Source organism: Streptomyces cyaneofuscatus, from assembly GCF_000718135.1.
GTDB classification, from domain to species: Bacteria; Actinomycetota; Actinomycetes; order Streptomycetales; family Streptomycetaceae; genus Streptomyces; species Streptomyces cyaneofuscatus.
On the sequence record NZ_JOEM01000013.1, the window covers coordinates 225,077 to 338,939 of the forward strand.

The window sequence follows — 113,863 nt, forward strand, 5'->3', positions numbered from 1 at the left end:
GCCTCGACCCCCGGCTGTCGGAGGCGCTCCTCCGTATCGGCGCCGGCCCGCCGGAGCTGCTGGGCGAGGCCGACGTCGCGGACGGCCCGGAAGGCCCGGAGGGCAGGAAGGACCACCCGCACGTGCCCGAAGACGTCCTGGAACAGCTCGCCGACGCCGGGCTCCTGGAGGACGGGCCGCCGGGCCCGTACCGCATCCACGACCTGCTCCGCGCCCACCTCCGAAGAACCGTCCGGATCCGCAACCGCCGCACAGAGAAGGTGTGATCCCCATGGCCGAGAGCGCCGCCCCCGCACCCGCCCCCGCCGCCGCGCCCACCGGGTCCGCCCCCGCACCTGCCGCCCCCGCCGCCCCCGCCGGAAACGGAACCGGAGCCTTCGACGCGCTCGCCGGGACCCGCCCGCGCATCCGCCGGGACGTCCTGTTCACCGAGACCCCCGGCGGGGTGCTCTTCCACAACGCCGACGGCGGCTTCCACCTCACCGGCCGCACCGCCTACCGCTTCGCCTCCCTCATCGTCCCCCACCTCACGGGCCACCACCGGCTGGACGAGCTGTGCGCCGGATTCGGCCCGGGGCAGCGGGCGATGGCCGCCGAACTGGTCAAGACGCTGTACGCGCGCGGCTTCGCCCGCGACATCCCGGCGACGGACCCGGACACCGCCGGGGACGACGGGCTGAGCCCGGAGATCGCCGAGCGCTTCGCCGCCCAGATCGCCTACGTCGACCACTACACCGACGACGCGCCCGCCCGCTTCGCCCGCTACCGCACCACCCGCGTCGCCGTCCTCGGTGACGACGAGACCGCCCGCTGGTGCGTGCTGAGCCTGCTGCGCAACGGCTGCGCCCGGATCGGAACGACCGCCGCCCACGCCGCAACCGCTACCGCGACGGCCCACGACGACATCGCCGCCGAGGCCGCCGGGGCCGGGGCCGAGGTCGGGACGGTCGGAGCCGGTACGGACGCGGGCTGGGCGGACCTGGACGGGTACGACGTCGTCGTGGTCACCGCTTCCGGCGCCGGGGCCCGCACCCACCGGCTGCTGGCCGCCGACGTCCCCGAAGGCGTGACGCTCATCCCCGCCTGGCTCTTCGGCCGCCGGCTGATCGTCGGCCCGCTCTCCACCGCCGCCTCCACCGGCTGCTGGTCCTGCGCCCTGCTGCGCCTCGGCGGCAACGTAGACGCCGGGGCCGCCGAGGGGCTGTGGAGCGAGGCGGCGGGAGCCGTACCGGCCTCCGGCGAGGCCCTGTCCGGCCCGGTCGCGGCGATGGTCGGCAACCTCGTCGGCTACGAGATCTTCCGCCTCACCACCGGCGCCCTGCCCGCCGAGACGGACGGCCAGGTCCTCGTCCAGGACCTGGAATCGCTCGACGTGATGGCCGAACCGGTCCAGCCCCACCCCCGGTGCGCCCGCTGCGCCGCCCTGGACGCGCGCGAGCCCGCCCCCGCGCTGCCGGACGCCCTCGCGCTGCCCGTGACCCCGACCGTGGAGACGGCCCGGGACGCGGAGGGGCTGGTCGAGGAGTTGAACCGGGTCAGTACGGCGCTGGTGCGCCCGTACACCGGGATCTTCCGCCGGTACGACGACGAGGAGCTGACCCAGACCCCGCTGAAGCTCAGCCGGGTGGAGGTGGCGCTCGCGGGCGGGGTGCGGCGCCGGATCGCCGCGTTCGACGTGCACCATCTGGCGGGGGCGCGGATGCGGGCGCTCTACGCGGCGGCGGAGGTGTACGTGGAGCATGTCGTGCCGCTCACCCCGCGTGACGACTCCCCGACCGTACGGGCCCTCCACCCGGCCGCCCTCACCACCGGAGGCGGCACCGGTGCCGAGCCCACCGCCTGGATCACGGCCGCCTCTCTGATCACCAAGGAGCCCGTACGCGTCCCGGCGGCGGCCCTGCGCCCGTTCGGCCCGCACAACCGCGACCGGGCGCACCTGGCGAGCCGGGCCGGTTCCGGGGCGGGCGGCAGTGCGGCGGAGGCGGCGGGGCTGGGGCTGCTCTCGGCGCTGGCGCACGACGCGCTCGTGCGGGCGGTGCGGGGCACGACCCGGGTTAGCCCGGTCGCGGCCGAGGCGGGCGCCGGGGGCGACCCGGAGCTGGTGTTCCTGCTGAAGTCCGCCGCCAACCTGGACATCGCGGTGGAGCTGCTGGACCTGGGGGAGGCGGACCGCACCTCGGCCTACGTGGTCCTGGCCCGCGAGGTGAACGGGCCGACCCATGGGGCGAACGGGGCGACGGATGAGGCGAACGGGCCTTCCGGGCATGGGCGTTGGGCGGTCGGTGCCGGGCTCTCCCGGCGTACGGCGGCCGCCTCCGCCCTGCGCGACCTGCTCGGCCAGGTCCAGCTCGCCGCCGAGGACCCGGGCGCGGTGGTCGACCTCGGTGACCCGCTGCTGGGGGACCTGGCCCCGGCGGCGATCGCGGTGGGCGGGGAGCCCGTGGCGGTGGACGGGCCGGAGACGTCGTTCGACGCGGTGCTGGAGCGGCTGCGGTCCGCCGGGCGCGACGCCCTGTATGTGGGGACGACCCCGGCGGACCTGCCGTCGGGCTCCATCGCCACGGCCCGGGTGCTGCTGACGGTGGACGGCGAGGGCGGCCCCGATGCCCGTTGAGACCCGGACGGACGTCTTGGCGGACTCCACCGACCTGCTCGCGGAGCTGCTGTCGGCAGGACTGGCCCGGCACGGCCGGGCGCGGCCCGCCACCGCACCCGTGGACGTCCAACCCCTCGGCGTACGCGACGCGTTCAGGGCCGAGGGAAGGCCTTCAGCCCTCGCCGTCCCCGTCCGCTACTACGGCCGTCACGCCGTCGTCGGCCCCTTCCCGGCCTCCGGCGACACCGGGCAACTGCCCTGCGCCCGCTGCCTGGAGCGCCGCTGGCAGGCCGTGCGCTCGGTCGCGCTGCGCGAGGCGCTGGAGCTCGGCGACGGGACGCGGGCGGCGGGCCCGTCCCCGTACGTCACGCCCTTCGCGGCGGAGACGCTCGCCGGGCTCATCGCCGCCCGGCTGGACGGCGGCGGACCGGAGACGGGCGCCTTCCCCGCCGTCCATCTGGTCGACCTCCAGACCTTGGCCGTACGCCACTATCCGCTCGTCCCGGACCCCGAGTGCCCGGTCTGCTCCACCCCCGAGCCCGACACGGACGCGGCCGCCACCCTCACCCTGAAGCCCGCACCCAAGCTGCGGCCGGGCAGCTTCCGGGTCCGGGACATCGGCTCGTACGAACTCCCCGTCGAGCCGTACGCCAACCCGGTCTGCGGCTCGCTCGGCCCCTCCGTCGTCCAGGACGTCTCGTCCACCTCCACCTCCGCCACCATCGGCTGCTTCTCGATGCGCTCGGGGCCCTACCTCCGCGAGACGTTCTGGGGCGGCCACGCCGACACCTTCGCCGAGAGTGTGCGGATCGGGGTGCTGGAAGGCCTGGAGCGGTACGCGGGCATGCGGTCGCGGGCCAAGCGCGCCCAGGTGCATGCCAGCCTGGACGGGCTGCGGGCGGAGGGCCGGGCAGCGGTGGACCCCCGGGTCGTCGGGCTCTACTCCGACGCCTTCCACGCCGCCAACCCCCATGTGCTGCCCTTCACTTCGGACCGGGAGATCCCGTGGGTGCGGGGCTGGTCGCTGCGGGACGGGAAGACCGTGCTGGTGCCCGAGGTGCTCACGTACTACCACGCGCCCGGGCTGGAGAACCGGTTCGTGCAGGAGAGCTCCAACGGCTGTGCGTCGGGCGGGGCGTTGGAGGAGGCCGTCTACTTCGGGCTGATGGAGGTGGTGGAGCGGGACGCGTTTCTGCTCTCCTGGTACGGGCGGGCCGCCCTGCCCGAGATCGACCCGCGCACCAGCCGCCGCCCGGCCACCCGGCAGATGGTGGACCGGCTGGAGATGTACGGCTACGAGGCCCGGTTCTTCGACACCCGGATCTCCTTCCCGATCCCCGTCGTCACCGGGGTCGCCGTCCGCCCCGACGGCGGCCCGGGCCGGATGTGCTTCGGCGCGGGCGCCGGACTCGACCCGGAGGCAGCGCTCGCGGGGGCGCTCTGCGAGATCGCCACCGACGCCGTCAACCTCCAGGGCCGCACCGAGCGGGACGAGGAGCGGCTTCGGGCGATGGCGTACGACTTCGACCAGGTGGCGGCGCTCCACGACCACCCGCTGGCGTACGGCATCCCGGAGATGGGCGACCACGCGGACTTCCTGCTCGGCGCGCCCGGATCCGTACGGCAACCACCGCTCTCTTTCGCGGAGTTGTACGGGGACGGGCCCGGCGCCCGGCCGGTCCTCCCCGTCTCCGACGACCTGCGCGAGGACCTCCAGCGGTGCGTGGACGCCGTCACGGGCGCCGGGTTCGACGTGGTCGTGGTCGACCAGACCATGCCCGAGCAGCGCGCCCTCGGGCTCACCACGGTGAGCGTCCTCGTGCCCGGCCTGCTGCCGATCGACTTCGGCTGGAGCCGGCAGCGGGCCCTGCGCATGCCCCGGCTGCGCACCGCGCTGCGCGAAGCGGGGCTGCGTACGGCGGACCTCACCGACGCCGACCTCAACCCGGCCCCGCACCCGTTCCCATGAACGCGCCCCCTTCGCCTTCCGCTCCCTCCTCTGCCGTGACCAAGGAGCTCGCCATGGGATACGCCCATGAATACGCCGCCGCGATCATGCACCGCGGCCGGGTCCCGATGGACCCCGCGGATTACGTACCGAACTGGCAGGACGGCCCCCGCAAGGCCAAGTTCTACCCGGGCGCCGACAGCTTCCCGCTGCCCGACGCCCCCTACCCCGCCGACGCCACGCTCGACCGGGGGTTGTGCACCGAAGGGGCCCCGGGGGAAGGCGAGTTCGACCTCCCCACCCTCTCCGGAATGCTCCGGGACTCCTACGGGCTCACCGGCCGCCGCCTGGGCGTCCAGGCCAACACCGACCTGAGCGCTCTGCCCTTCTACCCGCTGGCCAACTGGTCGCGCGGCTCGGCCTCCGGAGGCGGGCTGTACCCGGTCGGCGTCCACTGGGTCTCCGGGCCGAGCGGCCCCGTACCGCCGGGCGTCCACTACTACTCCACCCGCCACCACGCCATGCAGCGGCTCCTCACCGGCGATGTGTCCGGCGAGGTGCGCGCCGCGCTCGGGGAGGGCGCGCCGGGCCCGGCGACCGACCAGTATCTGGTGCTCTCCATCAAGTTCTGGCAGAACTCCTTCAAGTACAACAGCTTCTCCTTCCACGCCGTCTCCATGGACCTCGGCGCCTGCCTCCAGACCTGGCGGATGTGGGCGGCGGCCCGGGGCCTGGCCGTCGAGCCCGCGCTCTGGTTCGACGAGCAGCGGCTCGCGGCCCTGCTGGGGGCCGACCCGCAGGAGGAGGGGATCTTCGCGGTCGTCCCGCTCAAGTGGGCCGGATACGCGCCTGGTTCAGATGGATCGGCCGCCGCCCCTGCCGCCGTCCGCCGCAAGGACGTCGAGCGCTCCCGTACCGTCCTCACCTTCGACGCCCTGCTCCGCATGCAGGCCGCCACCTCCGCCGACGCCACCGCCCGGCCCGCCCCCGGTGCGCTGGCCCCGGCCGCCGCGCATCCCGTCGATCCGGCGGCGACGGAGGTCGAGCTGCCCCCGGCCCGGCCGCTGGAGACCGACGTACGCACCGCCCTGCGCGACCGCCGCTCCAGCTTCGGCCGCTTCGACGCCCAGCAGCCCGTCACCCGGCCGCAGTTGGCGGCCTGCCTGTCGGCGGCGGTCGCCGGATCGCGGCTCGGCGGGGACACCGGTGAGGTGCGACTCGCCAAGCTGTACGCGTTCGTCGGCCATGTGGAGGGGTTGGCGCCGGGCTCGTACGCGTACGACCCCGAGCGGCGGAGCCTGCGGTGGGTGAAGGAGGGCCGGCCGGGGGAGTTCCTCCAGAAGAACTACTTCCTGGCCAACTACAACCTGGAGCAGGCCGGGGCCGTGCTCGTCCCGACCGTCCGGACCACCGCCGTCCTGGACGCGGTCGGCGACCGGGGATACCGCCTGGTCAACGCCACCATCGGGGCCGTCGCCCAATCCGTCTACACCGCCGCCTCCGCCGTGGACCTGGGGTGCGGAGTGGCCCTCGGCTTCGACAACATCTCCTACATCGAGGAGCTCGGCCTCGAAGGGACGGGCGAGGCGCCCCTGCTGATCATGATGATCGGCAACGAACGGCCCGCACCGGCCGACTTCCGCTACGAGATCGCCTGAGCGGGGGAGCCGAGGATGAGCGACAACGCCAACCACTCAATGATCCGGCCCGCGTTCATGGCCCGGGTCGCCGGGCTGCCGGTCGAGAGCGTGCAAGGGCTGCGCTGCCCCGAGAGCCGCCGCTGGGCGGATGAAGTCCTCGACGGGGACGCCCAGTTGCGGCTGCTCGCGGAGAAGGCCGGTGACCGGCTGCACGACCTGATCGGCGGCAGCGACGACGAACCGCTGCGTCGGGCCCTGCTGAAGCTGCGTCGCGACATCTTCAACGGCCGTCTGCCCGCGCCGGATACGGCCGACCGTGCCCTCGCACGGGTACGGGAACTGGACCCGGCCGCCGCCTCCACCCTCGCCGACTGGCTGACCGGCCGCCGCGCGCTGGACGAGCGGCGCGCGGCGGGGGCGGCACTGCTCGCCGCCGAGACCGGCCGCAGCCGCGCGGCCCTGCGCGAACTCGCCGGTCACGAACGCCTGCGCCGGGCCCTCCTGCTCGCCTCCCCGGCGCTGGACGCCCAGCTCGACGCGTACCGGAGGCAGACCTCGCAGGCCGGCTCCCGGCCCGACAAGAAGCAGCGCAAGATCGAGCGGTCGCTGATGAGTTACGTGTACCGGACGGCGTGCAAGACGAGCCCGTTCTCCACCTTCACCGGCGTCGCACTCGGCTCGCTCACCGGCTCCGACGGGCTGCGGCTCCGCGTGGACGAGGAGTGGCGCGCGCAGGCCCGGCTCAACGTCGTCGCGCTGGGCCGCCTCGCCGACGCCGTGATCGCGGACCCGTCCCGGCGCGCCGATCTGCCGGTCGCCCCCGCCTCGGGGTGGGGCCGCGACGACGACCGGGTGCGGTACGTGCGGCGGTGGGTCACGGCCGGCGACGACGACACCGCTGTCACCTTCGACGCGGTGAAGGACCGGCTGTTCTTCCTGCGGCGCAGCGGCACCCTGGACCGCCTGCTCACCCTCTTCGAGGAGCGGGGCGGGAGCGGGCTGCGGTACGGGGACCTCGTGGAGTGGCTGGCCCGGGACCAGGGGGCCGCGCGCGAGGAGTGCGAGCAGTACCTCGGGGCGCTGCTGGACGTCGGCATGGTCCAGGTGCCGTGCCTGCGGACCGAGGTGCACGACACCGACCCGCTGCGGGCGTTCCAGGGGGCGCTGCGGGGTCTGGAGCGCCCCTGGGCCGACCGGCTCGCGGACCGGCTGACCGCACCCGCCCGCTGCGTCGAGCGGTTCGCGGACGCCTCGCCGGACGAGCGACGCGAGCTGCTGAGCTCGTTGCGGGCGGAGCTGCGGGCGGTCCAGGAGGAGGAGCTGGGGGCGGACCGGGCGAAGGTGCCGCAGACGTTGCTGTACGAGGACGCGGCGGCGGGCGGGGAGACGGCGTTCGACCCCGACGCCTGGCGGGAGCTGGCGGCCGGGCCGCTGGCCGCCGTCGAGCGCGTGCTGCCCGCCTTCGACCTCACGCTGCCGCAGCGGATCACCTTCGCCGGCTTCTTCCTCGCGCGGTACGGGCGCGGGGGCCGGTGCGACGACCTCCTGAAGCTGGTCCACGACTTTCACGAGGACTTCTTCGACCAGTACATGACGTTCACCGCCACCCGCACCCCGTACGACGCGGACGGCACCTACGTACCGGAGGTGAACTGGCTCGGCCTGGAACGCCTCCGCGCCCTCGACACCGCCCGCCGCACCTTCACCGCCAGGATGGCCGCGCTGGCGGAGGCGGCGGGGCCCGGGGCGGCCGAGGTGCGGGTGGACGAGGCGTTCCTGGCCGAGGTGGCCGCCGAACTGCGCTGCCTCGCGCCGGACTTCGCCCCGATGAGCCACCACCTCCAGATCGCCGACCGCCCCGGCGACCCGCTCGTCGTCCTGAACCGGTCCTACGGCGGGGTCTCGTTCCCCTTCAGCCGGTTCACCCAGCTCTTCGACGGGCTCGACGAGCGGCTCTTCGCGGGCGCCGAGGCGATCGTGCCCGAGGGGGCGGTGCTGGCCGAGGTCACCGGCGGGCCGGTCACCAGCAACCTCAACCTGCACGGCCGGCTGACCCCGTACGAGATCGTCTGCCCCGGCGAACGCGGCACGCTGGAGCCGCAGTTCAGGATCTCACTGGACGACCTCCACCTCGTCCACGACCCGGACGCCGACCGGCTGGTCCTGCGCTCGGCCCGCCTGGACCGCGAGGTGATCCCCGTCTACCTCGGCTACCTCGTCCCCCTCGCCCTCCCCGAGCTGCCCCGCACCCTGCTCCTCCTCTCCCCGACCTCCATGGCCCCGCTCAACGTGTGGGCCGGGGTCCCGGAGGGCGCGCCGGACGCGGACGGGGTCACCACGCGGCCCCGGGTGCGGCACGGCTCGCTGGTCCTCAGCCGGCGCAGCTGGAGCGCCCCGGCCACCGCGCTGCCGCTGCACCGGCCGGGCGCGGACAGGACGGAGGACGGCTGGTTCCTGGACTGGCACGCGTTCCGGCGTGACCACGGGCTGCCCGACCGGGTCTTCGCGACCGTGTCCGACTCCGGGGCCCGGGGCGCGACCGGGGCCAAGCCGCAGTACCTCGACTTCGACAGCCCGCTCTCCCTGTCGGCCTTCGAGGCCCTGATCAAGACCCCGGAGGCCCGAGTGGTGTTCCGGGAGGCGCTGCCCGACGAGGACGCCCTGCACACCGTCTCCGGCCACGGCCGCCATGTCGCCGAACTGGCCGTGGAGACGGCCGTACCCGTCCGCAGGAGGACCCCATGACCCCGCTCACGGCAGAAATGACCGGCGCCTGGCAGGCCACCCACGTCTTCTACGCCGCCAACCCCCGCCCCTTCCTCCTCCACTGCGTCCGCCCGCTGGTCGCGGAGCTGGAGGCGGACGGGCTGCTCGCCGGGTACTTCTTCATCAACTACTGGCTGGAGGGCCCCCACGTACGCCTCCGCCTCAAGCCGTCCTCACCCGACGCCGAACCCGAGGTGGCCCGCCGCACCGAGCAGGCCGTGGACGCCTTCCTCGCGGAGCGGCCCGCGCTGTACGAGGTCGACTCCGGGTTCCTCAACGACTTCTACAACACGCTCTTCGAGATCGAGTTCCCCGGCAGCGAGCGCGGCCACTACATGGACGAGCAGGGCCGGATGAACCTGCGCCCCAACAACTCCCGCCACCGGGAGGCGTACGAGCCGGAGTTCGGGAAGTACGGCGGCCCGGCCGGGATCGAGCTGGCCGAGTGGCACTTCCGGCACTCCAGTGACCTGGTGATCGACGCGTTCGCCACCAAGAACCTCCATCTGCGCACGGTTCTCCTCGGCACCTCGGCCCAGCTGATGATGGTGATGGCGTCGACGTTCCTGCCGGAGCGGGCGGAGCTGACGGAGTACCTGGACAGCTATTACGCGTTCTGGCACCGCGCCTTCCCCGGCACCGGCTTCATCGGTACGGACGAGTACGACCGGAACTACGCCCGTACGGCGGACGGCCTGCGGGACCGCTTCACCCGCATCCGGGCCGCCACCGCCCCGCCCGGCAGTGCGCGTTCGCTCCCCGGGTCGCTGGCCGGGTGGGCCGAACACTGCGCCGAACTCCGGGACCGGGCGCGGAGGCTGGCCGTCGACGGGGACCTGGTCTTCCGGTCCTGGGACGGCGAGCGGGACGAGCAGGTCACCGATCCGGCGGTGGCGCTGCCGCTGCTGCTCTCCCCGTACCTGCATATGACCAACAACCGGCTGCACGTCACCATCCGGGACGAGGCGTATCTCAGCCATGTTCTGGGCCGGGTCCTCAAGGAGTCCGCAGAGGGGCACGCGGGGGAGTCCGTATGAGCGCGTCTTCCGGGGCGCCCGCCTCCTACCGGCCCGCCCTGCGACCCCGGGTCCTGCTCAGCGACCCTCTCCTGGACGGGCCCGCCACCGTCCACCTGATCAAGGACACCGACACCGGCAACTCCTTCAAGGTCGGCGCGAAGGAGCACTTCCTCATCGCCCGGATGGACGGCGCGCGGAGCCTCGCGGAGATCGGGGAGGAGTACGCGGGGGAGTACGGGCGGCGGCTGGGGGACGCGCACTGGCAGCAGATCCTCACGATGCTCGGGACCAAGGGGCTGCTGACCGGAACGCCCGTGCCGGAAGCCCCTGTTGTAGCGCCGGAGCCCCGCACCCTCCTGCGCGGCACCCTCCCCCTGGTGGCCGACGCGGACGCCACCACCGCCCGCCTCCACCGGGCCCTCGGCTTCCTGCTCGCACCCTGGGCGATGGTGCCGCTGCTGGTGCTGATCGTCGCGATGGAGGCGGTCGTCGTCGCCCGGTCCGGCGAACTGCTCATCGCGGTACGCGATTTGTTCGCCAACCCCGTCCTGCTGACCGGCACGGCGATCCTGCTCTGGACGAGCACCGCCCTCCATGAACTCGCCCACGGCGTGGTGGCCCGGCACTACGGCGGGCGGGTCGCGGAGATCGGGCTGCGGTGGCGGCTGCCCGTCGTCATCATGTACTGCACGGTCGACAACTACCTCTATGTCAGCAGCCGTTGGCACCGCATAGCCACAGCGGTCGCGGGCGCGGTGATGAACCTGCTCTTCCTGCTCCCGTTCTGTGCTCTGTGGCTCTTCGCCCCGCTGGACGACGCCACGCACGAGGCGCTCGCCGCGCTGCTGCTCCTCGGCAGCGTGCAGGCGTTCGCGATGCTCGTACCGCTGCCGCCGCTCGACGGGTACAAGGTCGCGAGCCAGCTCGCCGGGGCCACCGGTCTCGCCGCCTCCGCCGGCGGCTATCTGCGGCTCGTGCTGCGCCGCTCACCGGAGGCGGCCGCGTATCCCCGCCGGGCCCGTATCGCCTACCCCGCCTATGTGTTGGGGACGGTGCTGGTTCTCGCCGCTCTGGTCGCGGCGGTCGCCGCGGGCGCCCATCATCTGCTGACGGCCTGATCCCGCTGACGGCCCCGTCGTTCCCCCTCAAGGAGAGTGCCATGACGTCCACCGCCCCCCACACCCCGCACGACCCCCCTCCCGGGACGTCCGCCGAGCCCGCCGCCGTCGCCCTGACCGACGTCCACAAGACGTACGGCACGACCAGGGCCGTCGACGGGGTCTCGCTGACCGTGGGACGCGGGGAGTTCTTCGGGCTGCTCGGGCCCAACGGGGCGGGCAAGACCACGCTCGTCGAGATCATGGAGGGGCAGCGGCGCGCCGACTCCGGGACGGTGACGGTCCTGGGGGAGAGCCCCTGGCCGCGCAACACCGCCCTGCTGCCCCGGCTCGGCGTGCAGACGCAGAGCTCCGCGTTCTTCGTCCGGCTGACCGCCCGCGAGCACCTGGTCACCATGGCCGCCCTCTACCGGTGCGACGCGGCCGCCGCCGAACGGGCCCTCGCCTCCGTCGGCCTCACCGAGCAGGGCGCCACCCGGGTGGACGACCTCTCCGGCGGCCAGCGGCAGCGGCTCGCCATCGCCTCCGCCCTCGTCCACGACCCCGAGCTGATCTTCCTGGACGAGCCGACCGCGGCCCTCGACCCGCAGGCCCGCCGCTCCCTGTGGCAGGTGCTCCGCGACCTCAAGGGCGCCGGCCGCACCATCGTCTACACCACCCACCACCTGGACGAGGCCGAGGCGCTCTGCGACCGGGTCGCCATCATGGTGGACGGCAAGGTGGCGGCGCTCGACAGCCCCGGCCGGCTCATCGCCGCCTCCAGCCCCACCACCCGGCTCCTGGTCCCGGCCGACCGCCTCACGGCCGACCGGGCCCGCGCCATCCCGGGCGTGGACCGGGTCACCGAGGAGGGCGGCTCGATCGTGCTGGAGACCCTCGCCTCGGGCCAGGTGCTCGCGGCCGTCGACGAGATCGCCGGGCTCCAGGGCGTACAGACCAGGACGGCGAGCCTGGAGGACGTGTACCTGGCGCTGACCGGCACGGGGACTCCGCAGCCGTAACTCCGTCGAGAACCAGCCCTGTCGTACCGAACCGCCGATACGGAGACACCCCCATGAGCGCCTACACCGCGCTGAGCCAGGCCGGATACCGGGCCTACACCCGCGACCGCACCACCCTCTTCTTCACCTTCGCCTTCCCCCTGATCTTCCTCGTCGTCTTCGGCCTGATCTTCCACGGCCAGACCGTCGAGGAGAGCGGCAAGCCCTACATCAACTACATCGCGCCCGGCGTCCTTTCCTGGGGCGTCGGCAACGCCGCCGTCTTCGGCGTCGGCTTCGTCCTCATGCAGTGGCGGCGCGACGACATCCTCCGGCTGATCCGGATGACGCCCACGCCCGTCTCCGCCGTGCTCGCCTCCCGCTATGTGCTGGCGCTCGCCATCGGAGCCGTACAGGCGGTTCTGTTCGTCGCCGTGGCCCTGCTCCCCTCCTTCGGCCTCCAGCTGGACGGCCGCTGGCCGCTCGCGCTACCGGTGCTGGTGCTCGGGATCACCGCGTTCCTCGCGCTGGGCGTCATCGTCGGCAGCTACGCGAAGACCCCGGAGGCGGTCGCCGCCGTCGCCAACTGCCTGATGATTCCCATGGCGTTCCTGTCCGGCTCGTTCTTCCCGCTGGACGCCATGCCGCAGTGGATGCAGAGCCTCTCCCGCGTCCTGCCGCTGCGCTACCTCAACGACGGGGTGTCCGGCGCGCTGACCGGCGGCGGCACCCTGACGGACATCGGCGTCGCCTGCGCGGTGCTCGCCGGATTCGCCCTCGTCCTCGGCGCGGTGGCGCTGAAGACCTTCCGCTGGAGCGACAAGACATGACGACGGCCACGGCTTCGACCCCCCTCGACGTGGCTCGCGCCCAGCTCCAGGCCGCGCTGTCGGCCCGCTATTCCGGCTGCCCCGGCCGCTCCCTCCCCGCCCCGTACGTCGTCCCGCTCGGGGCCGCCGACACCCTCGGCTTCGGGCACCCGGACCCGTACGCCGACACCCGGCCCGCCGCCAACGTGCAGCTCACCTCCCGGGCCGTCCTGATCGGCCCCTGGGGCGGCGGGCCCTTGGGCGCCGCCTGCGGGCAGTGCCTCGCGATGCGGTGGCAGCGGCTGCGCAGCCGGTCCGAGCGGGAGGCGCTGGAGCTGGGCCACGAGCCGCGGGGGGCCGTGCACTGGCCGGTGCTCACGCCGTACGCGGTGGACGCGGTCTGGGCGACGTACCAGGCCGTCATCCGGGGAGGGCCCGCCCATCCCGACGCCACCCCCGCCGACCGCGCGCTCCCCCAGGTGACCCGCATGGACCTCGCCACCCTCGCCACGGCCACCTTCCCCCTGCTCCCCGAACCCCTCTGCCCCGCCTGCGTGTCCGAGGTCCCCGATACGGCGGACGCTGCCCGGATGGAGCTGGGCCCGACCCCCAAACCGGACCCCGACGGCTACCGCCTCCGTACGCTCGGCTCCTACCCCCTGCCGACCGCCGCCCTCGCCAACCCCGTGTGCGGGGCGCTCGGTTCGGACACCTGGATCAACCCCGCCTCCACCACCACCGCACCCGTGGCCGGGACCCACTTCGTCCGCGGGTACGCCGGTCTCAACGACGTCACCTGGAGCGGCCAGGCCAACCGGTACGCCACCAGCCGCACCCTCGCCTACCTGGAGGGCCTGGAGCGGTACGCGGGCACCCATCGCCGACGCGGCACATCCCCGGTCGTCGACAGCTACCGCAACCTGTCCGGCCAGGCCCTCAACCCCGCCGACTGCGGCTTCTACGCCCCCGAGACGTATGCCTCCGATCCCCTGGTCAGCCCCTTCGACCCGGACCGCGCGATCCCCTGGGTCTGGGGCCACTCCCTGCGCGACGACCGCCCGGTCCTCGTCCCGGCCCGGCTCGCGCACTACAGCGCCGGGGTCGACGCCGACAACTTCGTCTTCGAGTGCTCCAACGGCTGTGCCACCGGCGGCAGTTTGGAGGAGGCGATCCTCTTCGGTCTTCTCGAACTCGTCGAGCGGGACGCGTTCCTGCTCGCCTGGTACGGCCGCGCCCGCCTCACCGCGATCGACCTCACCACCGCGACCACCCCCGCCGTCCGCTCGATGCTCGACCGGGCCGCCCTGCACGGCTACGACGTCCACGCCTTCGATACGCGGATGGATCTGGCCGTCCCCGTCGTCACCGCCCTCGCGGTCCGGCGCGACGGCGGCCACGGCACGCTCTCCTTCAGCGCGGCGGCCGGCTTCGACCCGGCGGACACGGTGGAGGCGGCCCTCTCGGAGGTCCTCACCTACATCCCGCACCTGCCCTACCAGGTGGCGGAGCGCCGCACCGAACTGGAGGCGATGGAGCGGGACTTCAGCAAGGTCCTGCACCTCAAGGACCACGCCCAGCTGTACGGGCTGCCGTCGATGGTGCGGCACGCGGCCGAGTACCTGGAGCCGGAGGCCGTCCTCCCGCCGGCGGAGGTGTTCGCCGATTGGCAGCCACTACGACCGCGCACGGGCGACCTGCTGGACGATCTGCGGTGCCTGCGCGACCAGTTGACGGGCGCCGGATACGACGTCATCGCCGTCGACCAGACGACCCCCGAGCAGCACCGGATGGGCCTGCACACCGTCTCCACCACCGTCCCGGGCCTGCTGCCGCTGGACTTCGGCTGGACCCGGCAGCGGGCCCTGCACATGCCCCGGCTGCGGACCGCGCTGCGGGCGGCCGGGCGGCGGGCGGACGACCTGCCGGAGGCGGAGATCAAGGCCGTCCCGCACCCGTTCCCGTGACCGGCTCCGCGCCGGACGCACGTCAGCCCCCTCCGACCGACGGAGGGGGCCGGCGTACGAGCGCGGCCTGGGAACGGGCGTCAGGCGCTGCAGGAGGTGGTGCTGGTGGTGCTGGAGCAGGTGGAGGTCGAGGAGGAGGACGTGGAACCGGCGAGGACGACCTCCACCGCGTCGGAGTAGTCCGAGATCTCGAAGGTCTCCGACTCCAGCTCCAGGATCTCGTCGGCGAGGGTGGCGAGCTCGGTCTTGGGGGCCATGGTGTTCTCCCTGGTCTCGTGGGGACCGACGGCCGGTGGTTCCGGCCCGGTGTCCCCGGTCCTGAACCCATTGGAGGGGTGGCCGCTGTCAGATCGGCCGCGCTTTCGCTGTCACTTCGCTGGCACCGGATGACAGCGGGACGGCAGGGCCTCTGACAGCCGTACGGATCAGGCTCGTCGAGAGGGGACATGGGATGAGGTGCGAAGTGGTCACAACGGCGAACACGGCGAAGGTCACGGACGGCGACGGGCGCGAAGGGACGGGCGAAGAGGCGATGGGGGCCCTAGGGGCCATGCCTCTGCCGCGCCCGCTGCTCAGGTCCGCCCTCGCCCTCTACCTGGACCTCCACGCCCACCCCGAACTCTCCGGCCACGAGCACCGCACCGCGGACCTCCTCGCCGCCCGCCTGGCCGACCACGGCCTCGCGGTCACCCGCGCGGTCGGCGGCGGCCACGGCCTCGTCGGCGTCCTGCGCAACGGCCCCGGCCCCACCGTGCTCCTGCGCACCGAACTCGACGCGCTCCCCGTCACCGAGGCCACCGGCCTGCCGTACGCGAGCACCACCCCCGGGGTCATGCACGCCTGCGGCCACGACCTGCACATCGCGGCGGTGACCGGGGCGGTGGCCCTCCTCGCCGCGGACCGGGACAGCTGGCGCGGCACGCTCCTCGTGGTGGGCCAGCCCGCCGAGGAGACGCTGAGCGGGGCCCGGCCGATGCTGGAGGACGGCCGCCTGTACGAGCGGTTCGGCACCCCGGACGCGGTCCTCGCCCAGCACGCGGCCCCGCTTCCCGCCGGCACCGTGGCCCACGCGCAGGGCGGGGCGCCCCTGATGGCGGGCAGCATCGCGGTCGACGTCACCCTCCACGGCCGGGGCGGCCACGCGGCGACCCCGCACCTCACCGTCGACCCGGTCCTGATGGCCGCCGCCACCGTGCTCGGTCTCCAGTCGGTGGCGGCGCACGCGACCGCACCCGCCGAACAGGCCGTGCTCACCGTGGGCTCGGTGCGGGCCGGCGAGCGCGGCAACATCACCCCGGACACCGCCGAACTCTCCCTCACCGTAAGGGCGTTCACCGAGTCAGCGTTCGACCGCCTGCTGGCCGCCGCGACCCGCGTCGTACGGGCCCAGGCCGCCGCGGCGGGCGCCCCGCGCGAGCCGGAGCTCACGGTGACGGCCCGCTCGCCCGCCCTGCTCCCCGACCCGGCGCTGACGGCGGCGGTCCGCCGCGCCCATGAGGGGGCCCTCGGCGCGGCCCGGGTGCTGGACGCCGCTCCCGCGACGGCCACCGAGGACTTCCCGCACTTCGCGGCGGGCGGGGCGCCGACGGCGTACTGGCTGCTCGGCACCACGGGCGTGCGCCAGTGGCGTGCGGCCCGGGCCGGGGGCGCCCCCGTGGACCCGAACCACGCCCCCGGCTTCGCCCCCGACGTACGCACCGCCCTGCCCACCGGGATCACGGCCCTGGCGGCGGCGGCCCGGCACGTGCTGGGCGGGAGCGGGGAGACCGTCCCGGGCGGCGGCGGGGAGGCCGCATCATGACGCCGGGTCCGCCCGGACGGACCGGGGTCGCCGCCGTCGTCCTCGTACGCCGGGACCGGGCCGCCCCGACCGGCTGGACCACCGTCGTACGGCTCCTGGGGCTGCTCCCCGGCCACTGGTGCTGCCACCCGGAGGTGGGCCAGGACCGGGTGGTGCTGCGGATCGAGCTGGCCGGGTCGACGGACGCCCCGGCGGTGCGGCGGGCGGTCTCGTGCGTCCTGGCGGACACGGCGCTGCGGGGCTGGACGGAGGAGTTCTGACCACTGCTGTGGCGCTCCTGTGCGGTCCACGGTGGCGCCCCTGTGCGGTCAGATCCAGCCGCGCTCCCGGGCCAGCAGCGCGGCCTGGGCCCGGCTGGCGGCGCCGAGGGTCTGCATCAGCTCGGCGACGTGCCGCCGGTAGGTCCGTACGGACACCCCCAGCTCCCGGGCCCCGGCCTCGTCCTTGCCGACCGTGCACATCGCCACCAGCACCCGCCGCTCCATGGCGGAGAGCCCTTCGCGGTCCGCGCCGCTCCCACCGCCCGCGAGGGCCAGCTCCTCGGCCTGGTCCCAGATCTTCTCGAACAGCGCGATGATGTTGGAGACGAGCCCGCTGCGGTGGGCGAGCAGCGCGCCCCGGGAGGTGTCGCGGGGGTCCAGCGGGACGAGGGCGGCGCGGCGGTCGTAGACGAGGAGCCGTTCGGTGGTGTCCGCCGTGACGCGGATCGAGGCGCCGTGCTCGGACAGCTCGCGCAGATAGGCGGCGGTCGGCGGGTCCTGGAGGGCGACGCTGGAGACGACGTTGCGGATCCGGACGCCGCGTCTGAGGCAGCGCAGGTCCAGCGGTCTGGAGCGGGCGATGTTCTCCGGGGAGAGCCGGGTATAGGGCTCCACGGAGAGGATCTCGTCCCGGGCGAAGAAGGCGAGGTCGTCGATCCGGTTGCGGATCTGGGTGAGCCCCTCCAGCTGCTCGATGCCCTGCGGAGGCGGCGTACGGGCCCCCTGCTCCGCGCGTAGACCGTCAATGACGTGCCGCGACCGGGTGACGCGCTGCAGCTCCTGGTGGAGCGCGTGGAGCCGCAGGTCGACCAGGCGGGAGAGGGCGGTCTCGGGGTCCTCGGGCGCTATCCGGCGGCCGTCGTCCTCCACCCGCAGGAGGCCCAGCTCCCGGAGCCGGTCGATCCGGGCGCGGGCCTGCCCGGGCTCGGTGTGGAGCAGGAGGTGGAGGTCGTCGGCGGCGGTGGAGGGGTTGCGCAGGAAGTGGCGGTAGATCTCCTCCTCGGCATCGGAGACCCCGAAAACCGCCATCTCGTTCTCGCCCACGTACGCCCCCGATACCCGATACCTGGTGTCCGCTTGGGTCCGTGCACCGCGGGGGGTCGCCCTGCGGAGCCGGTCGCCGCCCGCTGCCGCGGCCGGTGGAACTGGTGGAACCGTGTCTGCGCCGGTGAACCGTCGGAAACCGTTCGTGCCATGGTCGGCCACAGACTAGACGCTGGGGTCACTCCTGTGAGGCCCCCGGACAGAACTGTGTGCCGTACGGAGATGAACGGCGGGTGACCGGCGGTGAGCGGTGGCGGTGGTACGACGGACGGCCCCGGACCGGTACCGCCCGCACCCGCCGGGGTTGACCGAACGGGCACCTGGGGAGCCTCCCCGCGCGGCCCGCCCGGTACACCGGCTCCACCCCGGCTGCGGGAGCGACTGTCACCGGTGGGTCGTAGTCTGGAACCCCCGGCTCGTCCCACGCGTCGGGCTCTTCGCGTTGCCCCCGGCCGCGGCAGCCGGCTGCCGGCTGCCGGCCACACCTCACCACCTCATGACCCGGACGGATGCCCCTATGAGCTTGCACGGTCTGCTGGATGTCGTCGTGACGGACCCGGCGATCGCCGAGGCGGTGAAGGCCGCCGCCGACGGCCACCGCATGCATGTCGACCTGGTGGGTCCGCCCGGTGCCCGGCCGTTCGCCGTGGCCGCGCTGGCCCGGCAGACCGGCCGCACCGTGCTGGCCGTCACCGCGACGGGCCGGGAGGCCGAGGACCTGGCCGCCGCGCTGCGGACGCTGCTGCCGCCGGACACGGTGGCGGAGTTCCCGTCCTGGGAGACCCTGCCGCACGAGCGCCTCTCGCCGCGCTCGGACACCGTGGGCCGCCGCCTCGCCGTGCTGCGGCGCCTGGCGCACCCGCGCGCGGACGACCCGGAGACGGGCCCGGTCTCGGTGGTCGTCGCGCCGGTCCGTTCCGTGCTGCAACCGCAGGTCAAGGGGCTCGGCGAGCTGGAGCCGGTATCGCTCACCAGCGGGCAGAGTGCGGACCTGGGGGAGGTGGTGGACGCGCTGGCGGCCGCCGCGTACGCCCGGGTGGAGCTGGTGGAGAAGCGGGGCGAGTTCGCCGTACGCGGAGGGATCCTGGACGTCTTCCCGCCGACCGAGGAGCACCCCCTTCGGGTGGAGTTCTGGGGCGACGACGTCGAGGAGATCCGGTACTTCAAGATCGCCGACCAGCGGTCCCTGGAGGTCGCCGCGCACGGCCTGTGGGCGCCGCCCTGCCGTGAGCTGCTGCTGACCGACGAGGTACGGGAGCGGGCGGCGGCCCTCGCCGAGGCGCACCCGGAGCTGGGCGAGCTGCTCGGCAAGATCGCGGAGGGCATCGCGGTCGAGGGCATGGAGTCGCTGGCCCCGGTCCTGGTGGACGACATGGAGCTGCTGCTCGACGTCCTGCCCGAGGGGTCGATGGCGCTGGTCTGCGACCCGGAGCGGGTGCGGACCCGGGCGTCCGACCTGGTCGCGACGAGTCAGGAGTTCCTCCAGGCGTCGTGGGCGGCGACGGCGGGCGGCGGCGAGGCCCCGATCGACGTGGGCGCCGCCTCGCTGCGGAGCATCGCGGACGTCCGGGACCGGGCCCGTGAGCTGGGGATGATGTGGTGGTCGACCTCCCCGTTCGCCGCCGACGACGCCGACCACGACGAGGACACGCTCAAGCTGTCGATGCACGCCCCGGAGGCGTACCGGGGCGACACCGCCCGGGCGCTCGCCGACACGAAGGGGTGGCTGGCCGACGGCTGGCGCACGGTGTACGTCACCGAGGGCCAGGGCCTCGCCACCCGTACGGTCGAGGTGCTGGGCGGCGAGGGCATCGCGGCCCGCTTCGTCCCGGACCTCACCGAGATCGCCCCTTCCGTGGTCCACGTCTCCTGCGGGGCGATCGACCAGGGCTTCGTGGACCCGGCGCTGAAGCTGGCGGTGCTCACCGAGACGGACCTGACCGGCCAGCGCACCGCCACGAAGGACCTGGGCCGGATGCCGGCCCGCCGCAGGAAGACGATCGACCCGCTGACGCTGGAGGCGGGCGACTACATCGTCCACGAGCAGCACGGTGTGGGCCGGTACGTGGAGATGGTGCAGCGCACGGTCCAGGGCGCGACCCGCGAATACCTGCTGGTCGAGTACGCCCCCGCCAAGCGCGGCCAGCCCGGCGACCGGCTCTACATCCCGACCGACCAGCTGGAGCAGGTCACCAAGTACGTGGGCGGCGAGGCCCCGACCCTGCACCGGCTCGGCGGCGCCGACTGGACGAAGACCAAGCAGCGGGCGAAGAAGGCGGTCAAGGAGATCGCCGCCGACCTGATCAAGCTGTACTCGGCCCGGATGGCGGCCCCCGGCCACTCCTTCGCCCCCGACACCCCGTGGCAGCGGGAGCTGGAGGACGCGTTCCCGTACGCGGAGACGCCCGACCAGCTCTCCACGATCGCCGAGGTCAAGGAGGACATGGAGAAGACGGTCCCGATGGACCGGTTGATCTGCGGTGACGTCGGCTACGGCAAGACGGAGATCGCGGTCCGGGCGGCGTTCAAGGCGGTGCAGGACGGCAAGCAGGTGGCGGTGCTGGTCCCCACGACCCTCCTGGTCCAGCAGCACTACGGCACGTTCACCGAGCGGTACGCGCAATTCCCGGTCAACGTCCGCGCCCTGAGCCGCTTCCAGTCCGAAACGGAATCCAAGGCAACCCTCGCGGGCCTGAAGGACGGCTCGGTCGACCTGGTCATCGGCACCCACCGCCTCTTCTCCGCCGACACGAAGTTCAAGGACCTGGGCCTGGTCATCGTGGACGAGGAGCAGCGGTTCGGCGTCGAGCACAAGGAGCAGCTGAAGAAGCTCCGCGCCAACGTCGACGTCCTCACGATGTCCGCGACGCCCATCCCCCGTACGCTCGAAATGGCGGTCACCGGCATCCGCGAGATGTCCACGATCACCACCCCGCCGGAGGAGCGCCACCCGGTGCTGACCTTCGTCGGCCCGTACGAGGAGAAGCAGATCGGCGCGGCGATCCGCCGTGAACTCCTGCGCGAGGGCCAGGTCTTCTACATCCACAACCGGGTCGAGTCCATCGACCGGGCGGCCGCCCGCCTCCGCGAGATCGTCCCGGAGGCACGGATCGCGACAGCCCACGGCCAGATGTCCGAACAGGCCCTGGAACAGGTGGTGGTGGACTTCTGGGAGAAGAAGTTCGACGTCCTGGTCTCCACGACGATCGTGGAATCCGGCATCGACATCTCCAACGCCAACACCCTCATCGTGGAGCGCGGCGACAACTTCGGCCTCTCCCAGCTCCACCAGCTGCGCGGCCGGGTGGGCCGAGGCCGAGACCGAGGCTACGCCTACTTCTTGTACCCCCCCGAGAAGCCCCTGACGGAGACGGCCCACGAACGCCTGGCGACGATCGCCCAGCACACGGAGATGGGCGCGGGCATGTACGTGGCGATGAAGGACCTGGAGATCCGAGGCGCGGGCAACCTGCTGGGCGGCGAGCAGTCCGGCCACATCGCGGGCGTCGGCTTCGACCTGTACATCCGCATGGTCGGCGAGGCGGTCGCCGACTACCGGGCCCAGATGGACGGCTCCGTGGAGGAGGAGCCCCCGCTGGAGGTCAAGATCGAGCTCCCGGTCGACGCGCACGTCCCGCACGACTACGCCCCCGGCGAGCGCCTGCGCCTCCAGGCGTACCGCGCGATCGCCCAGGCCACCTCGGAGGACGACATCCGCGCGGTCCGCGAGGAGCTGACCGACCGCTACGGCCCCCTGCCCGAACCGGTCGAGAACCTCCTCCTGGTCGCCGGCCTGCGCATGCTGGCCCGCGCCTGCGGAGTCGGCGAGATCGTCCTCCAGGGCTCCAACATCCGCTTCGCCCCGGTGGAGCTGCGCGAGTCCCAGGAACTCCGCCTGAAGCGCCTGCACCCCAAGACGATCATCAAGCCGGCCGCCCACCAGATCCTGGTCCCGCGCCCGACGACGGGCAGGATCGGCGGCAAGCCGGTGGTGGGCCGCGAACTGCTGTCGTGGACGGGGGAGTTCCTGACGACGATCCTGGGGTCGTAGGCCCGAGTGCTGCGTGAACGAACGGGCCCCGCCGGGCTGACCGGCGGGGCCCGATGCGTCTCGGTCGGAGGGGCTGCGCGCCGTTCTCCCAGATCTTGCATGATGACCGGCATGAACACGGAAACCTGCGCCCCATCGGAGGCGGCCGCCCTCCGCGAGATCTTCGCGTCCCATCCGGAGGCGGTGCCGCCGACCGGTTGGGAGGCGGTGCGGTCCTTCGAGGCGGAGCACGGCACCGTGCTCCCGGAGCCGTACCGCACGTTCGTGGCGGAGATCTGTGACGGACTGCGCGCGGGACCGCCCTACTACGGTCTGCTGCCCCTCGCGGAAACGCCCTCGGACTGGGGCTCGGGCCGCCCTGAGCGCCTGCTCGCCGAGCCTTTTCCGCTCACGGAGGCATGGCTGTGGGAGGCGGAGGAGGAGCAGCGCGAGGAGGAGTTGTCGGAGCGGGAGTACTCAGAGAGGGAGTTGCCGGATCAGGAGTTCGAGGCCCGGGTGGACTCCGTGTTCGACCACGGTTCCCTACTGTTGGGCACCGACGGCTGCGGCATGTACTGGCACTTGATCACCACCGGCCCACAGCGCGGTCACGTCTGGCTGATCGACGAGAACGGCGCGATACCCTTCGGCACCCGGCCGGGCACCTCCCTGATGCCGGGCACGCCCGGTTTCGCGGGGTGGGTGGCCCACTGGGCGCAGGGCAGCTCCTGGTTCACGTCCTGAGCCGCCCGAGAACAGCTGAGGTCACTCCGCCGGGGACAGGGCCACCGCGATCTCCTCGTGCAGCTCCAGCGGCAGCCGCGTGTCCCATCGGTCCGCCGCCTCGGCCGCCAACTCGCGGCTCCACCGCCAGCTGTTCGCGGCCGCTGTGCGGAGGGCGTCAGGGGTCAGGGCGCCGGTCGTCGTGGCGTACCGCTCGACGTCCTCGGCCGGCAGGTCCGCCTCCAAGGCGCGGCTCGGGGTGAGCCAGTGGGTCGTCGAGCCGCGCAGCAGGCGGCAGAGCTTCAGTTGGAGCGGGGCGATGACGGCGTGCAGCAGGTTGTGGGCGCGGGCTGTCTCGCCCCGGGCCTGGATGTGGGCCAGCATCAGGGTCCAGTTGGCCAGTTCGTCGGTGAGCTGCTGGGCGGTGGTGGCGGGATCCGGCGGGCGCAAGGTGGCCAGGTCGCGGGCGGCGGCGGTGAGGTGGCCGGAGCGGTCGAGGAGGACGGCGGCTTCGGGGCGGGGGAAGTGGACCTGGCCGCGCCAGGTGGCGATCTCGGCGACGCCGGGGCCGGTGGGCTCCACATGGAACTCGCCGCGCATCAGGTCGTCGAAGACCACGGCGAGGATGCCGTACATGTTCGTGTACGCGAGCTTCAGCGGGGCCAGCCGCTCCACGAACTCCCGCCCGTCGAAGGCGTCGGCGTCCTCCTCGCGTACGTACAGGCACGCGTCCAGGTCCGAGTGGGCATCGGCCTCGCCGAGCGTCCAGGAGCCGTAGAGGAGGACGCCCTCGATCCGGTGGTCGGCCTCGGCCGTCGAGCGCAGCAGCTCGATGCGGCGGTTCAGGGCCTCGGCGGGCAGGGGCGTACGAGAGGGGAAGGCGGTGCGGGGTGTGCGGGCGGGGCGTGCGTGCGGCATGGCCGGGTCTCCCGAGTGGGTGGGTGGGCATACGAACGAGGCCCGGCAGCCGATGCCGGGCGGCTCACGGTCCCGGTGCGGGACCTCGTTCGTCGCTCAGGAAACGCCCATGAGGGGCAGCCTAGGGGAGGGGTCCGTCAGCCGTCGCGGCGGTATTCCGGAGTGAAGATCAGGCCCGTGAGGGACCGGAAGACCGCCTCCGGCTCCCGGCCCTCCGTCGCGTCCGCCAGGTTGCCGCTGAGCAGCAGGGTCGCGAAGCCGTGCGCCAGGGACCAGGCGGCCACCCCCGCGAGGCGGTCGTCCTCGCCCCGGCCGCCCGGCGGGAGGTCCGCCACGCCCGCGCGCAGCGCCTCGGTCGCCCGCGCCTTGGCGGCGAGCAGCTCCGGATCGTCGGCGCGGTAGAGGTCCGGCTGGAACATCACCTGGAAGTGCGCGGGGTGCGTCGCCGCGAACCGTACGTACGCCACGCCCCGCTCCCGCAGGTCCGGCGCCCCGGCCAGGGCGTCGGCGAACAGGGCGTACCCCTCGGCGGCCACGGCGGTCAGCAGGCCCGTGCGGTCCTTGAAGTGGTGCGCGGGAGCGGCGTGCGAGACACCGGCCCGGCGGGCCAGGTCACGCAGGCTCAGGGCGGCCGGACCGTTCGCGGCGATGACGTCCAGGGCGGCGGCGAGGATGGCGCGCCGCAGGTCGCCGTGGTGGTAGGTGCGCTCGTGCTCGCTGCCACTGCTCCTACTGTTGCTCATGGCGCCACCCTAGCCAGGATCTAGCCATTGACAAGTTGTGGTGGTGTGCGCATGCTGAGGATTCGATCTAGTCACTGGAAAGATTCGAGCTGAGGCGGAGACCATGACCGGAGAAGCGTCCCGCGTGCGGCAGATGTGGCACCTCCTGGAGCCCCTGCACGCCGTCCTGTACTACGCCCCCGCCGCCTTCGAGGAGGCCGCAGCGCTGGGGTACGACACCGAGGAGCGCTGGGCGAGCTACTTCGCGTGGCGCGCGGCCCCGCTCGGTGCGGCGGGCGCGGAGGAGGTGGTTCGGGCATTCCACAGCTTCGCCCCGGCGACGGTGGCGCGGTACGTACCGGCGAGCTGGGAGACCGCCCCGCCCGAGGCCGTCCTCGCGGCCCGTCTCCGGGCGGTCGACCGGGCCTACCGGGCGCTGTTCGGGGACCGGCGGGTGGAGGGCACCGGGTTCGCGGAGGCCGCCGCGCTGGCGCGCCGGGCGGCGGAGGCGGTGACCTCAGGTGTCCTCGGCGGCCTCGGCCCCGCCAACTCCGCCCTGCCCTGGCCGGACGCCCCGCACCTGACGCTCTGGCACGCGGCGACCGTCCTGCGCGAGCACCGGGGCGACGGGCACATCGCCGCGCTCGGAGCGGCCGGCCTCGACCCGGTCGAGTCGCTGGTCTCCTTCGCGGCGGTCGGCGCCGCCCGCCCCGAGGTCTTCGCGAGCCGTGGGTGGGGCGAGGAGGAGTGGGGCGCGGCCCGGCGGCGGCTCCAGGAGCGCGGGCTGCTGGCGGCGGACGGTACGGCCACGGGGGCCGGGCGCGAGCTGCGCGCGAAGGTGGAGCTGCGCACCGACGAGGAGGCCGCCGCGCCGTGGCGGGCCCTGGGGGAGGAGGGGCGCGTGCGGCTCGCGGAGCTGCTGGGGGAGCCGTGGCTGGAGACCATCGGCTCGGGGCTGCTGCCCGGCGAGAACACCCTTGGCATCGGCAAGGTATGACGTGCGCGGGAAAGGTGTGCCCCCATGCGGGGGAGGGGGGCGCGCGTGTGGTTCATCCGAGCTCGGGCTGCACGGCGATGGCGATCTTGCCGCGTGGACGTCGGCGGCCCTCGCCGACGGAACCGCCCTCCAGCAGCGTGTGCGCCTCCGCGATGTCGCCCAGCGGGAGCACCGCGCCGATGTCCGGCCGGAGTCCGCCCTGGTCGACCAGCCGGTCGAGGGCTTCGAGCTTCGCCCGGCCGGGGCTGACGAAGAGGAAGTGGTAGGTCGCGTTCACGCCCCACGCGGCGAGCAGGTTCTGCGGTTCGGGGGTGTCCACGATGGACACCACGCGGCCTCGGTCGACGAGGACCTCCGGGCTGCGGGTCAAGGTGTCCCTGCCCACGGTGTCCAGCACGACGTTCACCCCGCCCAGATCACGGACCTGCGGAACATAGTCACCGGCTGAGAAGTCGATCACGGTGTCGGCTCCCAGCCCGGTGACGAATTCGTGGTCCTTCGCCCGCGCGGTGGTCACCACCTCGGCTCCCAGCGCGTGGGCGACCTGGATGGCGGCCGAGCCGACCCCGCCCGCTCCGCCGTGCACCAGGACCCGTTCCCCGGCCTTCACCCCCGCTCGTTCGACCAGCGCCTCCCACGCCGTCACACCCACGAGCGCGAGACCGGCGGCCTCCGTGTGCGACAGCCCTGCGGGCTTGCGGGCGACCAGGGCCTGGTCGACCACGTGGAACTCGGCGTACGTCCCTTGCCCGACGAGCACCGGCGCCAGATACCAGACCTCGTCGCCCGGCCGGAAGTCGTCCGCCCCGGGGCCGGTCCCGACCACCACCCCGGACACGTCGTTGCCGATCACCGCCGGCAGCGCCACCTGGTCGCGGTAGTCGCCGCGCCGGGTCTGCAGGTCGAGAGGGTTCACGGACGTGGCCAGCACCCGCACCAGCACCTGGCCGGGGCCGGGAGTGGGTCTCGGCAGCTCCCGGGCGGCGAACGCGTCCTCCGCGCCACCGAAGCGGACCAGTTGCATCACACGCATCGAGGTCGACATGCGACAACCTTAGATCTAGATATCGTGAATTATCAATATGTCAGTGCGTTACGATCGTCGCATGTTCTCGGAGGCGGAGTTGCTGGCTGTGTTTCGGGCCCTGTCCAACCCCGCCCGGCGCCAGATGCTTGTCTGGCTCAAGGAGCCGATGAGCTTCCCCGGCCAGAAGCCGGACGACGTCGGGATCGGCGTCTGCGTGACCGACATCCAGCAGCGCGCCGGCCTGGGGCAGTCGACCACCTCGCAGTATCTCGCGATGCTGCGGCAAGCAGGGCTGGTGGTCGCCACCCGACGGGGCAAGTGGACCTACTACCGCCGCGACGAGACGAACATCGCCCGCCTCCTGGACACCCTGCGCGACGTGTTCTAGATCTGGCGCTGCCCAGACCCCGTGCCGCCCAGACCCCGTGCCGCCCAGGTGCCGTGCCGCCCGGATCCCGTGCCGCCCGGATCCCGTGCCGTTCGGACGCCGTGCCGTTCGGGCCGGAGCGCCGTCTGCTGAAGCGGAGTCATGGAACCGCCCCTGACGGGGAAGACGCCCATAAGATTCTGAGCGTTCGGCTTTCTCCCCGTCAGGATGGCTTCACGTGATATCTCCCCGTACGTACCGAGCCGCGGCCCTCCCCGCCCTCAGCGCCCTCGTCGTGCTCGCCCTGGCCGGCTGCGACCCCGACGACCTCGCTGCGGAGAGCGGCGGCAGCACGAGCGGCAGCGCCAGCGGCGGTGCGAACGGGGGCGGGGCGCAGTCCGCCAAGGGGTTCGGGGTCAGCCCACTGGACAACCCCGACGGTACGAAGCCGGGCCTGGCCCCCCTCACCGGCGACGCCGACCGGGCCGCCGCCCGCAAGATCATCGAGAAGGTCGCCACCAAGGGGCGCGGCCCCAAGACCGGCTACGAGCGGAGCAAGTTCGGGTCCGCGTGGAAGGACGGGATCGACGGCATCCCGCTCGCCCGGAACGGCTGCGACACCCGCAACGACCTCCTCGCCCGCGACGGCAAGGACATAGAGCACCGCTCCGGCTCCAACTGCGTCGTCGTCTCGCTGAAGCTCAAGGACCCCTACACCGGCAAGTCCATCGACTGGCGCAAGCAGCGGGCGACCGAGGTGCAGATCGACCACGTGATGCCGCTCTCCTACAACTGGCAGATGGGCGCCGCCCGCTGGAACGAGACCAAGCGGCAGCAGATCGCCAACGACCCGCTCAACCTTCTCCCGGTCGACGGCCCGGCCAACAGCGCCAAGCGCGACTCCGGACCGGCCGCCTGGCTGCCGCCGTACAAGCCGGTCCGCTGCTCGTACGCGGTGCGGTTCGCCCAGGTCTCGCTGAAGTACGACCTCCCGGTCACCGCCTCGGACAAGCAGGCCATGCTCGCCCAGTGCGGGGGATGAGCCGGCCGTACTGCGGGACCACGGTCCGTGGTCCCGCAGGATGATGCCCAGGGCGTGTCCGGCGGATCTTGACCGGGTCCGCGACGTCTGGCACGGCACCTCGCGGCGTTGCCGAAACGCCCGAATCGCTCCGCGATGAGGACGTTCCAGCGCCTTGCGATGCACCGCACCGGACGCCGCGGCCTATCCGGCCCTGATCCGCCGGACACGTCCTAGACCTTGCCGCCGCAGATCACGTTGTACGGCCGGCCCATCGCCATCATCAGCTGCATCGGCTCCGTGGTCGCCGCCGGGCACTCCTTCTTGTCCTCGACCAGGGCCAGCACCTTGAAGGCGTCCGACCCGGCCGACGCGCAGGCGATCTCCTTGGCGGTCGACGTGATGCAGTCGCCCTTCACCAGCTGCCCGCCGCCGGCACCCGCGTCGCCGGGGTGGTCACCGGTCAGGTTCCGGCCGCAGACGGTGTTGGTGGGGATGCCGCTGCTCTTCTTGTCGTCGCCGGAGCCGAAGACCCGGGAGACCTGGATGATCAGGTCCGTCCCGGCCGGGCACTGGATCGCGTTGGGCATGATGCTCGCGCTCTTGATCTCCAGCGCCTCGAAGGTTGCCCCGGCGTCGTCGCAGTCGAACGCGCGGTAGCCGTCCGGCTTGTTCTCCGGGTCCGGCCCTCCGCAGTCGCCGACCTCCCACGAACCGCCCTTGCCGTCCGAGGCGGAGGAGGGGGACGAGGACGAGGAGGACGAGGAGGAGTCCTTGTCACCGAAGACCTTGGACGCGCCGTAGCCCAGGCCGAGAATCACCGCGAGCACCAACAGGCTCTGCAGACACCCGGCTCCTCTCCGGGGGCGGGACGGCGTGCTGCCTGGCTGGCTCATGGTGCTGCTCCTCATGGTGTGGTGCACGGGTACGACGTCACGGCGTACGAAGCCATGCGTACGAAGTCACGGGTGGGGACGCGGCATGGACACCTCACGGTTCCCCGGTGCGGGCTTCCGGGGAGCGGCTGCCGGGTCGGCCGCCACGAAGGCCCGGCGCATAGAAAACCCCTGTTCGCAGACGGTACGGGCCGCCTAACGTCGGCCGCATGGAACTGCACGTCACCACGCTCGCCGAGCGCCCCGAACTCACCGACGCCCTGGACCGGATGCCGGACAACTGGCCGGAGTTCGTCCTGGAGGACATCGTCGGCTGGGCCAACTTCGGCCGGATCGCCGTCGAGTTCCCGCAGTACGTCCTGGTCGCCACCGACCCGGACGGCGCCGTGGTCGCCCGCGCCTACAGCGTCCCCTTCGAGCTGAACGCCCCCGGGCGCGGCAAGCTCCCCGCCGACGGCTGGGACCGGATGCTGCTGTGGGCGTTCTCGGACCTGCGGCGCGGGCGGACCCCCGACACCGTCGGCGCGCTGGAGATCACCGTGGCCACCGGCCACCAGGGCAAGGGGATCTCGGGCCGGATGCTGGCCGCGATGCGGGAGAACGCGGGGCTCCACGGCTTCGGCGAGGTCGTCGCCCCGGTGCGGCCGAGCGGCAAGCACCTGCGGGCCGCGCTGCCGATGGAGGAGTACGCCCGGCTCACCCGCGCCGAGGACGGGCTGCCCGAGGACCCGTGGCTGCGGGTCCACGTCCGGGCGGGCGGGGTCGTGGACTCGGTGGCCCCGGTGTCGATGACGGTGAGCGGGACGCTGGAGCAGTGGCGGGGATGGACCGGGCTGCCGTTCGACACGGAGGGTCCGGTGGAGGTGCCGGGCGCCCTGGTGCCGGTGCACTGCTCGCCCGCACACGGGTACGCGGTCTACACCGAGCCGAACGTGTGGGTACGGCACCGGGTGTGAGGAGCGCGTGTCCGGGGGAGGCCGCTCCGGGGGACAACTCCGGTGCGCCACCGCCCGGTCGGCGTTAGCGTGTGCCCCGTGCCGCACATCCCCGCTCTCCTCGTCATCGACATGCAGAACGCCCTGGTGGCCATCGCCCACCAGGGCGCCCGGACCGTCGCGAGGATCGCCGCACTCCAGGAGCGGGCCCGGGCGGCCGGCGTACCGGTGGTGACGGTCCAGCACCAGGACGACGAGCTGGAGCCGGGCACCGAGGGGTGGCGCATCGCCCCCGCACTCGCGCCCGCGCCGGGCGAGCCGGTCGTCCCCAAGTCGAGCCCCGACAGCTTCCTGGACACCGGACTCGACGCCACCCTGCGGGACATGGGGGTCACCGAGGTCGTCGTCACCGGGTTCGCCACCGAGATCTGCGTGGAGTCCACGGCCCGGCGGGCGCTGAGCCTCCGCTACGACGTGGTGCTCGTCGCCGACGCCCACACCACGTCACTCCGGCCCGGCCCCGACTCCGACTCCGGCCCGTACGCCGCTCCGGAGGCGTCGATCGCCCACCACAACGAGATCTACCGGAACCTGCGCTTCCCCGGCCGCCGCATCCGCGTACTGCGCACGGCCGAGGTGGACTTCACGGCTGGACCGGCTGGACCGGCCGGAACGGCCCGCGTGGCTGGAACGGCGGACACGGCGGACACGGTGGGCGCGGCGACCGGCCGCCCCGCGGGGTCCACGGCAGGCTGACGGGCCGTACGGTGCCCTACGGTCACGCCCCGGTGACCTACTGGGCAACGGTTGGGCACAACCGGGGACGGTCTGTCGGCGCCGGTGTATACGCTCAGCTCACACGCCCGACTCACGTACGCCTCCCAGGAGCAGCACATGCACGGCTACGGCTATCCGCCGCAGCAGCCGCCGACGTCCCGGCCGTCCCCGGGGACGCTCACCACGCTGCGCGCGATCTTTGTTGTGCTGACCGTGCTGAGCTGCGGGTTCCTCGGGTGGGTGGCGATGCTGAGGCTCGCGGTCGTCACCCGTAAAGCCCGTGACTGGTGGCTGCTGGCCGTCACGCTGGTCCTCACCGTCGGCCTGTTCGCGTTCTTCGCGGCCCTGCCCGAGGAGGACCAGATGACGGACACCCAGGCGCTGGTCGGGGTCGGCTGGCTCATAGCGCTCCTCGTCGGCGTCATCACGTACTACCTGATCATGGAGACGCGGCACTTCGCGGCGCCCGGACCGTACGACACCCAGCAGCCGTCGGCCGGCCCCACGACCACCACCGTTCCGTACGGGCCGGCCGCCCATCAGCACCCGCCCGCCCAGGTCCGCAACCAGCCGCCCGTCCAGGCCCAGGCCCAGCCTCAGGCCCGTCCCCAGCCCCAGCACCCGACGCCGCCCGCCACCCCGAACCCGTACGCCGTCGACACCCCGACCCCCAGGCCCGCGCCCCAGCGGCTCGACCAGGTCCGGGCCGAGCTGGACGAGCTCAGCGACTACCTCCGCAAGGAGAACAAGGAGGGCGAAGGCCGGTGAGCAACCGGGTCATCGCCGGGCGGTACGAGCTGGCTTCCATCCTCGGCCAGGGCGGCATGGGCCAGGTCTGGACGGCGTACGACCAGCGCCTGGACCGCCGCGTCGCCGTGAAGCTGCTGCGCCCGGACCGGGTCGCCGGGCCCACCGGCAGCGACGCCGCCGACGAGCTGCGCCGCCGGTTCGTCCGCGAGTGCCGGGTCACCGCGCAGGTGGACCACCCCGGCCTGGTCACCGTCCATGACGCGGGCAGCGACGGCGAGGACCTCTACCTCGTCATGCAGCACGTGGAGGGCGCCGACCTCGCCGACCACCTCGCCGAGCGGACCCCGTACCCCTGGCCCTGGGCGGTCGCGGTCGCCGCCCAGCTCTGCGCCGTCCTGAGCGCGGTGCACGCGGTGCCGATCGTGCACCGCGACCTGAAGCCCCGGAACGTGATGGTCCGGCCCGACGGCACCGTCACCGTGCTCGACCTGGGTGTCGCCTCCGTCCTCGACACGGACACCACCCGCCTCACCCACACCGGTTCACCGATCGGCTCCCCGGCCTACATGGCCCCCGAGCAGGCGATGGGCGGCGCGGTCGGCCCGTACACCGATCTGTACGCCCTCGGGGTCGTCCTGCACGAACTGCTCAGCGGGGACGTGCCGTTCGCCGGGTCCACCGCGCTCGGCGTGCTGCACCGCCACCTCTACGAGCCGCCGGTCCCGGTCCGGCAGGCCCGCCCCGAGGTCCCCGCCGCCCTGGAAGCGCTCGTGCTGCGGCTGCTCGCCAAGGACCCGCAGGACCGGCCCGCCTCCGCGCAGGAGGTGTACGAGGAGCTGGCCCCGCTGCTGCCCCAGCACGGGACGCCCACCGCGCCCCTCGACCCGACCCGCCCCTTCCTGCGCCCGCACGCTCCCTGGCCGGACCGGGCCACGACCCCGGCCTCCGCGCCCGTACCCGCAGCCGTCTCCGTACCGTCGCAGGCCCAGGCAACCACCACCCCCTGGCCCGCCGTCGCCTCCCTCCTCTCCCCGCCCCCGCCGCTCACGGCGCCCACCAACTTCACCCCGCCGCCCGCCCGGCCGGACGTCGCCCAGGCCGTGGACGAGGTCAAGAAGCTGCTCGGCGAGGGCCGGATCACCCAGGCCGTGGACATCCTCGGCGCGATCCTCCCGGCGGCCGCCGCCGAGCACGGCGAGCGCTCCCCGGTCGTCCGCATCCTGCGCAAGCAGTACGCGGCGACGCTGATGGACGACGGACAGTTCCGCCGCGCCCTCCCGGAGCTGCGCCGCCTCGCGGAGGACCGCACCGCCGAGACCGGACCGGCCGACATCCAGGTCCTCCAGTTCCGTTACGACGCCGCCCAGTGCCTGGAGCAGCTCGGCGAGGCCACGGCCGCGCTCGGCGAGTACCGCGCGGTCCTCCCGTACTACGAGAACGCCTACGGGCCGGTCACCACCGACCCCGGCCGGGCGCTCGACATCCGGCACCGCATCGGGCAGCTCCTGCTCGCGGTCGGGGACCACACGGCGGGCCGCGCCCAGCTCCAGGCCCTGCTGTACGACGCGGAGCGCACGTACGGCCCGCACCACCCGCTCCCCGTGGACCTGCGCCGCCGCCTCAGCCACCAGCAGGACGTCCGGGGCGGCTGATTCCAGGGGTACGGCCGCCCCACATCCCCAACTCCTCCCGAATCGTTGGTCGAATCAGTGGCACCGATCACATCCACTGCCTACCATCGATCACCGCAAGGCTTGTGCACCGATGCACAAACTCTCCACGGGAGGCTCCTTTGCACCGCCGTCGTCGCACCGCGCTCGCCGTCTCCGCCGCAACCCTGCTGGCGGCCCCACTCCTGGCCGCCTGCGGCAACGAGGCCCACCCCGGTGCCGCGGCCGTCGTGGGCGGCGAGCGGATCGAGGTCTCGGCGGTCCAGGCCCAGGCGGCCGACGTCCGCGCCGCCCAGGAGAGCTCGCCCGAGGCCGCCCAGCTGGTCAACAAGTCGGGCCAGCTCAACCGCGCCAAGCTGCACGGGCTGATCTTCGGCCGGATCCTGGACAAGGCCGCCGAGGACGCCGGGGTCACCGTCACCCGCAAGGAGATCCAGGAGGCCCGGACCGCCGGGCGCGCGCAGTACGGCGGCGAGGAGCAGCTGCGGGCGATGATGCTCCAGCAGCGCTGGGTCGCCCCGGACCAGATCGACGGCGACATGCGCCAGGAGGTGCTGCTCCCGAAGCTGGCCAAGGCGCTCGGCGCGGACCTCGGCACCCCCGCCGGCCAGCAGGTCGTCGGCGAGGCGCTGACCAAGGCGTCGAAGCAGCTGAAGATCGACGTCAACCCGCGCTTCGGCGCCTGGGACGACCAGAAGATGCAGCTCGGCACCTACAAGGCGCCGTGGATCACCCAGGTCACCGAGTTCGCCCCGCAGGAGCCGGAGGCGGGTGCCTGAGCCGGTCGCCTGCGCCGGTCGCTTGAGGCAGTCGCTCGGGCGGGCGCCTGACCTCGGGACACGGCGGGTAGGTTCGCCGGGTGAACGCTGAAGCCCCCGGCACACCCACCGCCACCCCCGCCGCCCCCGGCCGTATCGTCCTCCTCACCGCCAGCCACCGGGTCGCGCCCGGCCTGCTGTCCTGGCCGGCCTGGCAGACGCTCCACGCGGCCGACCAGGTCCTCACCGCCGACCCGGACCACCCGCAACTGCCCTACCTCCGCGAGGCGGGCGTCCGCGTCGAGCACGCGGCGCCCACCGCCGACGAGCTGGTCGCCGCCTGCGCGGGCGGCCGCACGGTCGTGGTCGTGGTCGGCGGCGAGGGCGACAGCCGGCTGACCGACGGCCTGGCCCGGCTCGGCGGCTCGGGCCGGGTGGCCATGCCGGACCTGGAGCTGCTCCCCGGCTCGTACGACCTGCCCGGCGCCCGCCTCCTGGACCTGGTCCAGGTCATGGACCGGATCCGCCGCGAGTGCCCGTGGACCTCGCAACGTACGCACAAGGGCCTCGCGAAGTACGCCATCGAGGAGGCGTACGAACTGGTCGAGGCGATCGAGGACGGCGACCGGACCGAGCTGCGCGAGGAACTGGGCGACGTACTCCTCCAGGTCGTCTTCCACGCCCGCATCGCGGAGGAAGACCCCGAGGAGCCCTTCGACGTGGACGACGTGGCGGGCGGCCTGGTCGAGAAGCTGATCCACCGCCACCCGCACGTCTTCGGCGACGAGACCGCCGAGACCCCGGAGGACGTCCACGCGCACTGGCTCCGCACGAAGGCGATCGAGAAGCAGCGCACCTCGGTCACGGAGGGCGTCCCTCTCGGCCAACCGGGCCTGGCCCTCGCGGCCAAGCTCGGCAGCCGCGTCCGTACGGCCGGCCTCGACGTCCCCCTCCCGACGGGCGACACCATCGGCTACGAGCTCCTCGCCCTGGCTGTGTCCGCCGAGGCGAACGGCACCGACCCGGAAGCCGCCCTGCGCGCTGCGGCCCGGGCGTACAGAGACGCGATCGTTGCGGCGGAGGGCGGGGCGGGTTAGTACGGTGACCTGAGAGGTCGTACGAGGGGCGGGGGGATGGGTGTGGCCGGGGAACGGGAAGCGCCGGACGGCACGGTGGTGGGGGTAGGCAACTCCGTCTCGGGGGGCGCCTTTCACGCGCCGGTCGTCCAGGCCGGGACCCTCAACGGCGGCATGCACACCTACTACGGGCAGCAGCCGCCCTCCGGCCTGCCCCCGGTCGCCGACTGGCCCCGGCTCGACGCGGCCGACCCGATCGCCTCCGGCGTGCGGCGTACCCGGAGGATCGGCGACGAGCCACCGCTGCCCCCGTACGTCGCCCGGGACGGCGACGGTGTGCTGAAGGAGCGGGTCCGCACCGCGGCCAGGTCCGGTGGGCTGGTCCTGGTGACCGGCGAGCCCCTGTCCGGGAAGAGCCGGACCGCCTGGGCGGCGATGCTCACGAACCTGCCGGGCACGACCCGCTTCCTCGGCCCCGCGGCCGGCACGGATCTGCGCGGCCTGCCCGCCGTGCTGCGCGGCCGGGGCGAGGACCGGTGCGTGATCTGGCTGGACGAGCTGGAGGGCTATCTCGGCGACCACGGCCTGACCCCGGCGCTCCTCGCCGAACTCGTCCGCCTGCGCGTCCCGGTGATCGCCACGATGAGCGACGAGGCGTACGACGCCCACCGTTTCGGTGGACAGGCCCGCGCCAGGGTGCTGGTCGGCGTCGACCCGGTGGAGCTGAGCCGCGCGTGGACGAAGGACGAGCAGGGGCGGCTGCGCGAGGCGATCGAGGACCTGCGGCTGGGCGACGTCTACTACTGGAGTGGGGGCACCGACACCGCCGCGTTCCTCGCCGTCGGCCCGGAGCTGTGGGACGAGTGGTGGCGTGCCCGCCGCCCGAACGCCCACCCGCACGGCCATCTGCTGGTGCGCGTCGCCATGGACCTGGCTCGGTGCGGTACGGACGACACCGCCGTCCCGTCGAGTCTGCTGCGCGAACTGTGCGCGCTCTACGAGCAGGAGGCCGCGCAGGCGGCCGGGGAGTCGTTCGAGGACGCTCTCGCGTGGGCGTCCAAGGTCCGGCACGGCGTCACCGGGCTGCTGGTCCCGGGTGCGGAGCCCGACAGCTGGCGGTGCTTCGCCTCCCTGCACCGCGACGCGGTGTCCCGTCCGGACGCTCCGCCCGTGCCGCTGAACCTCTGGCTCCATGCCCTGGAAGCCGTCCGGGGCGATCCGGACCTGCGGGAACTCGTGGTGGATTGCGCCCAGAGCGAGTTGGAGCGTGTGGCGGACGGACGCCCGGAGGTCGGCCTGGTGCTCGGCCGCCTGTACGAGGCGACCGGACAGGCACAGTACGCCGAGGACTGGTTCCGGCACTCCGCCGACGCGGGCGGCGTGGAGGCTGCCGGCATCGTGGGGCGGGCACTGGCCGACCGTGGACAAGTCGTCCCCGCCATCACGTATCTGGAGCGCGCGGCGGAGGCCGGTGACGCCGATGCGCGGACCGACCTCGCCCTGCTGCTCGCCGATCGAGCGGTCTACTGGCTGGACCGGCTGGGCGAGTCCGGCGACGAGGGCGCGCAGGGGGCCGCAGACATGCTGCGGGCGCTCGTCAAGACCCCGCCCGATACCGTCGAGGAGTGACCGACACCCCCGCCTGCCCCCACCACACCCCCGCGCCCCGCGAAGACGCCCCAGCCGCCCCCGAACTCTTCACCTGGGAGTTCGCCACCGACCCCTACCCCGCCTACGCCTGGCTCCGCGAGCACAGCCCCGTGCACCGCACCGCGCTGCCCAGCGGGGTCGAGGCGTGGCTCGTGACCCGGTACGGGGACGCCAAGCAGGCGCTCGCCGACGCGCGGCTCTCCAAGAACCCGGCGAACCACGCCGGGTCCGCGGCGGCCAAGGGGAAGACGGGCATCCCGGGGGAGCGCAAGGCGGAGCTGATGACGCATCTGCTCAACATCGACCCGCCGGACCACACCCGGCTGCGCCGGCTCGTCTCCAAGGCGTTCACCCCGCGCCGGGTCGCGGAGTTCGCGCCCCGCGTGCAGGAGCTGACGGACCGGCTCATCGACCGCTTCATCGAGGACGGGGAGGCGGACCTCATCCACGACTTCGCCTTCCCGCTCCCCATCTACGCCATCTGCGATCTGCTCGGCGTCCCGCGCGAGGACCAGGACGACTTCCGGGACTGGGCGGGCATGATGATCCGCCACGGCGGCGGGCCGCGCGGCGGGGTGGCCCGGTCGGTGAAGAAGATGCGCGGCTATCTCGCCGAACTCATCCACCGGAAGAGGGAGAACCCCGGTGACGACCTGATCTCCGGGCTGATCCGGGCCAGCGACCACGGCGAGCACCTCACCGAGAACGAGGCCGCGGCGATGGCGTTCATCCTGCTCTTCGCCGGGTTCGAGACGACGGTGAACCTGATCGGGAACGGTACGTACGCACTCCTCCGCCACCCCGAACAGCGCGCCCGGCTCGAAGAGTCGCTGGCGGCGGGCGAGAGCGCGCTGCTGGCCACCGGGATCGAGGAGTTGCTCCGGTTCGACGGCCCGGTCGAGCTCGCGACCTGGCGGTACGCCACCGAGGCGCTGACGCTCGGCGGCCAGGAGATCGCGGCGGGGGACCCGGTGCTGGTGGTGCTGGCGGCGGCGGACCGGGACCCGGAACGGTTCGCGGATCCGGACGCGCTCGATCTGTCACGGAGTGACAATCAGCATCTCGGCTACGGTCACGGAATCCACTACTGCCTGGGGGCACCGCTGGCCCGGCTGGAGGGGCAGGCCGCGGTGGCGACCCTGCTGAGACGCCTTCCTGACCTGCGACTTGCCGCAGAACCTGGCGATTTGCGCTGGCGCGGCGGGCTCATCATGCGCGGACTGCGCACCCTGCCGGTGCAGTTCGAGCCCGGTCGCCGCCTCGAACAAAGTGACACGCTGTCACCTCTGTGACTTTCACGTGATCTGCGCTGCATCGACTTGTGACATGCGTTCGAGTCCCGCTAGGTTCACGGTTCGACGCGTCGGCCGCTGTTCACCGGTTGCCCACGCGTCACTTGTTCAACAGCTTCTTGCTCCTCAGTTCTTGCTTGTCAGTCTTGTCAGTTCTTGCTTGTCAGTCGCACGGAAGGCATATCCCATGGGCTCCGCGAACGGCAGACACCGCCGCCCTCGTCAGGCACCCGCCATCGTCGTCGCCGCAGGCGTGACCGGATCGGCCATCGCCATTCCGCTCCTCGGCGCGGCGGGCGCACACGCAGCCGACGCCACCACCTGGGACCGGGTCGCGGAGTGCGAGAGCGGCGGCATGTGGAGTGCCGACCTCGGCAACGGCTACTACGGCGGGCTCCAGTTCTCGCAGGAGACCTGGTCGGCGTACGGCGGCGACGCCTTCGCGGAGCGGGCCGACCTGGCCAGCCGCTCGCAGCAGATCGCCGTCGCCGAGAAGGTCCTGGACGACAAGGGCCCGCAGGCGTGGCCGAGCTGTGCGGTGATCTCCGGCCTCGCGGTGGACGGCAGCCTGCCCGGTGTCGACCCCGGTACCGCGCCCTCCACCGACCCCACCCAGGACCCGACGACCGCTCCGGCGGACGAAGCGGATGAAAAGGGTGAAGCGGGAGGTTCGGGCAACACGGGCTCGACCGGTACCACGGGCAAGACCGGCACCACGGACTCCACCGACAAGACGGACGGAACCGGCAAGGAGGAGAAGAAGGGCGGCGCCGACACCCTCGACCCCTCGGTGAAGCCTTCCACGCCCCCCGCCACCGGAAAGACCGGCACCCCCGGCTCTCCTGACGCCTCGCAGCCCTCCACCTCCGCGCCCGACGCCTCGCAGGGCGCCGACCGCACCGGCGGCAAGCACCGCGGCGCACCGGCCCCCGAGGAGGCCGGTGCGGTGGGTCAGGAGGACGGCCCCCGCGAGTCCGGCCGGCACGCCTCGCGGGGCGAGGGTGACGCGCGGGACGGCGGCGCGGTCACCGGTGGCGGCTACACCGTGCAGCCCGGGGACAACCTCTGGGCCATCGCGGACGCCCAGGAACTCCCCCAGGGCTGGACGGGCCTGTACGAGGCCAACAAGGACCTCCTGGGCTCCGACCCGGACCTGATCCTGCCCGGCCAGAGCTTGGATCTGGGGCTGGGTCAGAGCGCCGCGGAAGGTGCCGAGAACGGTGCCGAGACCGGCGCCGATGCGGGCGCCGGAACGGGCGCGGAGACGCCCGCGGCCAACTGATCGAATTCGGGAAAACACCCCAAAATCGCGGGTAGTTCAGAGGCCTATGTCCACTTATGCGTAAGTGAGACATGGGTCTCTTTGCTGCAACTGGCGTGTCGCGTCCGCCCGCTCGGCGCAGATCCCCTCCGACCTGCGGAAATGATCCGTCAGGGTGAGCAAGTAAGCGCCGATTGGACCAGTATGTCCATCTTTGAATGTCGGGGTTGCCTGTGTTTACGGTCGGAACCGCTCGCACCGCGGGCCCCGTCGACCGTCACGCCGAATCCTGCCGTCGGTCGAAGGGAACAGACGCGTAAAGCGCCGTAGGCAGGAGCGGGGGACCCAGGTAGGCCGCCGGGTCCGTACAGCCCCTTCGAAGTCGGGGACGTACGGGAACGGCTTGGGGTGAAGTCGCGCGCAAGGTCGCGCGACCGGGCAACTCATCAGCCCGAACCCGACAGCTCACCTCGTAGGCGTCGGTGAGGAGATCCGTTCCATGCTGCTGAACAGCAAGGGCAAGCACCGCCGCCCCTCGAAGACCGTCCGTTTCGCCACCCTCGCGGGCATCACCGGTGCCGCCGTGGCCGTCCCGCTGATGGGCGCCACCAACGCTTCCGCCGCCTCCGTCGAGACCTGGGACGCCGTCGCCCAGTGCGAGTCCGGCGGCAACTGGTCCATCAACACCGGCAACGGCTACTACGGCGGGCTGCAGTTCTCGCAGTCGAGCTGGGCCGCCGCCGGCGGTACGCAGTACGCCTCGCGCGCCGACCTGGCCTCCAAGGACCAGCAGATCGCCACCGCCGAGAAGCTCCTCGACATGCAGGGCCCGGGTGCCTGGGCCTGCGCCGGTGCCGGCGGCCTCACCAACGACGGTGTGGACCCGGGCGTGAACACCGGCTCCGGCCAGTCCGCGAGCAAGCCCGAGCAGGCGCAGCCCGAGCGCAAGGCCGAGCAGCCCACCACGCGCAGCGAGCAGCGCACCGCCCCGGCCGCCCCCAAGGCCGAGAGCTCCAAGAAGACCGTCACCACCCCGACCGGTGAGAAGGTCCAGAAGGGCGACGGTGAGTACAAGGTCAAGACCGGCGACACCCTGAGCAAGATCGCCGACAAGGAAGGCGTCAAGGGCGGCTGGAGCAAGCTCTTCAAGCTCAACGACGACATCGTCAAGGACGCGGACCTGATCTTCCCGGGTCAGCAGCTCCACCTGAAGTAACAGCCGGCTCTCCTCCCCTGAGGGAGGGGGTCCGGCGGCACCCTCCCTCGCACGGCTCCCCGGCCCGGCGCGCTACTCCCCCCGTGCGCGCCGGGCCGGGGTCTTTCCGTGAGAAGGGTGCCGGTCTTTCCGTGGGAAGGACGCCGACGGGGGATGGGGATGGAGAGATGGGGATGGGGGCGATCCGTTCACTTCTTGTCGGCATCGCACCCCCGCCGCTTGTTACCGCCCAGTAGATTTCTAGAGATTTGTCCCGTGATGCTGGCCCTTGGGTCCTTTTTCGTCCCAGGAGACGGGCGGTCGGCCGACTGACGCGGCCGGGCCGGTTAGGCTCGTGTCGCAAGGCCACAGTGACCCTGCACAACCAGCGTCATATCCCAGAAGGAGATGCCTCGTGCCGTCCATCGACGTCGTCGTAGCCAGGGAAATCCTCGACTCCCGGGGCAACCCCACGGTCGAGGTCGAGGTTGGCCTCGACGACGGCAGCACGGGCCGTGCTGCCGTTCCGTCCGGCGCCTCCACCGGTGCGTTCGAGGCTGTTGAGCTTCGCGACGGTGACCCCAACCGCTACCAGGGCAAGGGCGTCGAGAAGGCCGTCCTCGCCGTCATCGAGCAGATCGGCCCGGAGCTCGTCGGGTACGACGCCACCGAGCAGCGCCTCATCGACCAGGCGATGTTCGACCTGGACGCCACCGAGAACAAGGCCTCGCTCGGCGCGAACGCCATCCTCGGTGTCTCGCTCGCCGTCGCGCACGCCGCCTCCGAGGCGTCCGACCTGCCGCTCTTCCGCTACCTCGGCGGCCCGAACGCGCACCTGCTGCCCGTTCCGATGATGAACATCCTGAACGGCGGCTCGCACGCCGACTCCAACGTGGACATCCAGGAGTTCATGATCGCCCCGATCGGCGCGGAGTCCTTCTCCGAGGCCCTGCGCTGGGGCGCGGAGATCTACCACACGCTGAAGAAGGTCCTCAAGACCAAGGGCCTGTCCACCGGACTCGGCGACGAGGGCGGCTTCGCCCCGAACCTGGAGTCCAACCGCGCCGCCCTGGACCTCATCGTCGAGGCCATCACGGAGGCCGGTTACGTCCCGGGCCGCGACGTCGCACTCGCGCTCGACGTCGCCGCGTCCGAGTTCTACAAGGACGGCGTCTACGAGTTCGAGGGCAAGTCCCGCTCGGCCGCCGAGATGACCGAGTACTACGAGGAGCTCGTCTCCGCGTACCCGCTGGTCTCCATCGAGGACCCGCTGTACGAGGACGACTGGGCCGGCTGGAAGGTCATCACCGACCGCATCGGCTCCAAGGTGCAGATCGTCGGCGACGACCTCTTCGTCACCAACCCCGAGCGCCTGGCCCGCGGCATCGAGGAGGGCTCCGCCAACGCCCTGCTCGTGAAGGTCAACCAGATCGGTTCGCTGACCGAGACCCTGGACGCCGTCGAGCTGGCCCAGCGCAACGGCTTCAAGTGCATGATGTCGCACCGCTCCGGCGAGACCGAGGACGTCACCATCGCCGACCTCGCCGTCGCCGTGAACTGCGGCCAGATCAAGACCGGCGCCCCGGCCCGCTCGGACCGCGTCGCCAAGTACAACCAGCTGCTGCGCATCGAGGAGATCCTCGACGACGCCGCGGTGTACGCGGGCCGCTCCGCCTTCCCGCGCTTCAAGGGCTGACCCCTTCCCAGGGCTGACCCGCGGCCCTGGGACGGTAGCCTCCGCCCGTCCCCGCACCCGGTCCCGTACCGTGTGCGGGGACGGACGTGCGTAATGGGGAGGCGGGAGAACATGGCCGGGAAGGACCGCGACCGGTTCTCCACCGCGACCAGGCTGCGACTGCTCGGCGAGCAGACCGCGGCCCGCGTGTACCGCTCCCAGAACCGCCGCCAGGCCCGCCGTTCCCGGCTCACCGGCCGGGCCGCGTTCCTGGCGCTGGTGGTCTGCTCCCTGGTGGTCGCGCTCGCCTACCCGATGCGCCAGTACGTCTCCCAGCGCGACGAGATCGCCGAGCAGGAGCGGCTCTCGCAGGAGGCGAAGGCGCGCACCGAGGAGCTGCGGGACGAGAAGGCGCGGCTCCAGGACGACGCGTACATCATGCGGCTGGCCCGCCAGCACCTCCATTACGTCCTCCCCGGCGAGACCGGCTACATCGTGGCCGACCCCGACGCGGTGGAGGACCGCCGCGGAGAACCCGGCGAGAACCACCGCCCCTGGCACTCGAACGTCTGGGACGGCGTGGACAGCGCCGACCGCGACTGACGCCTCTCTCTGTCCCACGACCTCTCCCACGACCCTTCCCCCCGACGAGCTTTCGACGAGCTTCCGAGCAGAACCAAGGCAGGCATGGAAACGCCCCCTCCGCAGACCGAGTCCACCAAGCCCACCGACGCGGACATCGCCGCGTTCGAGCAGCAGCTCGGCCGCCCGCCGCGCGGCCTGCGCGCCATCGCGCACCGCTGCCCGTGCGGCAACCCGGACGTGGTGGAGACCCAGCCCCGTCTGGAGGACGGCACGCCGTTCCCGACGACGTACTACCTGACCTGCCCCCGGGCGGCCTCGGCGATCGGCACGCTGGAGGCGAACGGGGTCATGAAGGAGATGACGGCCCGTCTGGAGACCGACCCGGAGCTGGCCGCCGCCTACCGGGCCGCGCACGAGGACTACATCACCCGCCGCGACGCCATCGAGGTCCTGGAGGGCTTCCCCAGCGCCGGCGGCATGCCGGACCGGGTGAAGTGCCTGCACGTCCTGGTCGGCCACTCGCTGGCCGCCGGGCCCGGGGTGAACCCGCTGGGCGACGAGGCCATCGCGATGCTGCCGGAGTGGTGGGCCAAGGGCGCGTGCGTCACGCCGTGCGTGCCGAAGGACGAGGACGGCTGGACGGTGGACGAGGGCGACGGGGGCCACTTCGCCTTCCGTCCCGTCGACGGCCCCTCCGAAGGGCAGGGCGCATGACCAGGGTCGCCGCCGTCGACTGCGGTACGAACTCCATCCGGCTCCTCGTCGCCGACGCGGACCCCGCCACCGGCTCCTTCACCCAGCTGGAGCGCCGGATGACGATCGTCCGCCTCGGCCAGGGCGTCGACAGGACCGGCCGGCTCGCCCCCGAGGCGCTGGAGCGCACCTTCGCGGCCTGCCGCGAGTACGCCGAGGTCATCGAGGAGCTGGGTGCCGAACGCGTCCGCTTCGTGGCCACCTCCGCCTCCCGCGACGCCGAGAACAGCGCCGACTTCGTCTCCGGCGTCCGGGACATCCTGGGTGTCGAGCCCGAGGTGATCACCGGCGACCAGGAGGCGCAGCTCTCCTTCGACGGCGCCACCAAGGAGCTGACCGGCAGCGACCACCTGGAGAAGCCGTACCTGGTCGTCGACATCGGCGGCGGCTCCACCGAGTTCGTGCTCGGCTCGGACGGGGTCGAGGCGGCCCGCTCCGTGGACATCGGCTGCGTCCGCATGACCGAACGTCACCTGACCGTGGACGGCACCGTGATGGACCCGCCCACCCACGAGCGGGTCGCCGCGATCCGCGCGGACATCGACGCCGCCCTGGACGTGGCCGCCGGGACCGTCGCGCTGACCGAGGCGGCCACGCTGGTCGGCCTGGCGGGCACGGTCACCACGATCGCGGGGATCGCACTGGAGCTGGCGGAGTACGACTCCGAGGCCATCCACCACTCCCGGGTCTCCCGCGGCCAGGTCCGCGCCATCACCGAACACCTCCTCCAGTCCACCCACGAGGAGCGCGCCGCGATCCCCGTGATGCACCCGGGCCGGGTCGACGTGATCGCGGCGGGCGCCCTCGTCCTGCTCGCCGTGATGGAGCGGACGGGCGCGCACGAGGTCGTCGTCAGCGAGCACGACATCCTGGACGGCATCGCCTGGAGCGCCGCGTAATCGAGCTGTGGGCGGCGGCGCGGGGCCGCCCCGCACTCACAGGGAGCGGTAGACGTCCCGCCGGTCGCCGACCTTGACGACGAGGATGATCAGCTCGCCGTCCTCCACCTGGTAGGCGACCCGGTAGCTGCCCACCCGGAGCCGGTAGAGCCCCGACGGGCCGGTGAGCTTCTTGATGTCGGCGTCCTCGCGGTACGGGTCGTCGCCGAGCGCCGTCAGCGCGGCGAGGATGCGCATGGCGGCGGGCCGGTCGATGGCCCGGAGCTCTCGTTGAGCCGCCGCGGTGAACCGGAACGCGTACTTCACGCCGCGCCGTCAGCGCGCTCGGTGAACAGGTCCGCCAGCAGCTCCGCCATCGTGACGGTCGGGCCGCCCTCGGCCAGGACCGCTTCCGCCTCCCGGGCGAGCAGCACGTCCGCCGCTTCCTCCAGCGCGTCGAAGTCCGCGATGGGCACCAGTGCGGCGACGGGCTCGCCGTTGCGGGTGATCACCGTGGGCGTGCCCGCCTCGGCGGAGTTGATGTGGTCCGCCAGGTGCGCGCGGGCTTCCCGTACAGTCACAGTGCTCTCGGCCATGGAAATAGTGTACGCGTATTCGTGTACACGCGTACGGGGTCGTCGTCGGCGAGCAGGACAACCTCGACGGCATCGCCTGGAGCGCCGCGCAAGAGTCCGCTGGGGGCGCACGACATGACCGACACCGGCACGCCGCGTGGGGCCGTCGAGCTGATGGAACGCCATCAGGTGGCCGTCTATCTCGCCGCGATGGCCTTCGGCGCCCTTCTCGGTCTCGCGGCGCCTTCCTTCGGGCCGGGTCTTGAGCACCTCATCAACCCCGTCCTGGGCGCGCTCCTGTTCGTGACCTTCCTGCAGGTCCCGGCGGCCGAGCTGCTGCGCTCGCTGCGCGACGGGCGGTTCCTCTCCGCCGCGCTGATGGTGAACTTCGTGGTGGTGCCGGCCGTCGTCGCCGCGCTGTTCACGTTCCTGCCGGCCGACCGGGCGGTGCGGCTCGGGGCGCTGCTCGTGCTGCTCTGTCCGTGCGTCGACTACGTGATCGTCTTCAGCGGTCTCGCCGGAGGGTCGGCCCGCCGGCTGCTCGCCGTGACCCCGGTCCTGCTGGTCGCGCAGATGGTGCTGCTACCGGTGTTCCTGTACGCGTTCCTCGGCTCCGGGCTCGCCGACATCGTGGAGGCCGGACCGTTCCTGGAGGCGTTCGCCTTCCTGATCGTCATCCCGCTCGTGCTGGCCTGGGGGCTTCAGGGCTGGGCGGGGCGTCGGGAGAGCGGGCGGAAGGTGTCGGACGCGGCGACCACGACGATGGTCCCGCTGATGGCCGCGACCCTGCTGGTGGTCGTGGCCTCCCAGGTGCCGAAGGTGGGCGGGAACCTCACCGACGTCGCCGCGGTCGTCCCCTTCTACGCGGCGTTCCTGGTGGTGATGGCCGTCGCCGGGAAGGTCGTGGCCCGGCTCTTCCGGCTGGATGTGCCCGGTGGGCGGGCGGTGGTCTTCAGCGGGGCGACGCGTAACTCCCTGGTGGTCCTTCCCCTCGCGCTGGCCCTCCCCGACCCGTACGCGATCGCCGCCGTCGTGGTGGTCACGCAGACCCTCGTCGAGGTCGTCGGCATGGTCCTCTACGTCCGCGCCGTACCCCGCCTCCTGCCCGCTCAGCCGCAGCGTCACCTGCACCTTTGAGCCGCCCCGGGGCCCTGCTGGGCCGCTCGGGGGACCCTTCCGGAGAGGCGCCGCGAGAAAGTTCGTGAACTTCTTCACAAGGAATTCGGCCCTCTTGGGCGAAGTTCGTCCCCGCAAGGGCCGCCCGGGCCGCAGGAGGGCCCTCGTGGAAGGCGTACAGGCGCGTTCCGGGGGTGTTGCGCAGGTGTGAAAAGGGGTGCCGTCGCGGTGCTCCTGGAGGGCCAAGGGCCAGCTCACAGGCGGTCAGGAACGTTTCCCGGGGTGCTGCGGTTCCCCTGCGGGGTCATGACCTGGGTCACGTGGGCGGCGAAGTGTAGCAGAGGGTGGGTGAATCCTTGTGAAGGGGCTCACGAGCACCCCCCTGAGGGGAGGTGGATACTCGATGGCATGAGCACCACGGAGCGTCCCAGGATCCTCGTTGTAGGCGGTGGGTACGTAGGCCTGTACGCAGCTCGTCGCATTCTGAAGAAGATGCGATACGGAGAGGCGACCGTCACGGTCGTCGACCCGCGGTCGTACATGACGTACCAGCCCTTCCTCCCCGAAGCTGCCGCAGGCAGCATCTCGCCTCGGCATGTCGTCGTCCCGCTGCGACGCGTGCTGCCCAAGGCTGAGGTTCTCACCGGTCGTGTCACGACCATCGACCAGGACCGCAAGGTCGCCACGGTCGCGCCGCTCGTCGGCGAGGCCTACGAGCTGCCCTTCGACTACCTGGTCATCGCGATGGGCGCGGTCTCCCGTACCTTCCCGATCCCCGGCCTCGCCGAGCAGGGCATCGGCATGAAGGGCATCGAGGAGGCCATCGGCCTGCGCAACCACGTCCTGGAGCAGCTGGACAAGGCTGACTCCACGACCGATGAGGACGTCCGCCGCAAGGCGCTCACGTTCGTCTTCGTGGGCGGCGGCTTCGCCGGCGCGGAGACCATCGGCGAGGTCGAGGACATGGCCCGCGACGCGGCGAAGTACTACACCAACGTGAAGCGCGAGGACATGCGCTTCATCCTGGTCGACGCCGCCGACAAGATCCTTCCCGAGGTCGGCCCGAAGCTGGGCGCCTACGGCAAGGAGCACCTGGAGAGCCGCGGCGTGGAGATCTACCTCTCCACCTCGATGGACTCCTGCGTCGACGGCCACGTGGTGCTCAAGAACGGCCTGGAGGTCGACTCCAGCACCATCGTGTGGACCGCCGGTGTGAAGCCGAACCCGGCGCTCGCCCGCTTCGGTCTGCCGCTCGGCCCCCGCGGCCACGTGGACACCTCCGAGAAGCTCCAGGTGCAGGGCACCGACTACATCTGGGCCGCGGGCGACAACGCCCAGGTGCCGGACATGGTCGGCCGCCGCGCCGGCAACCCGAACGCCTGGTGCCCGCCCAACGCCCAGCACGCGCTGCGTCAGGCGAAGGTCCTCGGCGACAACGTGATCTCCGGCATGCGGGGCTTCCCGCAGAAGGAGTACAGCCACGCCAACAAGGGTGCGGTCGCCGGTCTCGGCCTGCACAAGGGCGTCGCGATGATCGTCATGGGCAAGGTGAAGATCAAGCTCAAGGGCCGTCTCGCCTGGTACATGCACCGCGGCTACCACGGCATGGCGATGCCGACCTGGAACCGTAAGATCCGGATCTTCGCCGACTGGACCCTCGCGGTCTTCCTGAAGCGCGAGGTCGTCTCGCTCGGCGCCATGGAGACGCCGCGCGAGGAGTTCTACGAGGCCGCCAAGCCGGCCCCGGCTCCCGCCGTCGCCGCCAAGTCCGAGGGCGAGAAGGCCAAGGCCTCCTGACCCCCCGGTGACGCGCTCCGCGGGGAGCGCACCGTACGACGCCCGAAGGGGCCGTCCGCCATCCGTGGTGCGGACGGCCCCTTCGGCGTATCCGTGGCCGTGTCCACCGTGGGCGGGCGCGCGTTTTGCCCTTTCGTTGCCCGGTAGCGGGATGACGGAGCGTGGAGGGAGAGTTGACACAGACGTACCTCGTCGTGGCACCGATCCCTGCCACGGCGGGACTATGGGCACGTACATACGCATCGGGCTTGTTGTGTTTGTCGGGAACACCACCACGGAGGTGTGCGCCATGGCACGCGCCGCATCGCGGCTGACCGCTCTTGCCGAAGAGCTGCTCTCGGAACCCCTACCGGTCCGCATCCGGGCCTGGGACGGCAGCGAATCGGGTCCGCCCGGCGCCCCCGTCCTCGTGATCCGCCACCGCCGCGCCCTGCGCAGACTCCTGTGGAAGCCCGGCGAACTGGGCCTGGCCCGCGCCTGGGTGGCCGGGGAGATCGATGTCGAGGGCGATCTGTACGAGGTGCTCGACCGGATCGCCGGGCTCCTGTGGGACCGGGGCGCCGACGCCAAGGACGCCGTCCACCCGGTCCGCGACCCCGCCGTACGCGCCTTCGCCCGCGGCCTCCTCCAGCTGGCCGGCCCCTGGCCGCCGCCCGCCCCGCCCGCCGAGGAGGTCCGCCGCCGCACCGGCCCGCTGCACACCAAGCGGCGGGACAAGGAGGCCATCAGCCACCACTACGACGTGGGCAACGACTTCTACGCCCTGGTCCTCGGCCCGTCCATGGTCTACTCCTGCGCCTACTGGCAGGACGGCGGGACCCTGGAGGACGCCCAGCGCGACAAGCTCGACCTGGTCTGCCGCAAGCTCGCCCTGAAGGAGGGCGACCGCCTCCTGGACGTCGGCTGCGGCTGGGGCTCCATGGCCATCCACGCCGCCCGCGAGTACGGGGCGCGGGTCACCGGCATCACCCTCTCCCAGGAACAGGCCACCCACGCCCGCAAGCGCATCGCCGAGGAGGGGCTGACCGACCGGATCGAGATCCGCGTCCAGGACTACCGGGACGTACGCGACGGACCGTACGACGCGATCTCCTCGATCGGCATGGCCGAGCACGTCGGCTCGGTCCGCTACCGCGAGTACGCCGAGGACCTCTACGCCCTCCTGAAGCCCGGCGGACGCCTGCTGAACCACCAGATCGCCCGCCGCCCCGAGAAGGACGAGGACGCCTACCGCATCGACGCGTTCATCGACTCCTACGTCTTCCCCGACGGCGAACTCGCCCCCCTCGGCCGCACCCTGGCCACCCTGGAGGAGGCCGGGTTCGAGGCCCGGGACGTGGAGGCGATCCGCGAGCACTACGCGCTGACGCTGCGCCGGTGGGTGGCCAACCTGGAGCGCCACTGGGAGCAGGCGGTACGCGCCACCTCCCCGGGCCGGGCCAGGGTCTGGCGGCTCTACATGGCCGCCTCCGCGCTCTCCTTCGAGCACAACAAGATCGGCGTCAACCAGATTCTCGCGGTGCGCCCGCTGGAGGGCGGCTCCTCCCGGCTGCCGCTGCGCAGCCGCGCCTGGACGGAGGAGGCGGCGAGGGCGGACGGCTGACCCGTACGCGTACCTCCGGACACGCCCGAGGGGCCGGTGCTCCGCTCTCCAGCGGTGCACCGGCCCCTCGTCGTCCCTGTCCCGTCCCGGTCCCCGGGGAGCTCCGGCTACTCGGTCTTGATCGCCGTCAGCATGTTGAGCTTCGCGGCGCTGCGGGCGGGCCACAGCGAGGCGAGGACGCCCACCAGGCCGGCCAGGGCCAGGAAGATCGCCAGGCGGTCCCACGGGATGACCAGGGCGTAGCCGGGGATGTCGGCGGCCAGGGTCCGGCCGATCGCCCAGCCGAGGAAGACACCGAGGCCGACCCCGATCACCGCGCCGAAGACCGAGATGACGACGGCCTCCAGGCGGATCATGCGCTTGACCTTGGCCCGGTCGAGACCGATCGCCCGCAGCATGCCGATCTCCTGCTGGCGCTCGAACACCGACATCGCGAGGGTGTTGACGACCCCGAGGACGGCGATCAGCAGGGCCATGGCGAGCAGCCCGTACATGATGTTCAGCGCGGTGTTCACGAAGCCGCCGAACATGTCACGGATGTCCTGCCGGTCCATGACGCTCATCGCCGGGTTGTCGCCGAGCGCGTCCACGATGGACTGCTCGTTGGCCTGGCTCGCGCCGCCGTCCGTCTTGATCCAGATCTCGCGGATCTCGGGGCGGGAGGAGGCGCTGTGCCGGTCGGCGAGCTCCTTGGGGATCATGAAGGGCGAGAGGAACTCGTTCTCCTTGTAGAGCGCCCCGATCGTGACCTCGCCCTTCTTCTCGTCGTCGAACTGCACGGGAAGGGTGTCGCCGGTCTTCCAGCCGTTCGACTTCGCCGTCTTGGAGCCGACGGCGACCTGGCCGTCCTTCAGCGTGGCGAGTGAACCGGAGACGGTGTCCAGGGCGAAGACCTTCTCCACGTCGCCCGGGGTGACGCCGGAGGCGGAGTGGTACTCCCCGTCCACCTGGAGGGACGAGGCCTGCTGCGGGGAGAGCGCGGAGACGCCGTCCGCCTTCGACAGGGCGGTGAGCGCCGACTTGTCGAGGGAGTCGCCACTGGCCATCGAGACCATGTAGTCGGCCTTGATGTTGTCCGTGGTCATCTTGTCGATGGCCTGGCCGAGGGTGACGCCGAGCACCGAGATGCCGGTGACCAGGGTCAGCCCGATCGCCAGGGCGGAGGCGGTGGCTCCGGTACGCCGGGGGTTGCGGACCGCGTTCTGCGAGGCCAGCTTCCCGGAGACACCGAACAGCTTGCTGATCGCCGGCCGCACCAGGGCGATGACCGGGCGGGAGAGCAGCGGGATCAGGATGATGATCCCGATCAGGGCCAGGAACGCGCCGCCCGCGACCAGGTACCGGCCGTTGGTCCCGCCGGTCGCCGCGCCGCCCACGATGCCCACGGCACCCAGCAGGGCGATGAAGCCGCCGATCGAGTTCCGTACGACCAGGGACTTGACCGAGGCGGTGGCGTGCACGCTGCTCATCGCGGCGACCGGGGCGATCTTCGCGGCCCGGCGGGCGGGCAGCCAGGCGGCCAGGATCGTGATCACGATGCCGACGGCGAAGGCGGAGAGGACCGCGGTGGGCGAGACGATCAGCGGTCCCGCCGGGATCTTGCCGCCGAGGAGGCCCATCGCGGAGCGCAGACCGGTGGCGAGGCCCAGGCCGAGGGCGAAGCCGATGACGGAGGCGAGCGCGCCGACGACGGCGGCCTCGATCAGCACCGAGCGCTTGACCTGGCGGCGCGTGGCACCGATGGCCCGCATCAGGGCCAGCTCACGGGTGCGCTGGGCGACCAGCATGGTGAAGGTGTTGGCGATGAGGAAGATGCCGACGAAGAGGGCGATGCCCGCGAAGGCCAGCAGCATGGCGTTGAGGTTGCTGAGACCGGACTCGATCTGCTCGGCCTGCTCGTCCGCGAGGGCCTTGCCGGTCTGCGCGGTGGCTTCCTTCGGCAGCAGCGGCGTGATGGTGTCCAGCAGCTTCTTGTCGGAGGCGCCCGCGGCGGCGGTAACGGTGGCGTTCTGGAAGACGCCGGGCTTCAGGTAGAGCTTCTGGGCGGTGGCGGTGTCGAAGAGCACCAGGCTGCCGCCCGCATTGACCGCGCCGTCCTCGGTGGTGAAGACGCCGGAGAGGGTGTACTCCTTCACCGGGCCGTTGGTGGCGACCCGGACCGGGTCACCGACGCGGTACTTGCCCTTGGAGGCGGTGTCCTTGTCGAGGGCGATCTGGCCGTTCTTCACGGGGCCGCTGCCCTGGGTGAAGTCGTACGCGCCGTCCTTGCCGTCCTTGCCGGGGGCGAAGTTGGCGCCGGTGTTGGACCAGCCGTTGCCGATCAGCTTGCCGTCCGGGTCGGCGACCCCGGCGAAGCCGTTGACCCGGCCGGTGACGGCGGCGACGCCGTCCACCGCGCGGATCTTCTCCAGGGTGGCCTCGTCGAGGCCGGGGGTCTTCTCGTCGCGCCCGCCGGCGTAGGTCTCCACGGCGACGGCGACATCGTCGTAGCTCTTGGCGGACTGGTTGCGGAAGGCGTTGCCGAGGGTGTCGGTGAAGACGAGGGTGCCGGAGACGAACGCTACGCCGAGCATGACGGCGAGCACGGTCATCAGCAGCCTGGCCTTGTGCGCGAGCACATTGCGCAGGGCGGTACGGAACATGTCTGTGTGTCCTGGGATGGGTTCCGGAAGGGGGACGTGGAGCGCGGGGGCGGGGCCGGGGTGCGGCGGCCCGCCCGGGTCAGCTCGTGCGGCCCTTCGCGTCGAACGCCTTCATCCGGTCGAGGACCCCGTCGGCGGTCGGGTGCATCATCTGGTCGACGACGGCGCCGTCCGCGAGGAAGATCACCCGGTCCGCGTAGGAGGCGGCCACCGGGTCGTGCGTCACCATCACCACGGTCTGGCCCAGCTCGCGCACCGAGTTGCGCAGGAAGCCCAGGACCTCGGCGCCGGAGCGGGAGTCGAGGTTTCCGGTCGGCTCGTCACCGAAGATGATGTCGGGCTGCGAGGCCAGGGCGCGGGCCACGGCGACACGCTGCTGCTGGCCGCCGGAGAGCTCGGTGGGCCGGTGCTTGAGCCGGTCCGAGAGCCCCACCATGTCGATGACCTTCTGGAGCCACGCGGCGTCGGGCTTCCGGCCCGCGATGTCCATCGGCAGGGTGATGTTCTCCAGCGCGGTGAGCGTCGGCAGCAGGTTGAAGGCCTGGAAGATGAAGCCGATCTTGTCCCGGCGCAACTGGGTGAGCTGCTTGTCCTTCAGCGTGGACAGCTCGGTGTCGCCGATGCGCACCGAACCGCTGCTGAAGCTGTCGAGACCGGCCACGCAGTGCATCAGCGTCGACTTGCCGGAGCCCGAGGGGCCCATGATCGCGGTGAACTCGCCCTGCGGGAAGTCCACGGTCACCCGGTCCAGGGCGACGACCTGCGTCTCACCCTCGCCGTAGACCTTCGACAGCTCCGTGGCGCGGGCAGCTACCGCGGTGGCGCGGTGAACGGTGGGAGTGGTGGTCACAGGGACGCTCCTGGTTCGGGTGATGCGGATGCATACGGGGGTGACGCGGCCCGCGCTGACGGCGCGGCCTTGGGGACTACTCCATCGTCACGTCCCGATCGCGCCGAGTCGTCACCCCCGATGCCCGTTCCCGTGGCCCTCTTGAGTCGCATCACAGGGGTGGAGCCGTCCTCCTCGGGTATGACACCGACCCTGAGGCTTCATCCGAGGGGCGGCCTCGTGACGCAGGGTGACGGCCCCTTCCCGGCGGCGCAGGCGCCCCCGCACCCGGAACGGGAGCCGCTCCCGACGCCCCGGATCCCGAGGGTGGCGCGCCCCCTGGCGAAGCATGGCGCGCACCTGGCGTATTGGGCCGTACGGGTGCGGCGACTTTCCGTCAATCCCGCAGGGGGTCCGGTCGGCCGGGATCCGGTGCGGGCGCGTGGTGAGGCCGCGCGAAAATGCTGACGGTCCCTCAAGCGTTCAATAAAATAGGACAACATCGCGCCACTGTTCCGCTGATCGGGGGACGCCCCCGGATAGGGTCAGTTGCCAACGCGGAGCCGCGCGGCACGCCCGGATGGTGGAACGTAGACACGGCGAGCTTAAACCTCGCTGCCCCTCGGGGGCGTGCCGGTTCGAGTCCGGCTCCGGGCACCACGCACAGTACGGAGCGTGACCCGGACGGTCCTCCCCGTAGCCCCCGGGTAGCCCCCGGTAGTCCCTGGGTAGCCCCTCGGCAGTGCCTGGGCAGCCCTGTGCGGCCGGATCCCTGGATCCTGCCCGCGCGGGCCGCGCCGTCACCTGCCGGCCACGGTGACAAAGATCCTCCTCCGGCACTGGGTGCTTCTTTTGCCTACCCATTACTCTTGTCGCAAGGCCGCGCAGTGTGGCCATGGAGGAGTGAGATGAGGAGCAGCAACCCGGTCTTCTCGCGACGGGGGTTCAGCCGCGACAACGGCCACGCGGGCTTCAACGCGGCGCCGCAGGCCGGGGCCGCCACGACGGGCGCCAACCCGTTCGCGCAGGGCACCGCCGCAAACCCGTACGCCACCAACCCTTACGCCCAGCAGGGCACCCAGCCCGGCGCCCCGGCGCCCGCGCGCACCGACGCGATGACCATCGACGACGTGGTGACGCGTACGGCGATGACGCTCGGTCTGGTCGTCGTGGCCGCCGCCATCGCCTGGTGGGTCATGCCGGTCGACCAGGCGAACCTGGGCAGCGCCTACGGTGTCGCCATCGGTGCCGCGATCATCGGCTTCGTGCTGTCGCTGGTGAACTCGTTCAAGCGCCGGCCCTCGCCGGCGCTGATCCTTACCTACGCGGCGTTCGAGGGTGTCTTCCTCGGCATCGTCAGCAACATCGTCAGTGTCTACGTCGCTCCCGGCGCCGCGATGCAGGCGGTGCTCGGCACGATGGCGGTCTTCGCCGGTGTGCTGATCGCCTACCGCACCGGTCTGATCCGGGTCACGCGCCGTTTCTACGGCTTCGTGATGGCGGCCGCCATCGGCTTCATGCTGCTGATGATGGTCAACCTGCTGTTCGCCGTCTTCGGCGGCGGTGACGGCCTCGGCTTCCGCAGCGGCGCCCTCGGCATCATCTTCGGCATCGTGGCCATCGTGATCGGCGCGTGCATCCTCGCCCTCAACTTCAAGCAGGTCGAGGACGGCATCGCGTACGGCGCCCCGCGCGAGGAGGCATGGCTGGCCGCGTTCGGCCTCACCGTGACCCTGGTGTGGATCTACATCGAGATGCTGCGCCTGGTCGCCATCCTCAGCGGTGACGACTGACCGGTGACGTGCCGGTGAGCCGGCCAGCACCATCGGAAGGGCCCGCAGGCATGAAGCCTGCGGGCCCTTCCGTTTAAGCGTCCGGCCGTTGGCGGCCGTGCGGGAGGGGCGCGTAGGGTCGTGCGCGTGCTCGATACGACGCCTCTGATCCTGGCCGTGGACCGATTCGCCGACCGGCTGCGTTCGGCCCCGCAGAGCCGCCTCCAGCGCGGTGCGGCCGCCGAGGGGCTGGCCGCCGCCCGCGAACTCGCCGTACGGGCGCAGCGCTTCGAGAGCCCCGGGACGGAGCCGCGGGTGCTGCCGGACGCCGGGGTGTTCGCCGTGGGCGACCAACTCGCCGTCGCGGGGCGTGATCTGGCCGTGGAACTGGTGACGGCCCCGCCCGGAGAGCTGGACGAGGCCGTGCGATACGTCGAGGAAGCGGCGGCGCGGGCTTTCGCCTAGCGGCTTTCGCCTGGGCAGGCCCGCGCGGCAGGGGTCAGAACGAGGCGATGACGCGGTCCGCCAGGATGTAGACGTTGTCCTCACCGCAGGAGAAGGTCAGCGCGTAGGCGCCGGAGACGCCCGAGCCGCCCAGCAGCACCGGCTGCCGGCCTGCCCGCAGCGCGTCCGCGAGCCGCTCGGCCGTCTCCCGGTGGCCGGGGGTCATACAGAGCGTGGTGCCGTCGGCGAAGACGTACACATCGAGCGTGCCCAGCGGTCCCGGCCGCACATCGGTGAGCTCGGTGGCCAGGTCGGCCAGCTCCTCCAGGCGGCTCACGGTGCGCTCGTGGTCGGTGACCACCGGCGTCTGTACGGGGACGAAGTCCGGGTGCGAGGGGTGGCGGCGGCGGGCCGCGGCCAGCTCGGGGGAGTCCTCGGGGTGGTCCGCGATCTCCGGAAGGTCCATGAACTCACCGGCGAACTCACCGGCCTCGTGCTCCGCGAGCGTCCGCTCGCTCAGCTCCGCCAGCTCCTCCATCGCCTCGGCCGATTCCAGGTCCAGCGACTCCAGACCCGCGAAGTCGGCCTGGCGCGGAAGGTAGAACGGGGCGTCCTCACCGAGCACCGGCATCCCGCCCAGCAGGGAGGGGGCGTCCGCCGCGTCACGGGCCTCCTGGGCGGCCCAGAAGGCACGCGCCTCGGCCAGCTCACGCTCGCGCTCCTCGGCCAGCGCCTCGGCGACGGCCGCGCGTATCTCCTCGGGGGGAGTGGCGGCACTACGGCTCTGCGGTGGCACCGACGCACCAGGAGCGCGCCCCTCGGCCAGCTCCGTGCGCAGGCCCGCGACCTGCTTGCGCAGCCCGTGAGCGGCATGCAGCGCGGCGGCGCCGACGGCCGTGGCAGCGGCGGTGGTCAGCAACAGGGCAAATGACATGGCGCTCACTGACAACTCCCGGTTTCAATCGATACCCCCGACTTCCTACATCAGCTTGGCCTGTACCCGTACCGGCTGTCAGTGCATTACGTCACGAAATGGACAGGTCTTTCGGTCCTAGGTTTATCCCTATATCTGCCGTGACCTGGGAAAACGACTCTCCCCCGGGACGCAGATCACATCCTGGGGGAGATTCGGTCACGGTCGGGGCTCGGTGCGATTCGGACACCCCATGGTGAGGGAAGCCCTGCGGGGCGTAAGGAAAGCCCTGGTAGGGCCTAGCTCAGGCGCTCGATCACCATCGCCATGCCCTGGCCGCCGCCCACGCACATCGTCTCCAGGCCCCACTGCTTGTCGTGGAACTGGAGGCTGTTGATCAGCGTGCCGGTGATGCGGGCGCCCGTCATGCCGAAGGGGTGGCCGACCGCGATCGCGCCGCCGTTGACGTTGACCTTCTCCAGCGGCAGGCCGAGGTCCCGGTAGGAGGGGATGACCTGGGCGGCGAACGCCTCGTTCAGCTCGGCGAGGTCGATGTCGCCGATGGTCAGGCCCGCCCGCTTCAGCGCCTGCTTGCTCGCCTCGACGGGGCCGTAGCCCATGATCTCGGGGGAGAGGCCGGAGACGCCGGTGGAGACGATCCGGGCCAGCGGGGTCAGGCCCAGCTCGCGCGCCTTGGTGTCGGACATGATCACCAGGGCGGCGGCGCCGTCGTTGAGCGGGCAGCAGTTGCCCGCGGTGACCAGGCCGTCGGGGCGGAAGACCGGCTTGAGGCCCTGCACGCCCTCCAGCGTGACGCCGGCGCGCGGGCCGTCGTCCTTGGAGACGACCGTGCCGTCGGGGGTGGTGACCGGGGTGATCTCCCGCTCCCAGAAGCCGTTCTTCAGGGCTTCCTCGGCGAGGTTCTGCGACCGTACGCCGAACTCGTCCATCTCCTGGCGGGTGACGCCCTTGGACCGGGCCAGGTTCTCCGCGGTCTGCCCCATCGAGATGTACGCGTCCGGGACGAGGCCGTCCTCACGCGGGTCGTGCCAGTCGGCACCGGACTCCTCGGCGCGGGCGGCGGTGCGGGCCTCGGCCTCGGCGAAGAGCGGGTTGTGCGTGTCCGGGAGGCTGTCGGAGTTGCCCTTGGTGAAGCGGGACACCATCTCGACGCCCGCCGAGATGAAGACGTCGCCCTCGCCCGCCTTGATCGCGTGCAGCGCCATCCGGCTGGTCTGGAGCGAGGAGGAGCAGTAGCGGGTGACCGTACAGCCGGGAAGGTGGTCCATCCCCATCTGTACGGCGATGATGCGACCCAGGTTGTTGCCCTGCTCGCCCCCGGGGAGGCCGCAGCCCAGCATCAGGTCGTCGATGTCCTTCGGGTCCAGCTCGGGGACCTTGGCCAGCGCGGTCTGGATGATCGTGGCGGTCAGGTCGTCCGCGCGCAGGTCCTTGAGGGACCCCTTGAAGGCGCGGCCGATCGGCGAACGGGCGGCAGAGACGATCACGGCTTCGGGCATCACGCGGCTCCATGAGGGCTGGAAAGCTGGGTGGACGGGCGGAACTCCCTTGGAAGCTACCCGGGCGTATGGCCCGGGTCACCCGGCAGGCCGTGTGATGAGCGACTCTTTTCTAAGCGCTTGCTCAGCCCTCTGCTGCCTGCCGGGTGCCCGGTCCGGAGAGCCCTACGTGTGCCCGTGCGCCGCGTCCGGGTGCGGATGGGGCGCCGCCGCCGGTTCCGTCTCCGTGGAGGCGGGCAGACGCCGCCTCCTGCGGTGCTTGAGGAGCGCCCAGGGAGCGCGCGCCCCCGTGACCTCCGTACCGGCCTCGCGGGCCGCCTGGGAGGCCGCCTTGGCCACCGGGAGGATGTCCTCGCGGCGCGAACCGTCCAGCCGGTCCGACTCCGGCCACAGGCCCAGCACCGCGCAGAGCGTCGGCAGCACCGCCATCGCCGCCGTCGCGTACCCCTCGGCGGAGGGGTGGTAGTTGTCCGGGCCGAACAGCTCGCGCGGGTTCGCCGCGAACTCCGGGCCCAGCAGGTCGCCCAGCGACACCGTGCGCCCGCCCTGCTCCACCGAGCCGATCGTCTGCGCCGCCGCCAGCTGCCTGCTCACCCGCCGGGCCAGCCACCGCAGCGGCTGGTACACCGGCTCGATCGTGCCCAGGTCCGGGCAGGTCCCCACGACCACCTCCGCCCCCGCCGTCCGCAGTCGGCGCACCGCCGTCGTCAGACAGCGCACCGACTGGGTGGCGGGCATCCGGTGGGTGACGTCGTTCGCCCCGATCATGATCACGCAGACGTCCGGGGTACGGGCCGGGTCCGCGAGCAGCAGCGAGACCTGCCGCTCCAGATCGTCCGACCGGGCCCCCGGCAGGGCCACGTTCCGCAGGTCCACCGGCCGCTCGGACACCGCCGCAAGCCCCGAGGCGAGCAGCGCCCCCGGGGTCTGCCCGGCCCGCCGAACGCCCTGGCCCGCCGCCGTCGAATCCCCCAGCATCCCGAGCCGCAACGGATCGTTCGGGCCGGCGAACGCCACCCCGTACCGCCCGTCCGCACTCGGCGGAACCGGCGCCGTACCGCCGCCCACCTGCCTCTTCGCGAGCTGGACCTCCGCCAGGAACACGCCGACGGCCGCCGCACCGATCAGTCCGATGCTGCCACCGCCGTAAGCCGCGCCCGCCGCGATCCGCCGTGCCACCCTTGCTCTCGACACAGTCCGGTCCACCTCCTTCTCGCCGTACCGCCCGCCCTACATGTACCTACCTGCCCCGTGAAGTGCGCCGCCCAATCGCACCGCGCGTCTCCGGGCCCGTACGCTCCGTGTCCGACCTCGCTTTCCGGCCTCCCTTCCCGGGACGGAGCCCGTACGTACGCATCGTCCGGCCCGTACGCATACTCTGGGCCGGACCATCTCGGAGATCCCGGAGTACACGGTGCAATTCCACGATTCGCTGATCACTCTTGTCGGCAACACCCCGCTGGTGAGGCTGCGCAACGTCACGGCAGGTATCCAGGCGACCGTCCTGGCCAAGGTCGAGTACTTCAACCCCGGCGGGTCGGTGAAGGACCGCATCGCCCTGCGCATGATCGAGGCGGCCGAGCAGAGCGGCGAGCTCAAGCCCGGCGGCACGATCATCGAGCCGACCAGCGGCAACACGGGCGTCGGCCTCGCGATCGTCGCCCAGCAGAAGGGCTACAAGTGCATCTTCGTCTGCCCGGACAAGGTGTCCACGGACAAGATCAACGTGCTGCGCGCGTACGGCGCCGAGGTCGTCGTCTGCCCCAGCGCGGTTGACCCGGAGCACCCGGACTCGTACTACAACGTCTCCGACCGGCTGGTCGCCGAGACGCCGGGCTCCTGGAAGCCGGACCAGTACTCCAACCCGAACAACCCGCGCTCGCACTACGAGACCACCGGTCCCGAGCTGTGGGAGCAGACGGAGGGGAAGATCACCCACTTCGTCGCGGGCGTCGGCACCGGCGGCACGATCACCGGCACCGGGCGCTACCTCAAGGAGATCAGCAAGGGCGCCGTCCAGGTCATCGGCACCGACCCGGAGGGCTCGGTCTACTCCGGCGGCTCCGGCCGGCCGTACCTGGTCGAGGGCGTCGGCGAGGACTTCTGGCCCTCCGCCTACGACGCCGAGGTCACCGACGAGATCGTCGCGGTCTCCGACAAGGACACCTTCCAGATGACCCGCCGCCTCGCCAAGGAGGAGGGCCTGCTCGTCGGCGGCTCCTGCGGCATGGCGGTCGTCGGGGCCCTGGAGGTCGCCAAGCGGCTCGGCCCGGACGACGTCGTGGTGGTGCTGCTGCCCGACAGCGGCCGCGGCTACCTCAGCAAGATCTTCAACGACGAGTGGATGGCCGACTACGGCTTCCTGGAGGACACCAGCTCCTCCCCGCAGGTCAGCGCCGTGCTCAACTTCAAGGAGGGCCCGCTGCCCTCCCTCGTCCACATGCACCCGGACGAGACGGTCGGCCAGGCGATCGACGTCCTGCGCGAGTACGGCGTCTCCCAGATGCCGATCGTGAAGCCGGGCGCCGGACACCCCGACGTGATGGCCGCCGAGGTCATCGGCTCCGTCGTCGAGCGGCAGCTGCTGGACGCCCTGTTCACCCAGCGCGCCTCGCTCAGCGACCCGCTGGAGAAGCACATGTCGGCCCCGCTGCCGCAGGTCGGCTCGGGCGAGCCGGTCGAGGACCTGATGGCCGCGCTCAGCGGTGCCGATGGTGCGGACGCGGCGATCGTGCTCGTCGAGGGCAAGCCGAAGGGCGTCGTGAGCAGGCAGGACGTGCTGGCGTTCCTCGCGAAGGACGCCGGGTCCGCGAAGGCCTGACGGCCCGGCGCCGGCCGTGGACCGCCCGGGGCCGGGGCTTCGCGAAAACGGTACGAGCGCGTCACGTCCGCGCAGCACCCGCTTAACACGGCTCCGGCACATTGGTGGGTGTCGGCAGGGAAACCCGCCGGCACCCAGAACGGCGACACCGGACTACGGAGCGGCTCCCGGACCTCCACCGTCGCCCGGACGCGGGCATCCGGCCCTGACCCGGACCGCGTCCTTCGCGGGGACCGCCGTCGTCCCGCCCCCCGGGCCACCGGGGGTGCGGCGGCCCCCGCGACATACCTCAGGGGTATCCCCTGGACGCGCGGCCGGCCCCCCCCCGAGGGCCCGGCCGCGCGGCCGTTCCCGGCCACGTCACGTGCGTCACCCGCGTCACCTGTGCGGCGGCGTCACCCGGTCAGTCGTTCCACTCCGAGGCCGAAGCGGAGGCCGCGCGCCGCTCCCGCCGCCGGAACAGGCCCCCGCTGCGCGCCGCGTGGACCGCGTTCACCCCGACGATCCCCATCCAGGCCACCACCAGCCCCTCGATGCCCGCGTTGACGACGCCGATCGCGGAGAGCGGGACCGCCAGCACGAGCGAGACGACCCCGAACCCGAACCCCTCCCCGAACCCGGACGGCGCCCCCGCGGCGGACGGCGTCCGTATGGACCGGGGGTCCCGGGCGGCCGTCACCTGCTGCTCGGCCAGGTGGCGCCGGACCCGGCGGTCCAGGGTGGTGTCGAGGCGCTGCTCGACCTTCTCCAGGAACGAGTCGATGAGCGCCGACTCGTACTCCGGACCCAGCTCGCGGCGCGCCTGGAGGGTGGCGGCGAGCTCCTTCTCGATCTCGTGGTCACGGGCTTCCATGCCCGTTACGTTACGAGCGCGGGCGGGCCCGGGCACGGGGGCTAGCCCCCCTATTTACGGGCCGGGAGGCCGCCCGTCCACCCGTTCCCCGCCGCTGCATATGGACATGCAGGAGCCTTCCTGGCTGAATGGATCTGTCGGCGCCGACCGTGGCGCGACGCCGATCGTGGCGCGAGGGATCCGGCGAGGATCAGCAAGGGGACAGCATGAGTGGGAGCAGCCCCGCCGCGCGGTTGCAGCGGCTCTTCGAGGGGCACCGGCTCACGCCCACCCAGCGGCGCATCGCGCACTGCATGGTCCGCCGGGCGGCCGACGCGCCGTTCCTCTCCAGCGTCGAGCTGGCCGAGCTCGCCGGGGTCAGCCAGCCCTCCGTCACCCGCTTCGCCGTCGCCCTCGGCTTCGACGGCTACCCGGCGCTCCGCCGCCACCTCCGCGAGGTCGCGCCCGCCGACGCGGCGCAGGAGGACGCGGGGGAGACGTACAACGAGTACCAGCAGGCCGTCCGCGCCGAGATCGAGAACCTCCAGCACCTCTCGGACCTCCTCGCCGACCCCGGACCCGTGGAGCGGGCGGGCCGGCTGCTGGCCGGGTCCCGGCCGCTGCCCGTGCTGGGGCTGCGCGCGGCCTCCTCGCAGGCGCGCGGGTTCGGCTACTTCGCCGCCAAGGTGCATCCCGACGTCCGCGTCCTCGACGAGGGCGGCTCCATGCTCCTGGACCGGATCGACTCCGCCCGCCGGGCCGGCGCCACCGCCCTGATGTGCTTCGCGCTGCCGCGCCACCCCAGGGAGTGCGTGGAGGCGCTGGCGTACGCCGGGGAGCAAGGGCTCACCGTCGTCACCGTCGCGGACTCCGCCTTCGCGCCGGTCGCCAAGCACAGCGATCTGCTCCTCCCGGCGGCCATCGGCTCCGGGCTCTCCTTCGACACCGTCTGCGCGCCGATGTTGCTGGGGCGGGTGCTGCTGGAGGCGATGTGCGACGAACTGCCCGACGCCCAGGCGCGGCTGGAGGAGTTCGACGTACGGGCGGCTGCCCGGGGCCTGTTCGTGGAGTGAGGGCCCGCGCCCGCTTCCTTCGGCGAAGGCCCGCGCCCGCCGATCTCGCGGATTCTCACGCACCCCTCATCTGCGCCCGCTAATCTCCGCGCGCAGAACGACCGGAGCAGCCGGAACGACCGGAGCAGCCGGAACGACCGGAGCGACCGGCAGGGACCGGCGGATACAGGGCGAGCGAGAGGGGTACGGACGTGGGGCGCGGAGGGCAGTCGCTGGCGAGAGTGGCCGTGATCGTACGGGCCGGAGCCGCCCCGCTGTGGTGGGCCGGGCTGGTGGCCGCCGCCGGGGGAGCGTTCGTACCGGGGCTGACCGGGCGCCGGATCGGGCTGCTGGCGGGGGCGGCGCTCTTCATCGTCACCGCGGCCGTCGTGCTCCTGGCGCGCGGCGGGCGGTACGCGGAGCTGGCGCGGGGCGCCTCCCGGGCGGGGCGCGGCGACTTCCTCCAGGACCGGGCCGTGACCGTACGGGTGTGGCGGCGCGGGCACCGGTGGTGGCTGCTGGGCGCGTTCGTGGCGGCGGTGGCGTCCTCGTTCGCGCTGCCGGGCGCCGGCGGGCTGGTCCTCGCGGGCGCGGGGGCCGGTCTCTGGGCCAAGGCGGTGCGGATCGGGCAGCGGGAGCGCCGGGACGACGTCCTGTACTGGGTGCGCACCGACTGGGCCGGGCGCGGCAGCCCGGTCGCCAAGCGGGTGCAGGGGCACCGGACGACGGGGCCGGCGGCGGGGGACGCCGCGCCGGGAGGGGCGCGGCGTCGCCGCCGGTGAGGTCGGACCTTTGCGGCGTCGCCGCACGTGAGGTCGGACCTTTGCACGCCGAGACTGCGAGAGGTCGGACCTTTACGCGCTGGGACCTCACCGCACACAGGTCCGACCTTTCAGGCCTCAGACCTCCAGCTCGGCCTCGATCTTCTTCAGCTGGTGGCGGGCCATCGCCAGGTTCGCGCGGCTCGCGTCCAGCACCAGGTAGAGGAAGAGGCCGTTGCTGCCCCGGGTCTTGAGCAGCCGGATCAGGTGGTACTGGGTGCCCAGCGTGATGAGGATGTCCTCGATCTCCTCCTTCAGCCCCAGGTGCTCCATGGTGCGGAGCTTGGCGCGGATCACGTCGGTGTTGCCCGCGGCCGCGACCTCCAGGTTGAAGTCCTTGCCGCCGCCGAGCGTGCCCAGGGCCATTCCGCTCGTGTAGTCGACGAGGGCGACACCCGTGGTGCCCTCGATCGAGCTCATCGCTTCCTTCAGTGACGCTTCGGTGTTCGCCATGGAGGCTCGTTTCCTTTCCGTGGCCGGTCGCGCTGACCGGGTGCGTTTTCGCGTGAGTGGCATGGGTGTGGTGTGTGGGTCGTGGTGCGTGTGGGGGGAGGGAGGGGTGGCTACGTGGGGCGCTGCGGGAGCGTGCGGTTGGGGGCGCCGCGCGACGGTGCGGTGCGCGGCATGGGGGGCGTGCGCTCGGCGCGTTCCAGGGCGGTGTCGACGAGTTCGCCGATCCGGGCGCCTGCCCGGCGGCCCTCCAGATGGAGCCGGCCGACGTTGATGCGGTCCTCGGCCAACAGGGTCAGGACGGCGGAGGAGCCGGCGGCGTAGGTGGCGATGTAGCCGCTCTCGCCGCGGACCAGGAGCTCCCGGAAACCGCCGCGGCCGGTGGCCTCCGTCATCCGGATCGAGACGCCGAGCGCGGCGGCGGTGAGGGCGGCGACGCCCTCGGCCTCGATGCCCGGGGTGTCGTGGGCCAGGACCAGTCCGTCGGTGGAGGCGGCCAGCGCCCCGGCGAGGAGGGGGACCCTGGCCCGTAACCGCTGGAGCTCGTCGAGGACACCGCGCGTCTCGGCCTCGGGAACCATCAGCTGTCTCCTCCCGGCACGCTGTCTGAGCGCGCGTATCACAGGGCCTCCAATGCGTCTCGGAGCCGGCGCAGCAGGGCGATATCGGGGTCGGCCGTCACCTCGGGGAGCGTGATCCGGCCGTGTGCCGAGGCGGTGGCGGGCAGGGGCTGCGCGCGGACCGCCTCCACCAGGCCTGCCGCGGCGAGCCGCCGCAGGTCGACCAGGATGTGGAACGCCGAACGGCCCAGTGCCAGGGCGATGTCCGACGCCGTACGCACACCGTCGGCCAGCTCCAGGACGGCGCGCTGGCGGGCGGGTACGGGGCTGTCGCCCGGGTGTGCCGCCGCCCGGACGATCGGGGCGCTGTCGCAGGCGGCGTCGGGCCAGATCCGGTCCAGCAGCTCCCGTCTGCGCAGGGTCTCGCGCTGGACGGCGGCCACCGGGACCGGCCGCACCGGGCCGATCCAGTGGGACACCCCGTAACGGAAGCGGGCGGGCGTCCCGGTCGGGGCGAGGGCGAAGAACGCGGCGTCGTACAACGCGCCCAGGTGGCACAACTCCAGTGCGCCGCCCGGCACATGGCCGCTGTCCACGAGATAGCGGCCGACCCGCTGTCCGGCCCCGGCCTGCGCCACCGCGTCCCACCAGCCCTCGTGCCGCAGCGTGCCGCCGGTGGTGAGGAGGACGTCGATGCCGGGGGTGGCGGGGCTCTCGGCGTGCACCACCTGGCCGTCGGCGAGGTAGAGCGTGCCGCGGTCGCGCATCAGGGCGCCGGTGGCCCGTTCGGCGGCGAGTCGCTGGAGCATCGGGGAGAGGACCGGGAGCCGGTCCGTCTCCGGGGCGCCGGGATCGGCGGCTATCGCGCTCATGCCAGCACCAGCCGCTCGGCCAGCTCGCCCAGCCGTAACCGGGCCATCGCGAGGTTGCCCTCGGAGCGGCTCAGCCAGAGGTGGAGGAAGACGCTGCTGTCGAAAGCCGTCTCGACGAAGCGGAGCATGTGGTAACCGTCTTGTGTGGTGACGATGACGTCCTCGACAGAGGTGCTCGGCGCTTCCCCGGAGCGTTCGCCTCCGCCCCCTGCGGTCAGGTGGGCGAAGGCGGGCTGTTCGGCGGTCATCCGGGCGACCTCCGCCGTCTCGGCCGCCGTCGCCTCGTGGTCGCCGTTGGGGGACTCGCCGATGGTGCCGAGCGCGAGGCCGCTCGTCCAGTCGACCACCGAGGCGCCCCGGGCGCCGGGCAGCCTCATGACTTCGAGCAGGCACTCGTCGATTCCGGGCACGCGGATTCCCCTCCCGACGCGGCGTACGGCTGTGACCCTGAGGCTACGCAACGTACTCACGGCAGGTGGAGGTTCTGGCATTTTCCTTTGGTACATGCGCCCCAGGGTGTAAAGGAGCGGCTGAAATGTGGTGGCCGGGAACTGGGGTGACGTTCCGTCAGGCCGCCGCTCGGTCGGACTTCTCGCGGGCCGCCATCACCGCCCTGTTCACCGCCCACAGCCCGATCCCGATCAGCAGCAGGATCCCGGCCCGTACGTAGACGTCGGCGCCCCGGTCGGCGAGCGGGCTCGCCAGGACCAGCGAGGTGATCGCGCCGAGCACCGGCAGGGCGGTCGGCGTACGGAAGTGGCGGTGGTCCACGCGGTCCTTGCGCAGGACCAGTACGGCGATGTTGACCACGCCGAAGACGCAGAGCAGCAGGAACGAGGTGGTGTCGCCGAGCCCCTCGATCTCGCCGGTGGAGACCAGGCCGATCGCCAGGAGGGAGACGAAGACGATGCCGACCCAGGGGGTGCGCCGGCCCGCCAGGACCTTGCCCATCGTGGGCGGGAGGATGCGTTCGTTGGCCATGCCGTAGCAGAGCCGCGAGGCCATCATGAGGTTGATCAGCGCCGAGTTGGTGACCGCGAAGAGGGCGATCAGCGCGAAGAGTTTCGGCGGAAAATCGACGCCGCCCGCCTTCACCACTTCCAGCAGCGGGCCGCTGGAGTCGGACAGGGTGCGGGAGTCGACCAGGAGCGAGGAGACCAGCGCGACCAGGATGTAGATCGTGCCGGTCACGGCCACGCCGATGAAGATGGCGCGCGGGAAGTTGCGCGCGGGGTCCTTGGTCTCCTCGGCCATGTTCACCGAGTCCTCGAAGCCCACGAAGGCGAAGAAGCCGAGCGCGGTGGCGCCGAGCACCCCGGTGATCAGGGCGTATCCGGTTCCGCCGGCCTCGATCTGGGTCAGCCGGGAGGGCTCGCCGTCGCCGCTGAACACCGCGTACGCGCCGATCGCCAGGATCACCGCGAGCCCGCTGACCTCCACCAGGGTCAGCACGACGTTCGCCTTCACCGACTCGGAGACCCCGCGCAGGTTGATCGCGGCCAGCGCGAGGATGAAGAGGATCGCGATGAGGGTCGGCGGTACGGCGTCGGTGAATTCCCCCAGGTAGTCGCCGCTGAACGCCCGGGCCGCCGCGCTCGCCGAGGAGAGCCCGGAGCACATGACCATGAAGGCGACGATGAAGGTCAGGAAGGGGATCCTGAACGCCTTCTGGGTGTAGAGCGCGGCCCCGGCCGCCTTCGGGTACTTGCCGACGAGCTCCACGTACGAGGCCGCCGTCAGCAGGGCCACGACGAACCCGATCGCGAACGGCAGCCAGAGCGCCCCGCCCACCTTGCCCGCCACGTCGCCGGTGGTGGCGTAGATACCGGTGCCGAGGATGTCCCCGATGACGAAGAGGATCAGCAGCTTGGGGCCGAGCGCGCGCTTGAGCGGCGGCGACGCCTCGGGGGCCGCGGGCGCGGGTGTGCCGGGCATGTCTGGTGTGCCGGGCGTGCTCATCGGTGCCTCCGGTGCCCTCGGGTCGGGGATGGAACACCTCTTCCCGGACGCGACGCGAACCGCACCTGTTGACTACGACTATTCAGCGCCTCAGGATGTGAATAGATGTTCACCGTCCCGAGGAGGCACCGCCATGTCAGGACCCCGCCCCGTACGAGCGCCGCGCGGCAGCGCCCTCAGCACCCTGGGATGGCAGCAGGAAGCCGCCCTGCGCATGCTCCAGAACAACCTGGACCCCGAGGTCGCCGAGCACCCCGACAAGCTCGTCGTCTACGGCGGCACGGGCAAGGCGGCCCGCGACTGGCGCTCGTTCGACGCGATGGTCCGCACCCTGCAGACGCTCAAGCAGGACGAGACGATGCTCGTCCAGTCGGGGCGGCCGGTCGGTGTCATGCAGACCCACGAGTGGGCGCCGCGCGTCCTGATCGCCAACTCCAACCTGGTCGGCGACTGGGCCAACTGGGAGGAGTTCCGCCGCCTGGAGGCGCTCGGCCTCACCATGTACGGCCAGATGACCGCCGGGTCCTGGATCTACATCGGCACCCAGGGCATCCTCCAGGGCACCTACGAGACCTTCGCCGCCGTCGCCGCGAAGAAGTTCGGCGGAACCCTGGCCGGGACGATCACGCTGACGGCCGGGCTCGGCGGCATGGGCGGCGCCCAGCCGCTCGCCGTCACCATGAACGACGGCGTCGCCATCTGTATCGACGTCGACCCGCGCGCCATCGAGCGCCGCATCGAGCACCGCTACCTGGACGTCAAGGCGGACAACCTGGAGCACGCCCTCCAGCTCGCCGTCGAAGCCCGCGACCAGCGGAAGCCTCTCTCCATCGGCCTCCTCGGCAACGCGGCGGAGCTGCTGCCCCGGATGCTCGCCGAGGGCGCGCCCATCGACATCGTCACCGACCAGACCAGCGCCCACGACCCGCTGGCCTACCTCCCGATCGGCGTCGACTTCGACGGCATGGCGACCCTCGCCGCCGAGAAGCCCGCCGACTTCACCCAGCGCGCCCGGGAGTCGATGGCCCGCCACGTCGAGGCCATGGTCGGCTTCATGGACGCCGGGGCCGAGGTCTTCGACTACGGCAACTCCATCCGCGGCGAGGCCCGGCTCGCCGGGTACGACCGCGCCTTCGACTTCCCCGGCTTCGTCCCCGCCTACATCCGGCCCCTCTTCTGCGAGGGCAAGGGCCCCTTCCGCTGGGCCGCCCTGTCCGGCGAGGCCTCCGACATCCACAAGACCGACCGGGCGATGCTGGAGCTCTTCCCGGAGAACGAGTCGCTGCACCGCTGGATCAAGATGGCCGGCGAGCGCGTCCACTTCCAGGGCCTGCCCGCCCGCATCTGCTGGCTCGGCTACGGCGAGCGCGACAAGGCAGGTGAGCGCTTCAACGACATGGTCGCGAGCGGCGAACTGGCCGCCCCGCTGGCCATCGGCCGCGACCACCTCGACTGCGGCTCGGTCGCCTCCCCGTACCGCGAGACCGAGGCCATGCTCGACGGCTCCGACGCCATCGCCGACTGGCCGCTCCTCAACGCCATGGTCAACGTCGCCTCCGGTGCCTCCTGGGTCTCCCTCCACCACGGCGGCGGTGTCGGCATGGGCCGCTCCATCCACGCGGGCCAGGTCACCGTCGCCGACGGCACGAAGCTCGCGGGCGAGAAGATCCGCCGCGTCCTGACGAACGACCCCGGCATGGGCGTCATCCGCCACGTCGACGCGGGCTATGACATCGCGGAGTCCGTCGCCGAGGACAAGGGCGTACGCGTCCCGATGGCGGAGGGCAACTGATGCCCACGGGCGCATCCGACACCTCCTCCGGCATCCAGCAGTGGCGTACGGGTGACTCCTTCCTCTCCATGTGGCGCGAGCTGGCCCCCGTCGGCCGCCACCCCGACAGCGGCGGCTACCGGCGTTACGCCTGGTCGGCGGCGGACCTCGACTGCCGGGCCTGGTTCCGTACGCAGGCCGAGGCGCGCGGCCTCACCTACGAGGTCGATCGCAACGGCAACCAGTGGGCCTGGCTCGGCGACCCCCTGGCCGGTGACGCCGTCGTCACCGGCTCGCACCTGGACTCCGTACCGGACGGCGGCGCCTTCGACGGGCCGCTGGGTGTGGTCTCCTCCTTCGCCGCGCTCGACGAACTCCGCTCCCGGGGCGCGGCGTTCACCCGCCCCCTCGCCATCACCAACTTCGGTGACGAGGAGGGCGCCCGCTTCGGCCTCGCCTGCGTCGGGTCCCGGCTCGCCGCCGGGCAGCTCACCGTGGCCGACGCCCACCGCCTCCGGGACGCGGACGGGATCGCCCTGCCCGCCGCCATGGCGAGCGCCGGATACGACCCCGAGGCCATCGGCCCCGACCCCGAACGGCTCGCCCGGATCGGCGCGTTCGTCGAACTCCACGTCGAGCAGGGCCGCGCCCTCGACCTGACGGGCGACCCCGTCGGCATCGCCTCCGCCATCTGGCCGCACGGCCGCTGGCGGTTCGACTTCCGGGGCGAGGCCAACCACGCGGGCACCACCCGTCTGGCCGACCGCCGCGACCCGATGCTCACGTACGCCGAGACCGTGCTCGCCGCCCGCCGCGAGGCCGAACTCACCGGCGCCCTCGCCACCTTCGGCAAGATCGCGGTCGAGCCCAACGGCGTCAACGCCATCCCCTCCCTCGTCCGTGGCTGGCTCGACTCCCGCGCCGCCGACCAGGCCACCCTGGACGCCGTCGTCACCGGAATCGAGCGCGCCGCCCGGGAGTACGCCGAGCGGGCCGGGATCGACCTCGACGTCGTACGGGAGTCCTTCACGCCCGTCGTCGAGTTCGAGCACGCCCTGCGTGACGAGCTCGCCAGGATCCTGGAGGGGACCGGCGACACGGGGCGCCCGGTCCCCGTCCTCGGTACCGGCGCGGGCCACGATGCGGGTATTTTGTCCGCTTCGGTGCCCACCGCCATGCTCTTCGTACGGAATCCCACCGGCATCTCGCACTCTCCGGCCGAACACGCCGCCGAGGACGACTGCACGGCCGGGGTGCGGGCACTCGCCGACGTACTGGAAGGTCTCGCGTGCAGCTGACGAATCGAGGTGCGGAGACGGCAGGGACCGCGGTGACGCCACAGACTGCTGTGACGAACCGGACCGCCCTGACGACACGGACGGCCGGCGGGCCCGTCACCGCCACGTACTGGATGGACCACGCCTGGCTCGGGACCCATGTGGAGCCCGACGTCACCGTGGAGGTCGCCGACGGCCGCATCGCCGGGGTCAGGACCGGCGTCCAGACGCCCCCGCCCGGCGCCACCGTGCTGCGCGGCCTGACCCTTCCCGGCCTCGCCAACGCCCACTCCCACGCCTTCCACCGGGCCCTGCGCGCCACGGTCCAGGTGGGCTCCGGCACCTTCTGGACCTGGCGCGAGCTGATGTACCAGGTGGCCTCCCGGCTCACCCCGGACACCTACTTCGACCTGGCCCGCGCCACGTACGCGGAGATGGCGCTGGCCGGCATCACCTCCGTCGGCGAGTTCCACTATCTGCACCACGCGCCCGGCGGCACGCCCTACGCCAACCCCAACGCCATGGGCGAGGCGCTGATCGCGGCGGCGGCCGAGGCGGGCATCAGGATCACCCTGCTGGACACCGCCTACCTCGCCGCCGGCTTCGGCGAGAAGCCCAACCGGCATCAGCTGCGCTTCTCCGACACCACCGCCGACGCCTGGGCCGAACGCGCCTCCCTCCTCAAGGGCGACGACCACACCCTGATCGGGGCGGCCATCCACTCCGTCCGCGCGGTCCCGGCCGGCCAGCTGGCCACCGTCGCGCAGTGGGCCGAGGAGCGGAACGCCCCCCTCCATGTCCACCTCTCCGAGCAGACGGCGGAGAACGACGCCTGCCTGGCCGCCCACGGCCGCACCCCCACCCGGCTCCTGGCCGACCACGGGGTCCTCGGCCCGCGCACCACCGGCATCCACAACACGCATCTGACGGAGGAGGACATCGCGCTGCTCGGCTCCTCCACCACCGGCACCTGCATGTGCCCCACCACCGAGCGCGACCTCGCCGACGGCATCGGCCCCGCCGTGGCCCTCCAGAAGGCGGGCTCGCCGCTCTCGCTGGGCAGCGACAGCCACGCCGTCGTCGACCTCTTCGAAGAGGCGCGGGCGATGGAGCTCAACGAGCGGCTGCGCACCCACATCCGGGGCCACTGGACGGCCGCCGCCCTGCTGCGGGCCGCCTCCGCCGACGGGCACGCCGCACTCGGCCGCCCCGACGCGGGCGTCCTCGAACCGGGCGCCCCCGCCGACCTGACGACGATCGCCCTGGACTCCGTCAGAACAGCGGGACCGGTGCCCCGACTGGCAGCGGAGACCGCCGTATTCGCCGCCTCCGCCGCTGATGTGCGGCACACGGTCGTGGCAGGGCGTCACATCGTCCGCGACGGCCGCCACGCGCTGATCGAGGACGTGCCCGGAGCACTCGCGGCGGCCGTGGCAGCGCTGCACCACTGACCGTCGGCCGCCCCGCTCCACCGACCCCGGCCCCAACAGCGGACCCGGACCCCCCCGGAACGCAAGGAGAACACTCTCCAGATGACGACCACCGCCGTCACCCACATCGCCAGCCTGGTCACCAATGACCCCTCCCTCGGCAACGGGACCCCCCTGGGCCTGATCCAGGACGCGGCCGTCGTCATCGAGGGCGACCGCATCGTCTGGACCGGTGAATCAAGCAAAGCACCCGCCACTGACAACGTCCTCGACGCGGCGGGCCGGGCCATGATCCCCGGCTTCGTCGACTCCCACTCGCACCTGGTCTTCGCGGGCGACCGCACCCAGGAGTTCAACGCCCGGATGTCCGGGCAGCCCTATACCGCCGGCGGCATCCGCACCACGGTCGCCGCCACCCGCCAGGCCTCCGACGAGCAGCTCTCCGACAACGTCGCCCGTTACCTCGCCGAGGCCCTGCGCCAGGGCACCACCACCCTGGAGACCAAGTCCGGCTACGGCCTCACCGTCGAGGACGAGGCCCGCGCCCTGCGCATCGCCTCCCGTCACACCGACGAGGTCACCTACCTCGGCGCCCATGTCGTCTCCCCCGACTACGCCGACGACCCGGCCGGCTACGTCGACCTGGTCACCGGCCCCATGCTGGACGCCTGCGCCCCGCACGCCCGCTGGATCGACGTCTTCTGCGAGCGCGGCGCCTTCGACGGCGACCAGGCCCGCGCCATCCTCACGGCGGGCCGTGCCAAGGGGCTCGTCCCCCGTATCCACGCCAACCAGCTGACGTACGGCCCCGGCGTCCAGCTCGCCGTGGAACTCGACGCCGCGTCCGCCGACCACTGCACCCACCTCACCGACGCGGACGTGGACGCACTCGGCCAGGGCGGCACGGTGGCCACGCTGCTCCCCGGCGCCGAGTTCTCCACCCGCGCCACCTGGCCCGACGCCCGCCGCCTGCTGGACGCCGGGGCCACCGTCGCGCTCTCCACGGACTGCAACCCCGGCTCGTCGTTCACCTCGTCCATGCCGTTCTGCATCGCCCTGGCCGTACGCGACATGGGGATGACCCCCGACGAGGCCCTCTGGTCCGCCACCGCCGGCGGCGCCGCGGCCCTGCGCCGTACGGACATCGGCCGGATCACCCCGGGCGCCCGCGCCGACCTGGTCCTCCTGGACGCCCCGAGCCACGTCCACCTCGCCTACCGCCCGGGCGTCCCGCTGGTCAGCGCGGTGTGGCGGGGCGGGGAGCGGGTGGAGTAGAAGGAGCCCAGGGGTCCCACTCGCCCTCCGGCCAGTCGTGTTCGTCGAAGCCGTCGGGAAGCTTGCCGCAGTCGGCGTAGACGCTGACCGAGTACGTCCCCGTCTCGTGGTACCAGCGCACGTCCACGATGTCCTCGTCGTCGCCTTCGCCGGTCGGCCGCCGGAAACGGAATCCGCGTTCGTCGTCACCGGTGCCGACGACGGTCCACCCCTCACGTTCCAGCCGGGCGCGCGTGCGTTCCTGACCCCTGCGGGCCGCGTCCTCGGGAACGCCCGTCGCCCGCCAGTCCAGGCCGAAGCGCCTGACGTCCAGCCGGCTCTCGTCGATGTGGGCCAGGCCGCGCAGCCCCCGGTAGTAACAGGCGCGCGTCTCGACCTGGGCGGGCCCCACCTCCGGCCGGCCGGGCAGCGCGGCCTCGTCGTACGCCTGCCCGGCCTCGGCTTTCAGCCGGACGGCGACCCGGTCCGGATCGGCGGCCGGGTACGGGGGCCCGTTCCACAGCCAGGCGAGGGCCGCGATGCCGAGCAGCACGGCGATGCCGATGGCGGTACGGGCGGCGCGCGACCTACGGGGAGGAGAGACAGGGCGGAACGAGGTCATGACCGAACGCTAGGAGGCCGGGAGGCCCGGCGCGTGAGGGCACGTACTCAACGAGGTGAGTAGCCGGTCCGGGACCCGGCCCCGAGGGGCGTGCAGACACGCAGAAGGACCCGCCCCGCATACGTGGATACGTACGGGAGCGGGTCCTTCCGCGCGCTCGCTCGCGAGCGAGCACCCGGGCGGGCGGCTATTCCTCCAGGGTCAGCCCCTTGCGGAGCTTGACCAGCGTGCGGGAGAGCAGCCGGGACACGTGCATCTGCGAGATGCCCAGTTCCTCCCCGATCTCCGACTGCGTCATGTTGCTGACGAAGCGGAGCGAGAGGATCATCCGGTCCCGCGAGGGCAGCGTGGCGATCAGCGGCTTCAGGGACTCCACGTACTCGATGCCTTCGAGCCCGTGGTCCTCGTAGCCGAGGCGGTCCGCGAGGGCGCCCTCGCTGTCGTCCTCCTCAGGCTTGGCGTCCAGCGAGCTCGCGGTGTACGCGTTGCTCGCGGACATGCCCTCGACGACCTCGTCCGGCGTGATGCCGAGGCGCTCGGACAGCTCCGCCACGGTGGGCGCGCGGTCCAGCTGCTGGGAGAGCTCGTCCCCCGCCTTGGCCAGGTCGAGCCGGAGCTCCTGGAGCCGGCGCGGGACGCGCACGGACCAGCTGGTGTCGCGGAAGAACCGCTTGATCTCGCCGACGATGGTCGGCATCGCGAACGTCGGGAACTCGACACCGCGGCTCAGCTCGAACCGGTCGATCGCCTTGATCAGGCCGATGGTGCCGACCTGGACGATGTCCTCCATCGGCTCACTGCGCGAGCGGAACCGGGAGGCGGCGAACTTGACGAGCGCGAGGTTGAGCTCGACGAGGGTGTTGCGGACGTACGCGTACTCGTGCGTGCCCTCTTCGAGGGATTCGAGGCGCTCGAAGAGCGTCTTCGACAGGGCTCTGGCGTCCAGAGCCCCTACTTCGGCGTAGGGCGGGATCTCGGGAAGTCCTTCGAGCCCCGTGAAGACCTCGAGCCCCTCGCCGGAAGAGTCAGGGGTGGTGCTGGTGGTGCTGGTGCGCGGGCCGGGAACGGCGGTCGCGGCGGGGGAGTCGGAATTGGTCGGTCCCTGAGGACATGCCGACGACGCGTGGGGGGTACGCGCTTCGTCGAGCCGGGGTGACATGGTTCTCCTCCATCGTTCTCGGCATATGGCTGCCGATGCCCATACGTGTTCCTGCGGTGAAGCGGCGCCTCCAAAGCCGGTCGTGTTTCAGGTGTCCCTCTACCCTTACCCGGTTCCCGCCAGCAGTTACAACCTCCAATTAGCCGTATATGTCCGGTTTGTTGAGGTCTCCGACTACCGCGTGGCGTGCGAAACGCGTACTGTTTTAGGCACGTCGGCGGCAGCTCTGCATTCAGCCGCACCAGCAGTGACGCGCACAGTGACGGACGGCGAAGAGGTACATGGGCATGGACCGCGGGACGGTCGGCAGTGCGAACCGGGGTCGGCTTCAGGTCGAGGCCCGGACCGAGGGACACAGCGAGGTCGTGACTCCGGTGGGTGAGCTCGATCACCACACCGCCGATCTGCTGCGGGAGCCCCTGGAGAGCGCGGTCGAGCAAGGGCGCTCACGCCTGGTGGTCGACTGCTCACGCCTCGACTTCTGCGACTCCACCGGGCTGAACGTGCTGCTCGGTGCCCGCCTCAAGGCGGAGGCGGTCGGAGGAGGGGTTCATCTGGCCGGAATGCAACCGGTCGTGGCGAGAGTCTTCGAGATCACCGGCGCCGAGGCGGTCTTCACCGTCCACGCCACCCTCGAAGACGCTCTCCGGACCTAGATCCGGTACGGTGCGCTCGCGCGTCGTCCCTGATGGCGGCCGTGCTACGCGATCGGCAGCCCGAAGTGGGTGTCGTAAGGGTGCGGCCGGGCAGGAGACCCCCGTCGGCATCCCGCAAAGATCCGGCAGACTCGGTAACTGATCATTTCTGTTCAATCGCGACATGGCGACATGGCGAATCGGTGAGGTGAAGCGCTGATGAGCACCACCCGGCAGCATCCGCCGGGCGACCTCGGCCGCGAGCCGGAAGGAGCGGGCGTAGCCTCGCCCGTTCCGGCCGAGCGGCAGTGGCGCACGCTCTCGCTCGGGCAGGCCAGCGGCATCGTTCCGATGGCCCGTGATTTCGCCCGGCAGGCCCTGCACGACTGGGGGTGGCTCCCGGCGTCCAGTGCGGACCGCCGGGCCGCGGCCGAGGACGTCCTGCTGGTCGTCTCCGAGCTCGTGACCAACGCCTGCCTGCACGCCGAGGGCCCCGAAGAGCTCCGGATCGGCCGTACGTCCAAGGCGCTGCGCGTCGAGGTCGTCGACCGGGGAGCCGGCCAGCCCGCCCCCCGTACGCCGCACCGCGCCGGCCGCCCCGGCGGACACGGCATGTTCATCGTGCAGCGCCTCTGCCTGGACTGGGGCGTGCAGCGTACGCCGGAGGCGCCGGGCAAGACCGTTTGGGCGGAGCTCGCCGCCCCCGCGTAGCCCGCAGTCATCCCGCACACCGAAGAGCGCGCCGATCCGGCGCGCTCTTTGTCTTCCCTCCATCAGGCCCCGGGCGTACCTTGAGCGCCCAATCTGATGTGTCGTCAGTAACCTGCGCCCGTACGGATCGTGGCGCGCGGCGACGTCCGGCATGAGGGGAACACGAGGTGTCGAACCAGAAGCGGACAGCTCTCGCGCTGACGGCGGCGCTCACGGTCGCGATGGCGGGCTCGGTGGTCCTGATGGCCGCGCCCGCCGCCCGCGCCGAGGTCGTGGACGTCAACTACCAGTGTGAGACGCCCATCGGGCCCAAGGGGGCCGTCTCGCCCATAGACATCAAGAGCGTCAAGAGCGGCAGCGGCTACAAGCTCACCATGTCCTTCCAGAAGGGCGTCTCCTCCAGCCCGGTCGAACTGGGCAAGGGAGCGATGAACCCGAGCGCCGTGATCGAGGTGGGCGGTGCGGAGACGGGGAAGGTCCAGGTCTCGGGACCGGCGAACGCCGAGGCGATTCCGGCCAACACCCCTATCAAGATCAGTGACTTGTCGGGGACGTACACCCCGAAGAAGAGCGGCAAGGTCACTTTCACCGCCGGGGTGCTCACCATCAAGGCGCTCGGTACGACCACGACCTGTACGCCGAAGAACAGTCCCGGGCCTTCGCTGGAACTCGATGTCGCAGGTGCCGATGGCTCGACGGGGGGCTCCACGGGCGGTTCGACGGGAGGCGGCTCGACCGGCACCGGAGGCAGTGGCTCCGGCGGCGGCGAACTGCCGAAGACCGGCCCGCTCGACTCGGCGGCCGCGCTCGGCACCCTCGGCGGGACCGTGCTGCTGACCGGGGCGGCCGGAGTGCTCTGGCTGACCCGGCGAGGGCAGCGCCCCACGGGCTGAACGCCTCGACCGTCAGCGTGAGGAAACCGCCCATGCCGCGCTCGACCCCGTACGAACGTCTGCCGTCGACCTGGTACGTACGCCTGCTCCTCGCCCTGGTTCTGGTGCTGCTCGTCGCCCCTCCGGCGGCGGCCCGCGAAGGTGCGGGCTGGACGGCCCGGCCCGCGGGGGCCGGGAGTGGCGGCCGGGACGCCCGGCCGTACGTCTACCTGGAGGGCGCCCCCGAGACGGTGCTCCAGGACCGGCTCTCGGTGACCAACCCGGCCCGCGCCCCGCTGACCGTACGGCTGCGGGGCGACGGCCGGGCCGGGCCGTGGCTCCGGTTCGCGGCGGACACGGTCACCGTGCCGGCCCGGACCCGCGCCGACGTGCCCTTCGCGCTGGCCCTGCCGGGCAACGCGACGCCGGGCGACCTCGCGGGGGAGATCGTGGCGTCGGCGGACGGGGGCGAGGAGAGGCGCGTACCGGTACGGGTGCGGGTCGGCGGCCCCACCCTGGCGGCGCTCACCGTGGAGGACGTCGAGGTGTCGGGCCGGACCATCCGGTACGCCCTGGTCAACCGGGGCAACACACCCCTGCGGCCGCGGCTGGCCGTGCGCGCGGACGGGGTGTTCGGCACGCTGCTGGACCGCCCGGCCCGGCCGCTGGACGTGGAGCTGGCCCCCGGCCGCCGGGTGGAGTGCACCGAACCCTGGCCGGACGCCCCGGCGTTGGACTCCGTCACCGTACGTCTGCGGGTCGCCGCGGAGGGCGGGGCGCGGGACGAGGCGACGGCCTCGGCGGCGTACGTCCCGGTGGGTCCGGCCGTCGGAGGCGGGCTCCTGCTGCTCGGCGTACTGGCGGTGCTCGGCACGGGCGTGTACCGGCGCCGCCCTCGCAGGGGGGCGCGAGAAGCCGAGGCGGACGACGAGCTGCAACCGGCCGAAGAAGCACGGCCCCTGGCGAAGGCGGGAGCGGAATCGTGAGGCAATACCCGGGCAGTGGAAGCCGTACAACGACAACTCTCGTGCTGCTTCTGTCCGTTCTCCTGGCGCTCGTAGCTCCGACCGCACAGGCTGCCGATGGCGACGCCCCCTCCGTCACCCTCTCCAAGAAGGAGGCGGGCAAGGGCGGTGAGATCACCGTCAAGGGCGGCGGCTGGCGCTCCGAGGCGTTGCTGATGCTCCTGATCTGCGGCCGGTCCACCCCGGAGCGGGGCGTGATCGGCGGCACCAACTCCTGCGCCAACGCCGACGGCCGGGCCGTCACCACCGACAAGAAGGGCGCCTTCAGCAAGAAGCTGCCGGTGGCCGAGCCGCCCGAGCCCTGCCCCTGCGTGGTGCACGTCGCCACGGTGACCGGCGAACAGGCCCTGGTCGACGCGGTGTTCACGGTGGCGGGCCACCCCACGGCCCCGCTGCCGCCCCCGGCCGACGAGGGAAGGCTCGCGGTGCTGGCCACCACCCGGCTGGAGGGCGAGAGTTCGCTGCTCACCTGGTTCGGCGCCCCGCCCGCCCGGCAGTTGGTCTTCACCGTCGGCAATCTGGGGTCCGCGCCCGTGGAGGACCCGGTCTTCGAGATCGGCACGGCGCACGGCGTCTACGCCCCGCAGTGGGAGGAACGCCAGTGGCGCGGCACGGTCGCGCCCGGCTCCAAGGCGCGGATCAAACTGCCGGTCGAACTCTCCGCCGGTGCGCACGGCGACTACCAGGTCTCCCTGCGGTACGGGACGAAGGTGCTGGCCGAACAGCCGTGGGGGGTGAGCCGCCCGTGGGGCGTCACGCTCTTCTGGGTGCTGCTCTGCCTGGTCGTCCCGGCCGCCGTCTTCCGTATCGGCATGGCCGTCGTGGACAAGGTCCGCCCCCGCCCCGCCGGCCTGGTGGCCCGCCACGCGCACCGCACGCGTACGCCCGCCGCCCAGGCTCCCCCCGCCCCGGCCGCGCTGCCGTGGTTCACCCAGGACTCCGCACCGCCCGACATCCGGCGTTCCGCACCGCCGGAGAACCGACCCCCACCCACGACGAAGGGACAAGCGTGGACACGCAACGGAGGATGAGCGCGGCCGGGATCGCGCTGATGCTCGGCGGCGCGGGCATCGTGCTGGCCGCGAGCCCGGCCCAGGCCGCCGAGGTCAGTTACGCGACGGAGTGCGTTCCGCCGCCGATCTCGGGACTGCCGCCGGTCCAGGGCACCACGAAGGTGCTGCTGACCGCCCCGGCCGAGGCGAAGGTCGGCGACGAGATCGAGGTCGTCTGGAAGACGGTCGACGCCGCGTCCAGGAACCCGGACGTGCTGGACCTGGGCAAGGACACGGTGAAGCCGACCGGCACCATCACGCTGGGCGGTGCGGCGAGCGGCGAGCTGAAGCTGGAGGGCCCCCGGCAGAACCCGCCCATCCCCAAGAACAGCCCCATGCTGCTGCCCGACATGAAGGCCAAGCTGAAGCTGGAGAAGGCCGGGGAGATCACGCTCACCCCGGGCGCGTACACGATCAACGTCTCGAAGCCGATCTCCACGGACACCAAGTGCGCGCCCAAGGAGACGGTTCAGCCGGGCGCCACGATCAAGGTGACGGAGGGGGGCTCCAGCACGGGCGGCACCACATCCGGAGGTACGGACTCCGGCGGTACGACGACGGGGGGCACGACCACCGGGGGCACCACGACCACCGGAGGCACCGACTCCGGCGGCACCACCGACGGCGGCGCGACCACCGGAGGCACGACTACCGGAGGCACCGACTCCGGCGGCAGCACCGGCGGCAGCGGAGGCGAGACCGACTTCCCCGGCAAGGAGGTCTCCGTCGCCTACGCCTGCAAGACCCCCATCGGCGACAAGAACGCCACCTCCCCGGTCCGGATCAGCGCCAAGAAGAACGGCGGTGCCTACGACCTCACCGTGAAGTTCAGCAAGTCCGTGATGGACAGCCCCATCGACATTCCGGCGGACCAGGTCAAGCCGTCCATGGAGGTCAAGCTCGGCGGGGCCGACCAGGGCACGGTCACGGTCGAGGGGCCGCTGAACAAGGAGGTCATCAAGACCGGCGCCCCGATCGAGATCCCGGACCTCACCGGCACGTACAAGCCCGGCGCGAGCGGCAAGTCCACGCTCAGCCCGGGCGTCCTGACGGTGATGGCCGCCGGTACGACGACGACCTGCACCCCGCCCGCCGATGTGACGGTCTCCCTGGAGCTGGACACCTCCGCCCAGCCGGGCGGCGCGTCCGGAGGGACGGGTTCCACGGGCTCCAGCGGCGGCACCACGACCGCGTCCGGCGGCGGTACGGACTCGGGCGGCGGCCTGGCGGCCACCGGCGCCGGGGGCGACGGCGCCCTGCGCGCGCTCGGCCTGGTCGCGGGTACGGCGATCCTGCTGGGCGGAGCGGTGTTCACGTTCACCCCGTGGCGGCGGCTGCGCTCCCCCCGCTGAGCCGCGACCGGGAGCCGGGCGTCGCCGGAAGAGACATGATCTTCCGGCGACGCCCCGGCATGCTCTGGGCTTGCTCAAATCGCCTGCCCCGCCTTGCCTGAGCAAGATCGGCAAGGATAGGTTCCTTGGGCGGTTCTTCGCAGGAGCGAAGGCAACCATCCGAGCGCGGCGCCCTTCGGCAGGCTTGACCACCTGTCTGGTGCCGCACACGTGGAAAAGGAACAACATGAAGGTGACCTGGGGGAAGAAGGCTGCGACGGGTGTGCTCGCGGGCCTTCTGATGGCGTCCGGATTGACGCTGGCCACCGCGGCCCCGGCTCAGGCGGCCGGGGCGAAGTACACCTGCAAGGCCACACCCAGCCTCTCGCTGGGGCGTCCGGTGTCGACTTCTTCGTGCAAGAAGTCCGCCAAGGGGAAGACCGTCAAGCAGCACCGTGCCGTGCTCCTCTGCGACGTCGTACGCGGCCGCGGTGCCGAGCACCCCGTCACGTGGACGGTGTTCGGCAAGTGGAAGAAGCCCGCGGAGAAGTCCTCGGTGAAGTGCGGCTTCGGCAGCTTCCTGCGGAGCGTCAAGGTCGAGACCAAGGCCAAGTAGCGGCGGCCGGCTGACTGCCGGCCGCACGGTGGCATACGGAAACCGTCGGCCGCACGGTGGCATACGGAATCCCTCGGCCGCACGGTGGCATACGGAACGGGTCCGCACGAACTTCTCGTGCGGACCCGTTCCTCGTACTCGGTACGTGCCGACCGGCAGCCGTCCCGCTGCTTGACCTGCTTGACCTACTTGACGCCGCCCATGAGCGCGCGGATCTTCCGCCCCGCCACCATGAACGCGAGGCCCGCGGCGACCGCCACGACGGCCTGGAGCGTGTAGTACGCGGCGTCGCCCAGCGGCGCGTTGAGCTTCGTGGTCCAGCCGTTCAGGGCGTTGCCCGTCGACGTGGCCAGGAACCACAGACCCATGATCTGGCCCACGAACATCTTCGGAGCCAGCTTCGTGGACAGCGACAGGCCGACCGGCGAGAGGCACATCTCACCCATGGTCTGCGCAAGGTAGACGGCGAGCAGCCAGAAGACGGTGACCTTGCCGGTCTCGCTGTTGGCCGCGGCGGCGCCCGCCAGGCCCATGATGCCGAAGGAGCCACCGATGAGGAGCATCGCCAGGGCGAACTTCATCGGGGTGCTGGGCTCACGGTTGCGCTTGGCCAGCTTGACCCAGAGCGCGGCGAAGATCGGGGCCAGGATGATGACCATCGCGGGGTTGACCGACTGGAGCCAGGAGGCCGGGAACTCCCAGCCGCCGACGAAGCGGTCCGTCTTGTTGTCGGCGAAGATCGTCAGCAGCGAGCCGGACTGGTCGTAGATCATCCAGAAGAGGACGGCCGTGATGAAGAACCACACGTACGCCTTGATCTTCGGCCGGTCCTCGGCGGTCAGCGCCGGGTCGCGGAAGATCGTGATGAAGTAGATGATCGGCACGACGACGCCCAGTACCGCCAGGACGTTGACGATGTGCTCGATGTTGTACGTACCCAGCGCGAGGTCGATGAGCAGCGCGGCGACCGCGAGGCCGGACCAGAGGCCCACCTTGCGCAGGACCTGCCGCCGCTCCTCCGGCGAAGCCGGCTTCGCGGGCAGCTTGCCGATGTCACCGAGGTGCTTGGCGCCGAGGACGTACTGGACGACCGCGAGGCTCATGCCGACACCGGCGACACCGAAGCCGAGGTGCCAGTTGACGTGCTCACCGAGGTAGCCGACGATCAGCGGCGCCGCGAGGCCACCGATGTTGATCGCCATGTAGAAGAGGGTGAAACCGGCGTCGCGGCGGGCGCTGGCCTGGCCCTCGTAGAGCTCGCCCACCATCGCCGAGATGTTCGGCTTCAGCAGACCCGTACCGACCGCGATCAGCGCGAGACCGAAGAAGAACGCGATGTCGCTCGGGAGCGCGAGGGTGAAGTGGCCGAGCGCGATGACGATGCCGCCGACCAGAACGGCCTTGCGGGCGCCCCAGAGGCGGTCGGCGACCCAGCCGCCGGGCATCGCGGCCATGTAGACGACAGCGTTGTACACACCGTAGATGGAGGCGGCCAGCGCCTCCTTGCCCTCCAGGGGGCCGTCGAGTACGGCGGCCACGAGGTACAGGGTGAGGATGGCCCGCATCCCGTACCAGGAGAAGCGTTCCCACATCTCCGTCATGAAGAGGGTGGCCATACCGCGGGGGTGGCCGAAGAAGGTCTTCTCGCCGGAATTCGGCGAGTCCTTCGTCAGGCTGGACGCCATGGTCGATCCTTGCTGGTCGGGACGCGCTCGCCTCGTGAGCGGTGCGCGCCCGGTGGGGGGTAGCCGGCACCGGCGCGGCCGCACCCCATCCCCACGCCTGAGGGGGACTCGCCCCGGGGCCGGGCTCCGGTCGGAGCGTTCGGCGGCGGGGCGGGGGAAGTACCGCGTCGGGATCCACACCCGGATCGCGTTCACACGCTCCGGGCCCGGCTCACAGGTCATTCACTCAAGTCGGGCCGGCGCGAACCGACCCGACACACAGAAGAGACCCTTGGCGCTCATGGCGGCCCAAAGGTCCTTCATCAGTGCAACAGGCGTCGGGACACCATACGACACGACACGGCGGCATATGGAAGGACTTGAGACATGGATCACAGGTAATAGTGGAACCAGGCTCCCATATTCAAAGGTCCATGTCTGGATTTCGACGCTGACCCGCAGGCGGCGTCGCGGGCCTCACTCCGGAGGTCCCACCCGGACTACCATCAGTCCATGACCCGTGTACTGCTCGCCGAGGACGACGCATCCATCTCGGAGCCACTGGCCCGCGCACTGCGTCGGGAGGGTTACGAGGTCGAAGTCCGCCAGGACGGCCCGACGGCGCTCGACGCCGGACTCCAGGGCGGCATCGACCTCGTGGTGCTCGATCTGGGGCTGCCCGGGATGGACGGCCTCGAAGTCGCCCGCCGCCTCCGCGCCGACGGCCACACCGTGCCGATCCTGGTGCTGACGGCCCGCGCCGACGAGGTCGACACGGTGGTCGGCCTGGACGCCGGCGCCGACGACTACGTCACCAAGCCCTTCCGCCTCGCCGAGCTCCTCGCCCGGGTCCGCGCCCTGCTCCGCCGCGGCGCCTCCGAGCCCGTCGTGCAGCCCTCCACCCACGGCGTCCGGATCGACGTCGAGTCGCACCGGGCCTGGATGGGCGAGGAGGAACTCCAGCTCACCGCCAAGGAGTTCGACCTGCTCCGGGTCCTGGTCCGGGACGCCGGCCGGGTCGTCACCCGTGACCAGCTCATGCGCGAGGTCTGGGACACCACCTGGTGGTCCTCCACCAAGACGCTCGACATGCACATCTCCTGGCTCCGCAAGAAGCTCGGCGACGACGCGGCCAATCCCCGCTACATCGCCACGGTCCGGGGCGTCGGCTTCCGGTTCGAGAAGAGCTGACGTACGAAACAGCCATGTACCTCGACGACGCACCCATGCACCTCGATGACGCAGGACGACGATGCGCCGCCGGCTGATCAACTCCACGCTCGCCGTGGTGCTCGTGGTCATCGCCGTCTTCGGCGTCTCCCTCGTCATCGTGGAGACGCGCACCATCAGCGCCAGCGCCCAGGAGAGCGTCGAATCCGAGGCGCTGCGGCTGATCAGCGTGGTCGACAGCCGGCTGCTGGGTGACGAGGTGATCAACTCCGGGGTGCTGTCCGAGCAGATCGACCCCAGCCGGTTCGCGCTGATCGAGATCCCGGGCCGGGCTCCCATCCCCGTCGGGGAGCGCCCCACCGGCAGCGTCCTGCGCGCCACCGAGACCGGTGAGCAGGGCGAGAAGGTCACCGTCGAGGAGTCCCGCTCGTCCGTCACCCGCGAGGTCGGGCGCACGCTCCTGATCATCGGCGCGGTGGCGCTGCTCGCGATCATCTCGGCCGTGCTCCTCGCCGTACGCCAGGCCAACCGGCTCGCCTCCCCGCTCACCGACCTCGCCGAGACCGCCGAACGCCTCGGCTCCGGCGACCCCCGCCCGCGCCACAAGCGGTACGGGGTGCCCGAGCTGGACCGGGTCGCCGACGTCCTGGACGCCTCCGCCGAGCGGATCGCCCGGATGCTGACCGCCGAACGCCGCCTCGCCGCCGACGCCTCGCACCAGTTGCGTACGCCGCTCACCGCGCTCTCCATGCGGATCGAGGAGATCTCGGTGACCGACGACCCGGAGACGGTGAAGGAGGAGGCGAACATCGCCCTGACCCAGGTCGAGCGCCTCACCGACGTCGTGGAGCGGCTGCTGACCAACTCCCGGGACCCGCGGACCGGCTCCGCCGTCGTCTTCGACCTGGACGAGGTCATCAAGCAGCAGATCGAGGAGTGGCGCCCCGCCTACCGCTCCACGGGCCGCGCGCTGGTCTGCTCGGGCAAGCACGGTCTGCGGGCGGTCGGCACCCCGGGCGCGGTCGCCCAGGTGCTGGCCGCGCTGATCGAGAACTCCCTGATGCACGGCGGCGGCACGGTCGCCCTGCGCACCCGCGTCACCGGCAACCAGGTCGTCATCGAGGTCACCGACGAGGGCCCCGGCGTCCCGGCCGAGCTGGGCGCGCGGATCTTCGAGCGGACGATCAGCGGCCGCAACTCCACCGGCATCGGCCTGGCCGTCGCCCGGGACCTCGCGGAGGCGGACGGCGGCCGCCTCGAACTGCTCCAGCAGCACCCGGCGGTCTTCGCGCTCTTCCTCAGCCGCATCCCGCTGGACCGCAAGGACCCGGAACGCCCGGTGCGCTGAGCACGTCAGGAGCCGGAGGGATCAGTTCCGTACGGGATCGGGCTCTACGGTCTCCGTCGACCGCCGCTGCTCCAGAAACCGCTCCGCAGGGCGTGCGGCCTCCTCGGCGGGGAGGGCCTTGTCGGGGAGGGTCTTGAAGACCCAGGTCCGGTAGGACCAGAAGCGGAAGAGGGTCGCGATCCCGATGCCGACGATCTTGAAGACGTTGCTCTGGACCGGGGTGTTCCAGTCGAAGCCGTACGTCGCCAGGTACAGCACCCCGGTCTCGATCACCGCGCCCACCGCGCTGAACAACAGGAACAGGGTCAGCTCACGGGTCCGGCCGGTCTTGTCACGGTCCCGGTAGGTCCAGTAGCGGTAGCCCACGTAGTTGAAGAGGACCGCGACGAACGTCGCCAAGAGGCTTGCCCGGACCACGGGGAGCTCCGTGGTGTGCCGGATCAGGTTGAAGGCCCCCATGTTGACCAGCAGGCCCATCGCGCCGACCACGCCGAACTTGGCGACCTCCCGGGCCAGCAGATCAAGCCGGGTCCGCAGTGCGCCCCGTTCGCTCATGGTGATCGCTCAGTCCGTCCGTTCGGGGGCGTCGACGGTTCCGTCAACTCCGCCATGCTAACCAGCCCTCCGGTGTGACGCCCCGGTGATGGTCACGCGCCCGCCGGTGACGGCACCCGGACGGCGTCCCGGGCGCCCCGGCGCGCCCGATACCCTGGGGGCGTGACGTTCCCGGTAGTCGGCATGGTCGGCGGCGGTCAGCTCGCCCGTATGACCCACGAGGCGGGTATCCCCCTCGGCCTGAAATTCAAGCTCCTCAGTGACACGCCCCAGGACTCGGCGGCCCAGGTGGTCAGCGAGGTCGTCATCGGCGACTATCGCGACCTGGACACGCTGCGCGCCTTCGCGCAGGGCTGCGACGTGATCACCTTCGACCACGAGCACGTGCCCACCGAGCACCTGCGGGCCCTGGAGGCGGACGGCATCCCCGTCCGCCCCGGCCCCGATGCCCTGGTGCACGCGCAGGACAAGGGGGTGATGCGCGCCAAGCTCGCGGAGATCGGCGCGCCCTGCCCCCGTAACCGCATCGTGAGTGACCCGGCCGACGCCGCCGCGTTCGCCGGGGAGGTCGGGGGCTTCCCCGTCATCCTCAAGACCGTGCGCGGCGGGTACGACGGCAAGGGCGTGTGGGTGGTCCGCTCCGAGGCGGACGCGGCCGATCCGTTCCGCGCCGGGGTCCCGGTCCTCGCGGAGGAGAAGGTCGACTTCGTACGGGAGCTGGCGGCCAACATCGTCCGCTCGCCGCACGGCCAGGCCGTCGCCTACCCGGTCGTGGAGTCCATCCAGGTCGACGGTGTCTGCGACACGGTGATCGCCCCCGCCCCCGACCTGTCCGAGCAGCTGGCCGGCGAGGCCCAGCAGCTCGCGCTCCGCATCGCCGCCGAGCTCGGTGTCGTCGGCCACCTGGCCGTGGAGCTGTTCGAGACGCGTGACGGACGCATCCTGGTCAACGAGCTGGCGATGCGCCCGCACAACTCGGGCCACTGGACGCAGGACGGCGCGATCACCTCCCAGTTCGCCAACCACGTGCGGGCGGTCCTCGACCTCCCCCTCGGCGACCCGCGCCCGCGCGCCCCCTGGACGGTCATGTGCAACGTCCTGGGCGGCGACTACCCGGACATGTACCAGGCGTACCTGCACTGCATGGCCCGCGATCCGCAGCTCAAGATCCACATGTACGGCAAGGACGTGAAGCCCGGACGCAAGGTCGGCCACGTCAACACCTACGGCGACGACCTGGCGGACGTGCGGGAGCGCGCCCGGCACGCGGCCGACTACCTGCGAGGAACGATCACCGAATGACTACCCCCTCCGCATCGGCCGCACCCGTGATCGGCATCGTCATGGGCTCGGACTCCGACTGGCCCGTCATGGAGGCGGCGGCCAAGGCGCTCGACGAGTTCGAGATCCCGTACGAGGTCGACGTCGTCTCCGCCCACCGCATGCCGCGCGAGATGATCGCGTACGGCGAGGACGCGGCGGGTCGTGGCCTGAAGGCGATCATCGCGGGCGCGGGCGGGGCGGCCCACCTCCCCGGCATGCTGGCCTCGGTCACCCCGCTGCCGGTCATCGGCGTTCCGGTGCCGCTGAAGTACCTGGACGGCATGGACAGCCTGCTCTCCATCGTCCAGATGCCCGCGGGCGTCCCCGTCGCCACCGTCTCGGTCGGCGGCGCGCGCAACGCCGGCCTGCTGGCCGCCCGGATCCTCGCCGCGAGCGATCCCGCGCTCCAGGAGCGGATGCAGGAGTTCCTGTCCGAGCTGAACGCCCAGGCCACCGAGAAGGGCAAGCGCCTGCGCTCCAAGGTCCAGGGCTCGGACTCCTTCGGCTTCGGAAAGTAGGGGCGGCTTTCATGGACCATCTCGCCCGCGCCCACGAGCTCCTCGCCGCCCACCCGGTCGTCGACGGCCACAACGACCTCCCCTGGGCCCTGCGCGAGCAGGTCGGCTACGACCTGGACGCCCGGGACATCGCCGCCGACCAGCGCGGCCTGCTCCACACCGACCTGGCCCGGCTGCGGGCCGGCGGGGTCGGCGGCCAGTTCTGGTCCGTGTACGTGCGCACCGACCTGACCGGCGACGCGGCGGTCAGCGCCACGCTGGAGCAGATCGACATCGTCGCCGAGCTGATCGCCCGCTACCCGACCCACCTGCGGCGCGCGCTCACCGCCGACGACCTGGAGAAGGCCCGCGCCGAGGGCCGTATCGCCTCCCTGATGGGCGCCGAGGGCGGCCACTCCATCAACAACTCGCTGGGCACCCTGCGCGCCCTGTACGAGCTGGGCGTCCGCTACCTGACGCTCACCCACAACGACAACATCGACTGGGCCGACAGCGCCACCGACCTGCGGCGCCTCGGCGGCCTCTCCGCCTTCGGCCACGAGGTCGTGCGCGAGATGAACCGCATCGGCATGCTGGTCGACCTCAGCCACGTGGCGGACGGCGTCATGCGTGACGCGATCGCCACCAGCACCGCGCCGGTGATCTTCTCGCACTCCTCGGCCCGGGCCGTCTGCGACCACCCGCGCAACATCCCGGACGACGTGCTGGCGGCGCTCCCGGCCAACGGCGGGATCGCGATGGCGACCTTCGTCCCGAAGTTCGTGCTGCCCGCCGCCGTCGCCTGGACCCAGGCCGCCGACCGCAACATGCGCGAACACGGCCTGCACCACCTGGACACCACCCCGCAGGCGATGCGCATCCACGAGGACTTCGAGGCGGCCCACCCCCGCCCGCAGGCCACCGTGGCGACCATCGCCGACCACCTCGACCACATGCGCGAGGTCGCGGGCGTCGACCACATCGGCATCGGCGGCGACTACGACGGCACGGCGTTCACGCCGTACGGCCTGGAGGACGTCTCCGGCTACCCGAACCTGATCGCCGAGCTGCTCCGCCGTAACTGGTCCGAGGGCGAGCTCGCCAAGCTGACCTGGCAGAACGCCGTACGGGTGCTGCGCGACGCGGAAGCCGTGGCCCGCGACGAGCAGGCCACGCGCGGCCCGTCCCACGCGACGATCACGGAGCTGGACGGGCGGCGGATCCGCTAGCGGCCGGCGGCGAACGGTCCCCCCGGGCCGAAGGCGAGCGCCGCGAAGCGCTCGCCCATGCGGCGGTGGGCGGCGGGGCCCGGGTGGAGCCGGTCGGGCAGCGGCAGCTCGGCGGAGTCGGCCTCGCCGTACAGGGCGAGGCCGTCCAGGTAGGACAGCGCCGGATCCCCGCCCGCCCGCTCCTCGACGATCCGGGCGAGCTCCTCCCGTACGACGCGCAGGTTCAGCTTCCCGAGGGCCGCCTCCGAGGGGTCGCCCAACGCCACGAACTCCACCTGCCCGTCGCTGACGTCCGGTGCGGCGGGTCCGGGGGTGGTCTCCTGGGCCGGGCAGAGGATGGGCGAGACGACCAGCAGGGGCGTGGTCGGGTGCCCCTCGCGGATGGTGTCGAGGAACCCGTGCACGGCCGGCCCGAAGGCGCGCAGCCGCATCAGGTCGCGGTTCACGACGTTGATGCCGATCTTGACGCTGATCAGGTCGGCCGGGGTGTCCCGCAGGGCGCGCGCGGTGAACGGATCGAGGAGCGCGCTGCCGCCCAGGCTCAGGTTGACCAGCTCCACGCCTCCTGCCGCCGCGGCCAGGGCGGGCCAGGCGGTGGCGGAGCTGTCGGCGGCGGAGCCCTGGCTGATCGAACTGCCGTGGTGCAGCCAGACCCGCCGCCCGCCCGGCTCCACCGTTGCGACGGGAGCGTCGGTGCGCAGGGCGATCAGCTCGGTGATCTCGGTGTACGGCAGCCAGATCTCGACGGTCTTCTCCCGCCCGGGCAGCCCGTCGAACCGGACGGTGCCGACCTGCCCCGGAAACGTCTCCTGAGAGCCGTCGCTCAGATCCACCATCAGCACATCACCCCCGCTCGCCGTGGCCCGCCCGGCCGGCTCCCCGTCGATGTGGAGGTCGTAGGCGCCGTCCGGGCGGGGGGAGACACCCCGGTAGGCCACGATCGTGCGCAGGACGTCCAGCTCGACGGCGGTGGCCCGGGTGCGGAACACCAGCCGTACGCCGGAGGGCTGGGCCTCCGCCTGGGCCACCTGCTCGTCACCCCCGAACTGCGCCCGGGCGCGGGCGGGCAGCCGGTGCGGGAGGAGGCCGTCGCGCGCGGTGCGCTCCAGGTCGAGCGCGCCGCGCACGAGGGCGGGGGTGAGGGGGGTGGCGGTCAGGCCGGGGGAGTCGTCCATGCTTTCCAGCCTGTCCACCGAGGCGCGATCCAGCAGGCGCGGAAAGAGTTATCAGGCGCGGAGACCGTCAGCAGGCGCAGAGACAGAACGGGTGCCCGGCCGGATCGGCGTACACCCGGAAGGACCTCTTCCGGTCCTCCGTGTCCAGCGGCCGGGCCCCCAGCGCCAGCACCTCCCGCTCCGCAGCATCCAGATCCTCCACGGTCAGGTCCAGGTGGAACTGCATGGAGCTGTCGGGCCGGGGCCACTGCGGCGGTACGAAACCGGGCGCGGCCTGGAACGCGAGCGGCGTGCCCGGGGCGTCCACGAGGTCGACCCAGCGGCTGTCGTCGTCCTTGATGGTGCCGCCGATGACGGCGGCGTAGAAGCGGGCGAGCGCGAGGGGGTCGGGGCAGTCCAGTACGACGGCGCCGAGTGTGGCGATGGGCATGACGCATACCTCCCGGTGGATACCGCCCTGTTGCGGTACGGGGAGACGCTTACCCCGTACCGCCGCCGGGAGTGCGGCCATTCAGGCGTTCAGGCGTTCAGGCGTTCAGGCGGCCGGCTCAGGCCTTCGGCCGCCCCATCGCCCGGTACGTCCACCCGGCCTCGCGCCACACCGCACTGTCCAGCGCGTTCCGCCCGTCCAGGATGATCCGCCGGGACACCGCCTCGCCCAGCTCCGCCGGGTCCAGCTCGCGGAACTCGCGCCACTCCGTCAGGTGCAGCACCACGTCCGCGCCGCGCACGGCCTCCAGCGCGGAGTCGGCGTAACCGAGCGTCGGGAACAGGCGGCGTGCGTTCTCCATCCCCTTCGGGTCGAAGACGGTCACCTGGCCGCCCTGGAGGTGGATCTGCCCGGCGACGTTGAGCGCGGGGGAGTCGCGTACGTCGTCGGAGTCCGGCTTGAACGCGGCGCCCAGCACGCCCACCCGCGTACCGAGGAACGAACCGCCGCCCACGGCCTCCCGGGCCAGCTCGACCATGTGGCCGCGGCGGCGCATGTTGATGGAGTCGACCTCGCGGAGGAAGGTGAGGGCCTGGTCGGCGCCCAGCTCACCGGCGCGCGCCATGAAGGCCCGGATGTCCTTGGGCAGACAGCCGCCGCCGAAGCCGATCCCGGCCCGCAGGAACTTCTTCCCGATGCGCTCGTCGTGCCCGATGGCCTCGGCGAGCTTCACGACGTCGCCGTCGGCGGCCTCGCAGACCTCGGCCATGGCGTTGATGAAGGAGATCTTGGTGGCGAGGAAGGAGTTGGCGGAGGTCTTCACCAGCTCGGCGGTAGGAAAGTCCGTAACGACGAACGGGGACCCCTCCGCCACCGGCCCGGCGTACACCTCACGGAGCAGCTTCTCGGCCCGCTCGCTCTCCACGCCGACGACGATCCGGTCGGGGTGCAGGGTGTCGTTGACGGCGAAGCCCTCGCGCAGGAACTCCGGGTTCCAGGCCAGCTCGGCGCCGTCGCCTGCCGGGGCCAGCTCCACGAGGCGGGCGGCGAGGCGGGCGGCGGAGCCGACGGGGACGGTGGACTTGCCGACGACCAGGGCGGGCCGGGTGAGGTGCGGGGCGAGCGCGTCGAAGGCGCTGTCCACATAACTCATGTCACAGGCGTACTCGCCGTGCTTCTGCGGAGTGTTCACACAGACGAAGTGGACGTCGCCGAACTCCCCGACCTCCTCCCAGGAGGTGGTGAAGCGCAGCCGACCGGTCGACCCTTCGATACCGGCCACATGCCGCTGAAGCATCTCCTCCAACCCCGGCTCGTACATCGGCACGCGCCCGGTGGAGAGCAGTTCGATCTTCTCCGGTACGACGTCGAGCCCGAGGACCTCGAACCCCAGCTCGGCCATGGCGGCGGCATGGGTGGCGCCGAGATAGCCGGTGCCGATCACAGTGATCCTGAGGGCCATGGGTGCTCCTGGGAGGTACGGACGGACGTGCGATCCGAGCATAGTCGCGACGGGTGACCCCACCCTTCCCCACCCGATCCGCCGCATACCTCCCGTTCTGCCCGACCCCTGTCACGAAGCTCACGTGGCACTCACGTATGCCGTGCCGGGGCTTCCGCACTAAAATTGAGTTACTTAACGGTAGTTAGCATCTGGGGAGTGAGCGTCTTGGCGGGTTCGACCGATTTCGACCTGTACCGTCCGGCCGAGGAGCACGACATGCTCCGCGAGACCATCCGTGCGCTCGCCGAGACGAAGATCGCCCCCTTCGCCGCCGCGGTCGACGAGGAGAGCCGCTTCCCGCAGGAGGCGCTGGACGCCCTGGTCGCCTCGGACCTGCACGCCGTCCACGTCCCGGAGGAGTACGGCGGGGCCGGCGCCGACGCGCTCGCCACGGTCATCGTGATCGAGGAGGTGGCCCGCGCCTGCGCCTCCTCCTCCCTGATCCCGGCAGTGAACAAGCTCGGCTCGCTCCCGGTGATCCTCTCCGGCTCCGAGGAGCTGAAGGCCAAGTACCTGGGCCCGCTCGCCAAGGGCGACGCGATGTTCTCGTACGCGCTCTCCGAGCCGGACGCGGGCTCGGACGCGGCGGGCATGAAGACCAAGGCCGTCCGCGACGGGGACTTCTGGGTCCTCAACGGGGTGAAGCGCTGGATCACCAACGCGGGCGTCTCCGAGTACTACACGGTCATGGCGGTCACCGACCCCACCAAGCGCTCCAAGGGCATCTCGGCGTTCGTCGTCGAGAAGTCCGACGAGGGTGTCTCCTTCGGCGCCCCGGAGAAGAAGCTCGGCATCAAGGGCTCCCCGACCCGCGAGGTCTACCTCGACAACGTCCGTATCCCCGCCGACCGCATGATCGGCGAGGAGGGCACGGGCTTCGCCACCGCGATGAAGACCCTGGACCACACCCGCATCACCATCGCGGCCCAGGCCCTCGGTATCGCCCAGGGCGCGCTGGACTACGCCAAGGGGTACGTCCAGGAGCGCAAGCAGTTCGGCAAGCCGATCGCGGACTTCCAGGGCATCCAGTTCATGCTCGCCGACATGGCGATGAAGCTGGAGGCGGCCCGCCAGCTCACCTACTCCGCCGCCGCCAAGTCCGAGCGCGTCGACGGCGACCTGACCTTCTTCGGCGCGGCGGCGAAGTGCTTCGCCTCCGACGTCGCCATGGAGGTCACCACGGACGCGGTCCAGCTCCTCGGCGGCTACGGCTACACGCGCGACTACCCGGTCGAGCGCATGATGCGCGACGCCAAGATCACCCAGATCTACGAGGGCACCAACCAGGTCCAGCGCATCGTCATGGCACGCAACCTGCCGTAACGGCTTTCGCTGTCTCTGCGGCCCCCGGCACCGCGCCGGGGGCCGCAGCGCGTTCCGGGCGGGCGGTCCGCATGAGGTGACCGGCGCTTAGGTGTACTGGTGGTACACCCCACTGGTGTGTACTGTTGGTTCATGCCGCTTCCCCGCTTTCACCGCCTGGCCTACGACCGGCAGAGGCACATCCTCGACGTGGCGCGCGGGCACTTCGCCCGGCACGGTCCCGACGCCGCCTCGTACAACAAGATCATCGAGTCTGCGGGCGTCTCCAAGACGGCCTCCTACCAGTACTTCGACGGGAAGGACGACCTTCTCGCCACGGTGCTCGACGAGGTCCGCGACCACCTGCTCGCCGCGCTCGGTCCCTGGGAGCCCGCGGAATCCTGCTCGGAGTTCCGGGCCCGCCTGGACGGTGGATCCCGTGCGCTCCTCGCGCACCTGCACGAGCACCCCGAAGACCTCGCCCTGGCCGATCTCGCGATCGGCCGCACCGGCGAGGCGCAGTGGCTCGGCTGGTTCGAGGACGTGGTGGACAACGGGCAGGCACTCGGCCTCATCCGCACCGACCTCGACCGGTCCCTCCTCGTGGCCACGACCGCGGCGGTGATGCGGGCGGCCGACACCTGGACCCTGGCCCGGTTGCGCTCCGGCGACGGGCAGGACACCGCACAGATCGCCGGCCAGGTGGGGGCGCTGCTCGCGGGCCTGTGGAACGGCGGGAGCGACGAGGGGCGGGCCGGGGATGCGCACTGACCTGAAGGTCGACTGGCGGATACCGCCTTCAGCGCCGGGCTGGACGGGGCGGCTGGAGCGGTTCATGGGGCCGGGCAGGACGCGGGCGGAGTCGGCCGTCGAGGCCGGGGGAGGCGTCGCCGTGGCCCTGGTCCTGGCTGCTTTCCTGTGGCGGGTGGACTCCCGCCCCGACTGGTCGGCGCTCCAGTGGACCGTGGTCGCGGTCGTCGGTCTCGACCTGATCGGCGGGGTGCTGACCAACGCGTCCAACGCCGCCAAGCGCTGGTACCACCGGCAGAACCCCCGGGGCAGGCGCTCCCGGCTGGCCTTCATCGGCGTGCACACTCTGCACCTGGCGGCGATCGGTCTGGTCGTACTGAACGGGGACTGGCTCTGGACCCTGGGCAACGCGGCCGCGCTGCTGGTGGGAGCGGTCCTGGTCGAGTTCGCCCCGGTGGCGCTCACGCGACCGGTGGCGATGGCGTGCTACATGGCGGCCGTGCTGCTGAACCTAGGCTGGCTGGAGGTGTCGGCCGCGCTCGCCTGGTTCGCCCCGCTCTTCTTCCTCAAGCTGCTGGTGTGCCACCTGGTGGTCGAAGCGCCCCTGGAAGCGGCCCGCGCCGGCCGCCGCTGACGCGCCGCCCTCTGCGGCAGCCGGGGCGCCGCGCGTCAGCGCACGACATCGAAGACGTTCTTCTGGATGCCGTTCGCGTACGCCTCGTACTCGACCAGCTTCAGCTTCTGGGTGTCCTTGTCGCTCGCGCTGAACAGGCGCTTTCCCGCGCCGAGCAGGAGTGGGAAGACGAGCAGGTGGTAGCGGTCGATCAGGCCGGCGTCCGACAGGCTGTGGTTCAGGCCGATGCTGCCGTGGATGATGATCGGCCCGCCCTCGGTCTCCTTGAGGGCGGCGACCTCGTCGGCCGACCGCAGGATCGTGGTGTCGCCCCAGTCGGAGACCAGGTCGTCCTCCTTGAGCGTGGTGGAGACGACGTACTTCGGCATCACCTTGTACTGGCCGAACTCGTCCATCGCCGGCCACACCGGGCTGAACGCCTCGTAGCTGGCCCGGCCCATCATCAGCGCGCCGGCCTCCTCCTGCTCCCGGCCCTTGATCTCGTATGCCTCCGGGAGGAACTCCATGTCCTTGAAGGTCCACCCCGAGTTCCGGTAGCCGGGCTCGCCGCCCGGGGCTTCCATGACGCCGTCGAGGGAGACGAAGGCGGTGCTGATCAGAGTGCGCATCGGGGCTCCTGGATTTCTCGTACATGCGGGCACTTCGCGGCGGGCGGGCGGCCTGTGTGGGCACCAACTCTTACGGATGTTCTGACCGCGTACCCCGCCGAAACTCATCGGTCCCGCCAGGCCCATCCATCCGGACCCACGGCCGGTACCCTCCCACCTCATGACCGAACTCGACAGGCTCACCGCCCTCTTCCGCGCCCTGGGAGCGGACGACGACGCGCCGGACTGGGCGGAATCCGAGGCCGAGGAGGGACTGCCGCAGCTCGCCCGCTACCTGTTCCTGCGGACGGTGTGGCAGGACGTCGACGCCTGGGGTACGGAGGCGCCCCGGTGGGTGGCCGCCTACCGCAGCGACGGCGTGGCCGCCGGGGCCGTCGACCGCGCCCTCGCCGCCGGGCTCACCCCCGAGGACCTCGGCGAGCTGGCCCGCGAGGTGGCCCGGGAGACCGCGTTCGGGGTGCTGTACGCCCTGGCCGACCCGGCGGACGGCTCGCTGCCCGCCGAGATCGAGGCCCAGCTGCCGGGCTGGCGCCTGGCGGAGCTGGACCCGGCGGGAGAGCCGACGGGCCGTCACCTCGACGCGCTGCACGAGGACTTCGCCAGCCTCGAACCGAAGGGGATCGTGCCGTGACCACTCCCTTCGACGACGCCGAGCGGCGCATCTGGTCCGGCCGGGCCGAGGTCTACGCCCGCACCTACGCCCGCCTCTGCGCCCACCCCGTCGAAGCCCTCCTCGACGCCGCCGGGGTCGGGCCGGGCGCGCGGGTCCTCGACGTGGGCTGCGGCAGCGGAACGGTGAGCGTGGCGGCGTTCGCGCGGGGAGCGGACGTGTACGCGGCCGACGCCGAACCGGGCATGGCGGAGGCAACCCGCAGGGCGGTGCCGGGCGTCGAGGTGCGAATGGCCCGCCTTCCCGAACTCCCTTACACAAGCACCCACTTCGATGCCGTACTGGCCAACTTCGTCCTCAACCACGTGGGCCGCCGCTCGCCGCCCTGACCGAACTCCGCCGGATCACCCGCCCCGGCGGCCGGGTCGCGGTCACCATCTGGCGGGCGCCGGCAGCCCCGGGCCAGACCTTGATCGGCCGAGCCGCCCAGTCCGCCGGCCTCACTCGCCCCGCCTGGCTCCCCGCACTCGACCCGGACGACGACTTCCCTCGTACGCCGGAAGGGCTCGCGGCCCTGCTCGCCGCGGCCGGATTCCTGGAGGCGAAGTGCTCCGAGGTGGCTTGGGACCACGAAACCGGCGCCGAGGAGTGGTGGGCCGGGGCCGAGCAGGGAATCGGTGCGATCGGCCAGGTCCTCAACAGCCGGGGGCCGGAGAGGATGGCGGAGGCGCGGCGTGCGTACGACGGACTCAGCGCCGAATTCCGTACGCGCAGCGGCCAGTTGGTGCTGCCGCACGTCGCGCTGCTGGCGGCGGGAACGGCCTAGTACCGCAGCGGTCGTGGTTGTTGTTCGTTGGCCGGCCTTGAACCGAAGGAGGTCGGGATGCGACCGCGCCGGGCCCAGTCGATCGTCGGGCTGCGGCGTTCGACGAGCGTGACGTCGCGCCACCGGCCGTGGTGGCGGCCGATGCGCTCGCGGGTGCCGAGGACGCGGAACCCGGCCTTGCGATGCAGGGCGAGGCTGGCTGTGTTCTCGGGGAAGATGCCGGATTGCACCGTCCAGATTCCGGCGGCGTCGGTGGAGGCCAGCAGCGCCGTCAGCAGGGTGAGCCCTACCCCTCGGCCGCGGGCTCCGGGGCCGACGTAGACGGAGTGTTCGACGACTCCGGCGTACGCGCAACGGTCGGAGACCGGAACCACCGCGGCCCAGCCCAGGACACGGTCCTCGTCGACGGCGACCAGACGGTGCTCGGGCAGCTTGGCCGCGTCGAACCCCTCCCAGTCCGGGGCGGTCGTCTCGAAGGTGGCGTTGCCCTCGTCGATGCCGAACCGGTAGATCGCCAGAACCTGTTCGGCGTGTTCGGGCCGCATCGCCGTGATGCGTACGTCCGTCGGCCGTGCCCCGGTCATGCCGCCTCGATGCCGAGTTCGGCGAGCAGGCCGCGTACGCGCCCCTCGATCTCGTCCCGGATCGGCCAAACCGCTTCGACGCCCTGCCCGGCGGGGTCATCGAGCTTCCAGTCGAGGTACCTCTTGCCGGGGAGGACGGGGCAGGTGTCGCCGCAGCCCATGGTGATCACCACGTCGGACGCCCGCACCGCCTCCACGGTCAGCACCTTCGGCGTCTCGGCGGACAGGTCGATGCCCGCCTCCGCCATGGCCTGTACGGCGGCCGGGTTCACGGCGTCGGCAGGTGCGGACCCGGCGGAGCGGACCTCGACCCGGCCCTCGGAGAGATGGGTGAGGAACGCCGCGGCCATCTGCGAGCGGCCGGCGTTGTGGACGCAGACGAACAGTACGGACGGCTGCTTGGACTCAGACATGGGCGGAACCTTCCGGGGCGACGGCACGTGCGGCCGCCGGTGCGGGCTGCGGGAAGAAGCGGCGTGCGGCCAGGGCGACGTGGACCAGGCCGATCAGGACCGGCACCTCGATCAGGGGGCCGACGACTCCGGCGAGGGCCTGGCCGGAGGTGGCGCCGAAGGTGGCGATGGCCACGGCGATGGCGAGTTCGAAGTTGTTGCCCGTGGCGGTGAAGGCGAGCGTCGTCGCCTTCGGGTACTCCAGCCCGACCGCGCGGCCGACCGCCATGGACCCGGCCCACATCAGCGCGAAGTACACCAGCAGGGGCAGCGCGATCCGTACGACGTCCAGGGGCTTCGCCGTGATGGCGTCGCCCTGGAGCGCGAACAGGACGACGATGGTGAACAGCAGCCCGTACAGCGCGAACGGCCCGATGCGCGGGATCAGCTTCGTCTCGTACCAGGTGCGCCCCTTGGCCCTCTCGCCCAGGCGGCGGGTGAGGAACCCGGCGAGCAGCGGGATGCCGAGGAAGATCAGGACGGATCGGGCGATCTCCCACACCGACACATCGAGGGCGGTCTGTTCGAGGCCGAGCCGGCCGGGCAGCGCGGTCAGGTAGAACCAGCCCAGCGCGGCGAACGCGATCACCTGGAACACGGAGTTCAGCGCGACGAGGACGGTGGCGGCCTCGCGGTCGCCGCACGCGAGGTCGTTCCAGATGATGACCATGGCGATGCAGCGGGCGAGGCCGACGATGATCAGGCCGGTGCGGTACTCGGGAAGGTCCGGCAGGAAGACCCAGGCGAGGGCGAACATCAGGGCCGGGCCGATGATCCAGTTCAGGACCAGGGACGGGATGAGCAGGCGGCGGTCACGGGTGACGCTGTCGAGGCGGTCGTAGCGGACCTTCGCCAGCACCGGGTACATCATCACGAGCAGGCCGAGCGCGATCGGCAACGAGACGTCGGTGACGGTGACCTTCGCGAGCGCGCCTCCCAGGCCCGGCACGAGTCGGCCCAGACCGAGGCCGGTGGCCATCGCGATCAGGATCCATACGGCGAGGAAGCGGTCCAGGAACGACAGCCGACCGGCCGCCGGACCTGCGGGCGCCGCCCCGGTGACGCCTTCGGCACTCACGAGGCGGCGCCGGCGGCCCCGGTCCCGGCTTCGGGAACCGGCCGCCCGGCGGGACGGGTGAGGATCGCGGCCAGGCGGTCGGTCATCTGCGGCAGCAGCCGGGGTAGTACACCCAGGTCCCGCGCCGCTCGGAGCCGATCAGACCGGCCTGCATCAGCAGCTTGAGGTGGCGGGAGATGGTCGGCTGCGACAGGTCGAAGGCCGGGGTGAGGTCGCAGACGCAGATCTCGCCGCCCGCGCGGGAGGCGATCATCGACAGCAGCCGCAGCCGCACGGGGTCGCCCAGGGCCTTGAACACCTTGGCCCGATCGGTCGCCTGGCCCTCGTCCAGCGGGGCGGTCAGCAGGGTGGGGCAGCATCCCTCCACGCCGTCCTGGCCGAGCACTGCCAGTTCCTGTTTCGACATGCTTCTATGTTGACGATTTTCGATCCAGCGCGCAAGATTGTATCGACAGGCATCAATGCAGCCCGATCAGGGAGACCGTCATGTCCCGTGCTCAGCTCGCGCTCAACGTCGCCGACCTCGAAGCCTCGGTCGCCTTCTACTCCAAGCTGTTCGGCGTCGAACCCACCAAGCGGCGCCCCGGCTACGCGAACTTCGCGATCACCACCCCGCCGCTCAAGCTCGTCCTCGTCGAGGGAGAGCCGGGCCAGGAGACCCGCCTGGACCACCTCGGCGTCGAGGTCGACTCCACCGACGAGGTGGCCGCCGCCACGGCCCGGCTCAAGGACGCGGGCCTCGCGACGTTCGAGGAGAACGACACCTCCTGCTGCTACGCGCTCCAGGACAAGGTGTGGGTCCACGGCCCCGGCAAGGAGCCGTGGGAGGTCTACGTGGTCAAGGCGGACGCCGACCGGATGGGCAAGTCCGCCGCCCTGGAGGGCGAGGGCTGCTGCGCCGGGACCGGAGAGGCCGACGGGGTGGCGTCGTAGGGCGTTGGCAGCCGCCGGCCCGCCGGGCCACCGCCTCACCTGCCTAGACGCGCTTGACGACCCAGGCCAGGGCCAGCCAGGGAGTGCAGGCAGCCGCGAGAGCCAGGAGCCAGCCCGCCCAGGTGGGCGTCTGGAAGAAGGCGCCGGGCAGCAGAAGCAGCGCCCCGAGGCAGAGCACCAGCGCGGCCACTCCGTGGACGTCACCGCGGAACCTTCGGGCAGCGTGGACCTCGTCGCGACCGAAGAGCCCGGAGCCGAACGCAGCCGCGAAGAAGACCACCACCCAGATCCACAGGAGTGCGGCGCCGCTGTCGAAGAAGCCTGAGTCGTGATGCCGCCCGCCGAGCCCGGGACGGCCGGGGGCGTATATGACGGTCACCGAGTCACCCTCGTCCGGTACTCCGACGGTCCTCGCACCCCGGATGGTGGTTCGGCGGGAGCTGTCGTCGAACCGGAGGGTCACGACGACGTCAGCCGCGTACTCGTCGACTCCGTTCACGTTCACGCCGGTCGGCCGTGGCTCGCTCACCGTCCTCTCGATGGGAACCTCGTGGACGCCCCCTCCGGCCGTGTACACCTCCGAAACCCAACGACCCTGCTCACCGTCCGGGCCGACCGCCTGGACCAGCGCCGCACCGCTCGTCATCGGGAGCAGGACTGCGAGGAGGAGGGGCAGGCTGCGGGAGGGACGTCGCGCCGGCCCTACGGGTTTGTCCAGGTCGACCCCGCCCGCGCGCCGTGAGCGCACGGAGACCGCCATCCACATCAGTACGCACACCAGCGAGCAGCCGAACAGCGCGAACCGCAGACCCCGCGATTCCGCCCGGGGTGACAACGGCAGGATGCCCGCGATCAGCGTGACGCTCACGGCCGCCACCATCAGCATCCCGGTCACCCGCGTACGCACCGACGACACGCGCGACGATCCTGTGCGCAAGATCCCACGCTCCTCCCCCCGAGCCTCCGTGTGATCACCACCCGTCGGCCTCGAACGCCCCCGCGCCCGGTCGGCCGAGCGTACCCCCGGCCCGACACCTCGACGACGACAACTTCTAGGCTGCGGCCGCCAGGTCGCGGCAGCCCCGGCAGTGGCCCGGCTCGCTGGAGCGGAACGCACGGTCGCAGCCGTCGCAGTTCTGGGGGGGAACACGAGCGGGCGACGGACGGCCGGGGCCAGCTCCTCGGCGCCGGGGAGCGGCGGGGGCAGGAGCACGGTGAGGCGGTGCCTGACGATCTTCGCCGGGTACTTGGGCGGCTTCGGGAGGTCGGCCGTCAAGGCGCGGCGGATGGGTACGCCTCCGGCAGCTGAGGCACACGCACGCTCGCACCGCACGCTCCGAGCGCGCCGGGCGCCCTCCACGGGTGGTCGGGCGCGCTCATTCCGTCGACTTCACTCCCGTACGCCCTTTGTGGCGGAAACCCTGACACCGGCAGCCCCCTTCGGCACACTGAGTGCATGAACGATCACCCGGGGAAGTCGCCGGACCATCTTACGATCAACGTCACGCACCGGGACGACCCGGTCTTCGAGGTCACCCAGGCGGACGCGTTCGCCTCGGTGCGCAAGTACCCGAACATCGTGGTCCGGGGGCCGTTGTTCGGGCTCGCCGCGCAGGGGCGTGGGGAGCGGCCGCGCTGGCGGCTGCTGGGTGAACTCGACACCGGATTCCCGCAGATGGCCCGGGACGAGCTGAACTCGCACCTCTGGTTCAAGGCCAAGGACCACACCGAGGACCGGACCGTGCGGCGGTCGCTGCTGAAGGCCGTGGCCCGGCTGGAGAAGGACCCGGTCAACGAGGTGACGGCGGACGGGGTGCGCTACCGCGTGGTGCGGGCGGACGAGTTCGCCCGGATCGGTGACTCGCGGCTTGAGCCGCCCCGGGCCACCGACCCCGACGAGGACAGCTGGGACCTGGACGCGCCCGACCCCTCCCGCACCAAGGGGTTCGTGGTCGACCACGCGGCCGCCGTCGGGCTGGCCGAGGGCATCGACCGGGCCGGGCTGCTCCAGCTCTCGTACACCGCCGGCCGCTTCCCCGGTGACGTACGGGCCGACTCCCAAAGGGCGTTGACCACCCACCCGGGCGTCGTGCTCCTCCCGACGACGTTCCGGGTGGTGGAGCGGAAGGAGCTGTCCTGGTCGATGGTGACCGGGCAGTACGCGACCCCGCAGGGCGCCCGGCGCGCCCTCGTCCACCACCTCACCCGGCCCGTTCCGAAGCTCCCGGATATGCCGGACATGCCGGAGCTGCCCGCCTGGATGAAGGTGGACGAGAAGGAGCAGGCGATCCACGACCGGGCCGCGAAGAAGTTCATGGCGCGTCGGCGGCCCAACGAACTCATGGTGCGGGGACGCCGGTACGAGGTCGTGCGGGTGGAGCGCGTGATGCGCATCGGACCCGACGGGCCGGAGAAGCCGCGCCCGTCCGACACGGACGACTACGGCCCCTCCCAGATCCATCCCCTCATGGACGAGGAAGGGAACATCACCTACGGCTCGTAGCGTCGCCCACGCACAACTGAGGCCCCCCGCAACAGCCTTGCGGGGGGCCTCAGTTGTGCCAGTCATGCCAGTCGTGTCAGTTGCCCTTGACCGTGACCTTCTCGTCGTTCTTCAGTTGCTGCACGAGCTGCTTCACCTTCGCCTTGTCCCAGACCAGGTTGCCGTTGGCGCTGCCGGAGATCGGCATGTTCATCGACGTACCGTCGCCGCCCGTGACGCCCTTCATCGCGAAGAACATGTTGGCCAGCGACCAGAGCGACATGTCCTTGTCCACGATCAGGGTGTCCAGGCCCGCGCCCATCGTCGGGTACAGCTTGAACGGGTTGAGGACTGTGGACGGGGTCGCCGTCTGGCTCGCCAGCGCCGCGAGGAACTTCTGCTGGTTCTTCGTACGGTCCAGGTCGCTGCCCGCGAACGCGTACCGGGTGCGGACGAAGGCCAGGGACTGCTCGCCGTTCAGGGTCTGCTTCCCGGCCTGGAAGTCGGCGCCGGACTTCTTGTCCTTGAACGCCTTCGGGATGTCCATCTCGACCCCGCCGATCGCGTCCACGATCTGCGCGAAGCCGCCGAAGCCGATCTCGACGTAGTGGTCGATGCGCAGCCCGGTGTTGAACTCGACCGTGCGCACGAGGAGTTCGGGGCCGTCCTCGGCGTACGCGGCGTTCAGCTTCACCTGGCGGCCGGTGCCCTGGAACATCTTGCCGGACTCGGACCCCTTGAAGGAGGGGATCTCCACCTGGGAGTCGCGCGGCAGGGAGACCAGCGTCGGGCCGTTGGAGCCGTCGTGCAGGATCATCATCGAGTCGGTGCGCTTGCCCTCGGCGGAACCGGTGCGCAGCCGCTTCTTGTCCTCGGTCGACATGCCCTCACGGCTGTCGGAGCCGACGATCAGGTAGTTCGTCCCGTCGCCCGCTTCCGGCCGCTCGATGACCTTGGCGAGGTCGACCTCGCGCTTCAGCTTGCCGTCGGCCCAGAAGTACGTCGAGACGGAGACCACGAGGAGCACGACGACCAGGGTCAGCGCGCCGAGCTTGATCCGGCGGCGCCAGTCGACCGGCGGGCGCCCCTGGACGTAACCCGCGTCACCACCGCCACCGCCACGGCCGCCCCCGCGACCGCCGCCCCCGCCCGCGCCACCGCCGTAGACCTGGCCGGTGTTGTAGCCGCTGTCGTAACCGGGCTCGGGGCTGTTGCCGTAACCGGGCTGTCCGCCCTGGTAGCGGTCGTCATACCCCTGGCTCTGCGGGGGCACCGTCGGCCTCTGCGGCGGGGCCGGGCGGCGCTGGATGTGGGGCATCGCGCGGGCGCTCTCGGGCTGGGGGCTGGCACTGCCCCGCCCGTAGCGCTCGCTGCGGTCGCCGGTCCGTCGATCGGGCCAATCGTTCATCCGAACAGTGTGCCGTCCCGACCCACAGCTATTACAGGGTGTAAGGGAAATCGCACCAGGGCTGTTGCGAAGCTGATGCATTCCGCGCGATCCGGGCCCGCGCACAAGGTGGACGGCCCGCGCATAAGGTGGACTGTATGACAGATCAGGCCACCCGCTCGGAGCGCTCGGAAGAAGAGATTCCGGGCAAGCCCACCGCCGCGTCCCGCACCACCCTCAGCCACATCATGACCGGCAGCGACACCAACCTCCTGGGTACGGTGCACGGTGGCGTGATCATGAAACTGGTCGACGACGCGGCGGGCGCCGTGGCCGGACGGCACTCCGGCGGGCCCGCCGTGACCGCCTCGATGGACGAGATGGTGTTCCTGGAGCCGGTCAGGGTGGGTGACCTCGTTCACGTACGCGCCCAGGTGAACTGGACCGGCCGCTCCTCCATGGAGGTCGGCGTCCGCGTGATGGCCGAGCGCTGGAACGAGTCCACCCCCGCCCAGCAGGTCGGCAGCGCCTACCTCGTCTTCGCCGCCGTCGACGGGGACGGCAAGCCGCGCCGCGTACCGCCGGTGGTCCCCGAGACCGAGCGCGACAAGCGGCGCTACCAGGAGGCGCAGATCCGGCGCACCCACCGCCTCGCGCGCCGCCGGGCGATCAAGGAGCTGCGGGAGAAGCGCGTGGCCGACGGCATCGACGACTGAGGTCCCCGTAACGCCGTAGCGGTCCTACGGGCAGACCACCTCGTCGCCCGTCACCGTGGCGAACTCGCCCGTCTGCTTGCTCTCCGCCCGCACCGGCCGCACCTTCGTGAAGTCCGAGCCGGCCGTCACCTCCATCGTGGCGCCCTGCCCCTTCACCGCCTTCAGCTCGCTCCCGGGCAACGCGGCGGCCAGCGACTTCGCCGACCGGTCCCAGCGCGGGTCGTACGTCACGAGCGTCCGCGCCAGGTCGCGCAGCGTGCCGTTGAGCGGGGCGTCGGTGGTGTTGAAGCCGGTCGCGCGCAGGCCGGCGTCCACGTCCTTGCCGAGGCCGTCCTTCGGGGTGCCGTTGTAGACCTGCACCCGGATCTCCTCCGGTGCCACGTCCACCAACGTCGCCCGGTCCTTCTTCGCGGCGGCCGCCGCCGGCTTCGGCTCGGCCGGGGCCAGCGGCTTGTCCTCGCGCAGCGCCTGGAACAGCTTCTTCGACTTCGCCGCGTCCCACTGGACCGTGGAGCCGATGCCCTTGACCGGGAAGCTCGGATTCCCGATGGGTACGGAGGTGAACTCCGACGACGCCGGGCTGAAGTCCTTCATCGCCTTGCCGAGCTCCAGCATCTGCTCCGTACCGAACCCCTCGTCGGCCCGGACCGAGCCCAGCACCGACGCGGAGACCTGCCGGAACCGCACCGGGTTCAACAGCACCCCGTTGCTCGTCGCCTCCTTGATCAGCGCCGCCATGAACTTCTGCTGGCGCTGCATCCGGCCCAGGTCGGAACCCACGTCGACATGGCGGGAGCGTACGTACTGGAGCGCCCGGCCGCCGTCGAGCTTGTGGGTGCCGGCGGGCAGGTCCAGTCCGGTGTACGAGTCCTTCATCGGCCGGGCCGTACAGATCTGCACCCCGCCCACCGCGTCGACCGTCTTCATGAAGCTGGTGAAATCGACCTCCAGATAGTGGTCGACCTTGACGCCCGTCATGTGCTCGACCGTCCGCACGGTCAGCGTCGGCCCGCCCTCCGCGTAGGCGGCGTTGAGCTTCACCGGGTGGCTGTTGTGCTTCTTGCCGGTGGTGCGGTCGGTGTGGGCCGGGATCTCCGCGTAACTGTCCCGGGGGAGGCTCACGACGCTCGCCCGCTGCTTGTCGGCCGAGAGGTGGACCAGCATGATCGTGTCGGTGCAGTGGCAGGGCGCGCCGCCCAGCTTGTACTTCTGCTTCTCCGCCTTGGTGATGGTGTCCCGGCCGTCGGTGCCCACGAGCAGCAGATTGGTCCCGTGCCCGGACTGGGGGCGGTTCTTCATGTCCTTGAACGGGTCGACCCGGCCGATCCCGCCCTCCAGGCCGCTCACCACGGCGTGACCGATGCCACCCGCGCCCAGCACCAGCACCGAGAGCCCGGTGGCGACCCGCATGCCCCAGCGCGGCCGCTCGTCCTGCTTCCGGGAGCGAACCGGCCGGCCGCCCTGCGGAGGCCGGCGGCGCGGGGGAGTGGTGCGGGGGCGGGGCGGGCGCTGCGGGGAGCGGGGGGCGGTCACGGGTGGAGACACCTCCGGGTGGTCACGGCGGGGAGACACCTCCGTGGTGCGAGGGGACCATCGCACGGTAGGCCCATACGATCTCCGCCCCGGCCCGCCACCCGGCGGCGCGCGCACCGGTGTCCCCCATTCGCGGTAACGTGGCGGCCGAATAACGCCCCCTCCCGGGGTGCCCGCCTCCTGGGCGCGGAACCCCTGGCGCCCCCGAGGACCCCCTGAGGACCACATGTCTGCCGCGCAGTACCCCGCCGTCTCCGTGATCATGCCGGTGCTCAACGAGGAACGCCATCTCAGGAACTCGGTCCGGCACATCCTGGAGCAGGAGTACGCCGGTGAGATGGAGGTCGTGATCGCGCTCGGCCCCTCCACCGACCGCACGGACGAGATCGCCGCCCAGCTGGTCGCCGAGGACCCCCGGGTCCACACGGTCCCCAACCCCACCGGCCGCACCCCCGCCGCCCTCAACGCGGCGATCAAGGCCTCCCGCCACCCCGTCGTCGTCCGCGTCGACGGCCACGGCATGCTCTCGCCGAACTACATCGCGACCGCCGTCCGCCTCCTGGAGGAGACCGGCGCGCAGAACGTCGGCGGCATCATGCACGCCGAGGGCGAGAACGCCTGGGAGGACGCCGTCGCCGCCGCGATGACCTCGAAGATCGGCGTCGGCAACGCGGCCTTCCACACGGGCGGCCAGGCGGGCCCGGCCGAGACGGTGTACCTGGGCGTCTTCCGGCGCGAGGCGCTGGAGCGGGCCGAGGGCTACAACGTGGAGTTCATCCGCGCCCAGGACTGGGAGCTGAACTTCCGGATCCGCGAGGCCGGCGGGCTGATCTGGTTCTCGCCCGAGCTGAAGGTCCAGTACCGCCCGCGCCCCTCGGTGAAGGCGCTCGCCAAGCAGTACAAGGACTACGGCCGCTGGCGCCACGTCGTCGCCCGCTACCACGCCGGCTCGATCAACCTGCGCTACCTCGCCCCGCCGACCGCCGTCGTCGCCATCGCGGCGGGCCTGGTGCTGGGCGCGGCCGTCACCCCGTGGGCGCTCCTCGTCCCCGGCGGGTACGTGGCCGCGATCACCGCCGGGTCGCTGCCCGCCGGCAAGGGGCTCTCGCTGAAGGCCCGTGCGCAGATCCCGGTGGCGCTGGCGACCATGCACATGTGCTGGGGCTTCGGCTTCCTCACCAGCCCGCGCTCCCTGGCGAAGCGGGTCATCGCGAGCCGCCGCCCGTCGCTCGCGGGCAGCGCGAGCAGCAGCAGCGAGACGGTCTGATCCGGCCGGTTCCGTACGCGAAGGGCCCCACCGGTGCCGACCGGCGGGGCCCTGTACGTACGGTCCGCTAGGTCACCAGCTGTACTTCGGGTCGACCTTCATGCAGCCTTCCTCCTCGCCGTTCTGCGCGCCCGCCGACTCCGGAGTCTTCTCCGTGCCCTTGGAGACGGGGTAGGCCCCGTCCTCGCGCCAGTCGGCGCCCACGGCGAGTGAGATCCCCGAGACGTCGGTCGACCGCTTCACCTGCGAGACCGGGACCCCGAGCGCCTTGGCGACCGCCTGGGCGTCGCCCTCCAGATCCGCGCTCGGATACAGGATCGAGGTCCGCGTCGACCCCGCCACGTTGTCCGGGTCGACGGTGGCCTTCGCGAAGCCCGACTCCTTGAGCAGCTTCTCCACGTCACCCGCCCGCCCGGAGACCGGTCCCAGGGCGTCGGTGGCGGTCCCGTTCCGTACGGCCACGGCGATTTCGCCGACCGGCGCCGACGGGTCCTTCGGCTCCACCTTCTTCCGCTTGGACGCCTTGCCGTCCAGCGGCATGTCCTCGCGGACCATCCGGAACAGCTGCTCCGCGTCGCCCGCCTTCGGGTACACGCGGCCCCTGTTGACGCCGGTGCCGTACACGTTCGGCATGGTCGACATCGTGATGCGCTTGGTCGGGACCTTCTTCAGCTCCTCGGCCAGGTCGTAGAGCTTCTTGACCGTGTCGAGCCCCTTGTCGACCGTCAGCGCGGTGGTCGCGGCCTCGGCCAGGTTCATCAGCTTCGCCGGGTCGGTGAGCTTGGTGCCCTTGCGCAGCTGGCGCACCATCGAGTTCATGTACTGGTGCTGGGCCTTGGCCCGGGCCAGGTCGCTGCCGTCCTCGAAGCCGTACCGGGTGCGCAGCCACTGGAGGGCCTGCTCGCCCTGGACGGAGTGGGTGCCCTTCTCCAGTTTCAGCCCGGAACCACCGCGGCCGTTGGCGCCGCGTGAGTGGATGTTGGCGTCCACACAGACCGGGACGCCGCCGATCGCGTCGGCCATGGAGACCACACCGGCGAAGTCGATCATCATGAAGTGGTCGATCCGGATGCCGGTCAGCTCGTACCAGGCGGCCACCGTGCACCCCGGACCACCGCGGCGCAGGCTCTGGTTGGTCTGTACGTCCACCGTGCTGGCCGGGAAGACCTCGCCGTCCGGGGCGGTGCACTTGGGCATCTTCAGCATGGTGTCGCGCGGCATGCTGACCACGGAGAGGTTGGAGCGGTCCGCGGAGAGGTGGAGCAGCATCTGCACATCGGCGAGCGGAGGGGAGCCGAAGGTCTCCTTCGCGCCGCCCAGCTTCTGGTTCTCCGCGGAGTCCCGGGCGTCGGAGCCGATGAGCAGGATGTTGAGCGGGGTCTGCCCGGCGGCGTTGGCCTTGTGGTCGGCCATCTGCCGGTCGCCCAGGGTCAGGTCCCCTTTCTTGATGTTGCCGTTGAGGTGCTCGTAGTAGAGATAGCCGGCCCCACCGGCGCCGAGTATCAGCAGGGCGAGTGCGGAGGAGACCCAGCGCAGGGCGCGCCGTTTGCCGCTCTTGGGGGCGCGGCGGCTGCTGCTGCGGGCGCTGCGGCCCCGGCTGTTCCTGCCCCGCGAACCGGCCCGACGGCCCGGCCCGTCACCTGCTGCGTTCGCGGCCGGTTCGCCCGCCCCGCCGTCACCGCTCTCGCGGTGCGTACGGCCCCCGCCGTCCCCGTCCCCGTTCTCGTACAGGCCCTCGTCCCCACCGGGCCGATCCGCGTGACGGACGCGTGACCGTGTCCCCTCCCCGTGCGTACTGCTCCGTCCCACCGGACCCCCCATGCTGTTCAGATTTCCGCGGATGACGCGGTGACTCGGTGACGTGATGTCACTTGGCGCAGACCGCCTTGTCCGCGCTCGACTTCTCGACGTCCTCCGGCATCTTCGCCGGTCCCGTGATGGGTATGCCCGCGCCCTTGAAGTCCGCCCCCAGCGTCAGCACCATCGCCTCCAGCCCTTCGGCGTCGGCGGTGCCCGGCTTCATGGCCGATGCGGGCAGGCCCATCATCTCGGCGAGCGCGCGGGCCTGGTCGGCCTGGTTGGGCGCGTACTCCAGTGTCGTCTTCTTGATCTTCTCGGGGGCGTTGGCCTTGTTCGTGGACTTCAGCACGCCCTGCTGGTTCTGCAGCCAGGTGACGGTCGCGCCCGCGGCGCCGGGGATCTCCCCGCCGTTGAGGACGTCCACCCGTACGTCGGCGGGCGCGGCCTTCGGGCCCTTGAGGAGGGCCGCCTGCTTGCCCTTGGCGGCCTTCTGCTTCTGTTTCACCTCGGTCAGCGAGGTGTCGGAGCGCAGCATCGCGAAGAGCTGCTCACCCTTGACCGGGTCCACGACCACGGTGATGGGCTTCGGCTCGGCCGGGTTGTCGATGACCGGCATCGTCAGGAAGGTGATGTTCTTCGTGTCGACCTTGCCGATCTCCTGGGCCAGCGTCATCAGCTTCTTCGCGTCGCCGATGGCCGTGTCGACCGTCAGCGCGTTGGTGGCCGCGTCGGCGAGCGTGTACAGCTTCTTCGGGTTGGTCAGGGTGTCGCTCGACTTCATCTCGCGGATCATCGAGGCGAGGAACTGCTGCTGCACCTTGATCCGGTCGAGGTCGCTCTCGTTGCCGAAGCTGTGCCGGGTGCGGAGCAGGGCCAGGGCCATCTCGCCCTGCACCTCCGACGTGCCCTGCGGCAGCTTCAGATGCGACTTCGGGTCGTCGACCGGCTTGGCCATGCAGACCTCGACGCCGCCCACCGCGGTGGTCAGCTCCTTGACCGCGTTGAAGTCGACCATCATGAAGTGGTCGGGCTTCACGCCGGTGATGTTCTCGACCGTCTTCATCGTGCAGCCGGGATTGCGGCCGCTCTGGCCGAGGCTGGTGTTGAAGCGCTCGTTCGGGGTGCCGGGGATGGTCGTGGAGGTGCCGTCCGATCCCTTCGTCTCGCACTCGGGGATCTCGGTCATCAGGTCGCGCGGGATGCTCATCGCCGTCGCGTTGGTCCGGTCCTCGGAGACGTGGAACAGGATGGTGGTGTCGGCGTGGCCCGCGCTGCCCTTGTCGCCGTACCCCTCGTTGCCCTTGCCGGTGCGCTTGTCGGTGCCGATGATCAGGATGTTCATCGGGCCGTCGCTGATGACGTTCTTGCTGCCCTGGTCGCCGATGTCGATGGCGTCGATGTTCCCGTTGAGCTTCTCGTACAGGATGTACGCGCCCACCGCGGTGGTGGCGACGAGGAACGCCGTCACCCCGCCCGTCCACATCAGCGCCTTCTTACGCCGCGCCTTCGGGGCCTTGCGCTTACGGCGTCCCGCGGTGGCCGTGGCCTCCGCGCCGCGCCCGCCGCTCTGCGAGGACCGGCGGCTGCGCTGGCCCGGCACCTCGGGGGAGGTGGTCCCCCGCCGGCCTGAACCCTCACGGCCGTCCCGCGGAGCGCCGGTCCGCGTGTCGCCGCGGAGGCCGGAATCCTCGGCAGTGGCGGTACGCGCGGCGACCGGCGACTCCCCTGCGGATTGGTCCAGTCGCAGTTCGTAATTGCCGGTGTGCGGGTTGAGTACCCACTGGTCTGCGGGGTCGATATCGTCCGCCCGCCCACGGCTTTGCGCATCCACGGTTGCCTGAGTCCTCCGTCGGTGCCACGCGAGGCGCCCTCCCCCGGCAAGGCGCTCGTTCCTTCGCTCCGGCAGTGCACGACCTGATGGCCGGAAGCACCGGATCGCGTCACACTATCCGCCCCGTTCGTAAAGGAGCGACGTGCGTGACCCACACCACGCTCCTTACAACCGGGCATTCTTCCCATTGCGCGTCGATTGTCTTCTATGTCTTGGCAATTGCTTTACTGCTCACACAGGTCGTCCGCAGCGCTCGAACCCGAATAGGTGGGTGTGGGAGTCGGACTTTCGGAGTCGGAACCGGCCTCGTCAGGCTTCTCGTCCTGAGCCTTTTCCTTCTCCTCCTCCTTCTCCTTGAGCTCGTCCGCCGGAACCACCGCCACGGGCTTGTCCTCGCGCAGTTGCTTGAAAAGTTCGCTCGCGTCCGGTTCGACGAGTTCGTCCCGATTCACGTTCTGGCGGTACGGCTGCCGGGGCACGGTCAGGAACTGCACCTGGTCGGTCGGTACGTCGCGCATGCTCCGCACCAGGTCGTACAGGTCCCGCAGCGAGTCCAGACCCGGGTCGGTCGTCAGCGACTTGGTCGCCGCGTCCAGGACCGGGTAGAGCCGCGTCGGGTTGAGGAGGACGCCGTTGCTCTGCATCTTGTTGACCAGGGCGCCGAGGAACCTCTGCTGGCGCTCCATCCGTTCGGTGTCGCTGCCGTCGCCGAGGGTCTTGCGCGCCCGTACGTAGCCGAGCGCCTCCTCCCCGTTCAGCGTCTGCCGCCCGGCCGGGAGCTCCAGGCGCGCGTCCTTGTCGTCGATCGGCTCCTTGAGGCAGATCTCGACCCCGTCCACGGCGTCGACCATGTCCTTGAACCCGTTGAAGTCGACGACCATGTGGTGGTCGATCCGGATGCCGGTCAGCCGCTCCACCGTACGGATCGTGCAGGCGGTCCCGCCGAGCTCGAACGCCGAGTTGAACTGGGTGAACTGCTCCCGGGTCTCCTTGTCGTCCCCGGTGCGGCACTTGGGGACCTCCACCATCAGGTCGCGGGGGAGGGACACCGCGGTCGCGCTCTTCCGGTCCGCCGCGAGGTGCAGCAGGATCGTGGTGTCGGAGCGCTGGCTGCCGCCGTCGTCACGGCCGTACTCACGGTTGTCGCCGGACCTGCTGTCCGACCCGATCAGCAGGATGTTCTGGGCATCCATGACGACCGGGGTGGGCCGCTCCTTCTCGTAGACCTTCAGCTCGGCGGCGGCGCTGGTGTCGGTGGTGATGTTGCCGTCGAGCTTCTTGTACAGCCACCAGCCGGCCCCCGCGGAGATCATCACGAGGAACGAGGCGCCGAGGGCGGCCCAGCGCAGCCAGGGCCGCTTCCGGCGGGACGCGCTGCCGTCCTTGGGATGGTCGGCCCAGGTCTGTGCGCCGGCGGCGCTTTTCCCATCGCTGCCGTGCTGGTCGCCGTCCCCGCCGTCGCCCTCGCCGTCCTCCCGGGCGCCGGCCTCGCCCTCGTCACCGGAGTCCTGAGGCGCGTCGTTCTCGGGTACGGCCCCGGGCTCGGGCTCTTCTTTCGAGTCCGTGGCCCCCGGCTCCTCCTGCGACCTGCCCTGCGACCTGCCCTGCGGCGTGTCCCCGGCCGGGAGGTCCGGGTCGGCCGGCGTGCCAGCACTGTCGGTCACGTCTGCGTCCATCCTTCACGTTCGGCGGCGCGATGGGCCGCCGGTCGCAGGAGTAGACGGCTGAACCTCACGCTTGGTTGTGTACTGACCGGAGACTGGTCTGTACCGCCGATCATCTACCCCCGTCGTCGATCGTTATCGGGGGCTCGGCCCGCTGTGGGCCGGACGAGTGCACCTCAGGGCGCTTGTCATACCGCCGTGTTGGTGACCCGCTCGCTCTCGACCCGCTTCGCCAGCCCTTCCGCGCCGAGCTGCCCGAGGTGGCGGCAGAGGACCACGGACCCCCCGGAGGCCAGTGGCGCGAAGAGACCGGTGCTCAGCCCCTCCCAGGTGTCGAACGTGTGCCCGGTCAGCAGCCGCGACCCCGGTACGAGCCCGAGGGCCTCGGCGTCCTCGCGGGCCTTCGCGACGAGTTGCGCACCGGTCAGCTCGACCCCGCCCACGGTCAGCGCCGGAGCCTGAGGGTCCACCGGGGCGAAGGGGACGAAGCGGTCGCCCTGGCTCGGCACCTCCACCGCGTAGTCGGCGAAGCCCGCGGGCGGCTGCGGGAACCGGCCGCCCAGCGGACGCAGCGCCAGCGCGACCCGCTCACCGCGGCAGGCCCGGGCCCGCTCCAGCGTGTCCGGCCCGCTCACCACGAGGTCGGCGGCGGCGGGGTCGCCCTGGACATCGGCGACGACCCCGGCCGAGGAGCAGGCGAGCAGCCAGACCGCGGACTGCCAGTGTGCGGGGAGGAGCAGGGCGAGCCGGTCGCCGGGCTCGGCGGCGAGGTCGCTCTGGATCAGGTTGGCGGTCTTGGCCACCCAATTGGCGAAGGTGGCCACCGACAGTTCGACGCGTTCTCCGGTGGCGTCGTCGTAGAAGGTGACCAGGGGGCGGGCCGGGTCCGCGGCGAGGGCGGATCGCAGCAGGTCGGCGGCGGTACGGTCGCTGGAGTTCATCCGCGCAAGAGTACGCGGGGAGGCTGTGCGGGGCGGGCTGAACGGGTGTCACGTACACCGGTTCGGTAGACAGGTCATCAGATGCGGCTCTCCGCCCGGGTAGCCGGACTTGTCTGGTTATGGCCAGGATCATGTGTATGCGTGCACTACTGGTCACCTCAGTCGGCGTCACCTGTGCAGCGGCCCTCACTCTGCCGCTCGCCACCCCCGCGGCCTCCGCCCCCGCTCCCCACTCCGCCTCGGCCCTGCCTCCCTCGACGTCCCCGGCGTCACCGGGTGCGGGGCCGCCTTCGGCACAGGCCGAAGCGACGACAAGGGAGGCCCTCGCCCCCGACACCCCCGACACTCCCGAAACCGCCGAGAGCAAACCCCGTAAGGCTGAGTCCGCCGAACCGGCCGGCTCGACGCAGTCGCTGCCCCTCGCCCCCCTGGACGCCCCCTCGGACCGGGTCGCGGGAGCGGCGGCGGCCCAAGGCCTGCCCCAGCGCGACGCCCGGCCCTTCTCCCTGGTCGGCGTGGTCTGGGACGACGCCGAGGCCGAACTGCACGGCACGGTCCAGGTCCGTACCCGGGCCACCGGCACCACACGCTGGTCCGACTGGCAGGACGTCGAGACCCACAACGCCGAGCACGCCGCCGACCTCGGCAGCGCCGAGCGCGAGGGGCGTACGGTGCGGGGCGCGACGGCTCCGCTCTGGGTCGGCGACTCGGACGGCGTGGAGGTACGCGTACGTCCGGAAGCCCGGGACTCCCAGGACCGCGCGGCCACCCCAGTACCGCTCCCCGAAGGCATGCGCCTGGAACTCGTCGACCCCGGCGAAGGCCCAGGTGAGGGCCCAGGTGAGGACCCGGGTGAGGCCTCCGCGCCGGAGCCCGCCCGAGGCGCCCCCGCCGGCCGTGCGGCGGCCGTCCCCGCCGGCTTCGCGGACACCCCGCCGACCGCCGCCGCCCTCCCGGAGGTCCTGACGGCAGAGATCGCCGCGGCCTCGGCGGTCAACGCGGAGCTCGCCGAGCTCGGCGCGACCGTCATCCCCGCCCTCACCCAGGCGGAGACGCTGGAGTCGGTGGAGCTGGCACCGGGCGCGAAGCCGTACATCGGTCCGCGGCCGGGCATCGTCACCCGCAAGGGCTGGGGCGCCGACGAGAAGCTGCGCGAGAAGAACTTCGCGTACACGAAGACGGTCAAGGCGGCCTTCGTGCACCACAGCGCGACCGGCAACAACTACACCTGCAAGCAGGCCCCCTCGGTGCTGCGCAGCATCTACCGCTACCACGTCAAGAGCAGCGGCTGGCGCGACTTCGGCTACAACTTCGCCGTCGACAAGTGCGGAAACAT

Annotated in this window: 101 protein-coding genes, 1 tRNA gene, 3 pseudogenes and 1 riboswitch (2 of these 106 cut by a window edge); of the genes and pseudogenes, 66 read left to right on the forward strand and 39 right to left on the reverse strand. The window is 71.8% G+C overall.

What is annotated here, in order from left to right; genetic code table 11:
- The 10 genes in view from IF17_RS0122255 to IF17_RS0122300 are tightly spaced (at most 53 nt apart) and all read left to right on the forward strand, a layout consistent with a single transcriptional unit that may run on beyond the window.
- Positions 1-266: the final stretch of an AfsR/SARP family transcriptional regulator gene (locus tag IF17_RS0122255; protein WP_032772436.1), read on the forward strand. It extends 1,627 nt beyond the left edge of the window; the window shows 266 of its 1,893 coding nt (coding positions 1,628-1,893); the start codon falls outside the window, past its left edge; its stop codon occupies positions 264-266.
- Between the two features lie 5 nt (positions 267-271).
- On the forward strand, positions 272-2,614 hold the full coding sequence (locus IF17_RS0122260) for a TOMM precursor leader peptide-binding protein (protein ID WP_030568640.1): 2,343 nt from the start codon (positions 272-274) through the stop codon (positions 2,612-2,614).
- Positions 2,604-4,565: a TOMM precursor leader peptide-binding protein gene (locus tag IF17_RS0122265; RefSeq protein WP_051884089.1), complete on the forward strand. Its 1,962-nt coding sequence runs from the start codon at positions 2,604-2,606 to the stop codon at positions 4,563-4,565. The genes IF17_RS0122260 and IF17_RS0122265 overlap by 11 nt, the downstream gene beginning before the upstream one ends.
- Before the next feature lie 53 nt (positions 4,566-4,618).
- A complete protein-coding gene (locus tag IF17_RS0122270) occupies positions 4,619-6,202 on the forward strand; it encodes a nitroreductase family protein (protein ID WP_030568643.1) in 1,584 nt (527 codons plus the stop codon).
- A 15-nt stretch (positions 6,203-6,217) separates the two neighbouring features.
- Positions 6,218-8,929, forward strand: a complete 2,712-nt coding sequence (locus IF17_RS0122275; protein WP_030568644.1) for a lantibiotic dehydratase — start codon at positions 6,218-6,220, stop codon at positions 8,927-8,929.
- Positions 8,926-9,987, forward strand: coding sequence for a lantibiotic dehydratase C-terminal domain-containing protein (locus tag IF17_RS0122280; protein ID WP_030568645.1), 1,062 nt, complete (start codon positions 8,926-8,928; stop codon positions 9,985-9,987). Before IF17_RS0122275 ends, IF17_RS0122280 begins: the two co-directional genes overlap by 4 nt.
- Positions 9,984-11,087, forward strand: coding sequence for a site-2 protease family protein (locus IF17_RS0122285; RefSeq protein ID WP_030568646.1), 1,104 nt, complete (start codon positions 9,984-9,986; stop codon positions 11,085-11,087). Before IF17_RS0122280 ends, IF17_RS0122285 begins: the two co-directional genes overlap by 4 nt.
- A 41-nt stretch (positions 11,088-11,128) precedes the next feature.
- Positions 11,129-12,088 (forward strand): ABC transporter ATP-binding protein, encoded by a 960-nt coding sequence (locus tag IF17_RS0122290; protein WP_030568647.1) that lies wholly within the window; start codon positions 11,129-11,131, stop codon positions 12,086-12,088.
- A gap of 53 nt (positions 12,089-12,141) precedes the next feature.
- Positions 12,142-12,897, forward strand: a complete 756-nt coding sequence (locus tag IF17_RS0122295; RefSeq protein WP_030568648.1) for an ABC transporter permease — start codon at positions 12,142-12,144, stop codon at positions 12,895-12,897.
- Entirely contained in the window at positions 12,894-14,840 is a 1,947-nt protein-coding gene (locus IF17_RS0122300; protein ID WP_030568650.1) for a TOMM precursor leader peptide-binding protein, read from the forward strand. Before IF17_RS0122295 ends, IF17_RS0122300 begins: the two co-directional genes overlap by 4 nt.
- An 80-nt stretch (positions 14,841-14,920) precedes the next feature.
- Here IF17_RS0122300 and IF17_RS0122305 read toward each other — a convergent pair whose 3' ends face one another.
- Positions 14,921-15,097: a thiazolylpeptide-type bacteriocin gene (locus tag IF17_RS0122305; protein ID WP_018515646.1), complete on the reverse strand. Its 177-nt coding sequence runs from the start codon at positions 15,095-15,097 to the stop codon at positions 14,921-14,923.
- Positions 15,098-15,291: 194 nt separating this feature from the next.
- Between IF17_RS0122305 and IF17_RS0122310 the strand changes: the two genes are divergently transcribed.
- The gene (locus IF17_RS0122310; RefSeq protein ID WP_209437777.1) at positions 15,292-16,641 is read left to right on the forward strand and encodes an amidohydrolase; all 1,350 of its coding nucleotides are present in this window, start codon (positions 15,292-15,294) and stop codon (positions 16,639-16,641) included.
- Entirely contained in the window at positions 16,638-16,901 is a 264-nt protein-coding gene (locus IF17_RS0122315) for a hypothetical protein (RefSeq protein ID WP_030568654.1), read from the forward strand. The genes IF17_RS0122310 and IF17_RS0122315 overlap by 4 nt, the downstream gene beginning before the upstream one ends.
- Before the next feature lie 48 nt (positions 16,902-16,949).
- Here IF17_RS0122315 and IF17_RS0122320 read toward each other — a convergent pair whose 3' ends face one another.
- Positions 16,950-17,945: a helix-turn-helix transcriptional regulator gene (locus IF17_RS0122320; protein WP_078615994.1), complete on the reverse strand. Its 996-nt coding sequence runs from the start codon at positions 17,943-17,945 to the stop codon at positions 16,950-16,952.
- A gap of 517 nt (positions 17,946-18,462) precedes the next feature.
- On the opposite strand from IF17_RS0122320, the gene mfd reads away from it, so the two are divergent.
- Together mfd and IF17_RS0122330 are read left to right on the forward strand one after the other, a co-directional pair.
- The gene (gene mfd / locus IF17_RS0122325) at positions 18,463-21,996 is read left to right on the forward strand and encodes a transcription-repair coupling factor (RefSeq protein WP_030568658.1); all 3,534 of its coding nucleotides are present in this window, start codon (positions 18,463-18,465) and stop codon (positions 21,994-21,996) included.
- Between the two features lie 99 nt (positions 21,997-22,095).
- Positions 22,096-22,719: an SMI1/KNR4 family protein gene (locus tag IF17_RS0122330; RefSeq protein ID WP_030568660.1), complete on the forward strand. Its 624-nt coding sequence runs from the start codon at positions 22,096-22,098 to the stop codon at positions 22,717-22,719.
- A 21-nt stretch (positions 22,720-22,740) separates the two neighbouring features.
- Here IF17_RS0122330 and IF17_RS0122335 read toward each other — a convergent pair whose 3' ends face one another.
- On the reverse strand, positions 22,741-23,616 hold the full coding sequence (locus IF17_RS0122335; protein WP_051884090.1) for a nucleotidyltransferase domain-containing protein: 876 nt from the start codon (positions 23,614-23,616) through the stop codon (positions 22,741-22,743).
- A gap of 137 nt (positions 23,617-23,753) precedes the next feature.
- A complete protein-coding gene (locus IF17_RS0122340; RefSeq protein WP_030568664.1) occupies positions 23,754-24,359 on the reverse strand; it encodes a TetR/AcrR family transcriptional regulator in 606 nt (201 codons plus the stop codon).
- A 103-nt stretch (positions 24,360-24,462) separates the two neighbouring features.
- Between IF17_RS0122340 and IF17_RS0122345 the strand changes: the two genes are divergently transcribed.
- The gene (locus IF17_RS0122345) at positions 24,463-25,335 is read left to right on the forward strand and encodes an SCO6745 family protein (RefSeq protein ID WP_030568666.1); all 873 of its coding nucleotides are present in this window, start codon (positions 24,463-24,465) and stop codon (positions 25,333-25,335) included.
- Positions 25,336-25,387: 52 nt separating this feature from the next.
- Here the strand turns inward: IF17_RS0122345 and IF17_RS0122350 are convergent, their stop codons facing one another.
- Positions 25,388-26,380: a zinc-binding dehydrogenase gene (locus IF17_RS0122350; RefSeq protein WP_032772400.1), complete on the reverse strand. Its 993-nt coding sequence runs from the start codon at positions 26,378-26,380 to the stop codon at positions 25,388-25,390.
- A 61-nt stretch (positions 26,381-26,441) separates the two neighbouring features.
- On the opposite strand from IF17_RS0122350, the gene IF17_RS0122355 reads away from it, so the two are divergent.
- Together IF17_RS0122355 and IF17_RS0122360 are read left to right on the forward strand one after the other, a co-directional pair.
- Positions 26,442-26,750: an ArsR/SmtB family transcription factor gene (locus tag IF17_RS0122355; protein WP_030568668.1), complete on the forward strand. Its 309-nt coding sequence runs from the start codon at positions 26,442-26,444 to the stop codon at positions 26,748-26,750.
- Between the two features lie 217 nt (positions 26,751-26,967).
- Entirely contained in the window at positions 26,968-27,771 is an 804-nt protein-coding gene (locus IF17_RS0122360) for an HNH endonuclease family protein (RefSeq protein WP_030568669.1), read from the forward strand.
- A 212-nt stretch (positions 27,772-27,983) separates the two neighbouring features.
- On the opposite strand, the gene IF17_RS0122365 is transcribed toward IF17_RS0122360, so the two are convergent.
- On the reverse strand, positions 27,984-28,646 hold the full coding sequence (locus tag IF17_RS0122365) for a hypothetical protein (protein WP_030568670.1): 663 nt from the start codon (positions 28,644-28,646) through the stop codon (positions 27,984-27,986).
- Positions 28,647-28,855: 209 nt separating this feature from the next.
- On the opposite strand from IF17_RS0122365, the gene IF17_RS0122370 reads away from it, so the two are divergent.
- The 14 genes from IF17_RS0122370 (at position 28,856) to IF17_RS0122435 (ending at position 43,922) form a co-directional block, all read left to right on the forward strand.
- Positions 28,856-29,602, forward strand: a complete 747-nt coding sequence (locus tag IF17_RS0122370; protein WP_030568671.1) for a hypothetical protein — start codon at positions 28,856-28,858, stop codon at positions 29,600-29,602.
- 69 nt (positions 29,603-29,671) lie between these two features.
- Positions 29,672-30,337: a cysteine hydrolase family protein gene (locus tag IF17_RS0122375; RefSeq protein WP_425315175.1), complete on the forward strand. Its 666-nt coding sequence runs from the start codon at positions 29,672-29,674 to the stop codon at positions 30,335-30,337.
- Between the two features lie 138 nt (positions 30,338-30,475).
- Positions 30,476-31,126, forward strand: a complete 651-nt coding sequence (locus tag IF17_RS0122380; RefSeq protein WP_030568673.1) for a membrane protein — start codon at positions 30,476-30,478, stop codon at positions 31,124-31,126.
- Entirely contained in the window at positions 31,123-32,760 is a 1,638-nt protein-coding gene (locus IF17_RS0122385; protein ID WP_030568675.1) for a serine/threonine-protein kinase, read from the forward strand. The genes IF17_RS0122380 and IF17_RS0122385 overlap by 4 nt, the downstream gene beginning before the upstream one ends.
- A 140-nt stretch (positions 32,761-32,900) precedes the next feature.
- A complete protein-coding gene (locus IF17_RS0122390; RefSeq protein WP_030568677.1) occupies positions 32,901-33,557 on the forward strand; it encodes a SurA N-terminal domain-containing protein in 657 nt (218 codons plus the stop codon).
- Between the two features lie 80 nt (positions 33,558-33,637).
- Entirely contained in the window at positions 33,638-34,633 is a 996-nt protein-coding gene (locus tag IF17_RS0122395; RefSeq protein ID WP_030568678.1) for a nucleoside triphosphate pyrophosphohydrolase, read from the forward strand.
- A gap of 36 nt (positions 34,634-34,669) precedes the next feature.
- Positions 34,670-36,241 (forward strand): tetratricopeptide repeat protein, encoded by a 1,572-nt coding sequence (locus IF17_RS1000000139505; RefSeq protein WP_051884091.1) that lies wholly within the window; start codon positions 34,670-34,672, stop codon positions 36,239-36,241.
- Complete coding sequence (locus tag IF17_RS0122405; protein ID WP_030568683.1) at positions 36,238-37,554, forward strand: cytochrome P450 family protein; 1,317 nt, start codon at positions 36,238-36,240, stop codon at positions 37,552-37,554. Before IF17_RS1000000139505 ends, IF17_RS0122405 begins: the two co-directional genes overlap by 4 nt.
- 187 nt (positions 37,555-37,741) lie before the next feature.
- Positions 37,742-38,836 carry a transglycosylase family protein gene (locus tag IF17_RS0122410; protein WP_030568685.1) on the forward strand — a complete coding sequence of 365 codons (1,095 nt, stop codon included), beginning with the start codon at positions 37,742-37,744 and terminating at the stop codon, positions 38,834-38,836.
- Positions 38,837-39,127: 291 nt separating this feature from the next.
- A riboswitch (cyclic di-AMP (ydaO/yuaA leader) is annotated at positions 39,128-39,309 on the forward strand.
- A gap of 5 nt (positions 39,310-39,314) precedes the next feature.
- On the forward strand, positions 39,315-40,031 hold the full coding sequence (locus tag IF17_RS0122415) for a LysM peptidoglycan-binding domain-containing protein (protein ID WP_018515628.1): 717 nt from the start codon (positions 39,315-39,317) through the stop codon (positions 40,029-40,031).
- Positions 40,032-40,425: 394 nt separating this feature from the next.
- Positions 40,426-41,706, forward strand: a complete 1,281-nt coding sequence (gene eno, locus IF17_RS0122420) for a phosphopyruvate hydratase (protein WP_018515627.1) — start codon at positions 40,426-40,428, stop codon at positions 41,704-41,706.
- A 111-nt stretch (positions 41,707-41,817) separates the two neighbouring features.
- Positions 41,818-42,288: an FtsB family cell division protein gene (locus tag IF17_RS0122425; RefSeq protein ID WP_018515626.1), complete on the forward strand. Its 471-nt coding sequence runs from the start codon at positions 41,818-41,820 to the stop codon at positions 42,286-42,288.
- Between the two features lie 84 nt (positions 42,289-42,372).
- Positions 42,373-42,984, forward strand: coding sequence for a DUF501 domain-containing protein (locus tag IF17_RS0122430; RefSeq protein WP_030568686.1), 612 nt, complete (start codon positions 42,373-42,375; stop codon positions 42,982-42,984).
- Positions 42,981-43,922 (forward strand): Ppx/GppA phosphatase family protein, encoded by a 942-nt coding sequence (locus IF17_RS0122435; protein ID WP_030568687.1) that lies wholly within the window; start codon positions 42,981-42,983, stop codon positions 43,920-43,922. The genes IF17_RS0122430 and IF17_RS0122435 overlap by 4 nt, the downstream gene beginning before the upstream one ends.
- A gap of 36 nt (positions 43,923-43,958) precedes the next feature.
- On the opposite strand, the gene IF17_RS0122440 is transcribed toward IF17_RS0122435, so the two are convergent.
- Together IF17_RS0122440 and IF17_RS0122445 are read right to left on the reverse strand one after the other, a co-directional pair.
- Positions 43,959-44,228: a type II toxin-antitoxin system RelE family toxin gene (locus tag IF17_RS0122440; protein WP_030568688.1), complete on the reverse strand. Its 270-nt coding sequence runs from the start codon at positions 44,226-44,228 to the stop codon at positions 43,959-43,961.
- Positions 44,225-44,497, reverse strand: coding sequence for a type II toxin-antitoxin system Phd/YefM family antitoxin (locus IF17_RS0122445; protein WP_030568689.1), 273 nt, complete (start codon positions 44,495-44,497; stop codon positions 44,225-44,227). The genes IF17_RS0122440 and IF17_RS0122445 overlap by 4 nt, the downstream gene beginning before the upstream one ends.
- A gap of 114 nt (positions 44,498-44,611) precedes the next feature.
- Here IF17_RS0122445 and IF17_RS0122450 point away from each other — a divergent pair, with 114 nt between their 5' ends.
- The 3 genes from IF17_RS0122450 to IF17_RS0122460 all read left to right on the forward strand — a co-directional run bounded on the left by IF17_RS0122450 (position 44,612) and on the right by IF17_RS0122460 (position 48,992).
- The gene (locus IF17_RS0122450; protein ID WP_030568690.1) at positions 44,612-45,613 is read left to right on the forward strand and encodes an arsenic resistance protein; all 1,002 of its coding nucleotides are present in this window, start codon (positions 44,612-44,614) and stop codon (positions 45,611-45,613) included.
- A gap of 387 nt (positions 45,614-46,000) precedes the next feature.
- A complete protein-coding gene (locus IF17_RS0122455; RefSeq protein ID WP_015609000.1) occupies positions 46,001-47,389 on the forward strand; it encodes an NAD(P)/FAD-dependent oxidoreductase in 1,389 nt (462 codons plus the stop codon).
- A gap of 289 nt (positions 47,390-47,678) precedes the next feature.
- Positions 47,679-48,992, forward strand: a complete 1,314-nt coding sequence (locus IF17_RS0122460; protein ID WP_030568693.1) for an SAM-dependent methyltransferase — start codon at positions 47,679-47,681, stop codon at positions 48,990-48,992.
- A gap of 107 nt (positions 48,993-49,099) precedes the next feature.
- Here IF17_RS0122460 and IF17_RS0122465 read toward each other — a convergent pair whose 3' ends face one another.
- Both IF17_RS0122465 and IF17_RS0122470 read right to left on the reverse strand, forming a co-directional pair.
- Positions 49,100-51,634: an ABC transporter permease gene (locus IF17_RS0122465; protein ID WP_030568695.1), complete on the reverse strand. Its 2,535-nt coding sequence runs from the start codon at positions 51,632-51,634 to the stop codon at positions 49,100-49,102.
- Positions 51,635-51,713: 79 nt separating this feature from the next.
- A complete protein-coding gene (locus IF17_RS0122470) occupies positions 51,714-52,484 on the reverse strand; it encodes an ABC transporter ATP-binding protein (RefSeq protein WP_018515617.1) in 771 nt (256 codons plus the stop codon).
- Positions 52,485-53,037: 553 nt separating this feature from the next.
- Between IF17_RS0122470 and IF17_RS0122475 the strand changes: the two genes are divergently transcribed.
- From IF17_RS0122475 to IF17_RS0122485, 3 genes are all read left to right on the forward strand, one after another.
- A tRNA-Leu gene (locus IF17_RS0122475) sits at positions 53,038-53,123 on the forward strand.
- Positions 53,124-53,371: 248 nt separating this feature from the next.
- Positions 53,372-54,256, forward strand: coding sequence for a Bax inhibitor-1/YccA family protein (locus IF17_RS0122480; protein ID WP_018515616.1), 885 nt, complete (start codon positions 53,372-53,374; stop codon positions 54,254-54,256).
- A 126-nt stretch (positions 54,257-54,382) separates the two neighbouring features.
- Positions 54,383-54,700 (forward strand): hypothetical protein, encoded by a 318-nt coding sequence (locus IF17_RS0122485; RefSeq protein WP_026242132.1) that lies wholly within the window; start codon positions 54,383-54,385, stop codon positions 54,698-54,700.
- Between the two features lie 34 nt (positions 54,701-54,734).
- On the opposite strand, the gene IF17_RS0122490 is transcribed toward IF17_RS0122485, so the two are convergent.
- The 3 genes from IF17_RS0122490 to IF17_RS0122500 form a co-directional block, all read right to left on the reverse strand.
- Positions 54,735-55,613, reverse strand: coding sequence for a hypothetical protein (locus tag IF17_RS0122490; protein WP_237667073.1), 879 nt, complete (start codon positions 55,611-55,613; stop codon positions 54,735-54,737).
- Between the two features lie 278 nt (positions 55,614-55,891).
- Positions 55,892-57,112, reverse strand: coding sequence for an acetyl-CoA C-acetyltransferase (locus IF17_RS0122495; protein WP_030568699.1), 1,221 nt, complete (start codon positions 57,110-57,112; stop codon positions 55,892-55,894).
- Positions 57,113-57,277: 165 nt separating this feature from the next.
- On the reverse strand, positions 57,278-58,291 hold the full coding sequence (locus IF17_RS0122500; protein WP_018515612.1) for an SGNH/GDSL hydrolase family protein: 1,014 nt from the start codon (positions 58,289-58,291) through the stop codon (positions 57,278-57,280).
- A 235-nt stretch (positions 58,292-58,526) separates the two neighbouring features.
- Between IF17_RS0122500 and IF17_RS0122505 the strand changes: the two genes are divergently transcribed.
- Positions 58,527-59,933: a cystathionine beta-synthase gene (locus IF17_RS0122505; protein ID WP_030568701.1), complete on the forward strand. Its 1,407-nt coding sequence runs from the start codon at positions 58,527-58,529 to the stop codon at positions 59,931-59,933.
- Positions 59,934-60,336: 403 nt separating this feature from the next.
- On the opposite strand, the gene IF17_RS0122510 is transcribed toward IF17_RS0122505, so the two are convergent.
- Positions 60,337-60,786, reverse strand: a complete 450-nt coding sequence (locus IF17_RS0122510; RefSeq protein WP_030568703.1) for a hypothetical protein — start codon at positions 60,784-60,786, stop codon at positions 60,337-60,339.
- A 206-nt stretch (positions 60,787-60,992) separates the two neighbouring features.
- Here IF17_RS0122510 and IF17_RS0122515 point away from each other — a divergent pair, with 206 nt between their 5' ends.
- Positions 60,993-61,838 carry a MurR/RpiR family transcriptional regulator gene (locus IF17_RS0122515; RefSeq protein WP_032772405.1) on the forward strand — a complete coding sequence of 282 codons (846 nt, stop codon included), beginning with the start codon at positions 60,993-60,995 and terminating at the stop codon, positions 61,836-61,838.
- A 221-nt stretch (positions 61,839-62,059) separates the two neighbouring features.
- On the forward strand, positions 62,060-62,599 hold the full coding sequence (locus IF17_RS0122520; RefSeq protein WP_030568707.1) for a hypothetical protein: 540 nt from the start codon (positions 62,060-62,062) through the stop codon (positions 62,597-62,599).
- 117 nt (positions 62,600-62,716) lie between these two features.
- On the opposite strand, the gene IF17_RS0122525 is transcribed toward IF17_RS0122520, so the two are convergent.
- From IF17_RS0122525 to IF17_RS0122545, 5 genes are all read right to left on the reverse strand, one after another.
- Positions 62,717-63,091: a hypothetical protein gene (locus IF17_RS0122525; protein WP_018492857.1), complete on the reverse strand. Its 375-nt coding sequence runs from the start codon at positions 63,089-63,091 to the stop codon at positions 62,717-62,719.
- 110 nt (positions 63,092-63,201) lie between these two features.
- Entirely contained in the window at positions 63,202-63,669 is a 468-nt protein-coding gene (locus IF17_RS0122530; protein WP_018515593.1) for a roadblock/LC7 domain-containing protein, read from the reverse strand.
- A 38-nt stretch (positions 63,670-63,707) separates the two neighbouring features.
- Positions 63,708-64,520 carry a helix-turn-helix domain-containing protein gene (locus IF17_RS0122535; protein WP_030568711.1) on the reverse strand — a complete coding sequence of 271 codons (813 nt, stop codon included), beginning with the start codon at positions 64,518-64,520 and terminating at the stop codon, positions 63,708-63,710.
- Entirely contained in the window at positions 64,517-64,930 is a 414-nt protein-coding gene (locus IF17_RS0122540) for a hypothetical protein (protein ID WP_030568713.1), read from the reverse strand. Before IF17_RS0122540 ends, IF17_RS0122535 begins: the two co-directional genes overlap by 4 nt.
- Positions 64,931-65,087: 157 nt before the next feature.
- On the reverse strand, positions 65,088-66,479 hold the full coding sequence (locus IF17_RS0122545) for an APC family permease (RefSeq protein WP_051884092.1): 1,392 nt from the start codon (positions 66,477-66,479) through the stop codon (positions 65,088-65,090).
- A 133-nt stretch (positions 66,480-66,612) separates the two neighbouring features.
- Here IF17_RS0122545 and hutU point away from each other — a divergent pair, with 133 nt between their 5' ends.
- The 4 genes from hutU (at position 66,613) to hutI (ending at position 72,232) form a co-directional block, all read left to right on the forward strand.
- Positions 66,613-68,271, forward strand: a complete 1,659-nt coding sequence (hutU, locus tag IF17_RS0122550; RefSeq protein WP_030568717.1) for a urocanate hydratase — start codon at positions 66,613-66,615, stop codon at positions 68,269-68,271.
- Positions 68,271-69,548 carry an allantoate amidohydrolase gene (locus IF17_RS0122555; protein ID WP_030568719.1) on the forward strand — a complete coding sequence of 426 codons (1,278 nt, stop codon included), beginning with the start codon at positions 68,271-68,273 and terminating at the stop codon, positions 69,546-69,548. The genes hutU and IF17_RS0122555 overlap by 1 nt, the downstream gene beginning before the upstream one ends.
- Positions 69,549-69,598: 50 nt before the next feature.
- Positions 69,599-70,978 (forward strand): formimidoylglutamate deiminase, encoded by a 1,380-nt coding sequence (locus IF17_RS0122560; RefSeq protein ID WP_280518075.1) that lies wholly within the window; start codon positions 69,599-69,601, stop codon positions 70,976-70,978.
- Positions 70,979-71,059: 81 nt separating this feature from the next.
- A complete protein-coding gene (gene hutI / locus IF17_RS0122565) occupies positions 71,060-72,232 on the forward strand; it encodes an imidazolonepropionase (protein WP_030568723.1) in 1,173 nt (390 codons plus the stop codon).
- Here the strand turns inward: hutI and IF17_RS0122570 are convergent.
- Positions 72,195-72,833 carry a hypothetical protein gene (locus IF17_RS0122570; RefSeq protein WP_157851167.1) on the reverse strand — a complete coding sequence of 213 codons (639 nt, stop codon included), beginning with the start codon at positions 72,831-72,833 and terminating at the stop codon, positions 72,195-72,197. The genes hutI and IF17_RS0122570 overlap by 38 nt on opposite strands.
- A gap of 187 nt (positions 72,834-73,020) precedes the next feature.
- A complete protein-coding gene (locus IF17_RS0122575; RefSeq protein WP_030568727.1) occupies positions 73,021-73,992 on the reverse strand; it encodes an RNA polymerase sigma factor SigF in 972 nt (323 codons plus the stop codon).
- A 287-nt stretch (positions 73,993-74,279) separates the two neighbouring features.
- On the opposite strand from IF17_RS0122575, the gene IF17_RS0122580 reads away from it, so the two are divergent.
- The 7 genes from IF17_RS0122580 to IF17_RS0122610 all read left to right on the forward strand — a co-directional run bounded on the left by IF17_RS0122580 (position 74,280) and on the right by IF17_RS0122610 (position 80,234).
- A complete protein-coding gene (locus tag IF17_RS0122580) occupies positions 74,280-74,648 on the forward strand; it encodes an STAS domain-containing protein (RefSeq protein ID WP_030568729.1) in 369 nt (122 codons plus the stop codon).
- Between the two features lie 198 nt (positions 74,649-74,846).
- Positions 74,847-75,338, forward strand: coding sequence for an ATP-binding protein (locus tag IF17_RS0122585; RefSeq protein ID WP_030568732.1), 492 nt, complete (start codon positions 74,847-74,849; stop codon positions 75,336-75,338).
- A 167-nt stretch (positions 75,339-75,505) separates the two neighbouring features.
- Entirely contained in the window at positions 75,506-76,231 is a 726-nt protein-coding gene (locus IF17_RS0122590; RefSeq protein ID WP_030568734.1) for a hypothetical protein, read from the forward strand.
- Between the two features lie 32 nt (positions 76,232-76,263).
- Entirely contained in the window at positions 76,264-77,196 is a 933-nt protein-coding gene (locus tag IF17_RS0122595) for a hypothetical protein (protein WP_030568736.1), read from the forward strand.
- A complete protein-coding gene (locus tag IF17_RS0122600; protein WP_106980222.1) occupies positions 77,193-78,266 on the forward strand; it encodes a hypothetical protein in 1,074 nt (357 codons plus the stop codon). The genes IF17_RS0122595 and IF17_RS0122600 overlap by 4 nt, the downstream gene beginning before the upstream one ends.
- Entirely contained in the window at positions 78,263-79,639 is a 1,377-nt protein-coding gene (locus IF17_RS0122605) for a hypothetical protein (RefSeq protein WP_030568739.1), read from the forward strand. The genes IF17_RS0122600 and IF17_RS0122605 overlap by 4 nt, the downstream gene beginning before the upstream one ends.
- Positions 79,640-79,865: 226 nt before the next feature.
- Positions 79,866-80,234 carry a hypothetical protein gene (locus IF17_RS0122610; RefSeq protein ID WP_030568741.1) on the forward strand — a complete coding sequence of 123 codons (369 nt, stop codon included), beginning with the start codon at positions 79,866-79,868 and terminating at the stop codon, positions 80,232-80,234.
- Between the two features lie 185 nt (positions 80,235-80,419).
- Here IF17_RS0122610 and IF17_RS0122615 read toward each other — a convergent pair whose 3' ends face one another.
- On the reverse strand, positions 80,420-81,919 hold the full coding sequence (locus IF17_RS0122615; protein WP_030568742.1) for a peptide MFS transporter: 1,500 nt from the start codon (positions 81,917-81,919) through the stop codon (positions 80,420-80,422).
- Positions 81,920-82,411: 492 nt separating this feature from the next.
- Between IF17_RS0122615 and IF17_RS0122620 the strand changes: the two genes are divergently transcribed.
- On the forward strand, positions 82,412-83,089 hold the full coding sequence (locus tag IF17_RS0122620; protein WP_018515577.1) for a response regulator transcription factor: 678 nt from the start codon (positions 82,412-82,414) through the stop codon (positions 83,087-83,089).
- Between the two features lie 61 nt (positions 83,090-83,150).
- Positions 83,151-84,416 (forward strand): ATP-binding protein, encoded by a 1,266-nt coding sequence (locus tag IF17_RS0122625; protein ID WP_030568743.1) that lies wholly within the window; start codon positions 83,151-83,153, stop codon positions 84,414-84,416.
- A 21-nt stretch (positions 84,417-84,437) separates the two neighbouring features.
- Here the strand turns inward: IF17_RS0122625 and IF17_RS0122630 are convergent, their stop codons facing one another.
- On the reverse strand, positions 84,438-84,971 hold the full coding sequence (locus tag IF17_RS0122630) for a GtrA family protein (RefSeq protein WP_030568744.1): 534 nt from the start codon (positions 84,969-84,971) through the stop codon (positions 84,438-84,440).
- Between the two features lie 162 nt (positions 84,972-85,133).
- Here IF17_RS0122630 and IF17_RS0122635 point away from each other — a divergent pair, with 162 nt between their 5' ends.
- Genes IF17_RS0122635 through IF17_RS0122645 form a run of 3 tightly spaced genes read left to right on the forward strand, consistent with a single transcriptional unit; the run spans position 85,134 to position 88,020 of the window.
- On the forward strand, positions 85,134-86,273 hold the full coding sequence (locus tag IF17_RS0122635; RefSeq protein ID WP_078615996.1) for a 5-(carboxyamino)imidazole ribonucleotide synthase: 1,140 nt from the start codon (positions 85,134-85,136) through the stop codon (positions 86,271-86,273).
- Positions 86,270-86,812: a 5-(carboxyamino)imidazole ribonucleotide mutase gene (gene purE / locus IF17_RS0122640; protein WP_030568746.1), complete on the forward strand. Its 543-nt coding sequence runs from the start codon at positions 86,270-86,272 to the stop codon at positions 86,810-86,812. The genes IF17_RS0122635 and purE overlap by 4 nt, the downstream gene beginning before the upstream one ends.
- 11 nt (positions 86,813-86,823) lie before the next feature.
- The gene (locus tag IF17_RS0122645) at positions 86,824-88,020 is read left to right on the forward strand and encodes a dipeptidase (RefSeq protein WP_030568747.1); all 1,197 of its coding nucleotides are present in this window, start codon (positions 86,824-86,826) and stop codon (positions 88,018-88,020) included.
- Here the strand turns inward: IF17_RS0122645 and IF17_RS0122650 are convergent.
- The 3 genes from IF17_RS0122650 to IF17_RS0122660 all read right to left on the reverse strand — a co-directional run bounded on the left by IF17_RS0122650 (position 88,017) and on the right by IF17_RS0122660 (position 91,087).
- Positions 88,017-89,195 (reverse strand): GDSL-type esterase/lipase family protein, encoded by a 1,179-nt coding sequence (locus IF17_RS0122650; protein ID WP_030568749.1) that lies wholly within the window; start codon positions 89,193-89,195, stop codon positions 88,017-88,019. The genes IF17_RS0122645 and IF17_RS0122650 overlap by 4 nt on opposite strands.
- A gap of 67 nt (positions 89,196-89,262) precedes the next feature.
- Complete coding sequence (locus IF17_RS0122655; RefSeq protein WP_030568750.1) at positions 89,263-89,625, reverse strand: VOC family protein; 363 nt, start codon at positions 89,623-89,625, stop codon at positions 89,263-89,265.
- A gap of 118 nt (positions 89,626-89,743) precedes the next feature.
- Positions 89,744-91,087: a UDP-glucose dehydrogenase family protein gene (locus tag IF17_RS0122660; RefSeq protein WP_030568752.1), complete on the reverse strand. Its 1,344-nt coding sequence runs from the start codon at positions 91,085-91,087 to the stop codon at positions 89,744-89,746.
- Between the two features lie 207 nt (positions 91,088-91,294).
- Here IF17_RS0122660 and IF17_RS0122665 point away from each other — a divergent pair, with 207 nt between their 5' ends.
- The 3 genes from IF17_RS0122665 to IF17_RS0122675 all read left to right on the forward strand — a co-directional run bounded on the left by IF17_RS0122665 (position 91,295) and on the right by IF17_RS0122675 (position 93,815).
- Positions 91,295-92,452, forward strand: a complete 1,158-nt coding sequence (locus IF17_RS0122665) for an acyl-CoA dehydrogenase (RefSeq protein ID WP_030568754.1) — start codon at positions 91,295-91,297, stop codon at positions 92,450-92,452.
- A 132-nt stretch (positions 92,453-92,584) separates the two neighbouring features.
- The gene (locus IF17_RS0122670) at positions 92,585-93,202 is read left to right on the forward strand and encodes a TetR/AcrR family transcriptional regulator (RefSeq protein ID WP_078615998.1); all 618 of its coding nucleotides are present in this window, start codon (positions 92,585-92,587) and stop codon (positions 93,200-93,202) included.
- Positions 93,192-93,815, forward strand: a complete 624-nt coding sequence (locus IF17_RS0122675) for a hypothetical protein (RefSeq protein WP_030568759.1) — start codon at positions 93,192-93,194, stop codon at positions 93,813-93,815. The genes IF17_RS0122670 and IF17_RS0122675 overlap by 11 nt, the downstream gene beginning before the upstream one ends.
- A gap of 35 nt (positions 93,816-93,850) precedes the next feature.
- Here the strand turns inward: IF17_RS0122675 and IF17_RS0122680 are convergent, their stop codons facing one another.
- Positions 93,851-94,423 carry a dihydrofolate reductase family protein gene (locus IF17_RS0122680; protein ID WP_030568761.1) on the reverse strand — a complete coding sequence of 191 codons (573 nt, stop codon included), beginning with the start codon at positions 94,421-94,423 and terminating at the stop codon, positions 93,851-93,853.
- Between the two features lie 160 nt (positions 94,424-94,583).
- Here IF17_RS0122680 and IF17_RS0122685 point away from each other — a divergent pair, with 160 nt between their 5' ends.
- Positions 94,584-95,054, forward strand: a complete 471-nt coding sequence (locus tag IF17_RS0122685; protein WP_030568763.1) for a hypothetical protein — start codon at positions 94,584-94,586, stop codon at positions 95,052-95,054.
- Positions 95,051-95,859 (forward strand): annotated as a pseudogene (locus IF17_RS01000000136635) (class I SAM-dependent methyltransferase). Before IF17_RS0122685 ends, IF17_RS01000000136635 begins: the two are co-directional and overlap by 4 nt.
- Here IF17_RS01000000136635 and IF17_RS0122695 read toward each other — a convergent pair.
- The 4 genes and pseudogenes from IF17_RS0122695 to IF17_RS01000000136640 form a co-directional block, all read right to left on the reverse strand.
- Positions 95,856-96,443, reverse strand: coding sequence for a GNAT family N-acetyltransferase (locus tag IF17_RS0122695; RefSeq protein ID WP_078616000.1), 588 nt, complete (start codon positions 96,441-96,443; stop codon positions 95,856-95,858). The pseudogene IF17_RS01000000136635 and the gene IF17_RS0122695 overlap by 4 nt on opposite strands.
- Positions 96,440-96,856 carry an arsenate reductase ArsC gene (locus IF17_RS0122700; RefSeq protein WP_030568767.1) on the reverse strand — a complete coding sequence of 139 codons (417 nt, stop codon included), beginning with the start codon at positions 96,854-96,856 and terminating at the stop codon, positions 96,440-96,442. Before IF17_RS0122700 ends, IF17_RS0122695 begins: the two co-directional genes overlap by 4 nt.
- Positions 96,849-97,973, reverse strand: a complete 1,125-nt coding sequence (arsB, locus tag IF17_RS0122705) for an ACR3 family arsenite efflux transporter (RefSeq protein ID WP_030568769.1) — start codon at positions 97,971-97,973, stop codon at positions 96,849-96,851. Before arsB ends, IF17_RS0122700 begins: the two co-directional genes overlap by 8 nt.
- Positions 97,970-98,379: pseudogene (locus IF17_RS01000000136640) on the reverse strand (ArsR/SmtB family transcription factor). Before IF17_RS01000000136640 ends, arsB begins: the two are co-directional and overlap by 4 nt.
- Positions 98,380-98,459: 80 nt before the next feature.
- On the opposite strand from IF17_RS01000000136640, the gene IF17_RS0122715 reads away from it, so the two are divergent.
- Positions 98,460-98,906: an ArsI/CadI family heavy metal resistance metalloenzyme gene (locus IF17_RS0122715; protein WP_030568771.1), complete on the forward strand. Its 447-nt coding sequence runs from the start codon at positions 98,460-98,462 to the stop codon at positions 98,904-98,906.
- 43 nt (positions 98,907-98,949) lie between these two features.
- Here the strand turns inward: IF17_RS0122715 and IF17_RS0122720 are convergent, their stop codons facing one another.
- Both IF17_RS0122720 and IF17_RS1000000139875 read right to left on the reverse strand, forming a co-directional pair.
- Positions 98,950-99,822, reverse strand: coding sequence for a hypothetical protein (locus IF17_RS0122720; RefSeq protein WP_030568773.1), 873 nt, complete (start codon positions 99,820-99,822; stop codon positions 98,950-98,952).
- 136 nt (positions 99,823-99,958) lie between these two features.
- Positions 99,959-100,194: pseudogene (locus tag IF17_RS1000000139875) on the reverse strand (hypothetical protein); the annotation flags it as partial.
- Positions 100,195-100,362: 168 nt separating this feature from the next.
- Here IF17_RS1000000139875 and IF17_RS0122725 point away from each other — a divergent pair.
- Positions 100,363-101,409 carry a DUF5954 family protein gene (locus tag IF17_RS0122725; RefSeq protein WP_030568775.1) on the forward strand — a complete coding sequence of 349 codons (1,047 nt, stop codon included), beginning with the start codon at positions 100,363-100,365 and terminating at the stop codon, positions 101,407-101,409.
- A gap of 76 nt (positions 101,410-101,485) precedes the next feature.
- Here IF17_RS0122725 and IF17_RS0122730 read toward each other — a convergent pair whose 3' ends face one another.
- On the reverse strand, positions 101,486-102,796 hold the full coding sequence (locus IF17_RS0122730) for an LCP family protein (protein ID WP_078616001.1): 1,311 nt from the start codon (positions 102,794-102,796) through the stop codon (positions 101,486-101,488).
- Between the two features lie 137 nt (positions 102,797-102,933).
- Here IF17_RS0122730 and IF17_RS0122735 point away from each other — a divergent pair, with 137 nt between their 5' ends.
- Positions 102,934-103,491 carry an acyl-CoA thioesterase gene (locus tag IF17_RS0122735; RefSeq protein WP_015608950.1) on the forward strand — a complete coding sequence of 186 codons (558 nt, stop codon included), beginning with the start codon at positions 102,934-102,936 and terminating at the stop codon, positions 103,489-103,491.
- A 24-nt stretch (positions 103,492-103,515) separates the two neighbouring features.
- Here the strand turns inward: IF17_RS0122735 and IF17_RS0122740 are convergent, their stop codons facing one another.
- The gene (locus tag IF17_RS0122740) at positions 103,516-105,024 is read right to left on the reverse strand and encodes an LCP family protein (protein WP_435807960.1); all 1,509 of its coding nucleotides are present in this window, start codon (positions 105,022-105,024) and stop codon (positions 103,516-103,518) included.
- Positions 105,025-105,250: 226 nt separating this feature from the next.
- Here IF17_RS0122740 and IF17_RS0122745 point away from each other — a divergent pair, with 226 nt between their 5' ends.
- Entirely contained in the window at positions 105,251-106,291 is a 1,041-nt protein-coding gene (locus IF17_RS0122745) for a glycosyltransferase family 2 protein (RefSeq protein WP_030568781.1), read from the forward strand.
- A 72-nt stretch (positions 106,292-106,363) separates the two neighbouring features.
- Here the strand turns inward: IF17_RS0122745 and IF17_RS0122750 are convergent, their stop codons facing one another.
- The 4 genes from IF17_RS0122750 to IF17_RS0122765 all read right to left on the reverse strand — a co-directional run bounded on the left by IF17_RS0122750 (position 106,364) and on the right by IF17_RS0122765 (position 112,527).
- Positions 106,364-108,112, reverse strand: a complete 1,749-nt coding sequence (locus IF17_RS0122750; RefSeq protein WP_030568783.1) for an LCP family protein — start codon at positions 108,110-108,112, stop codon at positions 106,364-106,366.
- Positions 108,113-108,158: 46 nt separating this feature from the next.
- Positions 108,159-109,922 carry an LCP family protein gene (locus IF17_RS0122755; protein ID WP_373036948.1) on the reverse strand — a complete coding sequence of 588 codons (1,764 nt, stop codon included), beginning with the start codon at positions 109,920-109,922 and terminating at the stop codon, positions 108,159-108,161.
- Between the two features lie 224 nt (positions 109,923-110,146).
- On the reverse strand, positions 110,147-111,598 hold the full coding sequence (locus tag IF17_RS0122760) for an LCP family protein (RefSeq protein WP_030568787.1): 1,452 nt from the start codon (positions 111,596-111,598) through the stop codon (positions 110,147-110,149).
- A gap of 176 nt (positions 111,599-111,774) precedes the next feature.
- Positions 111,775-112,527: a TIGR03089 family protein gene (locus tag IF17_RS0122765; RefSeq protein ID WP_030568789.1), complete on the reverse strand. Its 753-nt coding sequence runs from the start codon at positions 112,525-112,527 to the stop codon at positions 111,775-111,777.
- A 137-nt stretch (positions 112,528-112,664) separates the two neighbouring features.
- Between IF17_RS0122765 and IF17_RS0122770 the strand changes: the two genes are divergently transcribed.
- Positions 112,665-113,863, forward strand: partial view of an N-acetylmuramoyl-L-alanine amidase gene (locus tag IF17_RS0122770; protein WP_030568791.1) — the 5' portion only. It continues 361 nt past the right edge of the window; only the first 1,199 of its 1,560 coding nucleotides appear in the window; it begins with the start codon at positions 112,665-112,667; its stop codon lies off the right edge, out of view.

Coding starts and splice junctions, on each gene's coding strand:
- IF17_RS0122260 (WP_030568640.1), top strand. CDS start 272: ATGGCCGAGAGCGCCGCCCCCGCACCCGCCCCCGCCGCCGCGCCCACC.
- IF17_RS0122265 (WP_051884089.1), top strand. CDS start 2,604: ATGCCCGTTGAGACCCGGACGGACGTCTTGGCGGACTCCACCGACCTG.
- IF17_RS0122270 (WP_030568643.1), top strand. CDS start 4,619: ATGGGATACGCCCATGAATACGCCGCCGCGATCATGCACCGCGGCCGG.
- IF17_RS0122275 (WP_030568644.1), top strand. CDS start 6,218: ATGAGCGACAACGCCAACCACTCAATGATCCGGCCCGCGTTCATGGCC.
- IF17_RS0122280 (WP_030568645.1), top strand. CDS start 8,926: ATGACCCCGCTCACGGCAGAAATGACCGGCGCCTGGCAGGCCACCCAC.
- IF17_RS0122285 (WP_030568646.1), top strand. CDS start 9,984: ATGAGCGCGTCTTCCGGGGCGCCCGCCTCCTACCGGCCCGCCCTGCGA.
- IF17_RS0122290 (WP_030568647.1), top strand. CDS start 11,129: ATGACGTCCACCGCCCCCCACACCCCGCACGACCCCCCTCCCGGGACG.
- IF17_RS0122295 (WP_030568648.1), top strand. CDS start 12,142: ATGAGCGCCTACACCGCGCTGAGCCAGGCCGGATACCGGGCCTACACC.
- IF17_RS0122300 (WP_030568650.1), top strand. CDS start 12,894: ATGACGACGGCCACGGCTTCGACCCCCCTCGACGTGGCTCGCGCCCAG.
- IF17_RS0122305 (WP_018515646.1), bottom strand. CDS start 15,097: ATGGCCCCCAAGACCGAGCTCGCCACCCTCGCCGACGAGATCCTGGAG.
- IF17_RS0122310 (WP_209437777.1), top strand. CDS start 15,292: ATGAGGTGCGAAGTGGTCACAACGGCGAACACGGCGAAGGTCACGGAC.
- IF17_RS0122315 (WP_030568654.1), top strand. CDS start 16,638: ATGACGCCGGGTCCGCCCGGACGGACCGGGGTCGCCGCCGTCGTCCTC.
- mfd (WP_030568658.1), top strand. CDS start 18,463: ATGAGCTTGCACGGTCTGCTGGATGTCGTCGTGACGGACCCGGCGATC.
- IF17_RS0122330 (WP_030568660.1), top strand. CDS start 22,096: ATGATGACCGGCATGAACACGGAAACCTGCGCCCCATCGGAGGCGGCC.
- IF17_RS0122335 (WP_051884090.1), bottom strand. CDS start 23,616: ATGCCGCACGCACGCCCCGCCCGCACACCCCGCACCGCCTTCCCCTCT.
- IF17_RS0122340 (WP_030568664.1), bottom strand. CDS start 24,359: ATGAGCAACAGTAGGAGCAGTGGCAGCGAGCACGAGCGCACCTACCAC.
- IF17_RS0122345 (WP_030568666.1), top strand. CDS start 24,463: ATGACCGGAGAAGCGTCCCGCGTGCGGCAGATGTGGCACCTCCTGGAG.
- IF17_RS0122350 (WP_032772400.1), bottom strand. CDS start 26,380: ATGTCGACCTCGATGCGTGTGATGCAACTGGTCCGCTTCGGTGGCGCG.
- IF17_RS0122355 (WP_030568668.1), top strand. CDS start 26,442: ATGTTCTCGGAGGCGGAGTTGCTGGCTGTGTTTCGGGCCCTGTCCAAC.
- IF17_RS0122365 (WP_030568670.1), bottom strand. CDS start 28,646: ATGAGCCAGCCAGGCAGCACGCCGTCCCGCCCCCGGAGAGGAGCCGGG.
- IF17_RS0122370 (WP_030568671.1), top strand. CDS start 28,856: ATGGAACTGCACGTCACCACGCTCGCCGAGCGCCCCGAACTCACCGAC.
- IF17_RS0122380 (WP_030568673.1), top strand. CDS start 30,476: ATGCACGGCTACGGCTATCCGCCGCAGCAGCCGCCGACGTCCCGGCCG.
- IF17_RS1000000139505 (WP_051884091.1), top strand. CDS start 34,670: ATGGGTGTGGCCGGGGAACGGGAAGCGCCGGACGGCACGGTGGTGGGG.
- IF17_RS0122410 (WP_030568685.1), top strand. CDS start 37,742: ATGGGCTCCGCGAACGGCAGACACCGCCGCCCTCGTCAGGCACCCGCC.
- IF17_RS0122415 (WP_018515628.1), top strand. CDS start 39,315: ATGCTGCTGAACAGCAAGGGCAAGCACCGCCGCCCCTCGAAGACCGTC.
- IF17_RS0122425 (WP_018515626.1), top strand. CDS start 41,818: ATGGCCGGGAAGGACCGCGACCGGTTCTCCACCGCGACCAGGCTGCGA.
- IF17_RS0122430 (WP_030568686.1), top strand. CDS start 42,373: ATGGAAACGCCCCCTCCGCAGACCGAGTCCACCAAGCCCACCGACGCG.
- IF17_RS0122435 (WP_030568687.1), top strand. CDS start 42,981: ATGACCAGGGTCGCCGCCGTCGACTGCGGTACGAACTCCATCCGGCTC.
- IF17_RS0122445 (WP_030568689.1), bottom strand. CDS start 44,497: ATGGCCGAGAGCACTGTGACTGTACGGGAAGCCCGCGCGCACCTGGCG.
- IF17_RS0122450 (WP_030568690.1), top strand. CDS start 44,612: ATGACCGACACCGGCACGCCGCGTGGGGCCGTCGAGCTGATGGAACGC.
- IF17_RS0122455 (WP_015609000.1), top strand. CDS start 46,001: ATGAGCACCACGGAGCGTCCCAGGATCCTCGTTGTAGGCGGTGGGTAC.
- IF17_RS0122460 (WP_030568693.1), top strand. CDS start 47,679: ATGGCACGCGCCGCATCGCGGCTGACCGCTCTTGCCGAAGAGCTGCTC.
- IF17_RS0122465 (WP_030568695.1), bottom strand. CDS start 51,634: ATGTTCCGTACCGCCCTGCGCAATGTGCTCGCGCACAAGGCCAGGCTG.
- IF17_RS0122480 (WP_018515616.1), top strand. CDS start 53,372: ATGAGGAGCAGCAACCCGGTCTTCTCGCGACGGGGGTTCAGCCGCGAC.
- IF17_RS0122490 (WP_237667073.1), bottom strand. CDS start 55,613: ATGTCATTTGCCCTGTTGCTGACCACCGCCGCTGCCACGGCCGTCGGC.
- IF17_RS0122495 (WP_030568699.1), bottom strand. CDS start 57,112: ATGCCCGAAGCCGTGATCGTCTCTGCCGCCCGTTCGCCGATCGGCCGC.
- IF17_RS0122510 (WP_030568703.1), bottom strand. CDS start 60,786: ATGGAAGCCCGTGACCACGAGATCGAGAAGGAGCTCGCCGCCACCCTC.
- IF17_RS0122515 (WP_032772405.1), top strand. CDS start 60,993: ATGAGTGGGAGCAGCCCCGCCGCGCGGTTGCAGCGGCTCTTCGAGGGG.
- IF17_RS0122525 (WP_018492857.1), bottom strand. CDS start 63,091: ATGGCGAACACCGAAGCGTCACTGAAGGAAGCGATGAGCTCGATCGAG.
- IF17_RS0122530 (WP_018515593.1), bottom strand. CDS start 63,669: ATGGTTCCCGAGGCCGAGACGCGCGGTGTCCTCGACGAGCTCCAGCGG.
- IF17_RS0122535 (WP_030568711.1), bottom strand. CDS start 64,520: ATGAGCGCGATAGCCGCCGATCCCGGCGCCCCGGAGACGGACCGGCTC.
- IF17_RS0122545 (WP_051884092.1), bottom strand. CDS start 66,479: ATGAGCACGCCCGGCACACCAGACATGCCCGGCACACCCGCGCCCGCG.
- hutU (WP_030568717.1), top strand. CDS start 66,613: ATGTCAGGACCCCGCCCCGTACGAGCGCCGCGCGGCAGCGCCCTCAGC.
- IF17_RS0122555 (WP_030568719.1), top strand. CDS start 68,271: ATGCCCACGGGCGCATCCGACACCTCCTCCGGCATCCAGCAGTGGCGT.
- hutI (WP_030568723.1), top strand. CDS start 71,060: ATGACGACCACCGCCGTCACCCACATCGCCAGCCTGGTCACCAATGAC.
- IF17_RS0122570 (WP_157851167.1), bottom strand. CDS start 72,833: ATGACCTCGTTCCGCCCTGTCTCTCCTCCCCGTAGGTCGCGCGCCGCC.
- IF17_RS0122575 (WP_030568727.1), bottom strand. CDS start 73,992: ATGTCACCCCGGCTCGACGAAGCGCGTACCCCCCACGCGTCGTCGGCA.
- IF17_RS0122580 (WP_030568729.1), top strand. CDS start 74,280: ATGGACCGCGGGACGGTCGGCAGTGCGAACCGGGGTCGGCTTCAGGTC.
- IF17_RS0122585 (WP_030568732.1), top strand. CDS start 74,847: ATGAGCACCACCCGGCAGCATCCGCCGGGCGACCTCGGCCGCGAGCCG.
- IF17_RS0122595 (WP_030568736.1), top strand. CDS start 76,264: ATGCCGCGCTCGACCCCGTACGAACGTCTGCCGTCGACCTGGTACGTA.
- IF17_RS0122605 (WP_030568739.1), top strand. CDS start 78,263: ATGAGCGCGGCCGGGATCGCGCTGATGCTCGGCGGCGCGGGCATCGTG.
- IF17_RS0122610 (WP_030568741.1), top strand. CDS start 79,866: ATGAAGGTGACCTGGGGGAAGAAGGCTGCGACGGGTGTGCTCGCGGGC.
- IF17_RS0122615 (WP_030568742.1), bottom strand. CDS start 81,919: ATGGCGTCCAGCCTGACGAAGGACTCGCCGAATTCCGGCGAGAAGACC.
- IF17_RS0122620 (WP_018515577.1), top strand. CDS start 82,412: ATGACCCGTGTACTGCTCGCCGAGGACGACGCATCCATCTCGGAGCCA.
- IF17_RS0122625 (WP_030568743.1), top strand. CDS start 83,151: ATGCGCCGCCGGCTGATCAACTCCACGCTCGCCGTGGTGCTCGTGGTC.
- IF17_RS0122630 (WP_030568744.1), bottom strand. CDS start 84,971: ATGAGCGAACGGGGCGCACTGCGGACCCGGCTTGATCTGCTGGCCCGG.
- purE (WP_030568746.1), top strand. CDS start 86,270: ATGACTACCCCCTCCGCATCGGCCGCACCCGTGATCGGCATCGTCATG.
- IF17_RS0122645 (WP_030568747.1), top strand. CDS start 86,824: ATGGACCATCTCGCCCGCGCCCACGAGCTCCTCGCCGCCCACCCGGTC.
- IF17_RS0122650 (WP_030568749.1), bottom strand. CDS start 89,195: ATGGACGACTCCCCCGGCCTGACCGCCACCCCCCTCACCCCCGCCCTC.
- IF17_RS0122655 (WP_030568750.1), bottom strand. CDS start 89,625: ATGCCCATCGCCACACTCGGCGCCGTCGTACTGGACTGCCCCGACCCC.
- IF17_RS0122660 (WP_030568752.1), bottom strand. CDS start 91,087: ATGGCCCTCAGGATCACTGTGATCGGCACCGGCTATCTCGGCGCCACC.
- IF17_RS0122670 (WP_078615998.1), top strand. CDS start 92,585: ATGCCGCTTCCCCGCTTTCACCGCCTGGCCTACGACCGGCAGAGGCAC.
- IF17_RS0122675 (WP_030568759.1), top strand. CDS start 93,192: ATGCGCACTGACCTGAAGGTCGACTGGCGGATACCGCCTTCAGCGCCG.
- IF17_RS0122680 (WP_030568761.1), bottom strand. CDS start 94,423: ATGCGCACTCTGATCAGCACCGCCTTCGTCTCCCTCGACGGCGTCATG.
- IF17_RS0122685 (WP_030568763.1), top strand. CDS start 94,584: ATGACCGAACTCGACAGGCTCACCGCCCTCTTCCGCGCCCTGGGAGCG.
- IF17_RS0122695 (WP_078616000.1), bottom strand. CDS start 96,443: ATGACCGGGGCACGGCCGACGGACGTACGCATCACGGCGATGCGGCCC.
- IF17_RS0122700 (WP_030568767.1), bottom strand. CDS start 96,856: ATGTCTGAGTCCAAGCAGCCGTCCGTACTGTTCGTCTGCGTCCACAAC.
- IF17_RS0122715 (WP_030568771.1), top strand. CDS start 98,460: ATGTCCCGTGCTCAGCTCGCGCTCAACGTCGCCGACCTCGAAGCCTCG.
- IF17_RS0122725 (WP_030568775.1), top strand. CDS start 100,363: ATGAACGATCACCCGGGGAAGTCGCCGGACCATCTTACGATCAACGTC.
- IF17_RS0122730 (WP_078616001.1), bottom strand. CDS start 102,796: ATGAACGATTGGCCCGATCGACGGACCGGCGACCGCAGCGAGCGCTAC.
- IF17_RS0122735 (WP_015608950.1), top strand. CDS start 102,934: ATGACAGATCAGGCCACCCGCTCGGAGCGCTCGGAAGAAGAGATTCCG.
- IF17_RS0122745 (WP_030568781.1), top strand. CDS start 105,251: ATGTCTGCCGCGCAGTACCCCGCCGTCTCCGTGATCATGCCGGTGCTC.
- IF17_RS0122750 (WP_030568783.1), bottom strand. CDS start 108,112: ATGGGGGGTCCGGTGGGACGGAGCAGTACGCACGGGGAGGGGACACGG.
- IF17_RS0122760 (WP_030568787.1), bottom strand. CDS start 111,598: ATGGACGCAGACGTGACCGACAGTGCTGGCACGCCGGCCGACCCGGAC.
- IF17_RS0122765 (WP_030568789.1), bottom strand. CDS start 112,527: ATGAACTCCAGCGACCGTACCGCCGCCGACCTGCTGCGATCCGCCCTC.